The sequence below is a fragment of the Catenuloplanes japonicus genome (genome assembly GCF_000717135.1).
Taxonomy (GTDB): domain Bacteria; phylum Actinomycetota; class Actinomycetes; order Mycobacteriales; family Micromonosporaceae; genus Catenuloplanes; species Catenuloplanes japonicus.
Map to the genome: position 1 here is coordinate 1 of NZ_JNXY01000006.1, position 115,343 is coordinate 115,343.

The 115,343-nt window shown below is 70.9% G+C and carries 96 protein-coding genes, 1 tRNA gene and 2 pseudogenes (1 of these 99 running past the window's edge); 44 read left to right on the forward strand and 55 right to left on the reverse strand.

The window, feature by feature from the left end; genetic code table 11:
* The coding region (locus OP04_RS10820; RefSeq protein ID WP_033339803.1) for an ABC transporter permease at nucleotides 1-669 on the reverse strand (669 nt) is incomplete at its 3' end.
* A 130-nt stretch (nucleotides 670-799) separates the two neighbouring features.
* Nucleotides 800-2,434 carry a peptide ABC transporter substrate-binding protein gene (locus OP04_RS10825; RefSeq protein WP_033339477.1) on the reverse strand — a complete coding sequence of 545 codons (1,635 nt, stop codon included), beginning with the start codon at nucleotides 2,432-2,434 and terminating at the stop codon, nucleotides 800-802.
* A 481-nt stretch (nucleotides 2,435-2,915) separates the two neighbouring features.
* Between OP04_RS10825 and mdh the strand changes: the two genes are divergently transcribed.
* A complete protein-coding gene (gene mdh, locus OP04_RS10830; RefSeq protein WP_033339478.1) occupies nucleotides 2,916-3,866 on the forward strand; it encodes a malate dehydrogenase in 951 nt (316 codons plus the stop codon).
* 381 nt (nucleotides 3,867-4,247) lie between these two features.
* Complete coding sequence (locus tag OP04_RS10835) at nucleotides 4,248-5,462, forward strand: NADP-dependent isocitrate dehydrogenase (RefSeq protein WP_033339479.1); 1,215 nt, start codon at nucleotides 4,248-4,250, stop codon at nucleotides 5,460-5,462.
* Between the two features lie 207 nt (nucleotides 5,463-5,669).
* On the opposite strand, the gene galT is transcribed toward OP04_RS10835, so the two are convergent.
* The 5 genes from galT to OP04_RS10860 all read right to left on the reverse strand — a co-directional run bounded on the left by galT (nucleotide 5,670) and on the right by OP04_RS10860 (nucleotide 11,440).
* Complete coding sequence (gene galT, locus OP04_RS10840) at nucleotides 5,670-6,749, reverse strand: galactose-1-phosphate uridylyltransferase (protein WP_033339480.1); 1,080 nt, start codon at nucleotides 6,747-6,749, stop codon at nucleotides 5,670-5,672.
* On the reverse strand, nucleotides 6,746-7,522 hold the full coding sequence (locus tag OP04_RS10845) for a DeoR/GlpR family DNA-binding transcription regulator (RefSeq protein WP_033339804.1): 777 nt from the start codon (nucleotides 7,520-7,522) through the stop codon (nucleotides 6,746-6,748). The genes galT and OP04_RS10845 overlap by 4 nt, the downstream gene beginning before the upstream one ends.
* Nucleotides 7,522-9,501 (reverse strand): beta-galactosidase, encoded by a 1,980-nt coding sequence (locus tag OP04_RS10850; RefSeq protein WP_157239615.1) that lies wholly within the window; start codon nucleotides 9,499-9,501, stop codon nucleotides 7,522-7,524. Before OP04_RS10850 ends, OP04_RS10845 begins: the two co-directional genes overlap by 1 nt.
* A gap of 92 nt (nucleotides 9,502-9,593) precedes the next feature.
* Entirely contained in the window at nucleotides 9,594-10,514 is a 921-nt protein-coding gene (locus OP04_RS10855; protein ID WP_033339481.1) for a glycosyltransferase family A protein, read from the reverse strand.
* Nucleotides 10,511-11,440 carry a sulfotransferase family protein gene (locus OP04_RS10860; RefSeq protein WP_033339482.1) on the reverse strand — a complete coding sequence of 310 codons (930 nt, stop codon included), beginning with the start codon at nucleotides 11,438-11,440 and terminating at the stop codon, nucleotides 10,511-10,513. The genes OP04_RS10855 and OP04_RS10860 overlap by 4 nt, the downstream gene beginning before the upstream one ends.
* Before the next feature lie 61 nt (nucleotides 11,441-11,501).
* Between OP04_RS10860 and OP04_RS10865 the strand changes: the two genes are divergently transcribed.
* Complete coding sequence (locus OP04_RS10865; protein WP_232323543.1) at nucleotides 11,502-12,266, forward strand: WecB/TagA/CpsF family glycosyltransferase; 765 nt, start codon at nucleotides 11,502-11,504, stop codon at nucleotides 12,264-12,266.
* On the opposite strand, the gene OP04_RS10870 is transcribed toward OP04_RS10865, so the two are convergent.
* From OP04_RS10870 to cysC, 8 genes are all read right to left on the reverse strand, one after another.
* Nucleotides 12,263-13,255 carry a glycoside hydrolase family 26 protein gene (locus OP04_RS10870; RefSeq protein WP_051797755.1) on the reverse strand — a complete coding sequence of 331 codons (993 nt, stop codon included), beginning with the start codon at nucleotides 13,253-13,255 and terminating at the stop codon, nucleotides 12,263-12,265. The genes OP04_RS10865 and OP04_RS10870 overlap by 4 nt on opposite strands.
* Nucleotides 13,256-13,473: 218 nt before the next feature.
* The gene (locus tag OP04_RS10875; RefSeq protein ID WP_232323544.1) at nucleotides 13,474-14,193 is read right to left on the reverse strand and encodes a class I SAM-dependent methyltransferase; all 720 of its coding nucleotides are present in this window, start codon (nucleotides 14,191-14,193) and stop codon (nucleotides 13,474-13,476) included.
* Between the two features lie 37 nt (nucleotides 14,194-14,230).
* Nucleotides 14,231-15,853 (reverse strand): lipopolysaccharide biosynthesis protein, encoded by a 1,623-nt coding sequence (locus OP04_RS10880; RefSeq protein WP_232323545.1) that lies wholly within the window; start codon nucleotides 15,851-15,853, stop codon nucleotides 14,231-14,233.
* Entirely contained in the window at nucleotides 15,853-16,728 is an 876-nt protein-coding gene (locus OP04_RS10885) for a sulfotransferase domain-containing protein (RefSeq protein ID WP_033339485.1), read from the reverse strand. Before OP04_RS10885 ends, OP04_RS10880 begins: the two co-directional genes overlap by 1 nt.
* Nucleotides 16,725-17,951: a hypothetical protein gene (locus OP04_RS10890; protein WP_051797519.1), complete on the reverse strand. Its 1,227-nt coding sequence runs from the start codon at nucleotides 17,949-17,951 to the stop codon at nucleotides 16,725-16,727. Before OP04_RS10890 ends, OP04_RS10885 begins: the two co-directional genes overlap by 4 nt.
* On the reverse strand, nucleotides 17,948-19,288 hold the full coding sequence (locus tag OP04_RS10895) for a hypothetical protein (RefSeq protein WP_051797521.1): 1,341 nt from the start codon (nucleotides 19,286-19,288) through the stop codon (nucleotides 17,948-17,950). The genes OP04_RS10890 and OP04_RS10895 overlap by 4 nt, the downstream gene beginning before the upstream one ends.
* Nucleotides 19,285-21,009: a tyrosine-protein kinase domain-containing protein gene (locus tag OP04_RS10900; protein WP_232323546.1), complete on the reverse strand. Its 1,725-nt coding sequence runs from the start codon at nucleotides 21,007-21,009 to the stop codon at nucleotides 19,285-19,287. The genes OP04_RS10895 and OP04_RS10900 overlap by 4 nt, the downstream gene beginning before the upstream one ends.
* A 258-nt stretch (nucleotides 21,010-21,267) precedes the next feature.
* Nucleotides 21,268-22,791 (reverse strand): adenylyl-sulfate kinase, encoded by a 1,524-nt coding sequence (gene cysC / locus OP04_RS10905; RefSeq protein WP_033339486.1) that lies wholly within the window; start codon nucleotides 22,789-22,791, stop codon nucleotides 21,268-21,270.
* A gap of 143 nt (nucleotides 22,792-22,934) precedes the next feature.
* Between cysC and OP04_RS10910 the strand changes: the two genes are divergently transcribed.
* Complete coding sequence (locus OP04_RS10910) at nucleotides 22,935-24,113, forward strand: glycosyl hydrolase (RefSeq protein WP_051797525.1); 1,179 nt, start codon at nucleotides 22,935-22,937, stop codon at nucleotides 24,111-24,113.
* 81 nt (nucleotides 24,114-24,194) lie between these two features.
* Here the strand turns inward: OP04_RS10910 and OP04_RS10915 are convergent, their stop codons facing one another.
* From OP04_RS10915 to OP04_RS10940, 6 genes are all read right to left on the reverse strand, one after another.
* Nucleotides 24,195-24,914: an ABC transporter permease gene (locus tag OP04_RS10915; RefSeq protein ID WP_033339487.1), complete on the reverse strand. Its 720-nt coding sequence runs from the start codon at nucleotides 24,912-24,914 to the stop codon at nucleotides 24,195-24,197.
* Nucleotides 24,915-24,916: 2 nt separating this feature from the next.
* Nucleotides 24,917-25,813 (reverse strand): ABC transporter ATP-binding protein, encoded by an 897-nt coding sequence (locus OP04_RS10920; protein WP_051797761.1) that lies wholly within the window; start codon nucleotides 25,811-25,813, stop codon nucleotides 24,917-24,919.
* Nucleotides 25,814-25,824: 11 nt separating this feature from the next.
* The gene (locus OP04_RS10925; RefSeq protein ID WP_033339488.1) at nucleotides 25,825-26,682 is read right to left on the reverse strand and encodes an ABC transporter permease subunit; all 858 of its coding nucleotides are present in this window, start codon (nucleotides 26,680-26,682) and stop codon (nucleotides 25,825-25,827) included.
* Nucleotides 26,682-27,596, reverse strand: coding sequence for an ABC transporter ATP-binding protein (locus OP04_RS10930; RefSeq protein ID WP_033339489.1), 915 nt, complete (start codon nucleotides 27,594-27,596; stop codon nucleotides 26,682-26,684). The genes OP04_RS10925 and OP04_RS10930 overlap by 1 nt, the downstream gene beginning before the upstream one ends.
* Before the next feature lie 134 nt (nucleotides 27,597-27,730).
* Nucleotides 27,731-30,514: a phosphoenolpyruvate carboxylase gene (gene ppc / locus OP04_RS10935; protein ID WP_033339490.1), complete on the reverse strand. Its 2,784-nt coding sequence runs from the start codon at nucleotides 30,512-30,514 to the stop codon at nucleotides 27,731-27,733.
* Nucleotides 30,515-30,640: 126 nt separating this feature from the next.
* Nucleotides 30,641-31,045, reverse strand: coding sequence for a winged helix-turn-helix transcriptional regulator (locus OP04_RS10940; protein ID WP_033339491.1), 405 nt, complete (start codon nucleotides 31,043-31,045; stop codon nucleotides 30,641-30,643).
* A 64-nt stretch (nucleotides 31,046-31,109) separates the two neighbouring features.
* On the opposite strand from OP04_RS10940, the gene OP04_RS10945 reads away from it, so the two are divergent.
* Nucleotides 31,110-31,862, forward strand: a complete 753-nt coding sequence (locus tag OP04_RS10945) for an SDR family NAD(P)-dependent oxidoreductase (protein ID WP_033339492.1) — start codon at nucleotides 31,110-31,112, stop codon at nucleotides 31,860-31,862.
* Between the two features lie 419 nt (nucleotides 31,863-32,281).
* Here OP04_RS10945 and OP04_RS10950 read toward each other — a convergent pair whose 3' ends face one another.
* The 3 genes from OP04_RS10950 to mfd are packed head-to-tail and all read right to left on the reverse strand — an operon-like array spanning nucleotide 32,282 to nucleotide 37,638.
* Nucleotides 32,282-33,232 carry a MazG family protein gene (locus tag OP04_RS10950; protein ID WP_033339813.1) on the reverse strand — a complete coding sequence of 317 codons (951 nt, stop codon included), beginning with the start codon at nucleotides 33,230-33,232 and terminating at the stop codon, nucleotides 32,282-32,284.
* Nucleotides 33,233-33,255: 23 nt separating this feature from the next.
* A complete protein-coding gene (locus OP04_RS10955; protein WP_157239617.1) occupies nucleotides 33,256-33,996 on the reverse strand; it encodes a hypothetical protein in 741 nt (246 codons plus the stop codon).
* 33 nt (nucleotides 33,997-34,029) lie between these two features.
* Nucleotides 34,030-37,638, reverse strand: a complete 3,609-nt coding sequence (mfd, locus tag OP04_RS10960; protein ID WP_033339494.1) for a transcription-repair coupling factor — start codon at nucleotides 37,636-37,638, stop codon at nucleotides 34,030-34,032.
* Between the two features lie 289 nt (nucleotides 37,639-37,927).
* Between mfd and OP04_RS10965 the strand changes: the two genes are divergently transcribed.
* Nucleotides 37,928-39,820 carry an enoyl-CoA hydratase-related protein gene (locus OP04_RS10965; RefSeq protein WP_063746583.1) on the forward strand — a complete coding sequence of 631 codons (1,893 nt, stop codon included), beginning with the start codon at nucleotides 37,928-37,930 and terminating at the stop codon, nucleotides 39,818-39,820.
* Between the two features lie 78 nt (nucleotides 39,821-39,898).
* On the opposite strand, the gene OP04_RS10970 is transcribed toward OP04_RS10965, so the two are convergent.
* Complete coding sequence (locus tag OP04_RS10970; RefSeq protein ID WP_157239619.1) at nucleotides 39,899-40,954, reverse strand: DMT family transporter; 1,056 nt, start codon at nucleotides 40,952-40,954, stop codon at nucleotides 39,899-39,901.
* A gap of 69 nt (nucleotides 40,955-41,023) precedes the next feature.
* On the opposite strand from OP04_RS10970, the gene pdxR reads away from it, so the two are divergent.
* The gene (gene pdxR, locus OP04_RS10975) at nucleotides 41,024-42,397 is read left to right on the forward strand and encodes a MocR-like pyridoxine biosynthesis transcription factor PdxR (protein WP_033339495.1); all 1,374 of its coding nucleotides are present in this window, start codon (nucleotides 41,024-41,026) and stop codon (nucleotides 42,395-42,397) included.
* 5 nt (nucleotides 42,398-42,402) lie between these two features.
* Complete coding sequence (locus OP04_RS10980; protein WP_033339496.1) at nucleotides 42,403-44,013, forward strand: DUF885 domain-containing protein; 1,611 nt, start codon at nucleotides 42,403-42,405, stop codon at nucleotides 44,011-44,013.
* Here the strand turns inward: OP04_RS10980 and OP04_RS10985 are convergent.
* A complete protein-coding gene (locus OP04_RS10985; protein ID WP_198153790.1) occupies nucleotides 44,010-44,639 on the reverse strand; it encodes a PilZ domain-containing protein in 630 nt (209 codons plus the stop codon). The genes OP04_RS10980 and OP04_RS10985 overlap by 4 nt on opposite strands.
* 197 nt (nucleotides 44,640-44,836) lie before the next feature.
* Here OP04_RS10985 and eno point away from each other — a divergent pair, with 197 nt between their 5' ends.
* From eno to OP04_RS11000, 3 genes are all read left to right on the forward strand, one after another.
* The gene (gene eno, locus OP04_RS10990) at nucleotides 44,837-46,123 is read left to right on the forward strand and encodes a phosphopyruvate hydratase (RefSeq protein WP_033339498.1); all 1,287 of its coding nucleotides are present in this window, start codon (nucleotides 44,837-44,839) and stop codon (nucleotides 46,121-46,123) included.
* A gap of 164 nt (nucleotides 46,124-46,287) precedes the next feature.
* Nucleotides 46,288-46,905, forward strand: a complete 618-nt coding sequence (locus tag OP04_RS10995) for an FtsB family cell division protein (RefSeq protein ID WP_033339816.1) — start codon at nucleotides 46,288-46,290, stop codon at nucleotides 46,903-46,905.
* The gene (locus OP04_RS11000; protein WP_232323547.1) at nucleotides 46,902-47,408 is read left to right on the forward strand and encodes a DUF501 domain-containing protein; all 507 of its coding nucleotides are present in this window, start codon (nucleotides 46,902-46,904) and stop codon (nucleotides 47,406-47,408) included. The genes OP04_RS10995 and OP04_RS11000 overlap by 4 nt, the downstream gene beginning before the upstream one ends.
* Before the next feature lie 21 nt (nucleotides 47,409-47,429).
* On the opposite strand, the gene OP04_RS11005 is transcribed toward OP04_RS11000, so the two are convergent.
* The gene (locus OP04_RS11005) at nucleotides 47,430-48,011 is read right to left on the reverse strand and encodes a hypothetical protein (protein WP_033339500.1); all 582 of its coding nucleotides are present in this window, start codon (nucleotides 48,009-48,011) and stop codon (nucleotides 47,430-47,432) included.
* A 67-nt stretch (nucleotides 48,012-48,078) separates the two neighbouring features.
* Between OP04_RS11005 and OP04_RS11010 the strand changes: the two genes are divergently transcribed.
* The 11 genes from OP04_RS11010 to OP04_RS11060 all read left to right on the forward strand — a co-directional run bounded on the left by OP04_RS11010 (nucleotide 48,079) and on the right by OP04_RS11060 (nucleotide 58,050).
* Entirely contained in the window at nucleotides 48,079-48,600 is a 522-nt protein-coding gene (locus OP04_RS11010; RefSeq protein WP_033339501.1) for an amino-acid N-acetyltransferase, read from the forward strand.
* Nucleotides 48,601-48,605: 5 nt separating this feature from the next.
* Complete coding sequence (locus tag OP04_RS11015) at nucleotides 48,606-49,538, forward strand: Ppx/GppA phosphatase family protein (protein ID WP_033339502.1); 933 nt, start codon at nucleotides 48,606-48,608, stop codon at nucleotides 49,536-49,538.
* 260 nt (nucleotides 49,539-49,798) lie between these two features.
* A complete protein-coding gene (locus tag OP04_RS53185) occupies nucleotides 49,799-50,479 on the forward strand; it encodes an LppU/SCO3897 family protein (RefSeq protein WP_033339503.1) in 681 nt (226 codons plus the stop codon).
* Nucleotides 50,480-50,659: 180 nt separating this feature from the next.
* Nucleotides 50,660-51,340 (forward strand): dienelactone hydrolase family protein, encoded by a 681-nt coding sequence (locus OP04_RS11025; RefSeq protein WP_033339504.1) that lies wholly within the window; start codon nucleotides 50,660-50,662, stop codon nucleotides 51,338-51,340.
* A 64-nt stretch (nucleotides 51,341-51,404) separates the two neighbouring features.
* Nucleotides 51,405-52,094, forward strand: a complete 690-nt coding sequence (locus OP04_RS11030; RefSeq protein WP_033339505.1) for a uracil-DNA glycosylase — start codon at nucleotides 51,405-51,407, stop codon at nucleotides 52,092-52,094.
* Nucleotides 52,091-52,783 carry a DUF4129 domain-containing protein gene (locus OP04_RS11035; RefSeq protein ID WP_033339506.1) on the forward strand — a complete coding sequence of 231 codons (693 nt, stop codon included), beginning with the start codon at nucleotides 52,091-52,093 and terminating at the stop codon, nucleotides 52,781-52,783. The genes OP04_RS11030 and OP04_RS11035 overlap by 4 nt, the downstream gene beginning before the upstream one ends.
* Before the next feature lie 285 nt (nucleotides 52,784-53,068).
* Nucleotides 53,069-53,638 carry a hypothetical protein gene (locus tag OP04_RS11040; protein ID WP_157239621.1) on the forward strand — a complete coding sequence of 190 codons (570 nt, stop codon included), beginning with the start codon at nucleotides 53,069-53,071 and terminating at the stop codon, nucleotides 53,636-53,638.
* Nucleotides 53,635-54,642, forward strand: a complete 1,008-nt coding sequence (locus OP04_RS11045) for an AAA family ATPase (RefSeq protein WP_033339508.1) — start codon at nucleotides 53,635-53,637, stop codon at nucleotides 54,640-54,642. Before OP04_RS11040 ends, OP04_RS11045 begins: the two co-directional genes overlap by 4 nt.
* A 5-nt stretch (nucleotides 54,643-54,647) precedes the next feature.
* A complete protein-coding gene (locus tag OP04_RS11050; protein ID WP_408606741.1) occupies nucleotides 54,648-56,009 on the forward strand; it encodes a DUF58 domain-containing protein in 1,362 nt (453 codons plus the stop codon).
* Nucleotides 56,006-56,557 carry a hypothetical protein gene (locus OP04_RS11055; RefSeq protein WP_051797530.1) on the forward strand — a complete coding sequence of 184 codons (552 nt, stop codon included), beginning with the start codon at nucleotides 56,006-56,008 and terminating at the stop codon, nucleotides 56,555-56,557. Before OP04_RS11050 ends, OP04_RS11055 begins: the two co-directional genes overlap by 4 nt.
* A gap of 122 nt (nucleotides 56,558-56,679) precedes the next feature.
* Entirely contained in the window at nucleotides 56,680-58,050 is a 1,371-nt protein-coding gene (locus tag OP04_RS11060) for an NAD(P)/FAD-dependent oxidoreductase (RefSeq protein WP_051797532.1), read from the forward strand.
* A 43-nt stretch (nucleotides 58,051-58,093) separates the two neighbouring features.
* Here OP04_RS11060 and OP04_RS11065 read toward each other — a convergent pair whose 3' ends face one another.
* Nucleotides 58,094-59,872, reverse strand: coding sequence for a hypothetical protein (locus tag OP04_RS11065; protein WP_157239624.1), 1,779 nt, complete (start codon nucleotides 59,870-59,872; stop codon nucleotides 58,094-58,096).
* An 86-nt stretch (nucleotides 59,873-59,958) separates the two neighbouring features.
* Here OP04_RS11065 and OP04_RS11070 point away from each other — a divergent pair.
* The 3 genes from OP04_RS11070 to OP04_RS11080 all read left to right on the forward strand — a co-directional run bounded on the left by OP04_RS11070 (nucleotide 59,959) and on the right by OP04_RS11080 (nucleotide 62,350).
* A tRNA-Leu gene (locus tag OP04_RS11070) sits at nucleotides 59,959-60,039 on the forward strand.
* A 141-nt stretch (nucleotides 60,040-60,180) separates the two neighbouring features.
* The gene (locus tag OP04_RS11075) at nucleotides 60,181-61,005 is read left to right on the forward strand and encodes a Bax inhibitor-1/YccA family protein (RefSeq protein WP_033339509.1); all 825 of its coding nucleotides are present in this window, start codon (nucleotides 60,181-60,183) and stop codon (nucleotides 61,003-61,005) included.
* A gap of 1,039 nt (nucleotides 61,006-62,044) precedes the next feature.
* Complete coding sequence (locus OP04_RS11080; protein WP_085066415.1) at nucleotides 62,045-62,350, forward strand: hypothetical protein; 306 nt, start codon at nucleotides 62,045-62,047, stop codon at nucleotides 62,348-62,350.
* 140 nt (nucleotides 62,351-62,490) lie between these two features.
* Here OP04_RS11080 and OP04_RS11085 read toward each other — a convergent pair whose 3' ends face one another.
* Genes OP04_RS11085 through OP04_RS11095 form a run of 3 tightly spaced genes read right to left on the reverse strand, consistent with a single transcriptional unit; the run spans nucleotide 62,491 to nucleotide 65,699 of the window.
* Nucleotides 62,491-63,738 (reverse strand): acetyl-CoA C-acetyltransferase, encoded by a 1,248-nt coding sequence (locus OP04_RS11085; RefSeq protein WP_033339510.1) that lies wholly within the window; start codon nucleotides 63,736-63,738, stop codon nucleotides 62,491-62,493.
* Between the two features lie 31 nt (nucleotides 63,739-63,769).
* Entirely contained in the window at nucleotides 63,770-64,576 is an 807-nt protein-coding gene (locus OP04_RS11090; RefSeq protein ID WP_033339511.1) for an SGNH/GDSL hydrolase family protein, read from the reverse strand.
* Between the two features lie 55 nt (nucleotides 64,577-64,631).
* Complete coding sequence (locus OP04_RS11095) at nucleotides 64,632-65,699, reverse strand: SGNH/GDSL hydrolase family protein (protein WP_085066370.1); 1,068 nt, start codon at nucleotides 65,697-65,699, stop codon at nucleotides 64,632-64,634.
* A gap of 220 nt (nucleotides 65,700-65,919) precedes the next feature.
* Here OP04_RS11095 and OP04_RS11100 point away from each other — a divergent pair, with 220 nt between their 5' ends.
* A complete protein-coding gene (locus OP04_RS11100; protein WP_033339512.1) occupies nucleotides 65,920-66,273 on the forward strand; it encodes a YkvA family protein in 354 nt (117 codons plus the stop codon).
* Nucleotides 66,274-66,304: 31 nt separating this feature from the next.
* A complete protein-coding gene (locus OP04_RS11105) occupies nucleotides 66,305-67,678 on the forward strand; it encodes a cystathionine beta-synthase (RefSeq protein WP_033339823.1) in 1,374 nt (457 codons plus the stop codon).
* 175 nt (nucleotides 67,679-67,853) lie between these two features.
* Here OP04_RS11105 and OP04_RS11110 read toward each other — a convergent pair whose 3' ends face one another.
* Complete coding sequence (locus OP04_RS11110; RefSeq protein ID WP_085066371.1) at nucleotides 67,854-68,918, reverse strand: S1C family serine protease; 1,065 nt, start codon at nucleotides 68,916-68,918, stop codon at nucleotides 67,854-67,856.
* A 475-nt stretch (nucleotides 68,919-69,393) separates the two neighbouring features.
* Here OP04_RS11110 and OP04_RS11115 point away from each other — a divergent pair, with 475 nt between their 5' ends.
* Nucleotides 69,394-69,600: a hypothetical protein gene (locus OP04_RS11115; protein ID WP_232323548.1), complete on the forward strand. Its 207-nt coding sequence runs from the start codon at nucleotides 69,394-69,396 to the stop codon at nucleotides 69,598-69,600.
* Between the two features lie 341 nt (nucleotides 69,601-69,941).
* On the opposite strand, the gene OP04_RS11120 is transcribed toward OP04_RS11115, so the two are convergent.
* The 4 genes from OP04_RS11120 to OP04_RS11135 form a co-directional block, all read right to left on the reverse strand.
* Nucleotides 69,942-70,490: a GNAT family N-acetyltransferase gene (locus OP04_RS11120; protein ID WP_033339513.1), complete on the reverse strand. Its 549-nt coding sequence runs from the start codon at nucleotides 70,488-70,490 to the stop codon at nucleotides 69,942-69,944.
* On the reverse strand, nucleotides 70,487-71,431 hold the full coding sequence (locus tag OP04_RS11125; RefSeq protein WP_033339514.1) for a ribonuclease Z: 945 nt from the start codon (nucleotides 71,429-71,431) through the stop codon (nucleotides 70,487-70,489). The genes OP04_RS11120 and OP04_RS11125 overlap by 4 nt, the downstream gene beginning before the upstream one ends.
* Nucleotides 71,432-71,731: 300 nt before the next feature.
* On the reverse strand, nucleotides 71,732-72,697 hold the full coding sequence (locus OP04_RS11130; RefSeq protein WP_051797536.1) for a CHAD domain-containing protein: 966 nt from the start codon (nucleotides 72,695-72,697) through the stop codon (nucleotides 71,732-71,734).
* Between the two features lie 88 nt (nucleotides 72,698-72,785).
* The gene (locus OP04_RS11135) at nucleotides 72,786-72,971 is read right to left on the reverse strand and encodes a hypothetical protein (protein WP_157239626.1); all 186 of its coding nucleotides are present in this window, start codon (nucleotides 72,969-72,971) and stop codon (nucleotides 72,786-72,788) included.
* A 244-nt stretch (nucleotides 72,972-73,215) separates the two neighbouring features.
* On the opposite strand from OP04_RS11135, the gene OP04_RS49470 reads away from it, so the two are divergent.
* Nucleotides 73,216-74,085 carry a hypothetical protein gene (locus OP04_RS49470; RefSeq protein WP_157239629.1) on the forward strand — a complete coding sequence of 290 codons (870 nt, stop codon included), beginning with the start codon at nucleotides 73,216-73,218 and terminating at the stop codon, nucleotides 74,083-74,085.
* Nucleotides 74,086-74,088: 3 nt separating this feature from the next.
* Here the strand turns inward: OP04_RS49470 and OP04_RS48450 are convergent.
* The 4 genes and pseudogenes from OP04_RS48450 to OP04_RS11155 form a co-directional block, all read right to left on the reverse strand.
* A pseudogene (locus OP04_RS48450) lies at nucleotides 74,089-74,744 on the reverse strand (nucleotidyl transferase AbiEii/AbiGii toxin family protein).
* Nucleotides 74,745-74,754: 10 nt separating this feature from the next.
* Nucleotides 74,755-75,078, reverse strand: a complete 324-nt coding sequence (locus tag OP04_RS51580; RefSeq protein ID WP_085066372.1) for a hypothetical protein — start codon at nucleotides 75,076-75,078, stop codon at nucleotides 74,755-74,757.
* A 66-nt stretch (nucleotides 75,079-75,144) separates the two neighbouring features.
* Entirely contained in the window at nucleotides 75,145-75,837 is a 693-nt protein-coding gene (gene msrA / locus OP04_RS11150; RefSeq protein WP_033339828.1) for a peptide-methionine (S)-S-oxide reductase MsrA, read from the reverse strand.
* A gap of 54 nt (nucleotides 75,838-75,891) precedes the next feature.
* Nucleotides 75,892-76,326 (reverse strand): HIT family protein, encoded by a 435-nt coding sequence (locus OP04_RS11155; protein WP_033339516.1) that lies wholly within the window; start codon nucleotides 76,324-76,326, stop codon nucleotides 75,892-75,894.
* Nucleotides 76,327-76,349: 23 nt separating this feature from the next.
* Here OP04_RS11155 and OP04_RS11160 point away from each other — a divergent pair, with 23 nt between their 5' ends.
* From OP04_RS11160 to ilvA, 3 genes are all read left to right on the forward strand, one after another.
* Nucleotides 76,350-77,489: a cystathionine gamma-synthase gene (locus tag OP04_RS11160; RefSeq protein WP_033339517.1), complete on the forward strand. Its 1,140-nt coding sequence runs from the start codon at nucleotides 76,350-76,352 to the stop codon at nucleotides 77,487-77,489.
* Between the two features lie 60 nt (nucleotides 77,490-77,549).
* Complete coding sequence (locus tag OP04_RS11165) at nucleotides 77,550-78,935, forward strand: amidase (RefSeq protein WP_033339518.1); 1,386 nt, start codon at nucleotides 77,550-77,552, stop codon at nucleotides 78,933-78,935.
* A 102-nt stretch (nucleotides 78,936-79,037) separates the two neighbouring features.
* Nucleotides 79,038-80,270: a threonine ammonia-lyase gene (ilvA, locus tag OP04_RS11170; RefSeq protein WP_033339519.1), complete on the forward strand. Its 1,233-nt coding sequence runs from the start codon at nucleotides 79,038-79,040 to the stop codon at nucleotides 80,268-80,270.
* On the opposite strand, the gene greA is transcribed toward ilvA, so the two are convergent.
* Both greA and OP04_RS11180 read right to left on the reverse strand, forming a co-directional pair.
* Complete coding sequence (gene greA / locus OP04_RS11175; RefSeq protein WP_033339520.1) at nucleotides 80,267-80,746, reverse strand: transcription elongation factor GreA; 480 nt, start codon at nucleotides 80,744-80,746, stop codon at nucleotides 80,267-80,269. The two genes, ilvA and greA, sit on opposite strands and share 4 nt — an antisense overlap.
* 109 nt (nucleotides 80,747-80,855) lie before the next feature.
* Nucleotides 80,856-81,278 (reverse strand): DUF4307 domain-containing protein, encoded by a 423-nt coding sequence (locus tag OP04_RS11180; protein ID WP_232323551.1) that lies wholly within the window; start codon nucleotides 81,276-81,278, stop codon nucleotides 80,856-80,858.
* 115 nt (nucleotides 81,279-81,393) lie between these two features.
* Between OP04_RS11180 and mca the strand changes: the two genes are divergently transcribed.
* The 3 genes from mca to OP04_RS11195 all read left to right on the forward strand — a co-directional run bounded on the left by mca (nucleotide 81,394) and on the right by OP04_RS11195 (nucleotide 85,367).
* Nucleotides 81,394-82,275 carry a mycothiol conjugate amidase Mca gene (gene mca / locus OP04_RS11185; RefSeq protein ID WP_033339522.1) on the forward strand — a complete coding sequence of 294 codons (882 nt, stop codon included), beginning with the start codon at nucleotides 81,394-81,396 and terminating at the stop codon, nucleotides 82,273-82,275.
* A 44-nt stretch (nucleotides 82,276-82,319) separates the two neighbouring features.
* A complete protein-coding gene (locus OP04_RS11190; protein WP_033339523.1) occupies nucleotides 82,320-82,601 on the forward strand; it encodes a hypothetical protein in 282 nt (93 codons plus the stop codon).
* 222 nt (nucleotides 82,602-82,823) lie between these two features.
* Complete coding sequence (locus OP04_RS11195; protein WP_033339524.1) at nucleotides 82,824-85,367, forward strand: putative bifunctional diguanylate cyclase/phosphodiesterase; 2,544 nt, start codon at nucleotides 82,824-82,826, stop codon at nucleotides 85,365-85,367.
* Nucleotides 85,368-86,333: 966 nt separating this feature from the next.
* On the opposite strand, the gene OP04_RS11200 is transcribed toward OP04_RS11195, so the two are convergent.
* Together OP04_RS11200 and OP04_RS11205 are read right to left on the reverse strand one after the other, a co-directional pair.
* Entirely contained in the window at nucleotides 86,334-86,657 is a 324-nt protein-coding gene (locus OP04_RS11200; RefSeq protein WP_063746584.1) for a DMT family transporter, read from the reverse strand.
* A gap of 9 nt (nucleotides 86,658-86,666) precedes the next feature.
* A complete protein-coding gene (locus OP04_RS11205) occupies nucleotides 86,667-87,887 on the reverse strand; it encodes a sensor domain-containing phosphodiesterase (RefSeq protein WP_033339525.1) in 1,221 nt (406 codons plus the stop codon).
* Between the two features lie 125 nt (nucleotides 87,888-88,012).
* Between OP04_RS11205 and OP04_RS11210 the strand changes: the two genes are divergently transcribed.
* The 3 genes from OP04_RS11210 to purE are packed head-to-tail and all read left to right on the forward strand — an operon-like array spanning nucleotide 88,013 to nucleotide 91,640.
* Nucleotides 88,013-89,995 carry a thioredoxin domain-containing protein gene (locus OP04_RS11210; RefSeq protein WP_033339526.1) on the forward strand — a complete coding sequence of 661 codons (1,983 nt, stop codon included), beginning with the start codon at nucleotides 88,013-88,015 and terminating at the stop codon, nucleotides 89,993-89,995.
* 8 nt (nucleotides 89,996-90,003) lie between these two features.
* A complete protein-coding gene (locus OP04_RS11215) occupies nucleotides 90,004-91,152 on the forward strand; it encodes a 5-(carboxyamino)imidazole ribonucleotide synthase (RefSeq protein ID WP_033339527.1) in 1,149 nt (382 codons plus the stop codon).
* Between the two features lie 20 nt (nucleotides 91,153-91,172).
* The gene (gene purE, locus OP04_RS11220; RefSeq protein ID WP_051797764.1) at nucleotides 91,173-91,640 is read left to right on the forward strand and encodes a 5-(carboxyamino)imidazole ribonucleotide mutase; all 468 of its coding nucleotides are present in this window, start codon (nucleotides 91,173-91,175) and stop codon (nucleotides 91,638-91,640) included.
* Nucleotides 91,641-92,027: 387 nt separating this feature from the next.
* Here purE and OP04_RS11225 read toward each other — a convergent pair whose 3' ends face one another.
* Entirely contained in the window at nucleotides 92,028-96,923 is a 4,896-nt protein-coding gene (locus OP04_RS11225; protein WP_033339529.1) for an SCO7613 C-terminal domain-containing membrane protein, read from the reverse strand.
* Between the two features lie 153 nt (nucleotides 96,924-97,076).
* A complete protein-coding gene (locus tag OP04_RS11230) occupies nucleotides 97,077-98,504 on the reverse strand; it encodes a UDP-glucose dehydrogenase family protein (protein ID WP_033339530.1) in 1,428 nt (475 codons plus the stop codon).
* A 140-nt stretch (nucleotides 98,505-98,644) separates the two neighbouring features.
* On the opposite strand from OP04_RS11230, the gene OP04_RS11235 reads away from it, so the two are divergent.
* The 3 genes from OP04_RS11235 (at nucleotide 98,645) to OP04_RS11245 (ending at nucleotide 101,496) form a co-directional block, all read left to right on the forward strand.
* Nucleotides 98,645-99,808, forward strand: a complete 1,164-nt coding sequence (locus tag OP04_RS11235) for an acyl-CoA dehydrogenase family protein (RefSeq protein ID WP_033339531.1) — start codon at nucleotides 98,645-98,647, stop codon at nucleotides 99,806-99,808.
* 1,030 nt (nucleotides 99,809-100,838) lie between these two features.
* A complete protein-coding gene (locus OP04_RS11240; protein WP_157239631.1) occupies nucleotides 100,839-101,222 on the forward strand; it encodes a hypothetical protein in 384 nt (127 codons plus the stop codon).
* A 16-nt stretch (nucleotides 101,223-101,238) separates the two neighbouring features.
* Nucleotides 101,239-101,496 carry a hypothetical protein gene (locus OP04_RS11245; protein WP_157239633.1) on the forward strand — a complete coding sequence of 86 codons (258 nt, stop codon included), beginning with the start codon at nucleotides 101,239-101,241 and terminating at the stop codon, nucleotides 101,494-101,496.
* Between the two features lie 212 nt (nucleotides 101,497-101,708).
* Here OP04_RS11245 and OP04_RS11250 read toward each other — a convergent pair.
* Together OP04_RS11250 and OP04_RS11255 are read right to left on the reverse strand one after the other, a co-directional pair.
* Nucleotides 101,709-102,203, reverse strand: a pseudogene (locus OP04_RS11250) (EF-Tu C-terminal domain-related protein); the annotation flags it as partial.
* A 1,764-nt stretch (nucleotides 102,204-103,967) separates the two neighbouring features.
* On the reverse strand, nucleotides 103,968-104,273 hold the full coding sequence (locus OP04_RS11255; RefSeq protein ID WP_033339534.1) for a hypothetical protein: 306 nt from the start codon (nucleotides 104,271-104,273) through the stop codon (nucleotides 103,968-103,970).
* Nucleotides 104,274-104,726: 453 nt separating this feature from the next.
* Between OP04_RS11255 and OP04_RS53190 the strand changes: the two genes are divergently transcribed.
* The 3 genes from OP04_RS53190 (at nucleotide 104,727) to OP04_RS11260 (ending at nucleotide 107,432) form a co-directional block, all read left to right on the forward strand.
* Entirely contained in the window at nucleotides 104,727-105,116 is a 390-nt protein-coding gene (locus tag OP04_RS53190; protein ID WP_157239635.1) for a hypothetical protein, read from the forward strand.
* Nucleotides 105,117-106,005: 889 nt separating this feature from the next.
* Nucleotides 106,006-106,377 carry a hypothetical protein gene (locus tag OP04_RS53195; protein ID WP_157239637.1) on the forward strand — a complete coding sequence of 124 codons (372 nt, stop codon included), beginning with the start codon at nucleotides 106,006-106,008 and terminating at the stop codon, nucleotides 106,375-106,377.
* 488 nt (nucleotides 106,378-106,865) lie between these two features.
* On the forward strand, nucleotides 106,866-107,432 hold the full coding sequence (locus tag OP04_RS11260) for an NUDIX hydrolase (protein ID WP_033339535.1): 567 nt from the start codon (nucleotides 106,866-106,868) through the stop codon (nucleotides 107,430-107,432).
* Here the strand turns inward: OP04_RS11260 and OP04_RS11265 are convergent.
* From OP04_RS11265 to OP04_RS11295, 7 genes are all read right to left on the reverse strand, one after another.
* Nucleotides 107,429-108,079 carry an AAA family ATPase gene (locus tag OP04_RS11265; protein WP_063746585.1) on the reverse strand — a complete coding sequence of 217 codons (651 nt, stop codon included), beginning with the start codon at nucleotides 108,077-108,079 and terminating at the stop codon, nucleotides 107,429-107,431. The two genes, OP04_RS11260 and OP04_RS11265, sit on opposite strands and share 4 nt — an antisense overlap.
* Entirely contained in the window at nucleotides 108,076-109,308 is a 1,233-nt protein-coding gene (gene fxlM, locus OP04_RS11270) for a methyltransferase, FxLD system (RefSeq protein WP_051797540.1), read from the reverse strand. The genes OP04_RS11265 and fxlM (OP04_RS11270) overlap by 4 nt, the downstream gene beginning before the upstream one ends.
* Before the next feature lie 173 nt (nucleotides 109,309-109,481).
* Entirely contained in the window at nucleotides 109,482-110,525 is a 1,044-nt protein-coding gene (locus tag OP04_RS11275; protein WP_033339536.1) for a protein-L-isoaspartate O-methyltransferase family protein, read from the reverse strand.
* Nucleotides 110,522-111,472: a hypothetical protein gene (locus OP04_RS11280; RefSeq protein ID WP_051797543.1), complete on the reverse strand. Its 951-nt coding sequence runs from the start codon at nucleotides 111,470-111,472 to the stop codon at nucleotides 110,522-110,524. The genes OP04_RS11275 and OP04_RS11280 overlap by 4 nt, the downstream gene beginning before the upstream one ends.
* Nucleotides 111,473-111,699: 227 nt before the next feature.
* Entirely contained in the window at nucleotides 111,700-113,757 is a 2,058-nt protein-coding gene (fxlM, locus tag OP04_RS51055; protein ID WP_033339537.1) for a methyltransferase, FxLD system, read from the reverse strand.
* A 36-nt stretch (nucleotides 113,758-113,793) separates the two neighbouring features.
* Nucleotides 113,794-114,993 (reverse strand): lanthionine synthetase C family protein, encoded by a 1,200-nt coding sequence (locus OP04_RS11290; protein WP_051797545.1) that lies wholly within the window; start codon nucleotides 114,991-114,993, stop codon nucleotides 113,794-113,796.
* On the reverse strand, nucleotides 114,990-115,343 hold the 3' portion of the coding sequence (locus tag OP04_RS11295) for a lantibiotic dehydratase (protein ID WP_085066374.1). It continues 2,709 nt past the right edge of the window; 354 of the gene's 3,063 nt are visible here — the last part of the coding sequence; the start codon falls outside the window, past its right edge; the stop codon is at nucleotides 114,990-114,992. Before OP04_RS11295 ends, OP04_RS11290 begins: the two co-directional genes overlap by 4 nt.

Consider the following 115,343-nt stretch of genomic DNA (forward strand, 5'->3'; position numbering starts at 1 on the left):
CACACCGATCACCCGGTTCCGGGTCAAACCCTTCGCCTTCGCGGTACGCACATAGTCCGCCCGAAGATTCTCGACCACCGACGTGCGGGTCAGCCGCGAGTAGGTGGCCAGCGACCCGGTGCCCAGCACTATCGCGGGCAGCAGGAGCGCGTAGAACGACGGGTTCGCGCCCGCGGTCGGCGGGAACAGGCTGATCTGCACGCCGAGGAAGAGCTGCAGCAGCGGGGCCAGCACGACGATCGGGATCGAGATCAGCACCAGCGTGATGATCAGCGTGATGTTGTCGAAGATGCCGCCGCGACGGATGCCCGCGACCACGCCGGCCGTGATGCCGATCAGCGCGGCGAAGACCACGGCCATCAGCGCGAGCTGCGCCGTGACCGGCCAGGACTGCCAGAGCAGGTCGCCGATGTCGCGGCCGACCAGCGTCTTGCCGAAGTCGCCGGAGATCAGGTTCTTCATGTAGTAGCCGTACTGCACGATGAACGGCTCGTTGAGGTGGTATCGCTCGGTCAACGCCTGCCGGACGTTGTCCGCGATCGGCTTCTCGCCCGCCAGCGCCTGGAGCGGGTCGTCCTGGTTGGCGAACATCAGCGCGTAGACCACGAACGTGGCCCCGAAGAACGTGAGCACGCCTTGGAGCAGGCGCCGCACGATATAGCGAATCACGTAAGGAAACCCCCAGGAGAGGGCGACGCGTCCCCTGGGTCAGGGGGAGGACACGCGCTTTGGAGATAGAGGTGTGGCGGCATCACCGGCCTGTTGGACCGGTGACGCCGCCACCGTCACGCCCAGCTGGTCAGCTGACCGCTTCGACCTTGAGAAGATCGACCCGCTGGAACAGGTCGATGTTCACGTTGCGCACCTTGGACGAGGTGCCGTAGTTGTTCTGGCCGAAGCGCAGCGGGATCACCGGCATGTCGACGGCGAGGAGATCCTCGGCCGCCTGGTACTTGGTGATGGCCGCGTTCTCGTCAGCCGCCTTGGTGCCCTCGGTGACCAGCTTGTCGAACTCCGGGTTGCTGTACCCGTAGTAGTTCGACGAGCCCTTGGTCGTGAAGATCGGGCCGAGGTAGTTCTCCATGGACGGGTAGTCCATGACCCAGCCCATGCGGAACAGGCCGACGTCCTGCTTCGCCTTGACCTTGGTGAGCAGGTCCGCGAACTTCGCCTCGGCCACGCCGGTGCACTCGACACCGAGGTTGGTCTTCAGCTGGTTGCAGGTCGCGTCGACCCAGTCCTTGTGGCCACCGTCGCCGTTGTACGAGATCTTGATCGTCTTCGGGCCGCCGGCCGCGGTGTACTGCGTCTTCGCGCTGGCCGCGTTGAACTGGCAGGAGGCGCCGCAGGTGTCCTCGCGGTACCCGCCGACGACCGGCGAGACGAAGGAGCGGGCGGACTGCTGCGAGTTCTTGAAGATCGACTTGATGATCTCGTCCCGGTCGATCGCCATGGAGATCGCCTTGCGAACCTCCGGCTTGGCGAAGTCCGGCTGGAACGTCGGGAACGCCAGGAACTGGAACGTCGACGCCGGGCTGGTCGCGTAGCGGTCACCCAGGTCGGTCGGCGCGTTGCCCATGTTCTCGGTCGGGATCGTGACGATCACGTCGAGGTTGTCGGCCAGCACGTCCGCGTACGCCGCGGTCAGCTGCTGGTAGATCCGGAACTCGACGCCGGCGATCTTCGGCTTGGTGGCCGGGTACGCGTCGTACGCCGTGACCTCGATCTTGGCGTCGTGCTGCCAGGTGCCGTTCATCTTGAACGGGCCCTGGCCGATGATCGCCTCTTCGAAGCCGTCCGCGAGCACGCCCTCGGCCGACCAGGCCGCGGCCGGCAGCGGGTAGAACGCGGTGTAGCCGAGCATCGTCTTGAAGTCGACGTACGCCTCGGTGAGCGTCACCGTGAAGGTCAGGTCGTCGACCTTGGCCAGGCCGGTGAGCTTCTTCGCCTTCGGCTCCGGCGCCTTCTGCGGGCCGTCCTTGTCCGGGTCCTCGGACTGCAGGTCCGCGTATCCCTTGACCTTCTCGAAGAAGTACGAGTTGTTCTGCGCGCTCGGCGCGTAGGCCCCGTAGTTCCAGGCGTTGATGTAGCTGTCGGACGTGACCTTCTCACCGTTGTGGAAGGTGAAGCCGTCCTTGAGCTTGATCGTCCAGACGGTGTTGTCCGTCGAACTGACCGACTCGGCAGCGTTCTCGACCGGCTTGTTCTCGGCGTTGTAGCTCACGAGCGGTGTGAAGAGCGACGCCAGTACCTGCGACCCGGAGGTCTCGTTGGTGTTGGTCGGGATCAGATGCTGCGGTTCGGAGATCTGGATCGAGACCACCGCGGACGTGTTGCTCTCGGCCGCATCGTCGCCGCCTTGGCCGCACGCGACCAGGCCGAGGGACGTGACGACGGGGAGAGCGGCCAAGGCCGCGAATCTGCGGACCTGCATGGAGCCTCCTTGTTTCCTAACGCTGCGCAGCTTCGCCCCTGTGTGAGTAACGCTGAGCAACGTCCGGGCAAAGGTAGGGCGGGTCCGTCCCTCCAACAAATCGGTGCATTGCGGAGGCCTGCTCTGGCACGCCTTCATCGATTTGCGTTATCCCTGCTCACCCTGGTAGCAGCCGCGACAATCACCCAAGTGGTTAATAGGCATTATGCACCATTATTCGGACTAATCGGCCCGGTCTGGAAGGGTTGAACCAACGCGAAGTTGCTGCCCAGCTGACCGTTTTGTAACCACAACGAAGCTCACAGTGTGGGAAGTCCCACAGTCGAGGTTACATAGCGTTAAGGGCGGGAAATCTACGCAGTGTCACGTACGGGCGGTGTTCGGCGGCTTACTTAACGATCATTGGACCGCCGACGGCAACACGTAACCCGATTGATACGGTCGGGAAAAACCGCCTCGTCCAGAGAAGAGTGATCGCGACATGGGCAAGAAGGTCACCGTCGTCGGCGCCGGGTTCTACGGTTCGACGACCGCGCTACGCCTCGCCGAGTACGACATCTTCGAGACCGTCGTCCTCACGGACATCGTCGAGGGCAAGCCGGAGGGGCTCGCGCTCGACATGAACCAGTCCCGCGCGATCGAGGGCTTCGAGACGAAGATCGTCGGCCAGGCCACCGGCAAGAACGGTGAGGGCTACGAGGCGATCGAGGGCTCCGACGTCGTCGTGATCACCGCCGGCCTGCCGCGCAAGCCCGGCATGAGCCGGATGGACCTGCTCGAGGTGAACGCCGGCATCGTCCGCGGCGTCGCGGAGAACGTGGCGAAGTACGCGCCGAACGCCGTCGTCATCGTGGTCTCCAACCCGCTGGACGAGATGACCGCGCTGGCCCAGATCGCCACCCAGTTCCCGAAGAACCGGGTGCTCGGCCAGGCCGGCATGCTCGACACCGCGCGCTTCACCAACAACGTGGCCGAGGAGCTGAACGTGAAGGTGAGCAGCGTCAAGACGCTCACGCTCGGCTCGCACGGCGACACCATGGTCCCGGTCCCGTCCCGCTGCACGGTCGACGGCAAGCCGCTGGCCGACCTGCTCCCGGCCGACAAGATCGAGGAGCTCGTCGTCCGCACCCGCAACGGCGGCGCCGAGGTGGTCGCGCTGCTCAAGACCGGTTCGGCGTACTACGCGCCGTCCGCCGCCGCCGCGCGCATGGCCAAGGCCGTCGCCGAGGACTCCGGCGAGGTGCTCCCGGTCTGCGCGTGGGTCGACGGCGAGTACGGCATCTCCGGCGTCTACCTGGGCGTCGAGGCCGAGATCGGCGCCGAGGGCGTGAAGAAGGTCGTCGAGACCGCGCTCACCGACACCGAGCTGGCCGACCTCAAGAACGCGGCCGAGGCCGTGCGCACCAAGCAGGCCGACGTCGCGTCGCTCTGACGTGGTTGACGGTGATGCCGGGCCTCGCTGCTGAGGCCCGGCATCACCGTTTTCATGATCAGAATCCAGATCAAGATCTGGATTTCCCGCTTCCGGCGTGGTCCGGTTCCGCGCGCTCCCGCGGCCTCGGATCCGTGGGTGGTCACCACGACCCCGTCGGGGCTGCCGATCACGCCCGCAGCGGAAGGCGTCTTGGTCGTCGTGGACGTCGTAGATCGGCAGCCGCCGTGCGGATCCTCGGTTTGCCCACCGGGCGCGTCGCGGCCGGTGCTTGACTGATGGGGGTGTGCCGAGCAGGCGAAAAGTCGTTGCAGTACGCTCGTACTGCTTGAGAGTCCACAGTTCGCGAAAGGGCACAGCCCCCGAGAGGAGCGCCGGCGGATGGCGAAGATCAAGGTAAACAAGCCGGTCGTGGAGCTCGACGGCGACGAGATGACCCGGATCATCTGGAAGCAGATCCGTGAGCAGCTGATCCTGCCGTACCTCGACGTCGAGCTGGAGTACTACGACCTGTCCGTCGAGAAGCGCGACGAGACGAACGACCAGATCACGATCGACGCTGCGAACGCGATCAAGACGCACGGCGTCGGCGTCAAGTGCGCCACCATCACGCCGGACGAGGCGCGGGTCGAGGAGTTCGGCCTGAAGAAGATGTGGCGCTCGCCGAACGGCACGATCCGCAACATCCTCGGCGGCGTCGTGTTCCGCGAGCCGATCATCATGTCGAACGTGCCGCGTCTGGTGCCGGGCTGGACCAAGCCGATCATCATCGGCCGTCACGCGCACGGCGACCAGTACAAGGCGACCGACTTCGTGGCGCCCGGTCCGGGCACGATGACCGTCACGTTCACGCCGGACGACGGCTCCGCGCCGATGGAGTTCGAGGTCGCCAAGTTCCCCGGCGGCGGCGTCGGCATGGCGATGTACAACTACGACGACTCGATCCGTGACTTCGCGCGGGCCTCGTTCCGCTACGGCCTGTCCCGGAACTACCCGGTCTACCTGTCGACCAAGAACACGATCCTGAAGGCGTACGACGGCCGCTTCAAGGACCTGTTCGCCGAGGTCTTCGAGGCCGAGTTCAAGGACGAGTTCGCGAAGGCCGGCATCACCTACGAGCACCGCCTGATCGACGACATGGTCGCGGCGGCGATGAAGTGGGAGGGTGGCTTCGTCTGGGCCGCCAAGAACTACGACGGTGACGTGCAGTCCGACACCGTGGCGCAGGGCTTCGGCTCGCTGGGCCTGATGACCTCCGTGCTGATGACGCCGGACGGCAAGACCGTCGAGGCCGAGGCCGCGCACGGCACGGTCACCCGGCACTACCGGCAGTGGCAGAAGGGCGAGAAGACCAGCACCAACCCGATCGCCTCGATCTACGCCTGGACCCGGGGCCTGGCCCACCGCGGTCTGCTGGACGGCACGCCGGCCGTCACCGAGTTCGCGAACACGCTGGAGCAGGTCGTCATCGACACCGTCGAGGGCGGTCAGATGACCAAGGACCTGGCCGCGCTGGTCGGTCGCGACGCGCCGTGGCAGACCACGGACGAGTTCATGACCACGCTGGACCAGAACCTGGCCAAGCGCCTCGGCTGACATTCCGACAAAGGCCCGTATCCGTCCGGATGCGGGCCTTTGTGCGTATTTGGGATAAAAGTGCGTTTAGTGGCGTATCTGCCGGGTAACCCAGGTCGTTTCTCTGTGTAGACGAAGCACGGTCACACTCCGAGCCGTCCCTTCCCTCGTGCGGGAGGCCCTGTCCCGGGCCTCCCGCACACCCCGCCTTCCGCCCGGATCACCGGATCAGAGCGCGACCTCGCGCAGCGCGGTGGCGGCCTGCTCCGGCGTCACGTCGTTGATGAAGACGCCCATCGCGGACTCGGACCCGGCCAGGTACTTCAGCTTGCCCGGCGCGCGCCGGATGCTGAACAGCTGCAGGTGCAGGTAGCCCAGCTCACGGCCGTCGTTGACCGGTGCCTGGTGCCAGGCCGAGATGTACGGCATCGGCCCGTCGAACAGCCCGTCGAAGCGCTTCAAAATCTCCAGGTAGATCGTGGCGAACGCGTCCCGCTCCGCCGACGTCAGCTCCGGGATGTCCGCGACCCGCCGGTTCGGTGCCAGGTGCACCTCGAACGGCCAGCGCGCGGCCGCGGGCACGTATGCGGTCCAGAACTCGTTCGCCGCCACCACCCGGTCGCCGGCCTTGATCTCCGCGGCCAGCACGTCCGCGTAGAGGTTGCGCCCGGTTTTCTCGAAGTGCCGCTTCGAGGCAGCCTGCATGGCCACGGTCTTCGGCGGCAGGAACGGGTACGCGTAGATCTGCCCGTGCGGGTGGTGCAGCGTCACACCGATCTCCACGCCCCGGTTCTCGAAGCAGAAGACCTGCTCGATGCCGGGCGTCGCGGACAGCTCGGCCGTACGGTCAGCCCACGCGTCGACGACCAGGCGCACGCGTGACGGCGGCAGCGCGGTGAACGCGGTGTTGTGGTCCGAGGTGAAGCAGACCACCTCGCACCGCCCGAAGCCCGGCTTGATCGGCACCAGGTCGGTGATCGAGTCCCCGGGCGAGTCCACGGTCCGCGCGCTGAACGACGGGAACCGGTTCTCGAACACGACCACGTCGTAGTCGCCCGGTATCTCGGTCTGGAACGCGTCCGTCGACGGGTCCAGCGGGCACTCGTTGGCCGGCGGCAGGAACGTGCGCGTCTGCCGGTGCGCCGCGACCGCCACCCACTCGTCGGTCAGCGGGTCGTACCGCAGCTGGGACGCGGCCGGCGGCGGGGGCAGCTCGCGCCGGTCCACCGTCTCCCGGACCGCGTCGTCGGTCTCGTCGAAGTAGATCAGCTCGCGGCCGTCCGCCAGCGTGATCGGGGTGCGCTTCATGATGCTTCCACCACTCGTAGGTCCGAAACGTAATCTGCCAGTACCGCCCGCGCCTGGTCGGGCAGACCGGCGTCGGAGATCAGGGTGTGTGCCTCGCCGAGCGTGGCGAAGGAGGAGATGCCGACCGTGTCCCACTTGGTGCCGTCGGCCAGCACCACCAGCCGCTCCGCGGCCTCGACCAGCGCGCGGTTGGTCTCGGACTCCTGCAGGTTCGGCGTGGTGAAACCGGCGCGCTCGCTCATCCCGTGCACGCCGAGGAAGACCAGGTCCAGGTGGAGCGAGCGGATCGCGGCCACGGCGACCGGGCCGACCAGCGCGTCCGACGGCGTGCGGACGCCGCCGGTGAGCACCACGGTCGAGTCCGGTCGGCCGGCGCGGTAGAACACGTCCGCGACCGGGATCGAGTTCGTCACCACGGTCAGCGACGGGATGTCGGTCAGCCGGTTGGCCAGCTCGACCGTGGTGGTGCCGGCGGACAGCGCTATCGCGGTGCCGGGCCCGACCAGCGTGGCCGCCTCCACCGCGATCGCGGTCTTCTCCGGGCGCTGCTGCGCGGACTTGGCCGCGAAGCCGGGCTCGTGCGCGGAACCGGGCAGTCCCGGCGTGGCGCCGCCGTGCACCTTGGCCAGCAGCCCGCGATCGGAGAGCAGGTCCAGGTCGCGGCGGATCGTCATGTCCGAGACGCCGAACTCCGCGGCCAGCTCGCTGACCCGGGCGCCGCCGGCGGACCGCACTCGCTCCAGGATCGCGGCCTGTCGTTGCTGAGCCAGCATCACGCCTCCCGCAGCACGACGACGCCGCGGCCCGGCACCTCGGCCGGACCGGTCCAGGCCGTGCCGGTGAGCAGGTCCGTGCCGCGCGCGTCGACCACGGCCGGGCCGTCGCCGTGGTTGAGCAGGAACAGGTAGGCGTTGCCGCCCTCGTGCCGCCGCCGCACGGCCTCGACCTGCGCCGGGACGTGGTGCGTGACCGGCGCGCCGGTCGCGGCGGCGAGCAGCGCCTGCAGAGAGGAATCGTCGAGCCGCGTCCCGAGGTACCACGCCTCGCCGAAGCGGGTGATCGCCGGCTCGCCCGCGACCGGTCCGTCCAGGTAGGACGCGAGCACGGTGGCCTCGGTGACGGACAGCTGCTCGGTCCAGACCGCGGCCGAGGACCCGTCGTCCAGCGCCACGCTCGCGCCGGCCGGCAGCGGGAAGTGCTCCTCCACCCGTACCCCCAGAAGGTTGTGGAATGCTCCTGGCAACGGCGCCGGGCGGATGTGGTCGTTGCGGTCCGCAAGCCCGCTGTACGGCCCCACGATCAGTGTGCCGCCGGCCGCGCTGTAACCCGTGATGTTCGCGATCGCGTCGTCGTCGGCCAGGTAGAGCGAGGGCGCGAGGACCGCGGTGTAGCGGCTCAGGTCCGCGGCCGGGTGCACGAGGTCGGCCGCGATGCCGGCCCGCCAGAGCGCCGCGTGCCAGCGCTTGACCTCGTCGAACGCGTGCAGGTCGGTGCTCGGCTGGTTCGGCGCCTCCTGGGCCCAGCCGGACGAGTAGTCCAGCAGGATCGCGACGTGCGCGACCACCCGTGAGCCCTCGACCTCGGCCAGCCGGCCCAGCGCGCCGCCGAGCGCGACCACCTCGCGCCAGATCTTCGACGCGGTGCCGGCGTGCGGCAGCATCGCGGAGTGCCACTTCTCCGAGCCGGCCCGGCTGGCCCGCCACTGGAAGAACATCGCGCCCTCGGAGCCGCGCGCCACGTGGCCCAGGCTCTCCCGCAGCAGCGCGCCCGGCGCCTTCGCCAGGTTGCGCGGCTGCCAGTTGACCGCGCTGGTGGAGTGCTCCATGAGCAGCCAGGACCCGCCGCCGGCCAGGCCGCGGGTGGCGTCCGCCGCGTAGGCGGTCTGCGCGGCCGGCGGCGTCGGGTGCTCGGCCAGCACGTAGTGATCGTTGGAGATCACCGGCATCTCGCGCGCCCACTGCCAGTAGTCGAGCTCGTAGCAGCTGGCGGCCATCAGGTTCGTGGTGATCGGCACGTCCGGCGAGACGCGGAGCAGCACGTCGCGCTCGGCCGTGAAGTTCGCCAGGTGCGCGTCCGAGGAGAACCGGCGGAAGTCCAGCAGCTGCGTCGGGTTCGACGACGTGACGGTGGCGCGCGGCGGTTGCACCTGCGCCCAGTCCGTGTAGGTCTGCGACCAGAACGCGGTGCCCCAGGCCGCGTTCAGCGCGTCCAGGCCGGTGTACCGCGCGCGCAGCCAGTCGCGGAACGCGTCCGCCGAGGTCTCGCAGTAGCAGCGCGCGTTGTGGCACGCGTACTCGTTGTGCACGTGCCACATGGCCAGCGCGGGATGATCCTTGTAGCGCTCGGCCAGCTTCTCGACCAGATCAAGGGCCTTCCGCCGGTACGCCGTGGAGCTCGGACAGAACGCCTGACGACTACCGTAGGTGAGCGTGCGGCCGTCCGCGTCCACCGGCAGCGACTCCGGGTGCGCGACCGAGAACCACGCGGGCGGGGACGCGGTGGCCGTGGCGAGGTCGACGGCGACGCCGCCGGAGTGGAGGATGTCCATGAGACGGTCGAGCCGGTCGAACTCGTACCGGCCGTCGGCCGGCTCGAGCCAGGCCCAGGCGAAGATGCCCAGGCTGACCACGGTGACGCCGGCCTCACGCATCAGCGCGACGTCCTCCGCCCAGACGCTCTCCGGCCACTGCTCGGGGTTGTAGTCCCCGCCGTAGCTCAGTCCGTTCACTCTGGGTGCCAGCCGTTTGGACACTCCACCTCCCGGGTCAGGTCAACGCTTCCGCACTAAAATCAACAGAAACGAACATACCCCGGTACGGTGGCGAACGAGAAGAGCCTTCTCCTTTAAATACCCCGGCCGTGTCGGTGCAGCGTGGCCAGCACGTTCTCCACCTTGACCGCGCCGGTCATCGCGGCCAGCGCGATCGCGGCCCGCGGCTCGCGCCAGTTCGCCCGGACCGCCTCCTTCGTCCAGCGCCAGGCGTCCGGCCGGTTCCCGGTCGCGGCGGACCAGCAGGCCAACTGGCCGTAGACCCGGGCCGCACCGGGCGCGCAGCCGGAGATCTCCGGGTGGCGGGACATCATCCAGCGCAGCGACGAGATCTTGGTGCCGTACTCGTAGGCGTAGTGCGAGCTGCGGCCCCACAGCACCCGGACCAGCGGCTCGTCCACGTGCACGATCGGGGAGCGGCGGGCGGCGCGCAGCAGCAGGTCCCAGTCCTCGTTCTGGCTGCCCGGCGCGTCCTCCGCGACCAGGCCGAACCCGTGCTTGCCGATCAGCGCCTCGCGCCGGATCAGGAAGCTCGACGAGTGCAGCATCGCCATCCGCGAGCGGGCCAGCTCCTGCACGGTCACCCGGTCCTGGCCGGCCAGCCGCGCGTTCAGCCGCCCGTCGAACTCCACCTGCATGCCGCAGGTGACGAACTCCGCCTGCGGCTCGGTGAGCAGCGCCGCGACCTGCTTGCGCAGCTTCGCGGGCGTCCACTGGTCGTCGTCGTCCAGGAACGCCACCAGCTCGGTGTCGAGCGCGGTGATGCCGGTGTTGCGGGTGCCGGCCAGCCCGGGGGTACGCCAGTTCGCCAGCATCAGCACCGGCGGGCCGCCGGGCGAGGCCAGCGAGAAGTCCGGCTCGGTACCGTCGAACACCACGATGATCCGGATCTTGCCGGGGTAGTCCTGGGCGCGGACCGAGTCGACAGCCTTGCGCACCAGCTCGGGGCGACTGCGGGTCGGGATCACCACGCCGACCGTGGGCCAGCTGGTCACGAAATCTCCTTATATCCGTATTTATGGAGCATGGGGGCGCAGACGGCGCCGACCAGCGCGCGCTGCCGGGGCGGGAGCGCCTCCCGCCAGGCGTCGTCGCGGCGCAGCGGCACCCGGCCGACCGTGAACCGCATCGGGTTGCCGGCCGCGCTGTGCCCGGTGCGCAACTGGGCCGCGTCCGTGTCCACGAAGTCGAGATCCTCGTCGTGCAGCGGCAGGCCGGCGTGGGCGGCCAGCCGCCTCAGCTCCGCGCGCGGGTCGGCGAGCAGCTGTTCGTACCGGAGCCGGATCGTGGGCACACCCCTGCGTGCCAGCAGGCCGAACGCGGCGTTGTGCGCGGTCCAGAGCAGCGCGGACCGGCCCGCGGAGTAGCGCGTCATCTGCGCGGCGCCGTCCGTCTCCGGCCGGTCCACCGACTTCGTCCAGGAGTACGCCACGCCGCGCGGATCCCGCACCACGTGCGCCACCCGCAGGTCCAGCGCGGGCGCCCAGCGCAGGCAGTACGCCAGCGCGCTGTGCTTGGACGAGTCGACGAGCACCTCCGCGCCCGCGGTGAGCGCGGCCGCCTCGTAGATCGCGGTGTAGAACGACGTGTACTCGACGACGGCCGCGCGCAGGCTCTCCGGGAGCGTGCGTCCGGCCAGGCGCGGGATGTGGCGGGTCCGCTCCACGGTGGCGCGCAGCCGCGCGATCCGGTCCACGTCGACGTGCTGCCAGCCGCCGAACGCGGCCTCGCCGATCTCCCGCCAGAACGTGCAGGCGGAGAAGCGCAGGCCGCAGCCGCAGCGCTCGTCGTCCCGGAGGTCGCGTTGCCAGAGGTGCACCACCTCGCCGAGCGCGCAGATCCCCGGCAGCTCACCGAGGAGGCGTTCTACGAGAGTTGTCCCACTTCGCCCCAGACCGCCGAGAAAGAGTACCCGTGCCACTTTCACCACTTTCGGTCGTTTCGTTTAGTAACGAGTGATCGAGCGTGGGGGAGTGCTTACGGTGCGCGTCGTCCTTGACGGGACGGGCTTCGACCCGGTCACCGAGTCACAGGTGGTCAGGCACGTCCGTCACTCGCTCGAACGGGGTGAGGGCGGCCGCATCGTGACCCCGAACGTCGACATCCTCCGCCAGGCCCGGACCTCGGCCGAGGTCCGCGACCTGCTCTCCATCGCGGACCTGGTGGTCGCGGACGGCATGCCGCTGGTCTGGGCCAGCCGGCTCGCCCGCACGCCGGTCCCGGAGCGGGTGGCCGGCTCCAGCCTGATCTGGTCGCTCTCCTCCGGCGCCGGCGACGACGGCCGCTCCGTGTTCCTGATCGGCGGCGCGCCGGACGACGACGCCAACGGGGCCGAGCGCGCCGCGTCCCGGCTCGCCGCCGCCTGCCCCGGCCTGCGCATCGCCGGCTGCCTGAGCCCGTCCTACGGGTTCGAGCGCCGCCCGGCCGAGCTGGAGGCGGTCTGCCGCGAGGTGGTCGAGGCCAAGCCGGACCTGGTCTACGTCGGCCTGGGCTTCCCCAAGCAGGAGTGGGTCATCTCCGCGCTCACCGACTACCTGCCGTTCACCTGGTTCCTGGGCTGCGGCGCCGCGATCAACTTCGTGGCCGGGGACGCGCGTCGGGCGCCGGGCTGGATGCAGCGCTCCGGTCTGGAGTGGCTGCACCGGCTGGCCGGCGAGCCCGGCCGGATGGCCCGCCGCTACCTCGGCCACGACGCGCCCTACGCGATGCGGCTGCTGGTCGGCGCGATGGTGGGACGGGTGCGCTAGCCCCGCGGCTTCGTGCGGCGCGGCGCGGCCGGCTGGTTGAACCACGGGTCCCTGGTCAGCTCCGCGAACGCGTCGAACGCGGGTTGGTCGCCGGTCAGCCGGAACTGCTTCCGCGGGCCGTTCCCGTCCGGGTTCGACTCGAAGTAGCAGACGCCCTTGATCTGCGGATTCGCCTTGAACAGCCGGGTGGCGTCGCGCAGCCAGGCGGCCCGCGCGGCCGATCCCCACGCGGCGGCCACGCCGTACTCCCCGATCAGGATGGGTTTCGGCCGTTGCGCCGCCCAGCGCAGGAACGGGTCCAGCAGATCGCCGAGCGAGCGGAAGTCCTCGCCGGCGTAGACGTCCACGCAGGTCCAGTCGACCACGTCGTCGCCCGGGTAGAACGCGGGCGCCTCGCCGCTCTCGAAACCCTCCGAGGTCGGGCACCACACCCAGGACGCGTTCCGGGCGCCCTGCGCGTCGAAGATCCGGCGCACGTGCCGCCAGGCCGCGACGTAGTCCTCGCCGGACCACATGGACGGCCGCAGATTCGGCCGGTCCATCTCCCAGCGGAACCGCAGCAGCACCGGCCGCTTCACCGTCGCGATCCGGCGCGCCTGCGCCTGGATCAGCTCGTCGTGCTCGCCGGACGTGATCGACCGGGTGTCGCCGGACGCCCAGCTCAGCATGAGCGTCGCACCCTCGTCGATGAACTCCAGATCGGTCTCCGACCCGAACTTCTCGTCCCATTTGCGGTACGTGTGGACGATGTCGAGATCCCGGCCGAGCCGGTTCTCCAGCCCGTCGATCGCCTCCCGCCGGCCCGGCTGGCTGATCACCGCGGGCTTCACCCAGGCGCCGAGGTAGGCGCCGGTGGACGGCACCCGGATCGGGCCGGCGTCATAGGGGCCGGCGTCCACCGCGATGGCCGGCGGCGGCCCGTTCAGGTCCGGGGACGGCGTCGGCTCGGGCGCGGGGTCCTTCCCGGGGGTGCACGCGGCGACCCCCATCGAGATCACCAGCGCCAGCGCCGGGAGCCACCGCCGCGCATCCTGGAGCCGCCACGTGCGCTGAGGCTGCCCCGTGTGCTGAAGCCGCCACGTGCGCTGAGGCTGCCCCGTGTGCTGAAGCCGCCACGTGCGCTGAGGCTGGCCCGTGTGCTGAGGCCACCGCGCGTGCTGAGAACGCCCCGTGTGCTGGGGCCACCGCGTGTGCTGAGGTCGCCGCGTCACGTGCGCCGGGCCGTGTAGAGGACGTTCACCGCGACTCCGGACAGGAACGGGAGCCGGGCCGCGACCCGGTCCACCAGCCGGGCGAGCGTGCGGACGCCGCGCCGCGCGTAGACCGACTGCGGGAACATGCTGAAGCCGCGCCGCTCCACCACCTCGAAGCCGTGCCGGGTGAAGAGCGCGCGCACCTCCGCGTCGGACAGCTCCGCGAACCAGCGCTTGCCGGACCGCCGCCGGGCCGCGAGGTGCCGCAGCGAGTGCCGGTTGCCGTGGTTCTCCACGACCAGCAGGCCGGACGAGGGCGTGGGCAGCGCGGCGGCGGCGAATTCGAGCAGCCGGTCGCGCACCGACTCGTCCACGTTGAGCAGCAGGCGGAACGACGTGACCAGCACCGGGCCGTCCTCCAGCGCGGGTGCGGGCACCGGGCCGTCCTCCGCGATGCGGTGCAGCCGGGCCGCGGTGCCGACCGCGCCGGCCTTGGCCAGCATCTCGGCCGACGTGTCGTAGCCGTGGGCGCCGCGCACCACGCCGTGCAGCAGCCGGATGGCCCGGCCGGTGCCGCAGGCGAAATCATGCTGGATCGGCCGGCGTACCGGGAAGGAGCGCTTGATCAGATCCCGGAGGTACGCGCGCTGCCGCTCGTTGATCGCGGACCCGTAGCTGTCCGGCGCGTACGTGACCGTCTCGTACTTCTCGACCGCATCCGCGTTCTGAAACACTGAAGCATAATTTGTCGACATAAATCCTCCTAAATGGTTAGGAACGGCGGAGTTGTGCGAAGTCGGAGAGGCCGAGCGGCGCCCGGAGGCGGAAGACGGCCAGCGCGTAGAGGCCGCCGCCGATCAGGACCGCGGCGCTGAGGCCCGGCACGGTGGCGCCCAGCGATGCCACGGAGAGCGCGGCCACGCCCCCGAAGCAGACGACCGCCAGCCCGCCCGCCACCATCGTGCCGCGCCCGAACGGATGCAGCCCGAGCGACAGTCCCACCTGCAGCAACGGCACCAGGTTGTTGATCAGCACGGCCACCGCGAGCCCGATCGCGGCGCCCAGCGCGCCCAGCGGCGGGATCAGCAGCAGGTCCAGCGAGATCGTGACGACCAGCGCCAGCACCACGTTCCACAGGTTCCAGGTGGTGCGGTCGGCCATGGTCAGCACCGAGTCGACCATGCCGCAGCCGGTGGAGAACAGCATCGCGCTGCCCAGCACCACCACGATCGCGCCGCCGGTGCGGTAGTCGTCGCCGAACGCGCCCAGGTAGACCGGCGCGAACATGATGACCAGCAGGTAGAGCGGCCAGGTGGCGAGCACCAGCCAGCCGGTGGCGGCCTGGTAGAGCGCGTTCGCCCGCGCCTGGTCGCCGGTGGCCAGCGCCTCGGCCAGCCGCGGCTGCACGGCCTGGCCGATGCCCTGGTTCGCGAACTGGCCGAGCACCACGAACCGCCCGGCCACCGCGTAGAGCGCGGCGGCGGCCAGCCCGCCGAACGCGGCGACCAGCAGCACGTCCAGGCGTTGCAGCGCGAGCTGGGCGACGCTGGCGACCGCGCGCGGCCCGGTGAAACGCCAGAACCGGCGGCGCAGCATCCGTCGTGCGCGCGAGGTCGGCTCCGCGGCGGGCTCCCGGCCGGTCAGGTAGACCCGGCGCAGCGCGTACCCCCCGAGCAGGGCCACCGGCAGGTAGGGGCCGACCCAGGCGAGCGCGTACCAGCGCGGGGGCAGCGCGACCCAGGCCGCGGCCAGCGCCAGCCCGCCGATGCCGGCCAGCTGCAGACCGGGCCGGACGATGCGTTCCAGCATGATCGTCGGCCGGAGCATCCGATATCCGCGCGTCGCGGTCAGCACCGCGTCCGCGACCGCGGCCAGCGGCAGGAAGACCGCGAGCACGCGCAGCTGCCCGGCGTGGTCGGCCACCATCCCGGGCGACGAGTCCGGCGCGGTGATCCGGGCCAGCGCGGGCGCGCACACCCACACCACGGCGGCCATCACCAGCGCGACCGCGCCGACCGGCGTCAGCCCGGTCCGCAGGCACTCGCCGAGCAGGTTCGTGTGGCCCCGCGCGCGCAGCCGGGCCGGCCAGTAGACCAGCCCGGTCTGGGTGCCGAGCCGGGCCAGGCCGGTGGCCAGCGCGAACAGCGCGGTCGCGGCGAAGAACGCGCCCGCGTGGTCGGTGCCCAGGCCGCGCGCGACCAGCCAGGTCACGGCCAGCCCGGTCAGCCCGGTGAAGCCGACGCCGATCAGGTTCGCCAGCCCGCCCCGGGCGGCCCCGCCGACGCCCGGCGTGACCGCCGGCGGCCCAGCGCTGTGCGCGCAGTACATGCCCGGCACGCTGCTGCAGACGGAGTGGTCGACGGTGCGGGGCAGCGCGCGCGTCGGCGCCGCCATCAGGCGCGCCAGACCGGTGAGTGCCCGAGCCAGGTCGCCAGCGCGCGGTCGTGCGGGGCGAAGTGCGTGGTCAGGTCCTCGCGTACCGAGGACTCCATCGGCGCACCCCGCGGGCGCGCGTTGTGCTTCTCGAACGCGGGCCGGGCGAGGTGCGGCAGCTCCAGGAAGTCCAGCACCCGGTCGTAGACCTGCTCCGGCTCGGTGAAGAACCGCTCGCTCTCCACCACCAGGATCCGCTCGCGCGGGATGTGCGCCGCGACCTGGTCGAGGTAGCGGGCGTACTCGCCGCGGGCCCGGTAGGCGTGGTGCTGGTGCGAGAACGAGTAGTAGTCGGGGTCCGCGGCCAGCCGCTCCTCCTCCCGGTGCAGCCGGGCCGGCTCCAGGGCCAGCGCGCGCGAGAACGACGGCTCCTTCTCGAAGCCGCGGGCCAGCTCGTGCGCGTGCTGCGAGAACGCGCGCTCGACCGGGTCGCGGACCAGCGCGATCAGGCGTACCTCCGGAAGGTCGTGAGCGATCCGGGCCGCCGCCTGCGGGTGGTAGAGGTAGTACGGGCTCGACTCGAACGTCTGCGCCGGCACGCCGTGCCGCTCCGTGACGCGGTGACCAGCACTGTTCCGGGGGAAGTGCCCGCGATACCAGCTCAGGCCGCGGCCGTACGACGTGTCGAAGTAGTGCACGCCCTTGTGCAGCACGGCCTTGAGCACCACCGGGTGCTCGGCCAGCGCCCGGTAGAGCGAGGTCGTGCCGCACCGCTGCCCGCCCGCGATCAGGAACGACGGCAGCATGCGCGACCCCGACGTGAGCCGCCCGTAGGACCGGGATCCGAGGTGCACGATGTGCTTCACCGCACCCGGGACCCGCGACGATGTGATCATTTCTGGTTGCCCTCCACGCGACGGATGAGTACCGGCAGCAGCCAGCTGCCGAGGACGCCGAGCCGCGCGCCGGCCTCGGCCTGCCGGTCGATCAGGTAGCGGGCGGCCAGGTCGACCAGGTAGAGCAGCGCGGTCAGCTCCCGCGCGCCCGGCGCCACCTCGAACGGATGCAGCAGCTCACCGGCCCGCTGCATGGTCGCCTCCAGCGCGCCGGTCGCGTCCGGATCGGACTGCACGCGGCGCTGCAGCTCGTGGTGGATCGCGTCGAACCCGGCCGGCACGCCGGCGGTGAACCGCTCCCAGTCCCAGAGCAGGATCGTGTCGTCCAGGCAGGCCATGTTCCACGGCGCCCAGTCGCCGTGCCACGCGCCGTACCGCAGGCTGATCCCGCCGGCCCGGTCCGCCAGCAGCCGGGCCGCGCGCCCGAGCTGCGCGCCCTCCGGCCGGTCCGCGACCTCGGCCAGCCGCTCGGTCAGCGTGGCCCAGTACGTGCTGGACGTGAGCGGACCGTAGGTGTAGCCAAGGCACCCGGCCACGTCGCGCATCGCGGTGGCCAGCCGCCGTGGGGACAGCGTCGCCCGGGACCGCCACACCGGCAGCGCGGACTGGACCAGCACCTGGTGCGCGCCCCACCGCCCGGCGTGCATCACGCGTGGCACGGTCAGGTGCGGCAGCGGCGCGTCGGCCAGCGTGGTCAGCGCCACGGTCTCGGCCTGCACCAGCTCGCGGGTCAGCGGCCCGGTACCGAGCTTGACGAACCCGCGCGTGGCGCCGTCCGCGTCGAGCAGCTGCAGCACCGGCTTGCGATTCGCGCGTGCCGGTCCGATGTGGATGCTCATCGCCATCCGGGTGCCGAGCGCGCGCTCCAGGTACGCGTCGATCGAGGCTTCCAGCGGCCCGGCGATCCGGATCCGGTCGCGGAGCAGCAGGCCGGACGCGCCGGTCTGGAGCGCCGCGACCACGGCCTCACGCTTGAGCTTCGCGCCCCGGGACTGCGGCTCGGCGTAGCGGCGGACCGCGGCCGCGGCGACCCGGCGCGGGCCGGACGGCACCAGCAGCCGGGCGCGGGCGCGGTCCGGGACGACCACGAACTCGAGCAGGCCCGGACCGTCCGTGGTGAACATGGGCGGCGGGTAGAGCACCCCCAGCACCTCGTCCAGGTACTGCGCCCGCAGCGCGGCGTCGTCCGCCGTGAGGCGTACCGGCGCGGTTTTGACGGTCACGTGGGGTCTCCCTCTGATTCATTGCGCCACAGCAGCGCGTACGCGAGGAACATGAACGCCAGAGGGGTGACCAGCGCGTTGTACCAGAGCGTGGCCGAGAACGACGCGACGATCGCGCAGCTCGCGGCCAGTCCGGCCGGGGTGCGGTCGTGACGGAACCGCCACAGGCCGAAGACGAAGAAACCGAGGTAGGCGACCGTGCCGGTCAGCCCGTGCGCGTAGATCAGCTGCCAGAGCTGGCCGTTGCCACCGACCGTGAAGTTGCCGCAGCGCTCGCAGGCCGAGCTCTCGCCGACCGCGATCGAGTTCCGGCCGCCGATCGTGGTACGGGTGGAGCCGTAGCCGATCACCGGTGAGTGGATCGCGCCCTCCAGCGCGCGCCCGACCAGGAACGAGCGCACGCCGTCCGACTTGCCGTTGTCGAGCCGCGCGCTGACCGTGGTGCCGAGCGGGCTGACCAGGATCACCAGCACCAGCAGCAGGCTCGCGCCGAGCACGCCGAGCAGCGGCAGGATCCGGCCGGACCGCAGCGCCAGGTAGAGCACGGAGATGCCGAGCCCGATCCACAGCCCGCGGTTCAGCGACTCCACCACCGGGACCAGCGCGACCAGCAGGCACAGCGCGGTGAGCACCCGGTGCTTCCGCGCCGCGACCACGAAGAAGCCCACCAGCAGGCAGAAGTTGTTGCCCCAGGTGTTGGTGTAGCCCCACGGCGCGGCCGGGCGCGGGCGGGTCTCACCGACCACGTCCATGATCTGCGCCGCGTACGGATGCACCATCGACTGCACGAAGCCCTTGCTCCGGATGCCGTGCGGCAGGATCATCTCGACCGGCGACGTGAACGCGAAGTGCCCGGCGAACACGCCCAGCAGCCCGCCGGCCACGGTCACCACGAACAGCCAGCCGAGCAGCCCGACCAGGCGCCGGCGCGGCAGCTCCCGGTCGGTGAGGTTGCCGGCGTAGACCAGCAGCACGGTCAGCGACAGGTACTGCGCGAGCCGGAACGCGACGCCGACCACGCGCGCACTGGCCCGCTCCGGCACCGTGCCGGCCGGGTCCGCACCGAGCGCGCCCACGCTGATCACCACGACCGCGAGGAACACCAGCCACCACGCGAAGCCCGGCGGCATCCGCACCGGACGCCCGCGCGCCGCGCCGCGGATCAGCAGCACGACCATGGGCACGGCGGCCATCGGGAAGATCAGCACGCCCAGGCCGAGCGCCCACCACAGCGGATAGAGCAGCAGCACGCCCGCGATCGGCCACGCGGGGAGCGCGGTCTCAGAATCTTCCCGGGGGTACGCCGCCGCCCGCGCCGCGAGGTGGGCCGAGCTCACCGGCCCGATCCGTCGCGGTCCGGGCGCTTACCCGCGGCCGGCTCGTCCCGCCCGGCCGCGGCCACCGCGGAGATGTCGATGACCCGGGTGTCCGCGTCCGACTCACCGAGCCAGGCCGGGATCTTCGGTTCCGGCTTCTCCTTCGTGGCGGTCTTCCCGGTCCCGGTGCCGTACGTGCGCGGGGCCGGCTTCTTCGGCTGCGCCGGTGCGAGCGTGGGCCGCGGCGGCGGCAGCTCCTCCGCCGCCTTCGGCTCGATGCGCGGCAGCACCACGGCGCCGAGCAGCGGCGTCCCGACCCGGCGCAGCTGCTCGGCCGCGTCCGCGACCTCGGGACGGCGGGCGCGGCGCATCTCGACCGCGAGGATCGCCGCGTCCGCGAGGCTGGCCAGGCTCTGCGCGTCCGCGCTGCTGGACGTGGACGGCGCCTCGATCACCACGAACGCGGCCTGCCGGCGCAGCGTGGCCAGCATGTCGGAGAGCGCCTGCGACTGCATCAGCCCGCCCGCGGCCGCGGTCCCGCCGGTGGTGACCACGCGCAGCGACGGCACGCGCGGCGCCTGCTGCACCGCGTCGGACAGCGGCGCGCGACCGGCCAGCACCTCGGACAGGCCGGGCTTGGCCGCGATGCCGAAGATCCGGGCGATCGGCGCGATCTCCACCATGCTCTCCGGCAGGTGCGCGCCGATCAGCACGACCTCGTTGCCGGTGCGGGCCAGCGCGGTGGCCAGGTTCGCCGCGACCAGCGTGGTGGCGGATCCGCGGCTGGCGCCGGTGACCACCACGATCTGGTCGTCGCGGTCCAGGCTGGCCAGCACCTCGTTGCGCAGCCGGTTGAACGTGCGGCCGCCCGGCCCGTACGGCTGCAGCACGTCGTCGAAGCGGGGCGCGCTGCGGCCGTTGAGCGTGGCCAGCACCGGCACGCCGGCCTTCGCCACGTCGGACGCGGAGCGCACCCGCCGGTCCAGCCGCTCCCACAGCACCGCGATCAGCAGGCCGAGCAGCAGCCCGACCATGCCGCCGGTGGCCAGGTTGAGCATGGTGTTCGGGCTGCTCGGCATGGACGGCAGCCGCGCGTCGCTGATGATCGAGCCGACGCTGACCGTGGTGGTGGTCAGCTCGTTCAGCTTGCCGTTCAGCGAGTTCAGCTGGTTCTGCGTGGTCTGCCGCTGGCTTTCCAGGTTCGGCCGCTGCGGGCTGTCCCGGTCCACCTTGGCCAGCTGGTTGTTGACGTCCGTGAGCGTGGTGCTGAGCTGCTTGGTCTTGTCGGAGAGCGCCTTGATCGCGGCCTCGGTGCTGGCCGAGGCGGTGCGCTCGCGGTTGCGCAGGTACGCCTCGGCGAACGCGTGCGAACCGGCCTGCGCCGCGCCCGGCTCCGTGGCCGAGTACGTGATGACCAGCACGGACGTGTTCGCGGGCACCTCGACCTTGAGGCTCTTCGCCAGCTCGTCCGGGGGCAGCGGGCTGCGCAGCAGTTCGGCCGCGCCGGTGGCGACCGCGGTGGAGCGGACCAGCTGCGCCTCGGTGTCGAGGTTGACCTCGCCCTTGGTCCGGCCGCCGGAGACATTGGTGTCCTGGCCGGCCGGGGTGACCAGCACGCTCGTCGCGGACTCGTACGTTTTCGGCATCTGCGAGGTGGCGCCGGCCGCGATGCCGAGTCCGAGCAGTGACAGGACCGCGAATACCCACCAGTGTCGCCGGAGTATCCCGAAATAGTGGGACATGTCATGGGACACCGGAGGAGACGCGTCCATGGGTGAGGCGGCCCTTTCCACGGGGTGCCGACCGTACCGGTCGAAGTCGAGGCCGCCGGAAAACACCACAAAGCGGCCGAGAGCGGCGAATCGCCCCCACAGGGGTTCAACGCCCGGCTCTCAGCTTCGTAACTCTCCAGCCGCCGACCCGTTCGAGTCGCCCACCGCCGGCCTCACCTGGATCGGGGCGTCATGCATCTGCATGACGCCCCGATCACGGAAGCATGGTCAGCGGCGCGGCTCGGACCAGCCGTGCTCGGTCAGGAACTCCAGGATGGTCTTGACCGAATCGGGCAGCGACAGCTCGCTGGTGTCGATGGTCAGCTCCGCGTCCGTGGGCGTCTCGTACGGATCGTCGATGCCGGTCATCCCGGTCAGCTCGCCGGCCCGCGCCTTCGCGTAGAGGCCCTTGCGGTCGCGCTGCTCGCAGACCTCCAGCGGCGTCGACACGTGCACCAGCACGAACCCGGCCCCGGCCTGCGTCGCCATCCGCCGGGCGTCGGCGCGGGCCTCCGCGTACGGCGCGATGGGACAGCAGATGACCATCCCACGGTGCCGGGCGACCTCGGCCGCGACCCAGCCGATCCGGCGCACGTTGCGGTCCCGGTCGTCCTTGCTGAACGTCAGCCCGGCGGACAGCTCGCGCCGCACCACGTCGCCGTCGAGCAGCGTGACCGTGCGCTCGCCGGCCTCGCGGATCGTGTCCGCCACGTGCCGCGCCACCGTGGACTTGCCCGAGCCGGACAGCCCGGTCAGGAACACCACCAGGCCCCGCTGACGGCGCGGCGGGCGCGCCCGGACCAGCTCCTTCGCCACGGCCGGCGGCGTGTGCCACTCCGGCAGCGGGAAGCCGCGGTCCAGCAGATCGTTGATCTCCAACTGGGACAGTGCCAGCTTGCGGCTGGGCGGCGGGATGTCGTCCCGCCACCGCCACTGCCCGTCCCGGTTGTCGTAGGCCAGCTCGCGCGGCACCAGCACGCGCGGGCCGCCGCCGGAGAGCGACTCGCCGGTGGAGAGCAGGTGCGTCACGCCGTAGGCCGCGGCGACGCGCGCACGCAGCAGCGCGTCCGCGATCTCCTGGCCGCGCCGGATCAGCGTCACCGCGACCAGCGTGGCCGAGGGCATGCGGTCGCGCGCCGCGAAGATCGACCGGACCAGCGCCTCGGGCGGCAACCCGTCCGGGCTCGCCTCCGAGACCGGGATCAGCACCAGCAGGTGCGCGCTGAGCTGCTTCGCCGCGTGCGCGATCTGGGCCAGCTGGGGGCGGTGCAGCGGCTTGTCCGCTATCACGCCGAGCACCCGGCCCGCGGGCAGCAGTGCCTTGATCTCCTCGGGGCTGCGCCGCAGCCGCTGGAACGGCCCGTGCGTGCCGTCGCCGAGCCGCCGCACGTCGCCGCCGGCGCCGAACATGCCGTTCTTGGTCGGCCAGAGGTCGGAGACCTCCATCGCCGCGACCGGCGCGCCCTCCAGATCGGTCAGCACGATCGCGCGCCCGACCGGGTTCGCCAGGTCCAGACGCTCGGCGATCGAGGCGGGGATCTCCAGCGTCACCGCCGCCGGCCAGGATCGATCGTCCGCGAGCCGTCCACGACGGGCCAGGCTCGTCAGGTCCGCGCGGCCGAGGAAGCCGGTCAGCGGGGCATAGGCGCCGGAGAGCAGCAGCTCCAGGTCGGCAAGCTCGTACGCCCGGGGCGTATAAGCCGGCGCGTCCCGCAGCACATCCTCAGGCAGCAACCACCCACCGCTGTTCATCCCACCCCCAAGACCAAGTAAGGCAGACAGTCTCTCAGCAGAACGCCCGATCGTGAAAGTCGGAGGGGCCCGCAGCGACAAATCCTTTCGCTGCTCGTTGTCCGGTGGAGGTAGTTCCGCAGCTCATCTGGAGGATCTTCGGTATGCGCGGCCGGTCGCGCCTCATCCTGGCCCTGATCGTGGCCGCCGTGCTCGTCGCGGGCCTCGGCCTGCTCTGGGCCGGCCGGCGCGAGGACGGGCTGCCACCGTCCGCCCCCGGCACCGCGCCGCCGCCGCGTGCGGACGGCACGATCGCACCGCCGTGGCCGGGCGCGGATCCGACCGGCGCGTCCGGCCTCGGCCCGTCGCCGTCCACGTCGGCGTCGCCGGCGGCGGGGAAGGACTGCCGGGTGGACACGAAGCTGGTGCCGGCCTGCAACGTCCTCTGGGGAGCCGCGCCCGGCGCGTTCACCGAGGAGCGCGGCGCGCAGGCCCTGGCCGAGTACGAGCAGAAGACCGGGCGGACGCAGACGGTCTACCACGCGTACCACCGTGGCATGAACGGTCTTTTCCCGACGGACGAGGAGATCGCGATCGCGGGCGATCCCGCGCGCCCGCGGGTGCTCTTCCTGAACTGGAAGCCGTGGGACGCGAGCTGGGCGGAGATCGCCGCGGGCGGCGCCGACGACTACCTGGACGAGCTGGCGGACCACATCCGCGGCACCTACACCGCGCCGTTCTTCTTCACCGTGCACCACGAGCCGGAGGAGGAGGTCCGCGAGCGGCCCGGCTCCGGATACACCGCGCACGACTACCGTGCGATGTTCCGGCACGTGGTCTCGCGGCTGCGCGGGCACGGCGTGGACAACCTGGTGACGGTCGTGGTCCACATGGCCTACGTGCCCTACACCAGCGAGCCGTGGTTTCAGGAGCTCTACCCCGGCGACGACGTGGTCGACTGGGTCGCCTGGGACACCTACGCCTACAGCGACCGCGGCGAGTACGGCCACGGTGACTTCGCCGAGCTGATGAACCGCACGTCGAGCGAGGCGCCGGACTGGCCGGGCTTCTACAACTGGGCCGCCGCCCGGCACCCGTCGAAGCCGTTAATGGTGGCGGAGTGGGGAGTCTGGGCCAGCCACGCCAACCCCGGCCACCAGGCGGACTTCTATCGCAGCGTGGCCCGCCAGCTGCCGGACTTCCCGCGGATCAAGGCGCTGGTCCACTTCGACACGCCGCACGACCAGCGCGGCCGCGACTCCCGCCCGGAACGTACCTCCGACGGCCTGGCCGCCTATCGCGAGCTGGGCGGCCTGCCGATGTTCCAGGTCGACGTGCGCTGAGAAAGCCGCGTCGAGAAAGCCGCGTCGAGACAGCACAGCGGCCCCGCCGGGGAGGACGGGGCCGCGTGCCGGAGAGACGAATCAGCTGGTCTCGGAGGCCGCGGTGAACGACCGCAGCCGCAGCACCGCGTAACCCAGGCAGACCACCGTGATGATCACGCTCATGATGATCGAGACCGTGAGCGACACGTTCCCGGTCAGGTACTCGGTCGGCGCGATCTTGTCCGCGTAGGTGAGCGTGTACTGCTCGACGGAGAGCACGCGCGTGCCGCTGACCAGGTTGCCGAGCAGCCCTTCCCAGATCAGCACGTAGAGCAGGCCGACCAGCACCGGCCGTCGGCTCAGCAGGCTGAGCAGCAGGAACACGGCGGAGTAGACCACCGCGCCGATCGCGGCCGCGGCGGCCAGGCCGAGCCCGAAGCGCACGCTCTCGACCAGCACGCCGACCACGTAGAGCGGGATGGCCGCGGTCAGCGCCGTGACGCCGGAGGCGACCAGGAACTTCGCCCAGACGATCTCGGCGCGGGACAGCGGCTTGGTGAGAATGTGGACGATCGTGCCGTCGTCGATCTCGGAGCCGAGCACGCCGGTGCCGACGATCAGCGCGATGACCGGCAGCAGCACGGCGAAGCCGAGGCCGTTGACGACCGGCTGCGCCCAGTCGCCGCTGTTGATGCCGGTGACGCGCGCGAAGACGGCCAGTGCGACCAGCAGCACCGGCAGCGGCAGCAGCAGGAGGAACCGGCGGCGGCCGAAGAGCCCGCGCGCGGTCATCCAGGCGATGGTGGTGTTGATGGGCATGGTCAGGCCTCCACCAGGTAGGAGAAGACGCTCTCCAGGGACTCGTCCGACGGGGTGAGCCGGCTGACGCGGATCCCCTCCTTGAGTGCGATCTTGGGCAAGGACCGGGTGAAGCCGCCGTAGTCGCTCGCGCGCACGGTCAGACCGGTCGGGGCCAGCTCGACGCCGGCCACGGACGGCTGGGCCATCAGCGCGACCGCGAGCCGCCGGTCGTCCGTGGAGGAGACCGCGAAGACGTGCGGCCGGTTCGACATCAGGCGGCGGATCTCGCGGTAGTCGCCGGAGGCGGCCAGCCGGCCGGAGACCATGACCTGCACGGTGCCGGAGAGCTGCTCCACCTCCTCCAGGATGTGCGAGCTGAACAGGATGGTGCGGCCCTCGCCGCCGAGCCGGTGCAGCAGCTCCATCATGTGCATCCGCTGGCGCGGGTCCATGCCGTTGAACGGCTCGTCCAGCAGCAGCACCTGCGGGTTGTGGACCAGCGACGCGGCCACCCGGGTGCGCTGCCGCATGCCCTTGGAGTAGGTGTCGATGCGCCGGTCCTTGAACTCCGTCATCTCCACCAGATCGAGCGCCGCCGCCGCGGCCGCCGCGGGGTCGGCGAGCTTGTGCAGACGCGCGCTGGCCAGCACGAACTCGCCTGCGGTCAGGAAGCCGTGCACCGCCTCGCGCTCGCTGACCAGGCCCAGGTGCCGGTAGACGGCCGGGTTGCGCCAGGCCGGCTGGTCGCCGACCATGACCGTGCCGCGCGACGGCGACAGGAAGCCGGCCATCATGTGCAGCAGCGTGGTCTTGCCGGCGCCGTTCGGCCCGAGCAGGCCGGTGACGCCGGGCTCCAGCGTCATGGTCACGTCGTTGACGGCCACCACGTTCCCGAACCAGCGGGACACGCCGTCCATGGTCACCGCGGTCACGATGCCACCTTCCGGTATCGGGCGAGCAGGAGCGAGACGCAGAGGGCGATCAGGCCGAGCGTCACCGCGCCGTAGAGCGGGCCGAACGAGCCGATGCCCAGCTCCTCGGGCATGCCCTCCGGCCTGCCGAAGATCCACTGGCCGACGCCGCCGACCAGCGTGGACGGGCTGGCCAGCTGCGCGAGCTGCTGACCGGTGGTCGTGGTGGCGAACGTGAGCACGACCACGACCGGCGCGGTCACCAGGAACACCGCGACCGTGGCGCCGGCCGCGACCGCACGCCGGCTGACGAACGACGAGACCAGCAGCGCGATCGAGCTGTAGACCAGTGCGAAGAGCAGCGCGTACGCCAGGCCGGGCGCGAACGCCTTGACCTCGTCCCAGACCGCGCCCATCCCGTCGCCGCTGAACGCCGCGGTCAGGAACATGATCAGCATGGGCACGGCCATCACCGCGAACGCCGACGTGATCATCGCGGCCAGCTTGGCCAGCGGATAGTCCGCGCGGCTCAGCGGCCGGGAGAAGTAGAGCGGCAGCACGCCGCTGCGCAGGTCACGCGAGACCAGCTCCGGCGCGACCACGGCACAGAACAGGATGAGCAGCATGCTCATCTGGTCCGGGAACGTCTCGTAGGTGAGCAGTTCCAGACCGGTCTGGAACTTGACCGCGGCCGCGACCACGCCGACGACCAGCATGATGCCGGCCACCGACCACGGGAAGATCTTGGCCTTGAACGTGCGGCCCAGGCCGAACGCGGCCCGCATGCCGTGCACGTAGAGCGCGGCGAGGACCGAGACCCGGCCGAGCCGCGGGCCCTGGTAACGGCGATAGCCGATGTCGTGAATGACGGACATCAGGCGTCCTCCCTCGCGGCGAACAGCTCGGCCACCCGGTGCCGGCGCTGCTCCAGACGGTGCAGCGGCAGGTCCAGGTCGGCGACCGCGGCCAGAATCGTGTCGTAGGCCGCGTCGGGCGCGGAGCCCAGCGGCACCAGCAGCAGCCGTCCCTCGCGGGTCGGCGGCAGCCCGGCCGCGGCCAGGCGGTGCCCCAGCTCGTCCGTGCCCTCGCTGACCTCCACCGCGAGCACGTCCGTGCTGGTCGTCATCGTGGAGATCTCCGCGGACCGCAGCAGCTTGCCGCCGTCGATCGCGATCAGCGAGTTGCAGATCCGCTCGACCTCGCCGAGCAGGTGCGAGCAGACCACCACGGAGATGCCGAACTCGGAGCCGATCCGTGCGATCAGGTTGAGCATCGCGTCGCGCCCGGCCGGGTCCAGCCCGTTCGTCGGCTCGTCCAGCAGCAGCAGGTCGGGGTCGTGCACCAGCGCCTGCGCCAGCTTCACCCGCTGCTTCATGCCGGTCGAGTAGCCGCCGATCTGGCGGTACCGTTCCTCGTAGAGTCCGACGTGACGCAGCGCCTCGGAGGCGCGCTCCCGGGCGGCGGTGCGCGGCAGACCGCTTATCCGCCCCAGGTGCGTCACGAACTCGGCCGCCGACAGCTCCGGCGGAAGACAGTCGTTCTCCGGCATGTATCCGACGCGCGCCCGCACGTCGGCAGCCTGGGTCGTAGGGTCCAGCCCCAGCACGCTCAGGGAGCCGCCGCTCGGCGGAATCAACCCCAGCAGCAGCTTGATGAGGGTGGACTTGCCGGCCCCGTTCGCGCCGACCAGGCCCACAACGCCCGGCCCCACGCTCAGCGTCAGGTCCGACAGCGCGGTGACGCGTCCGCCGTAGACCTTCGTCAGGGATTGGGTCGCGATCAATGTCACGGCTCTGAGCCTAGGCGGCCCACGCACCGGGGACCTCAGGAATCAACCCTGCAAAATCAAGATCAAAACCCTGAGACCCATCAGGGGGTACGGGTGTGCCCGGCCGGAATCGGCCGGGCGCACCCCGTACAAGGTCAGCCCGTGTTGCGCATGCCGGCGGCGATGCCGTTGACCGTGGTCAGGAGCGCGCGCTCCAGGGCGGTCGCGTCGCTGTAGCCGCGGCGGGCGCCGGGCTGGATGCCGACGGTCTGGCTGGCGCCGCTGTCGCGGTACTGGCGGAGCAGCGCGACCTGGAGGTGGTGCAGCGGCTCCAGGTAGGTGTCGCGGACGCCGAGCGTGCGGGAGAGCACCGGGTTCGCCTTCAGGAGGCCGGCCTCGCCGGTGATCGCCAGGACCTCGCGCACGGTCAGCGCGTACTCCTCCTCGATCGTGGCGAAGATCGGGTGCAGCTCGTCCGGGACCAGCGTGTCGACGTACCGCCGGGCGATCGACAGGTCGGTCTTGGTCAGCATCATCTCGACGTTGGACAGGAACGTCCGGAAGAAGTGCCAGTCCTTCCACATCTCGTCGAGCACGTCGCCGAGGCCGGCCTCGCGGGCCGCGGCCAGGCCGGTGCCCACGCCGAACCAGCCGGGGACGATCTGCCGGCTCTGCGTCCAGCCGAACACCCACGGGATCGCGCGCAGGCCGCCGAGGCCGGCGTCCGCGTTCGGCCGCTTGGCCGGGCGGGAGCCGATGTTCAGCGCGCCGAGCAGCTCGGTCGGCGTGGACGCCCAGAAGTACGCCGGCAGGTCCGGGTTCTCCACCAGTCCCCGATACGCCTGGAACGCCGCCTCGGACGCGACGTCCATCGCGCCGTCCCAGCGGACCAGGTTCTCGTCCGAGACGCGCGGCGTGGTGTGCAGCAGCGTGGCCTGGAGCACCGCGGCCACGGTCAGCTCCAGGTTCTCCCGGGCCAGCGCGGGCAGCGTGTACTTGTCGGAGATGACCTCGCCCTGCTCGGTGACCTTGATCGCGCCGTCGAGCGTGCCGTACGGCTGGGCCAGGATCGCCTCGTGGGTGGGGCCGCCGCCGCGCCCGACCGTGCCGCCGCGGCCGTGGAAGAGCCGCAGCCGGACGCCGTGCCGGGCCGCCACGTCGCGCAGCGCGCGCTGCGCCTTGTGGATCTCCCACTGCGAGGTGGTGATCCCGCCCTCCTTGTTGGAGTCCGAGTAGCCGAGCATGATCTCCTGCACGTCCCCGCGCGCCTTGACGATCGCCCGGTACGCCGGCAGCGACAGCAGCCCGTCCAGCATCTCGCCGCCGGAGCTCAGCTCGGCGGGTGTCTCCAGCAGCGGCACGATGTTGATCCGCGCGCGCCGGGAGTGCACGTCGATCAGGCCGGCCTCGCGGGCCAGCACGGCGGCGGCGAGCACGTCGTCCGGCCCGAGCGTCATCGAGATGATGTAGGTCTCGACCACGTCCGCGCCGAACCGTTCCTGCGCGGCCCGGATCGTGGTGAACACGTCGAACGTCTTGCGGGCCGCGTCGGTCAGCTGCGCGTCCGCGCTGGAGAGCGGGCGGCGGCCGGACAGCTCGCCGGCCAGCAGCTCGGTGCGCTGTTCCCGGGTGAGTGTGGCGTAGTCGCCGACCTCGCCGACCTGCCCGTACAGCTGGGCGAGTACGGCGTGGTGGGCCTCCGCGTGCTCGCGCACGTCCATGGTGGCGAGGTGCATGCCGAACGCGGAGACGGTGCGGATCGTGGACGACAGCCGGCCGACGGCGGTGAGCTGCCCGGAGTTGCGGGCCAGCGACGCGCGCATCAGCTCCAGGTCGCCGATCAGTTCCTCGGTGCCGAGGTAGTCGCGGCCGGGCACGTGTGGCGTGCTGCGGCTGAGCCGCTCGCGCGTGTTCGCCAGCTTGGCCTTGATGCACCGGATCTTCAGCCGGTACGGCTCCTCCGCGTTGACCCGGCGGAAGCGGGCCGCGACCTCGGGCAGCGCGTCCAGGTCCTTGGCCAGGCTGGCGGAGAGGTCGAGCGAGACGCCGCGCAGCCGGCGGGACACCGAGATCTCGGTGATCAGCGCGTCCATCGCGGCCTCGGTGGCCTGGATGCCGTGCTCGTGCTGGATGATCAGCACGTCCCGGGTGACGGCCGGCGTGACGAACGGGTTGCCGTCGCGGTCGCCGCCGATCCAGGTGCCGAACGTGATCGGGCGCGCGGTCGGCGGCGTCTCCACGCCCAGCGAGCGCAGCGTCTCGGCCAGGTCGTCGAGCACCTGGGAGGCGGCGTCCGCGTACAGCTCCTTGAGGTAGAAGACCGCGTTGCGGGCCTCGTCCGTCGGGTCCGGCCGGTCCAGGCGCAGCTCGTCGGTCTGCCAGATCAGGTCGATCAGCTCGGCGAGCCGCTGGGAGGCGGGCCCGTCGTCCTTCGCGCCGTAGAGCACGGCGGCCGCGGTCTCCGCGTCGAGCTGGTCCGCGACGGCGCGCAGCTTGGTGAGCACGGACCGGCGGGACGCCTCGGTCGGGTGCGCGGTGAAGACCGGGCGGATCGCGAGCCGGCGGGCCGCGGTGGCGACCTCGTCGGCCGGGACGCCGGCCTCCGCGATCAGCTTCGCGGCCTGGTCCAGCCAGCCGCCCGAGGTGGCGCGCTGCCGGCGCAGGTCACGCGAGCGGTGCACCTGCTCGGTGATGTTCGCCAGGTGGAAGTAGGTGGAGAACGCGCGGGCCAGCTGCGTGCCGGTGGTGACCTCCATCGCGGTCAACCGGGCCGCGGCGGCGTCCGCGTCCGTGCGCACCTGCGCGCGGATCTCCTCGACGAGGTCGAGCAGCGGCTTGCCCTCCTGGCGGGCCAGCGTCTGGCCCAGGAGCGTGCCCAGCCTGCGGATATCGGCGCGAAGTGCTGCGTCAGGACCGTCGTGGTCGCTGTGCTCGGTCACAGAAAGCGCTCCCTTCCATGCGAACGAAGGACAGCGCTGTCCGACTTGTGCGCGATCGTATCGGCGAGGAGTAGCGCTCGGGTCACTCTGGTGAGCCTTGTCTCAAGCTGTGGTCTCAGCCCCAGCCTATGCCGGGTCCGCGGTGGCGTCGTGGCGTTCCTGCGCCTCGATCAGCTCGTCGGAGTGCGCGCCGAACCAGATCAGCATCGCGCAGAGCGGCTCGGCCAGGCTCTCGCCGAGCGCGGTCAGGCTGTAGGTGACCTGCGGCGGGACGGTCGGCTCCACCTGCCGGTCGACCAGGCCGTTACGGACCAGCACCTTCAGGTTCTGGGACAGCATCTTCTGGCTGATGCCGCCGATCTTCTGGTGCAGCGCGGAGAACCGGTGCGGCCCGGTGATCAGCGCCGAGATGATCAGCGTGCCCCAGCGCGTGGTGACCTGATCCATGATCGGGCGCGACGGGCACCGGGTGTCGAAGGTGTCACCCGCCAGGAGACGGTAGGCGGATGCGAGCTGCTCGGTAACTGCCATGGCAGTAGCTTACAAAAAGGTACGTACTTCCCGTCGGTAATCAACGCTCCTAGCGTGACCGGCCATGGACATCACACTGGAGGGCCGCACGGCCGTCGTGACCGGCGCGGCCAAGGGGATCGGCGCGCGCATCGCCGTGGATCTCGCGGCGGCCGGCGCCGCGGTCGTCGTCAACTACCGCACCGACTCCGCGGGCGCGGACCGCGTGGCCAAGGAGATCACCGAGGCGGGCGGCCGCGCGATCCCGGTCCGTGCGGACGTCGGCCGCGGCGAGGACGTGACCGCGCTGTTCACGGCCGCGCGGGACGCGTTCGGCACGGTGGACGTGCTGGTCAACAACGCGGGGATCAGCGTGTTCGCGCCGATCGAGGCGATCACCGAGGAGGAGTACCGCCGGCACGTGGACACCAACCTGTGGAGCACGCTGCTGACCACGCAGGCGCTGATCGGCCAGCCCGGCCTCGGCGCCGCGTCGATCATCAACGTGTCGACCGCGGGCACCACGTTCCACCCGCCGTACGCCGCGCTCTACGTCGCCACCAAGGCGGCCGTGAACGCGGCGACGCTGGTCGCGGCCACCGAGCTCGGCCCGCGCGGCATCCGGGTCAACGCGCTGCTCCCCGGCTACTCCGACACCGAGGGCACCCGCGCGATGGGCTTCGTCGGCTCGCCCATGGCCGACCAGGCCGTCTCCGGCGTCCCGCTCGGCCGCCTCGGCACGCCCGACGACTACGGCCCGCTCGCCGTCTTCCTCTCCTCCGACGCGGCCCGCTTCATCACCGGCGCGGTCGTCCACGTCAGCGGCGGCCGCCGCTGACCTGCGGTCGAGCCGACAGGCCGGAGTGTCCCCCGGCACACGCGGTCGGCGACGCCGGCGGTCTAGCCACGCGGCCGGCCGCGTCGCCGGTAAGCAGTGCTGACCTGCGGTTTTCTGGCGATCGACGGTGGAACCGGAGCGCCACCGGCGCGCGGTTTGCGACCCCGCGGTGCGGCCGCGTCGCCGGTAAGCGTTGCTGACCTGCGGTTTCCCGGCGATCGACGGTGGAACCGGAGCGCCACCGGCGCGCGGTTCGCGACGCCGCGGTGCGGCCGCGCGGGCGGGACGTCGCCGGTAAGCGTTGCTGACCTGCGGGTTTTCCGGTGACCAACGGCGAAACCGGCAGGGAGGCCGCCTGCGGCCGACCGGTGCCCGCGGGAGCAACGCTGCCGGACCACGCCGGAAGCGGGAAAATGATCTCAGGTTTGGTCTTTTTCCGCCTCGCGGACGGCGTCGGCGTGGGCCAGGGCGGCGCGGCGCAGGCCGGCCTCGGCGTCCTGGCCTGCCGCACGGGCCGCCGCGACCCGGCGCAGCAGCTCAGAACCAAGATCAAGGTCTTGCGGCAGCGGTACGGCGACGCCGGCCCGCTCCGCCCGCTGGAGGATCTTGGCGGCGAGCGCGAGTGCGGGCTGGGCGAGCGCGATGCCGTCCATCGAGGACCCGCGGGCCTTCTCCGCGCGCTTGATCCGCTCCCAGTTCTCGATGATCTCGTCGACGTCGCTGACCTGGGTGTCCGCGAAGACGTGCGGATTGCGGCGGATCATCTTCTCGACCAGCGTGCCGGCCACGTCGTCGACGTTCCACCGCTGGTCCTCGGGCAGCTCCTCGGCCAGGCGCGCGTGCAGCACCACCTGGAGCAGCACGTCGCCCAGCTCTTCGCGCAGCGTGTCCAGGTCGCCGGCCTCGATCGCGTCGTAGGCCTCGTAGGTCTCCTCCAGCAGGTACTGCGCGAGGGTGGCGTGCGTCTGCTGCCGCTTCCACGGATCGCCGCCGGGGGAGGCCAGCCGGTCGATCACGGACACGGCGTCGAGCAGGCGCGCGCCCGGCGGGTCCCAGGAGCCGTAGCGCAGCTCCAGCTCGGCCAGCGCGGGCTCGCGGGCCAGGCGCAGGCCGAGCGCGCGGGCCATGTCCTGGTCGCCGGTCGGGCCGGCCAGCCAGACCACGGTGCCGTGCTCCTGCGCGGCGGCCAGCACCGGCGCGGGGTCCGGCGCGACCACGGTCACGTCCGCGCCGGCCGCCCGCAGCGCCGCGGCCTGCGCGCTCTCCTCGGAGGCGAGCACCGGATGGCGTCGGACCAGGTCCCACGCGTCGGCGGTCAGCAGGCCCGCGGGCAGGCGCGGCGAGGTGACGAGCAGGACGATCTGCGGCATGGGGACCAGCATGCCGCAGCGGATCAGCCGGCCGTGACGACGGTCCCGTCCTGGAGGAACGGCATCCGGTACGGGAACGACTGGTTGTTGGCGGAGGCGACCATGGGCGCGGCGGCCGGCAGGTACCTCGGGTTGACCACGGCGCCGGTCTTCTCCGCCTCGGCACGCAACGCGTCCGAGATGGCCAGCGGGCCGCCCGCGAAACCGCCGTCGCCGAACTGCTCGCGCACCATCGGCACGGACAGGTCCGGCTCGATCGCGTCCGCGTCGACCAGCGCCCGGTAGACCGTCATCATGCCGTCGTCGGTGACCCGGGCCGGCGCGATGCCCTCCTGGAGTGCGCCGTAGACCTGGTACCAGTCCTGGTAGAGCGACACGTAACGGGTGCCGGCGGGCACGCCGAGCACGGACTCGACCAGGTCGGCCGGGACGCGCTCGCCGGTGACCGGCAGGTTCCGCTCCGCGGCGACGCGACGGCCGAGGTCCAGCGACACCAGCAGATCGACGACGTGCCGGCGGTTGATCGGCAGGCTCGGCTTCTCCAGCTCGTCGCCGGGGATGCCGCGCGCGTCAGCCTGGGCGGCGGCCAGCTGCTGCTGCGCGTCGTCGAAGGCGGTGCGCGCCTCCTCGAAGATCGAGTCGACGGTCTGCTGCGCATACGTCACGTCGCCGACATACGCGGCCACGGCCGGGCTGTGCTGGGCGCAACCGGAGAGGGCGAGCACGGCCACGGCCGTAAAAGCCACATAACGGGCGGATCGCATAGAGATCACTCTATCACGTCGGGCAGTGATCGATCAGCGACCCGCCGCGACCGGCTCGCCGAGCACGTCCTTCAGCAGCTGGGTGCACCACTCCAGCAGCGCCTGGTCGCGCACCGGCTCGCCGCCGACCCGGCGCGTCATCGGCCACGGCACGCTGACCTGCTCGTTCGCGAGCTTGTAGACGGAGTCGGGGTGGTAGCGCTTGAGGCGCATCTGCTTGGAGTCCGGCAGCGGCAGCGGGGCCATCCGCACGTGCTTGCCCTGCAGCGTCACCTCGGTCAGCCCGTACGCCTTCGCGGTCAGCCGGAACCGCGCCACGGCCAGCAGGTTCGCGACCGGGGCCGGCGGCTCGCCGTACCGGTCGGTCATCTCGGCCACGATCTCCTTGAGCGCCACGTCGTCCCGCGCCTCGGCCAGTTTGCGGTACATCTCCAGGCGCAGCCGCTCCACGCCGATGTAGTCGTGCGGCAGGTGCGCGTCCACCGGCAGGTCGATCTTGACCTCCTGGACCTCCTCCGGCCGCTCGCCCTTGAACTGCGACACCGCCTCGCCGACCATCCGCACGTAGAGGTCGAAGCCGACGCCCTCGATGTGCCCGGACTGCTCGCCGCCGAGCAGGTTGCCGGCGCCGCGGATCTCCAGGTCCTTCATGGCCACGTACATGCCGGCGCCCAGCTCGGTGTGCTGCGCGATGGTGGCCAGCCGCTCGTGCGCGTGCTCGGTCAGCGGCTTCTCGCGCGGGTAGAGGAAGTACGCGTACGCCCGCTCGCGCCCCCGGCCGACCCGGCCGCGGATCTGGTGCAGCTGGGCCAGGCCGAGCAGGTCGGCACGCTCCACGATCAGCGTGTTCGCGTTCGGGATGTCGATGCCGGACTCGACGATCGTGGTGCAGACCAGGACGTCGAACTCCTTCTCCCAGAACCCGACCATCACCTTCTCCAGCGCCTCCTCGGACATCTGCCCGTGCGCCACCGCCACCCGCGCCTCCGGCACCAGCTCGCGCAGCTTCCGCGCGGCCCGGTCGATCGACTCGACGCGGTTGTGCAGGTAGAAGACCTGGCCGTCGCGGAGCAGCTCGCGATGGATGGTCGCGGCGATCTGCTTCTCCTCGGACGGGCCGACGAACGTGAGCACCGGGTGCCGCTCCTCCGGCGGCGTGGCGATCGTGGACATCTCCCGGATGCCGGTGATCGCCATCTCCAGCGTGCGCGGGATCGGCGTGGCGGACATGGTCAGCACGTCCACGCTGGCCCGCAGCGTCTTCAGGTGCTCCTTGTGCTCGACGCCGAACCGCTGCTCCTCGTCCACGATCACGAGCCCGAGCTGCTTGAACCGGGCCGCGGCGGAGAGCAGCCGGTGCGTGCCGATCACGATGTCCGCGGTGCCCTCGCCGGCCATCTTCAGCGTCTGCTCCGCCTCCTTCGCGGTCTGGAACCGCGACAGCTGCCGGATCTCCACCGGGAACTGCGACATCCGCTCCGCGAACGTGTTGAAGTGCTGCTGGGCCAGCAGCGTGGTCGGCACCAGCACCGCCACCTGCTTGCCGTCCTGCACGGCCTTGAACGCGGCGCGCACCGCGATCTCGGTCTTGCCGTAGCCGACGTCGCCGCAGATCAGCCGGTCCATCGGGACCTGCAGCATCATGTCGTGCTTGACCTCCTCGATCGCGGCCAGCTGGTCCGGCGTCTCCGTGTAGGGGAACGCGTCCTCCAGCTCGCGCTGCCAGGGCGTGTCCGGGCCGAACGCGTGGCCCTTCTGCGCCTGGCGGGCCGCGTACAGCTGGATCAGCGAGGCGGCGATCTCCTTGACCGCCTTCTTCGCGCGCGCCTTCGCCTTCTGCCAGTCGCTGCCGCCCATCTTGTGCAGCGTGGGCGCCTCGCCGCCGACATAGCGCGACAGCTGATCGAGCTGATCCGTGGGTACGAACAGGCGGTCGCCGGGCTGGCCGCGCTTGGCCGCCTGGTACTCGATGACCAGGTATTCCCGGTCGGCGCCGTTGACCTTCCGCTGCACCAGTTCCACGTACCGCCCGATGCCGTGCTGCTCGTGCACCACGTGGTCGCCGGCCTTCAGCTCCAGCGGGTCGATCGTGTTGCGCCGCCGGGACGGCATCTTGCCCATCGCCTTGGTGGTCGCGCCACGGCCGCCGGTCACGTCGTTGCCGGTCACCACCGCGAGCCGGGAGCGCTCGTCCACGAAGCCGTGGTTCAGCCCGCCGCAGACGATCGTGATCTGCCCGGCGGCCGGCGCGCTCGTCAGCTTCTCCACCGTGACCGTGCCCAGGCCGGCGTCGCGCAGCACCTCGGAGGCGCGGTTCGCCGGGCCCTTCGCCTCGAAGACCAGCACCACCGACCAGCCGTCGCCGGACCAGCGCTTCAGGTCGTCGACCAGCCGCCCGGTCTCGCCGTGGTAGAGCGGCGCGGCCTGCGCGGCCAGCGCGATGTCGTCGCCCGCATCCGGCGTGACCGCGACCTGTGCCGGGGCGTCCTCCCAGGGAGCGGTCTCGGTCTCCGCATCGGCCAGGCCGAACGGGGACACCGACCACCACGCCTGACCCAGCCGCCCCGCCTCCGCCCGGACCTCCGCCAGGCTGCGGAACGCCGCCGCGCCCACGTCGATCGGGGCCTCGCCGCCGACCGCCGCCGCGGCCCAGCTGGCCTGCAGGAACTCCTCGCTGGTACGCACCAGGTCGTGCGCGCGCGTGCGGATGCGTTCCGGGTCGCACAGCAGCACGTGCGTGTCGCGCGGCATGCAGTCCAGCAGAAGCTCCATGCTGTCCGTGCCGGAGAGCAGCGCCGGGGCCAGCGACTCCATGCCCTCGACCGGGATGCCCTCGGCCAGCTTGGACAGGATCTCGCCCAGCTCCGGATGCGCCTCGGCGAGCACGGCCGCCCGGTCCCGGACCTGCGGCGTGAGCAGCAGCTCCCGGCACGGCGGCGCGAACAGCTCGCTCGCCGGCTCGATGGTCCGCTGGTCCGCCACCGCGAACGTGCGGATCTCCTCGACCTCGTCGCCCCAGAACTCCACGCGCAGCGGGTGCTCCTCGGTCGGCGGGAACACGTCCAGGATGCCGCCGCGGACCGCGAACTCGCCGCGCTTCGTCACCAGGTCGACCCGCGCGTAGGCCAGATCGACCAGCCGCGCGACCGTCTCCTCCAGACCCGCCTCGGCCTTGAGCCGCAGCACCACCGGGTCGAGGTCGCCGAGGCCCTTGAGCTGCGGTTGCAGCACCGACCGGACCGGCGCCACCACGACCCGTACCGCCCCGGACTCGCCCGGGTGCGCCAGCCGTCGCAGCACGGCCAGCCGGCGGCCCACCGTGTCAGACCGGGGGGAGAGGCGCTCGTGCGGCAGTGTCTCCCAGGCCGGGTACGCCACGATCTGCTCCGCCGGGATCAGGCAGCCCAGCGCGTCGACCAGGTCGTCCGCCTCCCGGGACGTGGCGGTCACGGCCAGCACCGGACGCCCGGCACCACCGGACGTCACGGCCGCGGCCACGGACGCGACGATGAACGGCCGCAGCGGCGCCGGTGCGGTCAGCCCCAGCTCCGCGGCCTCCGGCCCGCCGGTGCGGGCGAGGTCGCGGGCACGCGCCAGACCGCCGTCGGCGAGCGCGGCGGGAAGAAGGCCGGCGAGCTTCATGGATCCCCCGTAGAACGGCACGGTGCTTTACCCCACGCCCAGCATGGACGGGGGGTACGACAAACCAGACTACGCCGGTCGGGCGGCCGTCCCGTGGATCCGCCGTGGGTCGGCCGTCGGACTCCTGATCCGGCGATCGGCTGAATCCGAAGGTGGCGGGCTCGCCGAAGTCGCACCGGGAGTGCGACCGCCCAGCTCGGGGCGCTTGCAAGGTCGTGCGGCCGGGCCTTACCGATCATCCGGGGCGCTCAGGTTCGATACCACCCCACCACGCAAGGAGGACCACACGGTGCGGGTTCTGCTGCTCGTCTCCGCCTTCAACGGACTCAGCCAGCGCGTCTGGTGCACGCTGCGGGAGGCGGGACACGAGGTCGGTGTGCTGCTCGCGACCGGTGAACGGGACATGATCGACGGGGTGAGGGCCGCGCGCCCGGACCTGATCCTGGCCCCGTTCCTGACCCATCGGGTCCCGGCCGAGGTGTGGGCCAACTGGCGCACGATCATCATCCACCCGGGACCGGTCGGCGACCGCGGGCCGTCCTCGCTCGACTGGGCGATCACGGAGGCGGAGCCGTACTGGGGCGTCACCGCGCTGCAGGCCGTGGAGGAGATGGACGCCGGACCGGTCTGGGCCACGCGCATCTTCCGGCTCTCCAGCACCGCGCCGCGCAAGTCCGCGCTCTACAACGGCCCGGTGGCGGACGCGGCGATCGCCTGCGTGCGTGAGGTGCTGGCGAAGGCCGCCGACCCGTCGTTCACGCCGGTCCCGGCCGAGCGGATGCCGCACGAGGTCCCGAACGCGCGCCTGCGCCCGCCGATGCGGCAGGCGGACCGCGCGTTCGGCTGGGACGAGGGCAGCGAGCGGATCATCCGGCGGATCCGGGCCGCGGACGGCGCGCCCGGCGTGCGCACCGAGATCCTGGACATGCCGGTCTTCGCCTACGACGCGCACCCGGGCGTCATGGGCGGCGCCGCGAAGCCGGGCACCGTGCTGTGCCGGCGACAGGGCGCGATCCTGGTCGCGACCGGGGACGGCAGCGTGTGGGTCGGTCACCTGCGCGCGGCCGAGCCGGAGACGGTCGCGTCCGGCGGTGAGGGGCCGGCCGGCACCTGGCCCCGGGGCGTGAAGCTGCCGGCCGCGGTGGTGCTGGGCAGGCGGCTGCACGGCGTACCCCATGCGCCGCTGCCCCTGGGTTCCGAGGCCGAGGTGCCCGGCGCCTACCGGCAGATCAGGTACCGGCGGACCGCGGACGTCGGCTGGCTCACATTCGACTTCTACAACGGCGCGATGTCGACCGGCCAGTGCCGGCGGCTGCTCACGGCGTTCCGGCACGCGGCCGGCCAGGACACCCGGGTGCTGGTGCTGCGCGGCAGCACGGAGGCGTTCAGCAACGGCATCCACCTGAACCAGATCACGGCCGCGACCGACCCGGCCGGCGCCGCGTGGGCGAACATCAACGCGATCAACGCGGTCTGCTCCGAGATCATCGAGTGCACGCGGCAGGTGGTGATCTCGGCGCTGCCCGGCAACGCGGGCGCGGGCGGCGTGATGCTCGCGCTCGGCGCGGACATCGTGGCCGGCCGCGAGGACATCGTCCTCAACCCCTACTACGACATGGGGTTGTACGGCTCCGAGCTGCACACCTACACGCTGCCGCGCCGGGTCGGCGCGCTCTGCGCCGAACGTCTGCTGGGCGAGCGACTGCCGGTCGACGCCGGCCACGCGCGCACGATCGGGCTGCTGGACGAGGTCGGGCCGCGGCACCCGGACGCGTTCGCGGACTGGCTGGCCGAGCTGGCCACCCGGCATGCCGACCCGATGCTCAACCGGCGGATGCGGACGCGCCGGACGCGGATGCTCGCGTCCGGCATGCCGCTCGCGGTGCACGAGGTGCGGGAGCTGGCCGAGATGAGCCAGGACATCTTCGAGGACCGGTCCGGGTTCGCGGCGGCGCGGCACGCGTTCGTCCACAAGGTCCGTCCGACGTCGACGCCGGCGCGCCTGCTGCTGAGCACGCCGTCCGAGGCGTTCCTGCCGTCCGGCCAGAAACGCCCGGTCCCCACCCCGCCCCCGGGCGCCCAGAACCAGGGCAAGAACCGGCAGCACGTACGCCCGCGGCCGGCCCCTTCGTCGGACGGGCCGCAGCCGGTGCGCCCGGCCGTACCGGCGCAGGCGGGGTAGGCCGCTCGGTCTCCTGCCAGGAGATATATCGAAATTTCGGCGCGGAGTGCCCGGCGGATCCGGAGCCACGCTCCGCGATCAGTGAGACAAAGGCTTGAGGCCGGTCGACCGGTCAGACCGGCCTTCCTGGCGGGCCCCGTCGGGCGGGTGGTGCGCACCGACGGGGCCCGCCCCTCGCGTTTCCGGGGCCGCGGCCCGGCCGACCGGCTCGGCGCCGGTGAGGTCAGGGACCGTGGCTCGGCTGACCGGCTCGGCGCCGGTGAGGTCCGGCGTGCGGGCCGTCATCGCGAAGCCGAGCGCGGCCGCGACCAGGAGCACCGCGCCGGTCTGGACCGGGGACGGCCAGGTCCGGTCCTGGATCGCGGCCGTGACCAGCGCCGCCACCGGAAGCAGCCCGGTCAGCAGCCCGGCCCGTTCCACGCCGAGCCGGCGCAGACCGGCGAACCAGGCCAGGAACGCCGCCACCGTCATCATCAGCGCCAGATAGCCGATCGTCACCGCCTCCGCTGACGTCGGCGGGCGCCACCGCTCACCGGCGATCGGCGCGGCGGCCAGCAGCAGCGGCACGGCCAGGGCGCAGCTCCACGCGGCGGTCCGGATGCCGCCGAGCCGGGGCAGCACCTGCGCGGCCAGCAGCGAGAACGCCACCTCGCCGGCGAACGCGCCGAAACCGGCGGCCAGGCCGATCGCGGACGCGTGGCCGGCGCCCTGGGCCAGCGCGGTGCCGCCGACCACGGCCACGGCGGCCAGCACCAGACGGCCGGTCGGGCGGCGGCCGGCCAGCAGCGGGCCGAGCAGCGCGAGCCCGAGCGGGGCCGCCCCGATCATGGTGCCGACCACGGCCGGGTCCGCGTGCCGCAGCGCCAGCAGCACGCATGCGTTGAAGCCGGCCAGCCCGACCGCGGCCAGCGCGGTCAGCAGGCCGAGCTCCCGCGCGGTGAGTCGGCCCGGCACCGGTGGCCGGACGCGGGCGGCGACGAGCGCGAGCACCGCGGCCGCGATCGCGTACCGCAGCGCCTGGCCGAGCAGCGTCGGATAGCCGAGCAGGCCGCGGCTGATCGCGACCGAGCTGCCCACGATTGCCATGCCGGTCACGCAGAGCAGGACCCCGGGGAGATTCCACGACGACTTCACGAACCGACGCTAAGCGGCAGAATGGTCCACCGGGAAGGTCCAAACGAGCGGCCTTCGAGAGGACCAATCATGGTGCCGATCTCCGCGCTGGACCGTGCCGCCGGCGGGCTCGGCGCGCAGCTCACCGCCGCGCTGCGGGACGCGGTCGCGGACGGCCGGCTGGCCCCCGGCGCACGGCTGCCGTCGACCCGCGAGCTCGCGGCCGGCCTGCGCGTCTCCCGGGGCGTGGTGGTGGACGCCTACGAGCAGCTGATCGCGGAGGGCCGCCTGGTCGCGCGGCGCGGCGCGGGCACGGTGGTGGCGCCGCGGGCCTCGCCGCCGGTCCGCGCGCCGGAGCCGCCGCCGGTCGCGTACCGGCCGGTGGACGGGCCGCTGCGCCCCGGCGTGCCGGACCTGTCGATGTTCCCCCGGGCGGCGTGGCGGCGCGCCTACGAGACCGCGCTGGCCGGTGCGCCGCACAGCGGCCTGGACTACGGGCCGCCGGCCGGTCCGGTCCGGCTGCGGGAGGAGCTGGCCGGTTATCTCAACCGGGTGCGTGCGGCCCGTGCGGAACCGGCCCGGGTGGTCGTCACGGCCGGCGTGGCCCAGGCGCTGAGCCTGCTCGCGGCCGCGCTGCGCGCCCGGGGCGTACGCGAGGTCGCGGTGGAGGATCCGGGCAGCGTCGGCGTGCGCGGTCACCTGGAGGGGCACGGGCTGCGACTGACCGGTGTGCCGGTCGACGCGGACGGCCTGGTCCCGGCCGCGCTGGCCGCCACCGGGGCCGGCGCGGTCGTGCTCACGCCGGCCCACCAGTTCCCGACCGGCGTGGTGCTGGCGCCGGGCCGGCGCGCCGAGCTGATCGCGTGGGCCCGGCGGACCGGCGCGCTGATCGTCGAGGACGACTACGACGCGGAGTTCCGCTACGACCGCGACCCGGTCGGCTGCCTCCAGGGCCTCGCGCCGGACGTGGTCGCGCACACCGGTTCGGTCAGCAAGGCGCTCGCGCCCGGCCTGCGGATCGGCTGGCTCGTCGTACCCCCGGCACGGTCTGGATCCGTTCTTGCCGCCAAGGAGGCGGCGGACCTGGGCGGGCCGGTGCTGGAGCAGCTCGCGTTCGCGGAGCTGATCGCGAACGGCGGCTACGACCGGCACCTGCGGGCGGCCCGCCGGGAGCACCGGCGGCGCCGGGACGCGCTGCTCGACGCGCTCGCCACGCACCTGCCGCAGGCCCGCGTCACCGGCATCGCGGCCGGACTGCACCTGGTGGTGGAGCTGCCACCGGGCACGGACGACCACCGGGTGGCGCAGGACGCGGCGCGGGCCGGGATCGCGCCGATCGCACTGCGCACGCTGCGGCTCTCCGCGTCCGGCCCGCCCGGTCTGGTGCTCGGCTACGCGCGCGACGACCCGTCCACGCTCCGTGCCGCCGTGCTCACACTGGCGGAGGTTCTGCGGTTAGATTGATCGCCATGTCGGACTTCGTGCCTGTGGCCGAGCGCATCGTCGACGCGATTCTCGCGAGCGAGCCGGTCACCGCCTTCTACGCTGGTGACCACAGCCAGGACGACCACCTGCCGGACTTCTCGGCCGGCGCGACCGCCGGCCGGGTCGCCATGCTCCGTGACGCGGGCAACGCGCTCGCCCAGCTCGACACGGACCTGCTCGAGCCGCAGGACCAGGTCGACCACGCCATCCTCAGCACCATGGTCGAGCGGCGGACGCTCGAGCTCACCGAGATCCGCGAGCACGAGTGGAACCCGCTGATGCACAACCCGGGGCCGCTGCTGCACGGCCTGATGGCCCGGTCGTTCGCGCCGGCCGGGCAGCGCCTGGAGTCGCTGGCCGCGCGGCTGGCCGAGGTGCCGGACGCGGTCGCCACCGCCCGCGACGTGCTCCGCGACTGCCCGCGCATCCACGTGGAGACCGCGGCCGGCCAGTTCGCCGGCACGGCCGGCCTGATCCGCGACGAGCTGCCCGCGCTGCTGGCCGAGGAGCCGTCGCTGAAGGACAAGATCGACCCCTTGGCGGTACGCGCCGCGGCCGCGCTGGACGACTTCGCCGAGCATCTGCGGGGGCAGGACCAGGACGGACGGTCACCGCGACTGGGCCGCCGGCTCTGGGAGGCGCGGCTCTGGCACACGCTCGACACCGAGCTGTCCGCGGCCGAGGTGCTGCGCCGCGCCGAGGCCAACCTGGACCGGATCGGCGAACGGATCCGGGAGACCGCGGCGGAGCTGACCGGCGGCCCGGCCACGGACGAGACCGTGCGCCGCGCGCTGGCGCTGCTCGCGGAGGAGCGGCCGGACAACGACACGATAGTGGACCTGGCGAGGACCACGCTGGCCGAGACGACCGCGTTCGTCCGCGAGCACGGCATCGTCACCATCCCGGACGGCGACGAGTGCGTCGTCGAGGTGATGCCGGAGTTCGCCCGCGGCATCAGCGTCGCCTACTGCGATCCGCCCGGCCCGCTGGAGACCGCGGACGTGTATACGGCCTACTGCATCGCGCCGGCGCCCGCGGACTGGACGGCGGAGCGGGTGGACTCGCTCTACCGGGAGTACAACGACCACATGGTCCGCAACCTCACGGTGCACGAGGCGATGCCGGGCCACTTCCTGCAGTTCGCGCACGCCCGCCGCTACCGGGGTAACACGCGCGTGCGCGCGCTCGGCTGGTCCGACCCGTTCGTGGAGGGCTGGGCCGTGCACAGCGAGGAGTCCATGGCGGACCACGGCTACGGCGGCCTGCCGATCCGCATGCAGCAGCTGAAGATGCAGCTCCGGATGACGATGAACGCGGTGCTGGACCAGCTCACGCACTGCGACGACCTCAGCGAGGCGGACGCGATGCGCCTGATGACCGGCCGCGCGTTCCAGGAGGAGGGCGAGGCGGCCGGCAAGTGGCGGCGCGCGCTGCTCACCGCCACGCAGCTGTCGACGTACTTCGTCGGCTACACCGAGCTGTCCGCGATCGCGGCCGCGCGCCCGGCCGGCGTCACGGTCGGCGCCTGGCACGACGCGATGCTGGCCCACAGCTCACCGGCACCGCGCCACCTGCGCACGCTGCTCGGCGTCTAGCGTTCCTTGGCCCGTGCTCGGGCGAGCCGCTGCAGGTTCATCACGTGGCGGCGGATCGCCTGGGCCTGGCGCTCGTCCGCGTCCAGCATCAGCACGATCTGGACCTCGGACGTCGCGGCCTGGTCGACCACCCGGTAGACCTTGCCCTGCAACGTCATCTGCTCGTCCTCGAGCATCAGTCGCAGCGAGACCTCGGTGCCGGCCGCGATGTCCAGGCGTTTGAACACGGCCTTGACGCTGCGCTCGCTGACGTCGATCACCTCGCCGCGGTGCGGTTCGCCGTCCTCGCCCACGATCAGCTCGACCGGCTCGCCGCCGCCACCGCGGACGTACTCGCGGTTCTGCTCGATCTCGGGGCTGGAGGTGATCTCCACGACCCAGGTGCTGACGTGGCCGTGGACGACGCGGTTGATCACGGCGTCGGCGGCGTACCGGCCGCGTTCACCCGCGATCCAGCGCACCGTCAGCTCCAGGCCCGCGTCCGGGACGTCGGTGACCAGCAGGTCCAGCGGGGCGGCCAGGGAGACGAGCGCGCCGTCGACGTCTTCCACGCGGGAGCGGTAGGTGCCACCGCGCCTCACCGTGATCTCGACGCGTTCGTTGATGCCGGGGGACGTAAAACTCACGTTCACCCATCGGCCGTCCGCGGGTCGCTCCTGAGGCTTTTCCCCAGCCCCGGGGGAGAGGGTCTTTGTGCGGTGGTCACGCTCGGCTGGATAGGCTCAGTGTTGTGGTCGGCCGCAGGGTGGCGGCGATCCGGGGGTTCGGCTCATGGCCTGCCACGCGGGCCGGCAAAACACACATCGAGGAGCGACACGACAAAATGGCCACCATCGAGGGAATTGTCGCCAGGGAGATTCTCGACTCGCGGGGAAACCCGACTGTCGAGGTTGAGGTCGGCCTGGACGACGGCACCATCGCGCGCGCCGCTGTCCCGTCCGGCGCCTCCACCGGCGCGTTCGAGGCGATCGAGCTCCGCGACGGGGACTCGGGCCGATACCTGGGCAAGGGCGTCGAGAAGGCGGTCGCCAACATCGAGGACCGCATCGTCGACCAGCTGCTCGGCTACGAGGCCAGTGAGCAGCGCCTGATCGACCAGAAGATGCTGGACATCGACGGCACCGCGGACAAGTCCGAGCTGGGCGCGAACGCGATCCTGGGCGTCTCGCTCGCGGTCGCCAAGGCCGCCGCGGCCTCGGCCGAGCTGAGCCTGTTCCGCTACCTCGGCGGGCCGAACGCACACCTGCTGCCGGTGCCGATGATGAACATCCTCAACGGCGGCGCGCACGCGGACTCGAACGTCGACGTCCAGGAGTTCATGATCGCTCCGATCGGCGCCACGACGTTCCGTGAGGCGCTGCGCTCGGGTGCCGAGGTCTACCACGCGCTCAAGTCCGTGCTGAAGAAGAAGGGCCTGGCGACCGGCCTGGGCGACGAGGGCGGCTTCGCGCCGAGCCTGCCGACCAACGCCGCCGCGCTGGACCTGATCGCCGAGGCGATCGAGAAGGCCGGTTACACGCTGGGCACCGACTTCGCGTTCGCGCTGGACGTGGCCGCGACCGAGTTCTACAACGACGGGGCGTACACGTTCGAGGGCGGCTCCAAGTCGTCCGAGGAAATGATCAACTACTACGCCAAGCTGGTCGAGACGTACCCGATCGTCTCCATCGAGGACCCGCTGAACGAGGAGGACTGGGCGGGCTGGTCCGCGATGACCGCCGCGCTCGGCGACAAGATCCAGATCGTCGGCGACGACCTGTTCGTCACGAACCCGACGCGTCTGGGCCGCGGCGTGGCCGAGAAGGCCGCGAACGCGCTCCTGGTCAAGGTGAACCAGATCGGTTCGCTGACCGAGACGTTCGACGCGGTCGAGCTGGCACACCGCAACGGCTTCAAGTCGATGATGAGCCACCGGTCCGGCGAGACCGAGGACACCACCATCGCGGACCTGGCCGTCGCGGTCGGCTCCGGCCAGATCAAGACCGGCGCGCCGGCGCGTTCCGAGCGCGTCGCGAAGTACAACCAGCTGCTGCGTATCGAGGAGGAGCTGGCGGACGCCGCGCGCTACGCCGGCATCAGCGCCTTCCCGCGGTACAAGGCCGCAAAGTAACCCAGAGTCACGCCGTACCCACGTAGGCCGCTTGGGCCGGGGGTGCATTCCGCCAGGGTTCGCAGTATCTGATCAAAAAACCCGTGGATTTGCCCTCGGCCCCCGCGCCCGTCATGGTTGCTTAGCGTGAGACTGGGTACGGCGGGGGCGAGGGGGTGGGTGTCGTGACGCAACGGCGTACGCCTGGCGGCCAGGGACCCGCCCGCAGCGGGCACGGAACGCGACCGACACGCCGGGCCGGCTCGGCGTCCCGCGGGGCCAGAACCGCCCGCACCGCGATCCGTGACGCCAGCATCGTCCGCGAGCCCCGGCTCACCGAGGCGGGCCGCTCCGCGAGCCGTCCCGCGGCCGCACGACGGGCCGCGGCGGCCGGCGCGGCGAAGCGGACCACCGCCACCGCGCCCCGGCGTTACACCGGGCGGGCCGCGGTGCTGATCGTGGTGCTGATCGCGCTCGCCCTGGCCTACACCTATCCGGTCCGCCTCTACCTGTCGCAGGAGGCGGACATCGCCGCGATGGAGGCGTCCCAGGCGGAGCAGCGGGAGCGCATCCGGCAGCTGACCGAGCTGGTCGACAAGTGGCAGGACGAGGAGTACGTCCGGACCCAGGTGCGCAATCGTTTCTACTACGCGCACCCGGACGAGACGCTGCTGATCGTGATGAACCAGGGTGCCGTGGCCGCTCAGGACACCGGCGGCCTCTCGTCCGCGCCGTCCGGGTCCGAGACGCCCGACAAGTGGTACGACACGTTGTGGTCCAGCATCGAGGAAGCGAACAAGTGAACGAACTTCAGGGTGAAGCGACCGCGGAAGATCTCGCGGCCGTGGCCGCCCAGCTCGGCCGCACGCCCCGTGGCACCCGCGCGGTGGCCTACCGCTGCCCCTGCGGCAACCCGGCCGTGGTCGAGACCACGCCCCGGCTCGCGGACGGCACGCCGTTCCCCACGCTCTTCTACCTGACCTGCCCGCGCGCGACCAGCGCGTGCAGCCGCCTCGAGTCGGCCGGGCTGATGAAGGAGATGACCGCGCGCCTGGCCGAGGACGAGGATCTGGCCGCGCACTACCGCGCCGCCCACGAGGACTACCTGAGCCGGCGCAAGGCGATCGGCGACGTGCCGGAGATCGACGGCGTGTCCGCCGGCGGCATGCCCGGCCGGGTGAAGTGCCTGCACGTGCACCTCGGCCATGCGCTCGGCGCCGGGCCGGGCGTCAACCCGTTCGGCGACGAGACCGCGGCGCTGGTCGGCGAGTGGTGGGCCGACGGCCCCTGCGTCCAGCCGGAGTGACCTGAGCGGGCCCGGCGCGCCTCAGGCGATGAGCGCCGGGTCCGCTGACCCGGTCAGCCGGGTGAGCTCCAGCGTCGTCTCGCCCTCGCCGCGGAACGACGCCAGCACGCCGTCCTCGGTCGCACAGACCGTGAACGCGGACATGCCGTCCACATCCGCGCAGAGTGAGTCCTGGCCGGCGAACGTCTCGGTGGACATGACCACGTCCGCACCCGGCGTGTGCGCGGCCGCGGACACCATCGCGCGCACCTGCTCCGGTGTCACTATCCCGGTCGCGCCCGGCGGGTCGTCCGCGCCCGGCGGCCGGGAGCAGGTGCCGTCCTCGCAGGAGATCACGCCGTCCGGCCCGATCAGCAGCCGGTCGTCACCGCTTATCGTGGCCGTGCGCGGCGGTGCGCTCACCACGGTCGCCATCTCGCCGGTGCCGAGCGCGTAGACCGCCGTGTACGTCTCCGAGGCCGCGCGCCCGAGCCGGTCGGTCAGCTCGGCCAGCCGGGCCTCCGCGTCCACCGTGCCGGTGCCCTCGTCGACCGTGGCGCAGCCGGAGAGCGCGAGCACGGCGACGGTGACGGTGGCGAGGAGGCGCGACGGTACGCGGGTCATGCCTACGAGAATGCGCCACTGATGCCATGTTCCGACTCCTGCGGTCGGGGACAGTAGGGTTGTCCGTATGGAGGTTGTGGTTCGCCGCGCCCGGACCGCAGACGTGCGCCGCATCCGTGCGCTGATCGACACGTACAGCGGAGAGCGGCGTCTGCTCAGCAAGGCCACGGTCACGCTCTTCGAGGACGTGCAGGAGTTCTGGGTCGCGGAACGGCTGGCAGACGGCGCGATCGTCGGCTGCGGCGCGCTGCACGTGATGTGGGAGGACCTGGCCGAGATCCGCACGCTCGCGGTCGACCCGGCCTGCCGGGGCCAGAAGATCGGCCACCGGATCGTCACCGAGCTGCTGAACACCGCACGTGATCTCGGCGTCGCCCGCGTCTTCTGCCTCACGTTCGAGACCGGGTTCTTCGCCTCGTTCGGGTTCGTCCCGATCGACGGCGCGCCGGTGCCCGGCCCGGTCTACGAGCAGCTCCTCCGGTCGTACGACGAGGGTGTCGCGGAGTTCCTCGGCCTGGAGCGCGTCAAGCCGAACACGTTGGGCAACACCCGGATGCTCGTCCACCTGAAGCCCGCGGACGTAGGCTGAGCCCCATGGCACGAGTTGCGGCGATCGACTGCGGCACCAACAGCATCCGCCTGCTGATCGCGGACCTTCCGGCGTCGTACGCGGGCCCCGGCGCCCAGCTGCTGGACGTCACACGGCACATGGAGATCGTCCGGCTCGGCGAGGGGGTCGACCGGACCGGCCGTCTTTCGCCGGCCGCGATCGAGCGCACCCGTGTCGCGCTGGCCGGTTACGCCGAGGCGATCGCCACGCACAAGGCCGACCGGGTGCGGATGGTCGCCACGTCCGCCACCCGCGACGCGGAGAATGCGGACGAGTTCCGTGCCATGGTCACCGAGACGCTCGGCGTGCCGCCCGAGGTGGTCACCGGCGACGAGGAGGCCCGGCTCTCGTTCACCGGCGCGGTGCACGGACTGCCGCCCGGCACTCATGCGCCGTACCTGGTGGTCGACATCGGCGGCGGCTCCACCGAGTTCGTGCTCGGTGAGACGCACGTGGACGCCGCGATCTCGGTGGACATGGGCTGCGTGCGGATGACCGAGCGTCACCTGCACGGTGACCCGCCCACGCTGGAGGAGATCGACGCGGCGCAGGCCGACATCACGGCCCAGGTGGACCGCGCGCTGGCCGCCGTCCCCGGCCGGGAGGCGAAGACGCTGGTCGGGCTGGCCGGCTCGGTGACCACCGTGGTCGCGATCGCGCGCGGCCTGACCGCGTACGACCCGGCCCGCATCCACCACGCGCGGCTGTCGTACAGCGAGGTCGCCAAGGTCACGGACGACATGCTGGCCGCCACGCGCGCCGAGCGCCTGGCGATCCCGGTCATGCATCCCGGCCGGGCGGACGTGATCGGTGCCGGCGCCCTCGTGCTCCGGACGATCATGGAGCGGGCGGAGCTCTCCGCGGTCGTCGCCAGCGAACACGACATTCTGGACGGAATCGCCTGGAGTCTTAGCTGAGGCGTTCGTCACGTTTGCCGCGATCCGGCGAATGGGACGTATGCCCGCGATAGCCACCGAAGTGGTAACTGTCAGCTTCCTGTAAGTCACCTGAGCGACAGCTGTACGACTTTCAGCCACCGAATCCTGCCTTTTCGGACCACACCCTCGCCCGGTCGAGGGGCGGGCTCGCATTGCCTCGACCCATTACTTTGTCGAGGCGCTTGCATGCGCGCCGGCCAGGCCGGTTTTGGTGATTGATCGAAACGGGGATTACGACAGTGACTGATCAGCCCGCCGGCTACCCGCCGCCACCGCAGCACAACGCCGCCGGTTTCGGCGCGCCCCAGGGCCAGCCGCAGCCGGGCCAGCCGCAGCAGGGCTTCGGCGCCGCTCCCGACGGCCAGGCCGGTTTCGGCGCGGCCCCCGGCCAGCCGCAGTTCGGCGCCCCCGGCCAGCAGCCGCAGTTCGGCGCGCCGGGCCAGCCGCAGTTCGGCGCGCCCGGCCAGCAGCCGCCGGCGTTCGGTGCGCCGGGCAGCTTCACGCCGGAGGAGCCGAAGAAGGGTGGCGGCAAGGGCCGTCTCGCCGGCATCCTCGGCGTGGTCGCCGTGGTCGGCATCGGCCTCCTGATCAAGGTGGCGATCGGCTTCGGCGCCGGTGCCGCCGCGAACGCGCTCTACCAGGACCCGACCAAGGACGCGAAGGTCGGCGACTGCCTCGGCGACACGCCCGAGCTCAAGGAGGGCGAGCAGGGCAACGCCAACAACGTCGGCATCGTGGACTGCGGCAGCGCGGACGCGACCAGCGTGATCATCGGCCGCAAGGACAACCTCACGTCGATCCAGGCCCGCGACGAGGAGCAGTGCTACGAGTACGTCAACGACGGCGAGTCGTTCACGATGCTGTGGCCGATCGAGGCGGACGAGAACCAGTACTACGTGCTCTGCCTGAAGGACAAGTAGCCGATCTCAGCGACGGCGTCGTCCCGCATCCGCGGGGCGGCGCCGTCGTCGTGTGTCGCGTCTCTCTTCCCTGGGGCGTCGGCATCGTGGCAGGCTACGCGCACGCACATCACTCATATGTGCGGATCAATAACTCTGTGCGACCAGCCAACGGTGACTGATTGAACAGGAGGACGGCCCATGGGCTCAATGGTGAGTTACCGCAGCAACGGGGGGACGAGCGAGGGATACCTCGCGAAACCCGCGTCCGGCAGTGGTCCGGGCGTGATCGTGATCCAGGAGTGGTGGGGGCTCGTCGAGCACATCACCGCGCTCGCGGACCGGTTCGCGGAGGCGGGATTCGTCGCGCTGGCCCCGGATCTCTACCACGGCCGGCAGACCACGTACCCGAACGAGGCCGTCAAACTGCTCATGGGCCTGGCGATCGACCAGGCCGCCAGGGACATCGCCGGCGCCGCGGACTACGTCGCCGAACTGCCGGAGACCAGCGGGAACATCGGCGCGGTCGGCTTCTGCATGGGCGGCAGCCTGGCACTCTGGTCCGCCACGCTCTCCGACCGGATCGTGGCCACGTCCGGCTTCTACCCGGCCGTGCCGTGGGAGCGGATGGCCCCGAAGTGGGACAACTACGCCGGTAAGGCCGCGATCGTGCACTGCGCGGAGGAGGACGGGCTCTCCGTCGCCGAGGGCCCGCAGGTGGCGAAGGCCGGCATCGAGCTGGCCGGCGGCGACGTCACGCTCTACGACTACCCCGGCACCGCGCACGCGTTCTTCAACGACGACCACCCGGACACGTACGACCAGAGTGCCTCCGCCACCGCGTGGGCCCGCACGCTCGAACTGTTCCGGACCCGGCTGTAAAGGGACTGGCGTAAGAGCGACCCGGCTGTAGAGCGCCCGCGTCCCCCGTGATCTGCTGAGGATCATGGGGGACGCCCTGCAAGCGCTCGACGCCGAGATCACCGACTGCTTCGCCTGCCCGCGCCTGGTCGCCTGGCGGGAGGAGGTGGCCACGGTGAAGCGCGCCTCGTTCCGCGACCAGGCCTACTGGGGCCGTCCCGTGCCCGGCTTCGGCGCGGCGGACGCCCGGATCGCGATCCTCGGCCTGGCCCCGGCCGCGCACGGCGGCAACCGGACCGGCCGGATCTTCACCGGTGACCGCTCCGGCGACGTGCTGTTCGCCGCCATGCACCGGGCCGGCCTGGCGAACCAGCCGACCAGCGTCTCCGCGGACGACGGTCTGACGATCAAGAACACCAGGATCTTCGCGGCGGTACGCTGCGCGCCCCCGGACAACAAGCCCACGCCGGACGAACGCGACCGATGTGCGCCGTTCCTGCACCGCGAGCTGGAGCTGATCCGCCCCACGCTGCGGGTGGTGATCGCGCTCGGCGCGTTCGCCTGGGCCGCGTGGTGGCCCGCGATGCGCGCGGTCTACGGCGTGCGCCCGCCCAGCCCCCGTCCCGCGTTCGGCCACGGTGCACAGTGGACGGCCGAGGGCGTACCGGCGCTGCTGGGTTGTTATCACGTGAGCCAGCAGAACACCTTTACCGGGCGGCTCACACCGGCGATGCTTGACGACGTGTTCGCCCGAGCCCGGTCGCTGGCCGCATGACCCTCGCATCCCTTCGCCGCTGGTGGCCGGTTGCCGCCGCGGTGCTGATGGTCGTGCTGATCGCGGTCGCGGCGGAGAACTCGTCGCTCGGCCTGCGCGACGCGCCGCCGCTGGGCCAGCCCGCGCTGCCCGAGGACGCGCCGCAGCTGGAGGAGCCGCCGCCGATGGCCGGTGGGGGAGGCCCGCTGATCACCGACGACGCCGGCTTCGAGCTGCCGCCGTGGCTGATCACCGTGGCCGTCGTCCTGGCGGGCCTGGTGATCGCGGCCGTGGTCGGCACCGTGATCGTGGTGGCGATCCGTGACTATCTGCGCCGGCAGGCCGACGCCCGGCCGGCCCGGCGCCGCAAGGGCGCGGCCACGCAGGAGATGGTGGCCGCGCTCGACGCCGGGCTGGAGGAGCTGGCCACCGACCGTGACCCGCGCGGCGCCGTGATCACCTGCTGGGTGCGGCTGGAGCAGGCCGCGGCGGACGCGGGCACCCCGCGCCGGCCCGGCGACACCCCGGGCGAGCTGGTCACCCGGCTGCTGACCGGGCACGCGGTGGACGCGGGCGTGCTGGCCGGGTTCGCCGAGGTCTACCGCCAGGCGCGGTACGCCACGCACGTGGTCGACGAGCGCATGCGCGCGGAGGCCGTGGCCGCGCTGCACCGGGTCCGCGACGACCTCACCGCGACGGAGCGGGCATGAGCGAGCCTGCGAGCGAATCATCGGCTCAGCGCATGAACTCATGTCGATGGGGGAGCGAAGCGGAGGAGGCGGCATGAGCGAGCTTGCGAGCGAATCATTGGCTCAGCGCATGAACTCATGTCGATGGGGGAGCGAAGCGGAGGAGGCGGCATGAGCGAGCTTGCGAGCGAATCATCGGCTCGGCGCATGAACTCATGTCGATGGGGGAGCGAAGCGGAGGAGGCGGCATGAGCGCTCGTCCGGTGGCCGGGGAGCGCCGAGTCGTACCGCTGAGGGGGTCCGGTTGTGGGTATTGACGACCTGATGGCGGGCAGCGACGACCGGCCCGTCGCCGCCCGTCGCAAACCCCGGCTGCGCTGGTTCACCGCGGTGCTGGCGGCCGCCGGTGGCACCGCGATCACCTACTTCTTCCTGCGCGTGGAGGAGCTGACCGCGTCGCTGCCGGTGCTGTTCGCCGCGTTCCTCGCGCTGGCGCTGCTGTTCCGCGTGGTCGTCTCCGTCGGCGTGCCCAGGCGCCCGGACCGTGCCGCCCGCCCGATGACCGGCGGCGAGGAGCCCGGCCACTACAACTGGACCGGCGGCGACGGGCTGCGCCGCGCGGTCGGCCGCTGGGAACGGGTGCTGAGCTGGAGCACCGAGGACGTGAAGCGGTTCCAGCGGCTGACCGTCCCGGCGCTGCGTGAGCTGGCGGACGAGCGGCTGCGGCAACGCCACGGCGTCACCATCGCGTCTGACGAGCAGCGGGCCCGTGAGCTGCTCGGGGAACAACTGTGGGCCCTGCTGACCGCGCCCCCGCGGCGCGCACCGAAACCGCGACAGTTCGCGTCGCTGGTCACCCGACTGGAGGAACTATGACGCAGATGGAGCCGCTGCCGCCGCACGAGGTGGGCGCGCTCGCGCGGACCGTGCTGGACGCGGTCGGCACGGTCGTGGTCGGCAAGCGGGCGCCGCTGGAGCTGGTGCTGGCCGGGATACTGGCCGGTGGGCACGTGCTGCTGGAGGATCTGCCGGGTCTCGGCAAGACGCTGGCCGCGCGCAGCTTCGCGCAGGCGCTCGGGCTGGACTTCCGGCGGCTGCAGTTCACGCCGGACCTGATGCCGGCGGACGTGACCGGCTCGTTCCTCTACGACCAGAGCCGCCACGACTTCACGTTCCGGGCCGGTCCGATCTTCACGAACCTGCTGCTCGCCGACGAGATCAACCGGACGCCGCCGAAGACGCAGGCCGCGCTGCTGGAGGCGATGCAGGAGAAGCAGGTGTCGGTGGAGGGCGTCACGTACCGGCTGGACGCGCCGTTCCACGTGCTGGCCACCGCGAACCCGATCGAGTACGAGGGCACGTACCCGCTCCCCGAGGCGCAGCTGGACCGGTTCATGCTGCGCGTCTCGTTCGGCTACCCGAGCCACGAGGAGGAGTGGGAGGTGCTGCGCCGCCGCATCGCCCGCCGCCGCGAGGAGGCCGAGATCGCGCCGGTGGTGGACGCGGAGACGCTGCTGCGCATGCAGGCCGGCCTGGAGCTGGTCGCGGTCGAGGACTCGATCGGGCGGTACATAGTGGCGCTCGCGGCCGCAACCCGGGAGCACCCGTCCGTGCTGGTCGGCGCGTCCCCGCGCGGCTCGCTGGCGTTGCTGCTGCTCTCCCGCGCGCGGGCCGCGCTGGCCGGCCGCGACTTCGTCATCCCGGAGGACGTGAAGGCGGTCGCGATCCCGGCGCTGACCCACCGGATCACGCTGCGCCCGGAGATGTGGCTGCGCCGGGTCGACCCGGCGTTCGTGGTGACCGAGGTGCTGGACGCGACGCCGGCTCCGGCCAGCGGCGCGATGCCCAGCTACGCGGGCGCCGGCGGACACGCGTCGTGAGCTCGTTGCGGCCGGCGGTGCCGCCGACCGCGCCCCTCGGGCAGCCGGCCGCGGCGCCCGAGGCGGAGGGCGCGCCCGCCTGGCAGCCGACCCGCGCGCTCGGGCGTGCGGTGCTGCTCTCCGGCCTGCTCCTGATCACCGGCGTGCTGCTCGGGCGCACCGACGTGGTGCTGCTGGCCACGCCGTTCCTGGTCGGGACCGCGTTCTCGCTGCGCCGGCGGCCTGCGCTGCCGCCGGACCTGGCGGTCACGATCGAGGCGGCCAACCGCGTCGAGGGCGGTGAGGTCGTCGCGGAGCTGGAGGTGATCAACCCGGACGAGGTCCGTTACGACCTGGTGCTGGTCCGCGCGCGCCGGTCCCGCTGGCTGCGGATGGACGCGCTGGACCGCCCGCACGGACTGGTGGTCCAGGCCGGCGCCAGCGGCCTGATCACGCTGGAGGGCGAGGCGATGCGCTGGGGCCGGCACGACCTGGGCCCGGTGGCCGCGGCCGCGGCCGCGTGCGACGGACTGTTCACGTCCGCGCCCGTGGTGCTGCGCCCGGCGCGCATCGCGGTCTACCCGCGTACCGAGCCGTTCCAGGCCGTCGACGCGATGCCGAACGCGGCCGGGCTGGTCGGCGGGCACCGCTCCCGGCGCCCCGGCCAGGACGGCGAGCTGGCCGGCGTTCGCGTGTTCGGGCCCGGTGACCGGCTGCGGCGCATCGACTGGCGCACGTCGCTGCGCACCGGGCAGCTGCACGTGGCCGCCACGCTCTCCGACCGGGACGCGGAGGTCGCGTTGCTGCTGGACGTGACGGCCGAGACCGGCAACTCCGGCGGCGTGCACGGTGGCGCGTCCGTGCTGGACACCACGGTCCGGGCCGCGGCCGCGATCGCGGAGCACTACCTGCACCGCGGCGACCGGGTCTCGCTGCTGGAGTACGGCCCGGCTGCCCGCCGGCTGCGCGCCGCCGCCGGCCGCCGTCAGTACCTGACCGTGCTGGAGTGGCTGCTGGAGGTGCGCCAGCAGGGGACCGTCGACGGCGGCGACCCGGTCGCCACCCACCTCGTCTCGTCGAACGCGCTGCTGGTGGTGCTGACGCCGCTGCTCGACCCGTCCGCGGCGGAGATGCTGGCGCGGCTCTCCCGGTCCGGCCGGTACGTGGTCGCGGTGGACACGCTGCCCACCTCCGGCCTGTCCGTGCCGGGCAGCGGTCCCTGGATGGAGGCCGCGCTGCGACTGTGGCGGATGGAGCGGGAGAACACGCTCGGCCGGCTGCGTGAGCACGGCGTGCCGGTGGTCAGCTGGGCCGGCGCCGGCAGCCTGGACCTGGTGCTGCGGGACATCGCGCGGTTCGCGGGCGCGCCCCGGGCGGGTGCCCGATGAACCTGATCCGCCGTTACCGCAACCTGGAGAGCCGGGTCCGGCGCACCACGTCCGTACCGATGATGGTCCGGCTCGGCCTGTTCGCCGCCGGCCTGGGTGCGCTGCTGACCGCGCTGCCGCTGGAGCACGTCAACGCGCGCTCGGTGGCGATCCTGTTCGTGCTGGCGCTGCTCCCGGCCGCGCGACCGGGCAGCGGCCTGCCCACGACGCTGTCCGTCGCCGCGATCGGGCTCTACCTGATCGCCACCGCCGGGTACGGCGAGCGGATCACGATCCCGAGGGTGCTGGCGCTCGCCTGCCTGCTCTACGCGGTGCACAGCCTGGCCGCGCTGGCAGCCTGTCTGCCCTACGACGTGGCGGTCCGGCCCGAGGCCGTCACCGGATGGGTGATTCGGCTGCTCGGAGTGCTCTTCGGATCGGCGGCCGTGCTCGTCCTGGCGCTCGCCGCGGTCGGCCGCCTAACGCTCGGTGGTTACGCAGCGTTTGCTTTCGGTGGCCTAGTGGCAGCGGTCGGGGCGACCTGGCTGCTGGCCCGCATTTCCCGATAAACGCCGCTGACCTGCACTTTTGCCTGCGTAACCTGATTTTTACCTGGTCCGGGACGCGTCGTGGATCACAGAAGTCGCCATCCCTCGCACAAGGTCAAGAGGTTAGGAGAAAGATAACCCTCGTGAGTCCTCAGCGGATCCTTGTGGTTGGAGCGGGGCACGTCGGCCTTTTCGCCGCACTGCGCCTTTCCAAGAAGCTCAGCGCGCGCGAGGCCGAGGTAATCGTCGTTGATCCTCAGCCACACATGACCTATCAGCCGTTCCTCCCCGAGGCGTCGGCCGGCAACATCTCCCCGCGGCACGCCGTTGTGCCGCTGCGACGGGAGCTGCGCCGCTGCACGATCATCTCCGGTGAGGTCACTCGCATCGACCACGCGAACAAGAAGGTCACGGTCGAGACCATCTCCGGGCCCGCCCGCGAGGTCGAGTACGACCACATCCTGGTCGCACCCGGCTCCGTGTCCCGCACGCTGCCCATCCCGGGCCTGCGTGAGCAGGGCATCGGCTTCAAGACCATCGGCGAGGCCATCTACCTGAGGAACCACTTCCTCGACCGGCTGGACGTCGCCGCCACCACCACCGACGCCGAGACCAAGAAGCGGGCGCTCACGTTCTGCTTCGTCGGCGGCGGTTACGCGGGCATCGAGGCTCTGGCCGAGATGGAGGACATGGTCCGCGCCGCGCTCAAGTACTACCCCGAGCTCACGCAGGACGAGGTCCGGTTCGTGCTGGTCGAGGCGACCCAGCGCATCCTGCCGGAGATCGGCCCGGACATGGGGGCGTACGCGGCTCGTCAGCTGCGCAAGCGTGGCATCGACATGCGGCTCGGCACGTTCCTCGAGTCCTGCGTCGACGGCAACGTGAAGCTGTCCGACGGCGAGACGTTCGTGACCGACACCGTGGTCTGGACCGCCGGCGTGAAGCCGTCCCCGATGCTGGCCAACACCGACCTGCCGCTCGGCCCGCGCGGTCACGTCAACTGCCTGCCCACGCTGCAGGTCGCGGACGGCGACACCGTGCTGGACGGCGCCTGGGCCGCGGGCGACTGCTCGCAGGTCCCGGACCTGACCGGCGGCGTCGGCGCCTGGTGCTCGCCGAGCGCCCAGCACGCGGTCCGGCAGGCCGTCGTGGTGGCCGACAACATCGCGCGGATCATCCACGGCCGCGAGCCGAAGACCTACCGTCACAAGTACCTGGGCTCCGTCGCGGGCCTCGGCCTCTACAAGGGCGCCGCGAAGGTCTACGGCGTGAAGGTCCCGGGCTTCCCGGCGTGGCTGATGCACCGCTTCTACCACGTCAGCCAGATCCCGTCCTTCAACCGCAAGGTGCGGGTCGTGGCCGACTGGACGCTCGCGTTCTTCCTCAAGCGTGAGGTGGTCGCGCTCGGCCAGCTGCACGCGCCTCGCGAGGAGTTCACCGAGGTCACGCCGCCGCTCGAGCCGAAGCCGGCAGCGGAGGCCCCCAAGGTCGAGGCCGCGGTCGCCAAGGCCTGATCCGTTTCTCCGTCAAGGGCAGGCCCTCCGGGGCCTGCCCTTCTCAGGTTCTCCAGTACACCGCGTCCGCGGACCGGGTGCCCGGCACGCCGAGCAGCGTCTCCACCGTGGTGCGCAGCGCCGGCGCGTTCGGCGTCGAGTCCGCCACCACCACGCAGGACGCGCCCCAGTACTCCAGATCCAGCCGTACGTCCGTGCGCTTCTGATCGTCGATCGCCGGTGTCTGCCCGGTCTGCAGCGTCTCCGTGGCCAGCACGGACAGCGTCCGCCGGTACGTGCCCATCGCGGGGTTGCCGTCCGCGCCGTACGGCCCGATGAAGAACCCCTCCGGCATCCCGAACTCCGCGTTCGCCGCCGCGGCCCAGCGCATCGGCCACGGGTCCTGCGGCGTGGGCAGCGGCAACGGCACCATCACGCCGCCCTTCGGCACGCACTCCCGCCAGTGGCCGTCCGCGATGAACAGCGGCAGCGGCGGCCGGTCCCCGGTGTCCAGCGGCCTCGGCGTCAGCGGCAGGATCGCGGCCACCACCAGCGCGGTCACGACGAACGGGGTCAGACCGGGCCGGGTCAGGCCGTGCTGCACGCCGCGCACGATCACCACCGCGATCACCGGGATCAGCGCCAGCGCGAACCGCATCGGCAACGCGGCGTCCACCACCGGCAGGCCCTCCAGCAGCGTGAACGGCCCCGTGATGTCGAGCTTCTCCCGGTTGAGGACCAGCGACGGCCCGAGCGACAGCAGGCCCATCGCCAGCCCGCCCCAGGCCACGGCCAGCACCGCGCGGTCCCGCCACAGCCAGGCCGTGAGCCCGGCGAAGAGCAGCAGCATCGGCCAGCCGAAGAACGCGTTGTACTCGCTCGGCCCGGTCGTCAGGTCCGCCGCCTCCGGTCCGCCGCCGACCGACAGCGGCGAGAACGCGGTGAAGCTCGCCAGGTCCGCCACGAAGAACCCGGGCGCGAACAGCACGCCACTGACCCCCTGCGGCCCCGCGAACTGCACCCAGAGGGGGTACGCCAGCAGCGCGCCCGCCACCACCGCGGTGATCGCCAGCCCGCCCAGGAACCGTCCGGCCACCTCTGTGGCTTCACGCGGGCGTAGCGCCGCGTAGAAGACCGTGACCAGGAACAGCGTGCACGCGGTGAGGAACAGCACCTCCTCGCCGATGAAGACCTGCGCGACCACGGTCGCGGCCAGCCCCAGCGCGGAGGTGACGACCTTCCCCCGGTACATCCGCACGACCAGCCACACCATCACCGGGACCAGCCACTGCGCGGTCATGTGCAGGTGGCTCACCGACTGCGAGACCATGCCCGGCGCGAACCCGGCGAAGAGCGCGCCCAGCCCCGCGGCGAGCGGCGGCGCGTGCAGCACCCGGCGGAACAGCACGTGCCAGGCGATCGCGGTGCCGGCCAGGTTGAGCGCCACCAGCAGCGCGAACGTCACCGGCACACCGAAGGCCAGCGTCACCGGCGTCAGCAGCACGCCGAGCAGGATCACCGACGTGTTGGCGAGCAGATTCACCCCGTCCGGCACATTCAGACGATCAGTGATCAACGTGACATCCCCGGTGGCTATCCGCGTGTCGTACGCCAGGAACCACTCGTAGAGCGTCTGGTCCGCCGGGTTCAGCGCCATCACCCGCGCGGCCGGATCCGGCCACAATCCGGACGTCAGCCACCCCGCCAGGAACAGGTAGAACACACAGAAGCCCAGGTCAAAGGCATCAAGCCGAGACCACCACCGCGGGGTACGCAGTGGTGCCGGCGGATCGCCGGAGTCGCCGGCCGCCCGATCCATCTCGGTGGGTGTGGGGCTCGTCACGGGAACGACAGTAGTGCGCCGGAGCGTCGTCGACGCGCTCGGTGCGTCCGCAACCATTACCGTGACACCTGCAACGCACACACCCGGCCCGGGTGGTGGAATGGCATACACGGCCGCCTTAAAAGCGGCTGCCGAAAGGCATGCGGGTTCGACCCCCGCCCCGGGCACGTCTCTTTACTCCTGCGGTGTCCCGTCCCACAAGATGTAGGACCCCCTGCTCAGGAATTTCACAGCTCGCTCGGTCGCCCGTTCCGGTGACCACCCCTTACTCTTGGCAGGAGTGTCATTACTGGCAGGAGGCCATAGACGTGAAGACAAGCAACCCGGTGCTGAGCCAGCTCGGCCGGGCTGCCGAGCGCGAGCGGGCCGGCGCGTACGGCGCCTACGGCCCGGGTGGCGCGCCCGGTTACGGTCCGGCGGGCTACGACCAGCCTTACCCGTCCCAGGCATACCCGGCAGCACCGCCGGCCGTGCGCCCGATGACCATCGATGACGTCGTCATCCGCACGGTCGCTCTGCTCGCGATCACGGCGCTCTCCGCCGCGGCTGCCTGGGTCCTGGTCCCGGACGGGCTCGCGTTCCCGCTCGTCATCGGCGCCGCACTGGTCGGCCTGGTGCTCGGCTTCGTCATCTCCTTCATGCGGATGGCGAACCCGGTCCTGGTCGGCGTCTACGCGGTCGTCGAGGGCACGTTCCTCGGCCTGGTCAGCAAGGCGTTCGAGTCCTTCTACGACGGCATCGTCCTGCAGGCCACCACAGCCACGTTCGGCGTGTTCTTCCTGATGGCGATCCTCTACCGGGCCCGCGTCATCCGCGCGACCCCGAAGTTCGCCCGCGTCATGATCGCGGTCATGACCGGCCTGTTCGCGGTCATGATGATCAACCTGGTGCTCGCGCTCTTCGGCGTCAACACCGGCCTGCGCGACGGCAGCCCGCTCGCCATCGGCTTCAGCCTCGTCTGCATCGTCGTCGCGGCGCTGAGCTTCGTGCTCAACTTCGGCGAGATCGAGGAGAGCGTGCGGATGGGCCTCCCCCAGAAGTACGCCTGGACCGCCGCCTTCGGCATCCTGGTCGGCCTGGTCTGGCTCTACCTGGAGATCCTCCGGCTGCTGAGCTTCCTCCAAGACGACTGACCGGGCGCGGCCGGCTCCTCGCCCGCCGCGCACGTTTTTCGACAGAGCCCGTTCGAGCCTTTGGCTCGGGCGGGCTTTCTCGTGCATCTTTCCGCTTCGCCTCGCCCCGCATCCGGCCCTGCGCTGCCCCGCACGCCGCCCTGCTCTGCTCTGCCCGCACGCAGGCCTGCTCTGCTCTGCCCGCACGCAGGCCTGCGCTGCCCGGCCCTGCCCGCACGCGGCCCTGCGCTGCCCGCTCAGCCCGCCCCGCTCTGTTCTGTGTCCCGTTCTGCCCGCCTTCGGCTTCCTGCCTTCGGCTTCCTGCCTTCGGCTTCCGCTTCCCGTGGCTTGGCGGCGGAGGGAGGGCTTGGCAGTTCAGGGCAAGGTTGGGCGCTCCGCGCCCGAAATTTCACCTTTTAATGGGCTGGGTGGTGTTGGTTCCTGTCTTTGCCTCCGGCGGCCCTCCGGGGGAGCCTCCGACACCGGGGCAGGGGAACAACCTTCAGCTACGCTGACCCCGGCTCCTGGGTGGTTGAGTTTCGCGCGGCCTGGCTGCTCCGTCTGCCCTCGACCCGGGCAGAGCGAGCAGATCATCGGCAGGGCCGCCAGCTTTGGTCTCACCGGTGGCGGCAGCGCGGTACTCACGTTTGGGTGTCTTGCGCTGATCGACCTGTTGCGGCCCGAGGGCGGTGACGTTTTGATGGCCATTTTGGGCGTCCGGCGCGAGTTTCGTCGTGGTCGGATTCAGGCTTGCGCTGGGCGGTATGCCGCCGGTGCGTTGGTGGCGGCCCTGCCGATGATCTGCTCCCCGTTGGGCGGGTCGACGGCAGACGGGGCAGCCAGGCGGTCACCTCTGTGTGGCGAATGCACCGTGGCGAAGGGCGTGCGTGAGGCGCACTCGCAGAGTGACGAGGCGGGCGGGTGTCTGCCCGGAATTTCGGTCAGTGTTGGTCCGCCATAAGGCGAAATATCGGGCGGGCCGGTGAGCGCGCGGCGGGTTGGGCTGTCGGCTGGTGCGGGGGTCGGCACCGGTAGCCTCGGGGACGTGAGCACCGCGACCCTGGACCAGGCTTTGGATCGTTTTGTCCGGCAGGTGGGGCATTGGGAGGCCCCGCGCTGGGCCACCGCGCTCGACGGCACCGCCGGCAACCGTGCGGATGCGGTGCACGCGCTCGTGGCCTGGGTGGCAGATGCCGCGGCCGACGCGGAGAACGAGCCCCGGCGGCCGGTCCCACGGCTGACCAACGACCTGGCCTTGGTGGATCAGCTGAGGGTGGTCGTCGCCGATCTCCTGGCCGCCGCGCCGGGCGATGCGGTGCTCGCCGAAGCGGCCACCAGACTGACCGCCCTGCGTCACACGCTATAGCCCGAGCGGCGTTGTAGCCGAGCGGTCGGCCCGCGCAGGGGCACAGGTGGCCGAGGAGATCGGTCACGTCGGAGCCGGCGCCGGGCGAGAGCCCGGCGGGACCGGCTCCGAGCGACCACAGGCCGCGGCGTGAGTGCGGGTCAGTTCAGCCGTTCGATGACCATGGCCATGCCCTGGCCGCCGCCGACGCACATGGTCTCCAGGCCGATCGACTTGTCGTGCCAGGAGAGGGAGTTGATCAGCGTGCCGGTGATGCGGGCGCCGGTCATGCCGAAGGGGTGGCCGACCGCGATGGCGCCGCCGTTGACGTTGAGCTTGTCGAGCGGGATGCCGAGCTGCTGGTAGGACGGGATGACCTGGGCGGCGAACGCCTCGTTGATCTCCACGAGGTCGACGTCGTCGATGGTCATGCCGGCGCGGGCCAGCGCCTGACGGGACGCCTCGACCGGACCGAGACCCATGATCTCGGGGGAGAGCGCGGTGACGCCGGTGGAGACGATGCGGGCGAGCGGCGTGATGCCCAGCTCGCGGGCGCGGGTGTCGCTCATGATGATCACTGCGGCGGCGCCGTCGTTGAGCGGGCAGCAGTTGCCGGCGGTGATCCGGCCGTCGGGGCGGAACACCGGCTTGAGGCCGGAGACGCCCTCCAGCGTGACGCCGGGCCGGGGGCCGTCGTCGGTGGAGACGACGGTGCCGTCCGGCGTGGTGACCGGCGTGATCTCGCGGGACCAGAAGCCGTTCGCGATGGCCTTCTCGGCGAGGTTCTGGCTGCGGACGCCGAACTCGTCCATCTCCTCGCGGGAGACATTGTGCAGACCGGCAAGGTTCTCCGCGGTCTGGCCCATCGCGAGGTAGATGTCCGGAAGCTCGCCGTCGGCGCGCGGGTCGTGCCAGACCGGCGCGCCGCCCTGGGCACGGGCCTGGTTGCGGGCGACCGCGGTGTCGAAGCGCGGGTTCTCCCAGCCGCCGCCGACCAGCGCCTGCGCGGCCGAGGGGAGGCCGTCGGCGCTGCCCCGGGCGTACCGGGAGACGGTCTCGACGCCGGCCGAGATGAAGACGTCGCCCTCGCCGGCCCGGATCGCGTGCATCGCCATCCGGGTGGTCTGGAGCGAGGACGCGCAGTACCGCGTCAGCGTGGCCCCGGGCAGGCCGTCCAGGCCGAGCAGCGTGGCGACGACGCGGGCCATGTTGAAGCCCTGCTCGCCGCCGGGCAGGCCGCACCCGAGGTAGAGATCCTCGACCGTGGCCGGGTCGAGCTGGGGGACCTTGTCGAGCGCCGCCTGCACGATGGTGGCGGCCAGATCGTCGGGACGCAGGTCGCGCAGGGAGCCCTTGGCAGCGCGTCCGATCGGGGAGCGGGCAGTGGCAACGATGACAGCTTCCGGCATGAACGAACGTTAACCCACCGGTAACATCATGTCACTGGGTACGGGGATTTGTCATCGATGCCGCGTGCGCCACGGACGGCAGCAGCGCGTGCGCCCAGACGCGGTACCCGTCCGCGGACGGGTGGTAGCCGTCGTAGCAGAGCGTGCCCGCGTCGGCCCGGAACACCGCGCCGGTCTCGACGGCCAGGTCCACGACCGTACCGCCGGCTTCGCGCACTGCTTTGGCCTGTGCATGCGCGATCTGGCGGCCGAGCACCCCGACGATCTGCCGCAGCGGCTGGGCCAGCGCCCGCGCCGCGCCCAGGTCCGGGCAGGTGCCGACCACGACCTCGACGCCGGCGTCCCGCAGCCGGCGCACGGCCGCGCTCAGGTGCGTCGCGGCCTCGGCGGGACGGCGCAGCGAGGTGGCGTCGTTCGCCCCGATCAGGATGACGGCCACGTCCGGCCGGTCGCCGAGCAGCGCGCGGGCCACCTGGGTGGCCAGGTCCGTCGAGCGGGAGCCGGAGACGCCGACGCTGGACAGGTGCACGTGACGCTCGCCGTGACCGGCCGCGCCCTCGGAGAGCAGCCGGGCCAGGTGACCGCCGACCGTGTCGGACAGGAACTCGACGCCCACGCCGAGCGCGCCGGAGTCGCCGAGCAGCACCAGGCGCAGCGGCGTGGCGCCGGCCGGGCCCATCGAGGTGCGCAGGCCGAGGCCCATGGAGGGCTTGGCGTAGCGACGGCTGCGCGCGGCGATGATCTCGCCGGCGAGCAGCGCGGCGCCGCTCACCGTGCCGGCGAGCGCCGTCATGGCCGCCGCGCGGCCGATCTGGCGAGCCTCCCGACCCATGCTCATCACCGTCCTCCTCCATGCGTAGCTGACATCACATCATGCCGTCGATGTCGCGGATCTAGCCCTCGTGGCCGCGACTGTCCTCCGTCAATCGGCTGGTGTTTCCCGTTTCCGACAAAACCCCACCCAAGGGTACGGCCGTCGTCTCCCGATCGGGGGTCTGCTGACGCGGCACCACGGCCAGCCGGCGCAGCCGCACCCAGCGGCCCAGTGGCCCCCGGTCGTGGCCGGCGACCTGCTCGGCGGAGATCTCGGTGCCCGCGTGCTTGACCGCCATCTGCGCGGCGTCGGAGAGCGCCCGGACGCCCTGGTCCAGGCTCAGCGCGGACGACGGCGCGCCCGGTGCGCCGAGCGCGGCCACCGCGGTCGGCAGCATGGCGGCGGCGGCCAGCGCGTACCCGTCCGCGGACGGGTGGAAGTGGTCCCAGGCGAACATCCGGGTCGGCTCCGCGAAGAACCGCGGGCCGAGCAGGTCGCCGAGCGACACGGTGCGCCCACCGGCCTCGACCACCGCGATCGTCTGCGCGGTCGCCAGGTCACGACTCCACTTGCGGGCCAGCCAGCGCAGCGGCGGCTTGATCGGCCGGATCGTGCTCAGATCGGGACACGTGCCGACCACGACCTCCGCACCGACGCCACGCAGCGCGCGCACGGTGTCGGCCAGCTGGCGGGACGCGACCGCGACCGGCGTCCGCTTGGTGACGTCGTTCGCCCCGATGAGGATCACGGCCAGGTCGGGCCGCACCTCCAGCGCGTCCTCCAGCTGGTGCTTCAGCCCGTCGGTGATCGCGCCGACCACGGCGAACCGGTGCAGCCGGACCGGCCGGCGCAGACGCCGGGAGAGCCCGGTGGCCAGCAGCGCGCCCGGCGTCTCCCGGGTACGCAGCACGCCGTAACCGGCCGCGGTGGAGTCACCGAGCACGGCCATGACCAGCGGTTTCCCGCTGAACTTGGCGCCGAAGACACCGTCCGCGCGCGGCGGCGGGCCCTCGGCCAGTGGAATGGTCCGGCGTGCGTGCTCGGCCTGGGTAGCCAGCAGGCCCACCGATGCGATTGTCGCGCCGGTCACCACGCCGGCGGAAAGCACCGCGGCTCTGGCGATGCGTCGTGCGGTCCGCCCGTTCATCAGCGCCCCTCGACGGCTTGTTGCTGTCCGCGCCCGGTGGTGTGGGCGACGGAGTTCGAGATTAACGCGCCCCCGCGACAGGTTCCCGGTGTACCCGGGGAGCTTTCCGGTTCATTCGCGCACAGTTCAGCGGGAGAGGTGGTGTGGATCACCGGGGTGGGTACAGAGGAGTTGCCGGGGACGGTCACCATTGAGGGCGTAGCTGAGGAGCTGGGGAGAGATGGCGAACAATCTGCGGCGGGTGGCGGCATTCAAGGCGTTGTGGCACGCGTTCAGCACGAGCCGGCGCGGCGGCCCGTCCATCGGGCAGCGCATCGCGGCGGTCCCGCGAATGATCAAGGCGATCGTCACGGGCAAGTACGACGGTGGCAAGTCCCTGCTGCTCATGGCCGGTGCGCTGGCCTATCTGATCTCACCGATCGACCTGGTGCCGGAGGCGTTCCTGTTCCTGGTCGGGCTGGCGGACGACGCGGTCGTGATCACCTGGCTGGCCGGGTCCGTGCTGTCCGAGACGGAACGGTTCATCGAGTGGGAGCAGGACCGTGATCGCATCCTGATCGGGAAGGCGCACTAACTTCCCGAACTGCGGGACGTAGGCTGTGGGCGTGCGCTACTACGACACCGTCGTCGACCTGATCGGCAACACGCCCCTCGTCCGCCTCAACCGGGTCACCGAGGGCATCGAGGCCACCGTGCTCGCCAAGGTGGAGTACATCAACCCCGGCGGCTCGGTCAAGGACCGCATCGCCCTCCGGATGGTCGACGACGCGGAAGCGGCCGGGCTGCTCAAGCCCGGCGGCACCATCGTCGAGCCGACCAGCGGCAACACCGGCGTCGGCCTGGCGCTGGTGGCGCAGCAGCGCGGCTACCGGTGCGTCTTCGTCTGCCCGGACAAGGTGAGCGAGGACAAGCGCAACGTCCTCCGGGCGTACGGTGCGGAGGTCGTCGTCTGCCCGACCGCGGTCGCGCCCGAGGACCCGAGGTCGTACTACAACGTGTCGAACCGGCTGGCCACCGAGATCCCCGGCGCCTGGAAGCCGGACCAGTACTCCAACCCGGCGAACCCGCGCTCGCACTACGAGACCACCGGCCCCGAGCTGTGGGAGCAGACCGACGGCCGGATCACGCACTTCGTGGCCGGCGTCGGCACCGGCGGCACCATCTCCGGCACCGGCCGCTACCTGAAGGACGCGTCCGCCGGCCGGGTCAAGGTCATCGGCGCGGACCCGGAGGGCTCGGTCTACTCCGGTGGCACCGGTCGTCCGTACCTGGTGGAGGGCGTCGGCGAGGACTTCTGGCCGGACTGCTACGACCGCACCGTGGCGGACGAGATCGTCGAGGTCACGGACAAGGCGTCGTTCGCGATGACCCGTCGCCTGGCCCGCGAGGAGGGCCTGCTGGTCGGCGGCTCCTGCGGCATGGCCGTGGTCGCCGCGCTCGAGGTCGCCCGCCGCGCCGACCCGGACGACGTGATCGTGGTGCTTCTTCCCGACAACGGCCGCGGCTACCTCTCCAAGATCTTCAACGACGAGTGGATGGCCCGCTACGGCTTCCTGGAGACGTCCGGTGCCGAGGCCACGGTCGCCGAGGCGCTGGAGAGCAAGGACGGCCAGATCCCGCCCATGGTCCACCTGCACCCGACCGAGACCGTGCGCGACGCGATCGACTACATGCGGGAATACGGTGTCAGCCAGCTCCCCGTCCTCAAGGCCGAGCCGCCCGTGGTGACCGGCGAGGTCGCGGGCGCGGTCGCGGAGCGCGAACTGCTCGACGCGCTCTTCTCCGGCCACGCCCACCTCCACGACACCATCGAGAAGCACATGGCCGAGCCGCTCCCCATGATCGGCGGCGGCCAGCCCGTCAGCGAGGCCGTCAAGCTGCTCGAACGCTCCGACGCCGCCATGGTCCTGATCGACGGCAAGCCCGCCGGGGTCCTCACCCGCCAGGACCTGCTCGCCCACCTGTCACCCACGATCTGAGACCAAAACCCTTTAAAAGCGGATATTCCCGCTTTCGGCGTGGTCCGGCAGCGTTGCTCCCGCGGGCGCTTGAGCTTGCCTGGGGACGACCCCAGACCCCGGGCCCGCCGGCGCGATGGCCTGCCCCGTGTCTCGCCGCCGGTATGCGCGCCGGCCGGGAGACGACAACCTCAGATCAAGGTCTTGCTTTCCCGCTTCCGGCGTGGTCCGGCAGCGTTGCTCCCGCGGGCAAACCTCGCGCCGGGCTCCGCTGGCGCTCCGCACGACGCGAGGAGCCGGTTCCGCCAAGTTCGGCGGGGATGGTGACGACGTCGACCATGGCCTGGCGGCGGTGGAGGGTCAGGGGCAGGCGGGTGCCGATGGCCGGGCCGAGCATCAGTTTGAGCAGCGTCTGGACGTTCTCCGTCGGGCGGCCGCCGGCGGAGACGATCACGTCGTCGAGGAAGATGCCGGCGACGCCCGCGGGGGAGCCGGGGACCACCTCGACGACGCGCAGGCCGTGACGCTGGCCCAGGCGGGCGGCGAGCGGCGGTGGGAGCGGCACGGGGACGCTGGCGACGCCGAGCCAGGCGCGGCGTACCCGGCCGGTGGAGACCAGCTCGCCGATGATCTGCCGGGTCGTGGCGTTGACCGGGACCGCGAGCCCGAGCCCGACGCCGGCCACCGCGGTGTTGATACCGATCACGGTGCCGTTCGAGGTGGCGAGCGCGCCACCGGAGTTGCCCGGGTTGAGCGCGGCGTCGGTCTGGATCACGTCGTCGATCGGGCGTACCCGGCGGCCGTCGCGGGCCGGGATGGAGCGGCCGAGCCCGGAGACCACGCCCGCGGTGACGGAGCCGGCCAGACCCATCGGGTTGCCGACCGCGACCACGAGCTGGCCGATGCGCAGCAGGTCCGCGTCGCCGAGCGTGGCCGGTGGGACGTGGCCACCGGCCCGGAGCACCGCGAGGTCGGACAGCGGATCCGCGCCGACCACGTCGAACCGGGACTGTGACCCGTCCGCGAACGTGGCCGTGCCGTTCCTGGCGCCGGCCACCACGTGCGCGCTGGTGAGCAGGAACCCGTCCGCGGCGAACGCGACCGCTGAGCCGGCCCCGGTGCCACGGGCGGTGCGGACCGCGAGCGCGGCCACGCTGGGCAGGATGTCGGCGGCCACGCGCGTGACCACCCGGCTGTACGCGTCGAGGGCTTCGTCCTCCGCGTCTCGCTTGTCGGCGTCCATGTCAGCGGCAACGCTCACGGCGTACCCCCGAATGCCCTTCTTCGCCGGAGGCGAACAGGGGGCTCTGTGCCGGAGGCGGACAGGGGGCTCTGTGCCGGAGGCGAACAGCTGGCTCTGTGCCGGAGGCGGACAGGTGGTTCTGTGCCGGAGGCGAACACGCGGGGGCGAGCAAAGTGGGCCGCGCACAAGACGCTTTGATCATTCTTTCGGTCGTCGGGATCGTTGAGAAACAGTGAAATGTGCAAGTGAAATCTGACACGCGGACGCGAATTCGTGAGTGAATAGATGAACGCGAGTAACGCATCTTATCGATCTAGCAAATTCCCAGCTCAGTGCCGATCCATCCACAATGCGAAGAACAAGCGTCCGCATCGCGCAATCGCACACAGTGTGCGGCGCTCCGACGGCCGGTGACGGTTGACTTCGTCGTACGGAGGTTCCGCACTTCCGAACGGTTTAACTCCGGCACAGGAGAGCAAGACTAGGGGGAGGAATGGTCAGCGTTGACCTTGCCGAGCCGGCCGACATCGTGGACCGCCTCCTCTGGCGGGACGCTCAGGTCATGCTCGGACGGCACGCCGGCCCGGACCAGGACGGCGGCGGTTGCGTGTGGTGTGGATGGCCCTGGCCGTGCCCGCCGCGCCGGCTGGCCGAGCGTGCGGCCGCGGTCTCCCGTGAGGGGCGCCACGCGTTCCACTGAAGCACATCAAGATCACAGCGACTTGTAACAGGATGCCACGACAGAGCTTGACCGTCCCCCGGCGAGCAAAGACCAGTGGCATCATCCCGCGGTTGACGTCTCGTCGCCCCGCCAGCTTCGAGGCGTCCCGCACCACACCCATCGAGTCCCGGCGATCGGCAGGCCTCCGCCGGTCGCCGAACGCCTCCGGCCAGGCGTTCGTCCCGGGCGTGATGGGGAACGGCGGGCGAGGGTGCGTGGGAAACCGGTTCCCCCGCAACGAACGGTCACGTGCCCTCGCCCTGCCGCAAAACCTGCCGCAAAAGCAGAAGCAACGCTCGATCGCTCCGTCGATGATGGAGTTATCTCCCGTTAACCGGCCGTTTCTGGGGGATAGCTCCATGATCGACGGAGCGTGCGTACCGGACCTGCGGCACCTGTGCGGTCCCGATCGGCCCGACCCGGGTGGCGCCGTCCGGGTGCCAGCCGTGGTGCTCGTAGAAGCCGCGGGCCCGCGCGTTCGCCTCCAGCACCCACAGCGTGGCCCGGTGCCACTCCGCACGGGTGCCGAACCACGTCTCCGCGTCGGACAGCAGCAGCCGGCCCAGCCCGGACCCGATCCGGCCCGGCGCCACGTGGATCGCGTGCAGGACCGCGGCGTCCGGCTCCTCGTCCGGCCCCGCGTACGTGAACCCGGCGATCGTGCCGTCCACCGCCGCGACGCGGAAACGGTGCTCGTCCCGCTCCCAGCGCCAGCGCTCCCGCCACCACTCGGCCATCGCGGCCGGCGTGGTCCCGCCCAGTTCCTCGGCGGAGACGATCTCCGCGTAGGCCGTCACGCGGGAGGCAAGATGCAGTGCGCCGACCGCCTCGATGTCCGGCTCGGTCGCGTCGCGGATCACCGTGGTCATGCGTCGGTCCTCACACGCGGCGGTACGTCCACCCGCGTCAGATCCTCCGCCAGCACGATGTCGCCGTCGAACTCCGCCCGCGCCTCGGCCAGGTAGCGGCCGTCCGGGCCGAACTCCTCCGGGCCGTACCGCTGGGAGAAGTGGGTGAGCACCAGACGGCGTACCCCCGACTCCGTGGCCACGCGTGCGGCCTGCGCGGCCGTGAGGTGCCCGGCCTCGGCGGCGAGCGCGCCGTCCGAGTTCAGGAACGTGGCCTCGATGATCAGCAGGTCCGCGCGCTCGGCCAGCGCGAACACGTTGTCGCACAGCCCGGTGTCCATCACGAACGCGACCCGCTGGCCCGGCCGTGGCGCGCTGACCTGGTCGAGCGTGACGGTGCCGCCGTCGTCGCGGGTGAGCCGGCCGGTGCGCTGCAGCAGGCCGACGCCCGGTCCCGCGACGCCGTGCGCGGCGAGCAGCTCCGGGACCATGCGCCGCGAGTCCGGCTCGATCAGCTGATAGCCGCAGGCCTCGACGGAGTGGGTGAGCCGCCGCGCGGTCAGCGTGAACGCGCCCAGGTCGGTCGTCCAGCCGTCCGTCACCGGCGCCGCGGTCACGGTCGCGGCCTCGTAGAACGAGCTGGCCTGACGCAGCCGCGCGAAGTACTCCTCGCCGCCGGCCGGGAAGTGGACCGGCACCTCGTGCGGGACCCGGTCGAGCGACAGGCGCTGGATGACGCCGGGCAGGCCGAGGCAGTGGTCGCCGTGGAAGTGGGTGACGCAGACACGCGTGATGTCGCCGGCCGCGACGCCGGCGTTCTGCATCTGCCGCTGGGTGCCCTCGCCCGGGTCGAAGAGGAGTCCGTGGGCGCCGTCCCACCGCAGCAGATATCCGTTGTGGTTCCGGCGCCGGGTCGGCACCTGGCTTCCCGTGCCGAGAACCACGAGTTCGCGCGCGCTCACGTCGACAACCCCTGAGAAAGTAGCAACCCCCGGGGCTTCTGCGCGGACGCAGACCGGCTGGACTGGGCCGGAACCCCGGGGGTCGGATGGCTGCCTGGTATTCGCCGCACCGCTGCCACACGGTCTCGACGTCAGTTCAACTGTCAAGGACAGCGGCTAGCGGACAGCCACCTCACGAGTCCGATTGCTACACAAAGCTAGGACCACCTCCTCTCACGTGTACCGCCACGGTAGCCACTCGCGCGGAGATCGGCAACGGTTTTCCGGGAGAGCTGAAGGACACTCCTGACCAGGGAATACTCAGCCGAGCCAGGAGCGCACGCGGGACGTGCCGGCCCGGCGGCGCGCCTTCGGCAGGTCGCGGAGCGCGCGCTTGCCGGCGTCGGCCTGGCGGGCGTGCAGCAGGCCGTAGGTGAACGTCTCCTCGCCCCGGCGGGCCGCCGTGCCGGCCGCGTCGAGCAGCACCGCGCCGGTGATCACCGAGTCCTGGTGGGCGCCGAGCACGTCCTGCAGAGCGGTCAGCCGCTTGGCCAGCCGGCGGGCCGGACGGCCGGTGGCGGGCCGGGTGACCTCCACCGCGTACCGTGCGCGCTTGCAGGCCTTTCGCGCCTCGTGCAGGTGCGTGCTCGCCTCCGGGCCGGGCGCGGACACCGCGGCGGACAGCTTCCGGTCGGCCCGCCGGACCGCCTTGCGGGTGCGCTTGCGCAGCCAGGACGAGGAGGTGCCGTCCGTGGCCAGCACCAGCCGGTTGAGCCGCTCCAGCAGCACGCGGTAGCGCTCGCCGTCCAGCGCGCTGCGCAGACCGGCCCGCCCTTCCGCGATGCGGTCGCCCAGGCCCTCGTGCAGGCTCTCCGCGATCGGGCCGCGGACCAGCTCCGCCGGCTCCGCCTCGATCGCACTGGTCAGCCGCTCCGCCATCACCTGGCCGTCGCGCACCGGGCCCAGCTGGCCGGCGATCCACTTCAGCTCGGCGCGCAGCCACTCGGCGCGCTCGGTCTCCCACAGGCCGCGGAACGTGCGCAGCGTGCTGCGCAGCCGCCGGATCGCCACCCGCATGTCGTGGACGGCCTCGGCGTCACCCCGGCGCGCGCCTGCCTCGGTCCACCGGATCGTGTCCCGCTGGGCGCGCACGTACTGCAGGACCAGGTTCGTCGGCATGCGGTCATCCTCCGACGGGGTGACCTGCGTCGCCGGTAACGGCGATTCGGCAACGGCCGCGGTGTCGATGACCTCGAACTTGCGCCGGAAACGCGTCGCGGTGACCATCTCTCAGTGCTACCCCCGCAGAACGCTACTCATGTGAACGAGTGGCGAACATTCACTCGATGGTTGGCCGAACAGCTCTGACGGAGCTCTACCGGGGCGGGTCGAGCCACCGCTCGTCGGGCCCGGCGCCGCGGTCCCCGTCCACGAGATCCTCCTCGGACGGCGCTGACCACACGAGCCCGGAACCCTTGCAGGCCATGCACGGCAGCCGGTTGCGGTCGCCCGTGCCGTGACACGAGAGACAGGTGCGCAGGACGGGGGAAAAGTCCGACATCGCCACACCGTCCCTGCTGTCACCGAGCTGATCGCGCTTACCGTAGTACACGCCCGGCCGACGTGCTCCAGGGCGGGTTCACATCACCAAGATCAATGTCTCGGGGGTACGCCCCGGAGGCGGAACGTGTGGTCCGTGCGAGGGATGCCGGAGTGGTCCCCGCTGGATACCGTGACAAGGTCTTCGTACCGTTTCCGCCCTGGAGGCCGGTTTGCCGACGCCCGACCGGAAGTGCTTCGTCGCGATGCCCATCAGCACCCCCGCGGAGCGCGTCCCCGACTACGGGGGTGATGCCGACCACTTCGCGCACGTGCTGGAGTACCTGATCGCGCCCGCGCTGCTGGAGGCCGGCTACCAGGCCGTCCCGCCCGCCGCGTCCGGCTCCACGGTGATCCAGGCCGAGATCGTGAAGAACCTGGAGAACGCGGACCTGGTGCTCTGCGACCTCTCCACGCTCAACCCGAACGTCATGCTCGAGCTCGGCATGCGGATCGCGCTGGACCGGCCGATCTGCCTCATCCGCGACAACCTGACGCTCACGCTGCCGTTCGACACGTCGATCATCAACACGTACCGGTACGAGAGCAGCCTGAACCTGTGGGACATGCGCAAGGAACGGGAGGCGCTCGCCGCCCACATCCTCGCCACCCGCAACAGCAACCCGGACAACCGCAACCCGCTGTGGCGCGTGTTCGGCCTGACCCAGCGCGCGGAGTCCCCGGTCCAGCAGGTCGAGGAGACGGACCCGCTGCAGGCCCAGGTCGAGCTGCTCAGCAAGCAGATGGCCACGCTGATCCAGCAGCAGACCGCCACCGGCACCGCCGCCCGCGCCACCCCCGACCCGGCCGTGGCCGAACAGGCCGCCCAGGACGAGCTCGCCTTCCCCGACGCCACCCCCGCGGTCCGCGACCTGCTCCGCGAGGCCGCCCGCATCGCCGGCGAGGTCAACGCCCGCATCACCCCCACCGAGGTCACCGACACCGAGGTCGTCCTCGACCTGGGCGTCTACGTCCTAGGCCTCTCCCGCCGCGAGGACATCATCAACCTCGGCCACCGCCTGGGCATCCGAGTCCGCTTCCTCGGCGGCCAGAGCCCCGACTCCCCGGCCGCCTGACCCTCACCCGTCCCCGAGCAATTCCTGTCGCCATTGCGCAAACATCGTCCGCATCGTCGTGATCATCTCTGCATCAACGCCATAAGCCGCGAAAGCCTTGTCGCTGATCTGGCCGGCGACGCCCAGTGCCTGCGCGAACATCGCGCGGTCGAAGCCGGAATCGGCGGTTTCGGTCAGGAGGAGTAGCTCCTCACGGGTGTAGCGGCCGCTGCTCAGGATCGCGTAGACATCGAGGAAATCCCGTGCAACCGCACGTCGGTACAGTGCGGCCATCTTGTTGGCGACGGCGTCGTCCTGATGCAGAACCGACCGATGTCCAGCGTGACGGGTGGATGGGAGCGCCAGTCCGCCGCCATTTCGACCTTGTCGTATCGGTCGTCGAGATCATCGGCAGACCTGACAAGAAGGCGTGCGAAGGTCTCCTCGTGTGCGTCTACGGTCACCATGAAATCCGCGCCCTGTAGCGCCTCGACGACGAGTCTCACCGCGGCAGGGAAGTCGGCGCGCCGCTGCCAATCGATGAAGAGGTCGACGTCGCTGCTGGGACGTTCGCCGATGCCGTGTGCACGTATGGCGTATCCGCCCGCCAACGCGAGTCCGTGTGCCTCACCGGCGGCGGCGAGCGCGAGTTCGGCAAGACGGCGATGTCGCGGATCCATTCGGCGGACCTTACGCGGCGGAGCGTGTGCCGCCTGGCCGGGTCAATTCCGGAAAACGCTGCTCCCAGGCAGTGCGTAGCTCCGGTGGCAGCCATAGGGAGGGCCACAATTCGACGAGAACCGCTCGATCGAGGTAGTCGTCAAGATCGGACGGCTTGGTCGCTTCGATCAGGACAGTGCGGTAGTAATCGACCATACGTGCGGAGTCGTTCAGATCGTATTCCGGGCTTCCGGACCAATCGAGATGAATGGGAAGCGTGACAGATCCGGTCGCCGGACCGTGGAGATCGGCCAGGCTGTCGGCGGTCACGATCGGCTTGGCGTAGCGGCGCATGGGATCACCTCCTCCCGACAAGGATACGGCCGCCGCCGGATGGCGACGGCCGTGGTGACCTGAGGGTCAGCGGGTGCCCGGGGCCTCGACGGAGGTCTGGGCGGGCATGTTGCCGATGCCGATCGGGCACGACAAACCGTTGGGGCCGTGGTTGCAGTAGCCGTTCGGGTTCTTGGCGTCCGAGAGGTACTGCTGGTGGTAGTCCTCGGCGAAGTAGTAGTGCCTGAGCGGGCCGATCTCGGTGGTGATGGTGCCGAGGCCGGCGGCGGAGACGACCGGGGCGAACGCCTCGCGGGAGGCCTCGGCGGTCGCCAGCTGGGCGTCCGTGGTGGTGTAGACGGCGGAGCGGTACTGGGTGCCGACGTCGTTGCCCTGGCGCATGCCCTGGGTCGGGTCGTGGTTCTCCCAGAAGGCCTTCAGGATCGTCTCGAAGGCGATCTTCGCCGGGTCGTAGACGACCTGTACGACCTCGGTGTGGCCGGTCAGCCCGGAGCACACCTCCTCGTACGTCGGGTTCTCGGTGAAGCCACCGGCGTAGCCGGCGGACGTCGAGATGACGCCGGGCAGTCGCCAGAAGATGCGCTCGGCGCCCCAGAAACAGCCCATGCCGAAGACCGCGACCTCCGCGCCCTCGGGCCAGGGGCCGGTCAGTGAGCTGCCCAGGACGGTGTGGCGGTCGGCCACCGGCATCGACACCGAACGGCCGGGGATCGCCTGTGCCTCGGTGATCAGGTCCAGCTTCTTGAACCGCAAGAACACGGTGAGCTCCTCTCGTGCTTCCACCAGCATCCAACACCGGAGCGCACCAGATCATTACCCGGGGCGATTATCCGTACCCGCGAAGGAGCTTTTGATCTGGGAAGCAAACGAGACGGCCTCGGAATCGGAGGCGTAGCGCGTGCGGGGCCAGAAGAATCCGCGCAGGCCGTCGCCCTTGGTGCGCGGCACCACGTGCGCGTGCAGGTGCGGCACGGACTGCGAGACCCGGTTGTTCATCGCGACGAACGTGCCACCGGCGCCGAGCCCGGTCTCGACCGCGCCCGCGAGCCGCCGGACCAGCGCGAAGAACGGACCGACAAGATCAAGATCAAGGTCGGTCAGCACGGGTACGTGCGTGCGCGGCACGACCAGCACATGACCTTTGAAGACCGGCCGGGTGTCCAGGAAGGCGACGCCGTCGGCGGTGTCCGCCACCACGAACGCGGGTGTCGTGCCCGCCACGATCGCACAGAAGACACAGTCCGCCATCCGGGCAGACTAGCGTTAGCCGGATGACGCACGGCTTCGAAACGCTCGCGATCCACGCGGGCCAGGACCCGGAGGCACGCACCGGCTCGGTAGTGCCCCCGATTTTCCAGACCAGCACGTTTGCACAGGATGCGGTCGGCGCACCACGGCTGGGCTACGAGTACTCCCGGTCGAGCAATCCGACCCGCGACGCGCTGCAGGAGTGCCTGGCCGCGATCGAGGGCGGGCGCCGCGCGTTCGCGTTCGCCAGCGGGCTCGCGGCGGAGGACACGCTGCTCCGCGCGGTGCTGCGGCCCGGCGACCACGTGATCATCCCGGACGACGCGTACGGCGGCACGTTCCGGCTCTTCGCCAAGGTCGCGGAGCGCTGGGGGGTGAGCTGGTCCGCCGTGGACATCACGGACGTGGACGTGGTGCGGGCCGCGATGTCGCCGCACACCCGGATGGTCTGGGTGGAGACGCCGACCAACCCGCTGCTGTCGATCGCGGACATCGCGATACTGGCCTCGGTCGCGCACGAGCGGGAGGCGATCCTGGTCGTGGACAACACGTTCGCCTCGCCGTACCTGCAGCAGCCGCTCGCGCTCGGCGCGGACGTGGTGGTCCACTCGACCACGAAGTACCTGGGTGGACACTCCGACGTGATCGGCGGCGCGCTGGTCGTCAACGACCAGGAGCTGGCCGACCAGATCGGCTTCCACCAGAACGCGATGGGCGCGATCAACGGCCCGTTCGACGCGTGGCTGACCATGCGCGGCATCAAGACGCTGGGCGTGCGGATGGACCGGCACTGCGACAACGCGGAGAAGATCGCGGAGTACCTGACCCGGCAGTCCACCGTGTCCCAGGTGATCTACCCGGGGCTGGACTCGCACCCGGGCCGCGACGTGGCGGCGAAGCAGATGCGCAGGTTCGGCGGCATGATCTCGTTCCGCGCGGCCGGCGGCCCGGAGGCGGCGGAGCGCATCTGCAACCGCACCAAGCTGTTCATCCTCGCCGAGTCACTGGGCGGTGTGGAGTCGCTGATCGAGCACCCCGGCCGGATGACGCACGCGAGCACGGCCGGATCACCGCTTGAAGTTCCCGCCGATCTCGTGCGACTGTCGGTCGGCATCGAAACCGTCGACGATCTTCTTGCGGATCTCGAACAGGCGCTGAACTGATCATGGTCGGGGTCCTCCGCACAAGGAGGGCCCCGACCTCTGAGAACAGGTGGAGGGGTCATGACGGAGCCGGTGCCCAACTGGGTGGGTGCCACGGCGAAGCAGATCGCCCGGGGCGTGCGCCGTGGGGACACGTCCGCCACCCAGGTCGTCGCCGACCACCTCGAGCACATCGCCGCCCGTGACCCGCTGATCGGTGCGTTCCGCATCGTGCGCGGCGGCGAGGCGGCCACCGAGGCGGAGAAGGTCGACGATCAGCACGACCTCACCAGTCTCCCGCTGGCCGGCGTGCCGGTCGCGGTGAAGGAGAACACCGCGATCGCGGGCCTGCCCACGTGGAACGGCTCCGAGGCGGCCCGCGGCCCGGTCGCGGAGGAGGACCACGAGGTGGTCCGGCGGCTGCGCGGCGCGGGCGCGGTCGTGGTCGCCACGTCCCGCATGCCGGAGCTGGGCATGTGGGCGACGACCGACTGCGACGAGGTGCCGACCCGCAACCCGTGGGACCTCAACCGCACGCCCGGCGGCTCGTCCGGCGGCGCGGCGGCGGCGGTCGCGGCCGGTCTGGTGCCGATCGCGCACGCCAACGACGGGTTCGGCTCGATCCGCATACCGGCCGCGTGCTGTGGCCTGGTGGGCCTGAAACCGGGCCGGGGCGTGGTGCCACCGCCGCCGGTCGCGGACGGCTTCTTCGGCATGACCGAGCACGGCGTGCTGGCCACCACGGTGGCGGACGCGGCGATCGGGTTCGCGGTGCTGGCCGGCCGCGACTCGGCGAAACTGGTCGAGCCGTCCCAGCTGCGGATCGCGGTCTCCACGCGCTCGCCCGCGCCCGGCATCCGCGTCGACGCGCCGAACCGGGACGCGGTCACCGCCGCGTCCCGCCTGCTGCTGGCGGCGGGGCACACCGCGGTCGCGCGCGATCCGGCGTACCCCGTCTCGCTCGGTGTCCGTGGCATCGCCACCTGGCTCGGCGCGGCCTGGGAAAAGGTCGAGCACGAGGGCCTGCGGGTCGCGCCGTTGCAGCGCCGCAACCGCAGGCACGCGCAGCTCGGCAAGATCACAACCAGCCGGGGGTACGTCCGGGAGGCCGACCGCGAGGCCTGGCGCGAGCGCTCGATCGCGTTCTTCGCGGACCACGGCGTCGACCTGCTGCTCACGCCGGCGCTGGCAGCCACGCCGCCCGCGGCCGACGGCTGGGCCGGCAGGTCCTGGTCGGCGAACATGCTGGCCTGCATGCGGTACGCCCCGTTCGCCGCGCCGTGGAACCTGGCCGCGCTGCCCGCGCTGGTGGTGCCGGTCGGCGTGCGCCCGGACGGCCTGCCGCTCGCGGTGCAGCTCGTCGGCCCGCCCGGCTCGGAGATGACGCTGCTGGCGGTGGCCGGTCAGTTCGAGATGGCCGCGCCCTGGCAGCGGCACGCGCCCGCGGTCTTCGCCGCGGCGCGGTAGGCCCGGTCCTCTCCGGGGCGCGTCAGGAGCGGTCTTCTCCGCGGCACGTTAGGCATGTCGCACTCACGGGTGTTCGCCGCCCGTGGGTGCGACGATCGGGGCATGGGTGACCTCGTTTCGCTGGCGGACGTCGAGGCGGCCCGGGAACTGATCGCCGGCGTGGTCCGCACGACGCCGCTGGAGCCGTCCCGGCCGCTCTCCGCGCTGCTCGGCGTACCCACGTGGCTGAAGTGCGAGAACCTGCAGCGGGCCGGGTCCTACAAGGTGCGTGGCGCGTACGTCCGCATCTCCCGCCTCTCCCCGGCCGAGCGCGCCCGCGGCGTGGTCGCGGCCAGCGCCGGCAACCACGCGCAGGGCGTCGCGCTCGCGGCCGGCCTGCTCGGCATCCCGTCCACCGTGTTCATGCCGGTCGGTGCGCCGCTGCCGAAGGTCGTGGCCACCCGCGGCTACGGCGCGGCCGTGGAGTTCCGCGGCGACACCGTGGACGATGCGCTGGTGGCCGCGCGCGAGTTCGCGGACGAGACCGGCGCGATGTTCATCCACCCGTTCGACCACCCGGACGTGATCGCCGGGCAGGGCACGGTGGCGCTGGAGATCCTGGAGCAGTGCCCGGACGTGCGCACGATCGTCACCGGCGTGGGCGGCGGCGGACTGATCTCCGGCCTGGCGGTCGCCGTGAAGGCGCTGCGCCCGGACGTGCGTGTGATCGGCGTGCAGGCGGCGGGCGCGGCCGCGTTCCCGCCGTCACTGGCCGCGGGCGCGCCGGTGCGGCTGACCGGGTTCGGCACGATCGCGGACGGCATCGCGGTCGGCTGTCCCGGCGACGTGACGTTCCAGCACGTGGCCGAGCTCGTCGACGACGTGGTCACGGTGTCCGACGAGGACATCTCCCGCGCGCTGGTGACGCTGCTGGAGCGCGGCAAGCTGGTGGTGGAGCCCGCGGGCGCGGTCGGCGTGGCCGCGCTGCTGGCCGGCGCGATCCAGGTCGACGGCCCGGTGGTGGCCGTGCTGTCCGGCGGGAACATCGACCCGCTGCTGCTCCTGCGCCTGATCGAGCACGGCCTGGCCGCGGCCGGGCGCTATCTGCGGTTCGCGGTCCGGTGCGGCGACCGGCCGGGCCAGCTGGCGTCGCTGCTGGCCAGGATCGCGGAGCACCAGGCGAACATCGTGGAGGTCGAGCACCTGCGGCACACCCCGCTGCTGCGGATCGGTGAGGTCGAGGTGGCGCTGTCGGTGGAGACGCGCGGCGCCGGCCACAGTGAGGCTCTGCTCAGGACGCTGCGCGAGGCGGGTTACTCGGTCCGCCTCGCGCCGGCGAATCCGCAGGCTGATTAACCCGCGAACGGCTCGAACTTGACGACCGTCACCTTTATGTCGGCGCCGCTCGGCGCCGTGTAGGTGCACGTCTGGCCGCCGGAGGCGCCGAGGATCGACTTGCCGATCGCGGACTCCGGGCTGTAGACGGTGTAGTCCGTCGTCGCGGAGATCTCACGCGAACCGAGCAGGAACGTCTCGGTGTCGTCCTTGTCGTCGTCGAAGTAGATGGTGACGACCATGCCGGGGGAGATCTTGTCGGTGGAGGGCGCGTCACCGACCTCGGCGTCGCGGAGCAGCTGCTTGAGGTACGAGATGCGGTGCTCCTGCTTGGCCTGCTCCTCGCGGGCGGCGTGGTACCCGCCGTTCTCCCGCAGGTCGCCCTCCTCGCGGCGCTCGTTGATCTCCGCTGCGATGACGGGGCGCGCCGCGATCAGCTGGTCGAGCTCGGCCTGCAGCCGGTCGTACGCGTCCTGGGAAAGCCAGGTCGTGGACACAGACGATCTCCTTGGTTGGCTTGCGGCGAACAGGGTGGAACTACCAACTTACCAGCGGTGGCCAACCCATTTCACTACCGAGTTTTACCCGCAGTGATTGCGATGGTTGTCAGGAGTTAGCGCGGCAGCGGAGCACTTCGCCGATGAACGGCCGTTCGGTGGTGGTCAGCCGGTGATCGACGGTGACCGGATCTCCGCCCGGGATGCCGTTCACCGGAACCTCCGCGGACCCGACGGTGGCGCCGGCCCGGTTGCGGGCGCGCACGGCACAGGTCGCGTCGCCGCCCTCCGGGACGTTCACCCGGAAGTGCACGACGATCCCGCTGTCGGTGATGTCCGTGTAGCTGATCACCTGGGCGTCGTACGCCGGATCGCCGTATTTCAGGTACTCCGAGTAGGCGATCATGACGCCCGCGACGAGGATCACCGCGACCGCGGCCACGACCAGCCACGGACGACGTCTGCGCTGCTCGCGCCGCCGGCCGTAGCGACCCGGGGGGAACACCGGGGTGGCGGCGGGCGTTGGGGTCACCGGAGCCACACTCCTGCGGTTGGGTACGTCGGAGGCCGGTCGGCCAGAATGAGTCGGTTCATTCTCGCAGAATGCGGGAATCAACGTACCGGCAGGTCACGAGGGAGAGTCAGCCTTGGCTGAGCAGTTGCGTCTCATGGCGGTGCACGCCCACCCCGACGACGAGTCGAGCAAGGGCGCCGCGTCGAGCGCGAAGTACATCGCGGAGGGCGTCTCCGTGCTGGTGGTCACCTGCACGGGCGGCGAGCGCGGCAGCGTGCTGAATCCGCAGCTGGACCGGCCCGAGATCTGGGCCGACATCGCGAACATCCGGCGTAAGGAGATGGACACGGCGCGGGAGATCCTCGGCGTCGACCAGGCCTGGCTCGGCTACGTCGACTCCGGTCTCCCGGAGGGCGACCCGCTGCCCCCGCTGCCGGAGGGCTGTTTCGGCCTGATGGACCCGGAGGTGGCCGCGGAGCCGCTGGTCAAGCTGATCCGAGAGTTCCGTCCGCACGTGATCACCACGTACGACGAGAACGGCGGCTACCCGCACCCGGACCACATCATGACCCACAAGGTGACCGTGGCCGCGTTCGACGCGGCCGGGGATCCGGACCGGTTCCCGCAGGCCGGCGACGTGTGGCAGCCGCTGAAGCTCTACTACAACTCCGGTTTCTCCAAGGACCGGGTGCTGGCGCTGCACGAGGCGATGCTGGCCGCGGGCCTGAAGTCGCCGTACGAGGACTGGATCTCCCGCTGGGACGAGAGCCGGGACCGCGGCGACAAGATCACCACGCGGGTGGAGTGCGGCACGTACTTCCCGGTGCGCGACGACGCGCTGCGGGCGCACGCCACGCAGGTCGACCCGGACGGCTTCTGGTTCCACGTGCCGATGGAGCTCCAGCTCAAGGTGTGGCCGACGGAGGACTTCGAGCTGGCCCGATCGCTGGTCGACAGCGAGGTGCCGGAGACGGACCTGTTCGCCGGGATCCGAGACTCGGTGACCGTGCGCTGATCGGGCGGGCGTACGGTGGGCGGGGAGAACGAGGAGGCAGCGCGATGGTGACCCTGGACGTGCTGGCGCAGAACAACTTCGGTGACACGCGCACAGGCGGTCTGACCGGGCCGATGGGCGCGCTCGTCATCGTGCTGCTGGCGATCGCGACCGTGTTCCTGATCCGGAGCATGAACAAGCGACTGCGCCGGCTGCCTGAATCGTTCGATCCGCCCGCCCCGCCACAGTCCGAAGAGTCTGATGGCGAGCGGAAAGTCCTTGATCCGACAGGTGTCGATGGCGGGACCGGGGCGAAAGAAGAGAGCGGGAGCGCTCCCAAGAATTGAGCGGGCGCCGCTGACCAGCCATTGTGGCCGGATCGGCATGCGTGGAGAGCCGTCAACCCCTGTTGCGCGCTCCACGATTGGCCTAGCCTTCCGCCGGGGGGTGTAATTACCCCTGGACCCTGCGCGGAAAGGGGGGCGGTCGCCAATGCCTACAACGAGTGACCGTCAGATCACCGCGGGTCGTTCCACTGTGCTGAGTCGTGCACCGGCGGACGGCCCGGGATGACGCGCGCGGTCCGCACGCTGCACGCCACCGTCCTCGCCGTCGCGCTGGCGGCGGCGATCCTCGGCCTGCTGATCCCGGCCGGAGACCTGTCCGCCGACGGACTGCCCGTCTGGCTGCGCTGGTCGATCGTGGCCGGTCTCGTCGCCTGTGGACAGCTCGCCCGGATCCGCGTCCAGGTCGCCACCGGCTCGGTCAGCGTCACCTGGGGTGAGGCCGCGCTCATCGTCGGCCTGCACCTGCTGCCGGTCCAATGGCTGCCCGCGGCCACCGCCGTCGGTGCGGCACTCGCCTGGACCGTGCTCTCCGCCGGCCGCGTGCACCGCGCGACCGCGGAGGCCGTCCACGCCGGATCGTCCCTGGTCGCGGGCGCCACCGCGGCCGCCCTGCTCGCACCCGCGATCGGGCTCACGCCGGGCACCGCGCTGACCTTCGACGGGGCACTGCGGCTCACCGCGTGCGCGCTGGCATATCTGCTGGTCTCCGTGGGCCTGGCCGTGATCACGCTCGCGCTGCGGCACGACCTGCCGGTCGCGGTGCTCACCTGGCCCGCGCTGCGCGTCAAACTGCCGCTCTTCGCCGGAAACGTGCTGGTCGGGCTCGCCTCCATCGCCGTGATCGAGGTGGACCCGCGCTGGCTGTTCTTCCTGCTGCCCACGCTCTGGTTCGTCCACCACGCGTACGGCCAGCGGCTGCGCAACGAGGAGAACAAGCGCACCTGGATCACGTTCGCCGCCGCGACCGGCGCGCTCGACGGGCCGGACCAGCGATCCGTGGCGAGCGCCGGGGCGGAGGGCGCGCTCGACCTCTTCGGCGCGGAGCGGGTCGAGGTGGACGTGGTCACGCCCGGCGGCACGAACCGGTACACGGCGGACCGCAACGGCCTGGTGGTCGCCGCTCCTTCGGTCACCGAGCCCTCCGATCAGGACAGCGTGCTGCTCGCTCGCGCGCTCGTCGCCGCCGAGCGCAACCTGGGCGAGATCCGCGTGCACTTCCCGGCGTCCACCGGGTCCTTCCAGAACGAGGCGGTGCTCGCCGCGTACGGTGACGCACTCGCCCTCGCCCTAGGTAACGCGGCGATCAGCGGCCAGGTTCACGACCTCACCGAACAGGCGGTCTACCAGGCCGCCCACGATCCGCTCACCGAGCTGACCAACCGCGTCGCGCTCCTGGCCGAGGGCGACCAGGCGCTCGGCGAGCTGCACCGGGACGCACCCGCCGCGCTGCTGCTGTTCGATGTGGACCGGCTCAAGCGCGTCAACGAGGCGATGGGCCACGCGGCCGGCGACGCACTGCTGCGCGGCCTGGCGGAACGGCTGCTCACGCTGGCCCGCCCCGGCGAACTGCTGGCCCGGCTGGACGGCGACGAGTTCGCGCTGCTGCTCACCGCCCCGGACGGGCCGCGCGCCCACCGGCCCGTGCCGTCACCCCGGCCGATGATCGCGGTCGCGCCGGAGACACCGCGCGCCGCGCCGCCGGCCCCGGCCGAGCCGCCGATCCTGCGCCGCGCCCGGCTGATCGCGGAGCGCCTGTCCGAGCCGCTCGACGTGTGCGACGTGCCGATGTCCGTCGAGGTCACGGTCGGTGTCGCGGTCGGCCCGGCCGCGGCCGCGGACATGGCCGAGCGCGTCCGCCAGGCCGAGCACGCCATGTACCGGGCGAAGGCCGCGAACACCCGCATCGCCGCCTACGACGGCGCCGCCGACTCCACCACGGTCGACCACCTGTCGCTGCTGGCCGAGATGCGCACCGCGCTCGCCACCGACGACCAGCTCGTGCTGGACATGCAGCCGGCCGTGGACCTGGCCACCGGCGCACCGACCGGCGTGGAGGCGCTGATCCGCTGGGAGCACCCGCGCCGCGGCCTGCTCACGCCGGTCGACTTCGTCCGCGCGGTGGAGGAGAGCGAGTTGCTGGCCCGCTTCACCGGATACGTTCTGGACCAGGCGCTGTCCACCGCGGGCGAGTGGCGCGCGCAGGGCCTGGACGTGCCGATCTCGGTGAACCTGTCCGCCCGCAACCTGCTCGACCCGCGCCTGCCCGGCGAGGTCGGCGCGCTGCTGCGCCGTCACCACCTGCCCGCGCACCTGCTGGTCCTGGAGATCACCGAGACCGTGGCGATGAGCCGCACCGACGTGGTCGACGAGGTGATCGACGGCCTGCACGACCTCGGCGTCCAACTCTCGCTGGACGACTTCGGCACCGGCTTCTCGTCGCTCAGCTTCATCACGCGCATCCCGGTCGACGAGCTCAAGGTCGACCGCTCGTTCGTCCGCGACATGGCCGACTCCACCCGCGCCACCGCGGTCATCCGCGCCACGGTCGAGCTCGGCCGGCGCCTCAACGCGCGCGTGGTCGCCGAGGGCGTGGAGACGGCCGACCAGCGGGCCGCCCTGGTCAGCCTCGGCTGCGACTCCGGCCAGGGCTACCACTTCTGCCGCCCGGTCCGCCGCGACAAAATCATCATGCTCCTGCGTACCCTCCGCGACTCCGCCGCCCGCGCCACCGTGGTCCCGCTCCGCGCGGCCGACGACGCCTCCTAGCGTTCTTGCTCGGCGCTGCGGGCGAGGTTTCCCGGCGTCCCCGCGGTCTCGCTCGGCGCTGCGGGCGACGCTCCCCAGCGCCACCCGGACAGCGGCGCCGAGCCTGTCCGGTTCCTTGACGCCGTGGTCCTGTCCGCGCCTCGGCCCGCTAAATGTCGAAATTTCGGGCGTGCAGCGCCCGGATCTCAGGCGCGCGGTGCCGCTTGCTTTAAAGACATTTAAGGCGATATTCCCGCTTCCAGCGTGGTGCGGCCCGTGTGCTCCCGCGGGCAAACCTCCGCCGGCCCGAAGACTCCGCTGGCGCTCCGCTTCGATCCGCCGATCGGAGCCGGTTCCGCCGCTGGTCCCGGAAAACCACGCGATTCCCGCGGTGGCTCACGCCAGTCCCGCGCCGTGCGCGCCGCCCCGCCCGCGCTGCGCGTGCCACCCGTTCTGCGTCGTGCGCGCCGCCGTCCGGGGCCGCTGTGCGTGCCGTCCGTCCTGCGCGTGCGACTCGCTCCGCACCGACTGTGCCGCTCGCTCGCATCGCATGTGTGCCGACCCTCCGCGTCGCGCTTGCTGCCCGTGGCGGGGCGGTAAATGCATTGCTCGTGGTGATTGCTTACCGCACAGTTGAGGCAGAGACGTCGCAGGTTAGCCGGATTTATCCGGCCTTTCGCGGCGCGCGTGCGTCTCGGGTGGCTTGCCGCGATGAGTCACCATCTGAAGTGATCGGGGCGATCTGCCGGCGGTGCGCGCGACCGTCCGGATCGGGCCGGTCCGTCCGCAGCGGACGCCGGAAAGTGTCGTACGGCAGCCGTAGACTAGAACAAACGTTCGAGCATTGAAGGGGCCGTCATGGTGCGTCAGGTTCTGTCCCAGCACAACGGCAGCGAGTGGTCGTAACAACGATCAACGGGGCCGCACATCCCTGAATATCGGGCGGCGGGGCACCAGCCTCGCCGCCCTTGTCGTGCCCCGGAAACGTCAATGCCCGCCACTGAGGTTCAGCGTGACCACGCCCGCGATGACCAGCCCGAGCCCGGCAACCTTGATCAGGCTCAGCGGCTCGCCCAGGAAGACCGCACCGATCGCCGCGATGGCGGCGGTGCCGACGCCGGACCAGATCGCGTACGTGACACCCACCGGAATGAACTGGACCGTCCGCGAGAGCGCCCAGAACGAGCCGACGTAGCAGGTCGCGACCAGCAGCGTCGGCCACGGCCGGGTGAACCCGTCCGTGGCCTTCAGCAGGCTGGTGCCGAGTATCTCGGCGCTGATCGCGACGCCGAGCAGGAGGTAGGGCAGCATGGCGGCAAACTACAGCCGGTCGAGGTCGAAGACGTCCCCGTCGCTGAGCTGGTCCGGCGGGCACGGGCGGGAGAAGATCCAGCCCTGGCCGTAATCCGCGCCCAGTTCGCGGAGGATGCGCAGCTCACCGGCGCTCTCCACGCCCTCGGCGATCACGGTCGAGCCGCTGCCCTGGGCGAACGAGATCAGTGCCCGGCTCAGCGCCTGCCGGATCTCGTCGCCCTCGATGCCGCGGACCAGGCCGATGTCCAGCTTGATGATGTCGGGGCGCAGCTGCACCACGCGGTTGAGGCCGGCGTACCCGGCGCCCACGTCGTCGATCGCGACCCGCAGGCCGCGCTCCCGCAACGGTGCCAGCGCGGCGCGCACGTCGGTCAGGTCGTCGAGCTTCTCCTGCTCGGTCAGCTCGACCACGAACCGGTCCAGCGGCAGGCCGTCGAACAGGTCCAGCGTGCCGGGCGCGAGGATCGTGGTGGGGGAGAGGTTCACCGACATGAAGCCCGGCGTGGACCGGCTCGCGGCCAGCGCGTTGCGGATCGCGGACCGTTCCAGCGCGATGCCCTCGCCGACGCGCGCCGCCTCCTCGAACCAGGTCAGCGGCGAGCCGGTCGGGAAGCGGCTCAGCGCCTCCGCGCCGGCGATCTTGCCGCTGGTCAGGTCCACGATCGGCTGGACCACCACGACCGGGCCGCCGCCGCGCTCCAGCTCGGCCAGGCCGTCCCGGATCCGGGCGTGCTCGCGGCGGCTCGCCTCCGCGGCGCTCAGCGTCACCGTGACGATCTCCGCCACGTCGTTGAGGTAGTCCAGGTCACGGACGTTGAGCGTGCGGTCCGGCGTGGAGGAGAAGCAGCACAGCGTGCCGTAGATCTCGCCGGTGCTCAGCCGCAGCGGCGTGCCGATGTAGTTGCCGATCCGCAGCGCGCGCGTGACGTCCAGCGCCTGGGTCAGCGGGTTCTCGGTGGTGTCCGGCACGATTCCGTCCAGCGTGCCGTCGACGATCCGCTGGCAGTACGACTCCTCCAGCGGGTCGCCGAGGCCGGGGCTCAGCCCGGCGATCGGCTCGTCCGTGTCGACCCAGCGGAAGACGCGCCGGTCCCCGACGAACTCGGAGATGAACGCGACCTCCATGCCGAGACGGCGGCGGACGACCTGCAGTACCTGCTGCAGCGCGTCGGTGACGGCTGCCGGAGACGGCTGGCCGTGCGGCGCGAGCAGCGGGAGGAGCGGCATGTCCCCCATTATCGGCAGCCGCCCGCCCGGTCGGAGAGTTCCGTGGCCGGGTGAAACGGCTCACACGGCGTACCCCCCTGATGGGTCTGAGGGTGGGGCTCTGGGGGTGTGGAAGGGTGGAGGGTATGAACCGGCTCGCGGACGCCACCTCCCCCTACCTGCTGCAGCACAAGGACAACCCGGTCGACTGGTGGCCGTGGAGCGAGGAGGCGTTCGCGGAGGCGCGGCGGCGCGAGGTGCCGGTGCTGATCTCCGTGGGGTACGCGTCGTGTCACTGGTGTCACGTGATGGCGCACGAGTCGTTCGAGAACGAGGACGTCGCGAAGCTGGTCAACGACGGGTTCGTGGCGATCAAGGTCGACCGCGAGGAGCGGCCGGACGTGGACGCGGTCTACATGACGGCCACGCAGGCGATGAGCGGGCAGGGCGGCTGGCCGATGACCGTGTTCGCGACGCCGGAGGGTGATCCGTTCTTCTGCGGCACCTACTATCCCCGGGCCACGTTCGCGGGGCTGCTGCAGTCGGTGAGCAAGGCCTGGCGGGAGCAGCGCGACGAGGTGATCAAGCAGGGCGCGGCCGTGGTCACCGCCATCGGCGGCGCGCAGCCGGCCGGCGGGCCGACCGCGCCGATCTCGGCGGAACTGCTGGATGCGGCCGCGGCCCGGCTGGCCACGGAGCACGACGAGACGCACGGCGGCTTCGGTGGCGCGCCGAAGTTCCCGCCGCACCTGAACCTGCTGTTTCTGCTGCGGCACTGGCAGCGGACCGGGGACGCGCGGACGCTGGAGATCGTCCGGCACACGACGGAGTCGATGGCCCGCGGCGGGATCTACGACCAGCTCGCGGGCGGCTTCTCGCGCTACTCGGTCGACAAGCACTGGACCGTGCCGCACTTCGAGAAGATGCTGTACGACAACGCGCTGCTGCTCCGGGTGTATGCGGAGCTGGCCCGGCTGACCGGCGACCCGCTGGCCCGGCGCGTGGCGGACGAGACCGTCACGTTCCTGGCGGACTACCTGGCGACCGGCCAGGGCGGTTTCTCGTCCGCGCTGGACGCGGACACGGACGGCGTGGAGGGGCTGACCTACGCCTGGACGCCGGACCAGCTGCGCGAGACGCTCGGCGACGACGACGGCACCTGGGCCGCCGATCTCTTCGGCGTGACCTCCGGCGGCAACTTTGAGCACGGCACCAGCGTGCTGCGCCTGGCGCGGGACGTCGACGACGCGGATCCGGCGATCGTCGCGCGCTGGCGGGACGTGCGGGCGCGGCTGCTCACGGCCAGGTCCGCGCGCCCGCAGCCGGAGCGGGACGACAAGGTCGTGGCCGCGTGGAACGGGATGGCGGTGACCGCGCTCGCGCAGTACGCGAGCGTGTTCGGCGCGCACCGGGACCTGGCCGTGCGCACGGCCGAGCTGCTCGCGTCGCTGCACCTGGTGGACGGGCGGCTGCGGCGCGTCTCCCGCAACGGCGTGGCCGGGTCCCCGGCCGGCGTACTGGAGGACTACGGCTGCGTGGCCGAGGCGTTCTGCGCGGTGCACCAGCTCACCGGCGACGGCGTGTGGCTGGAGCGGGCCGGCGCGCTGCTGGACACCGCGCTCGCCCGCTTCGGGAACGGGGCCGGCGGGTTCTTCGACACCGCGGACGACGCGGAGAAGCTGGTCACCCGTCCGGCGGATCCGACGGACAACGCCACCCCGTCCGGGTTGTCGTCGATGGCGGCCGCGTTGATCGCCTACGCGGCGCTGACCGGCGAGAACAGCTACCGGGACGCGGCCGAGGCGGCGCTGCGGACCATCGCGCCGATCGCGGACCGGCACCCGCGGTTCACCGGATACGCGCTGGCCGCGGCGGAGGCGCTGGTCTCCGGGCCGTTCGAGATCGCGGTGGTCACGGAGGCGCCGGAGACGGATCCGCTGGTCGCGGCCGCCCGCCGGCTCGCCCCGCCCGGCGCGGTGGTGGTCGCGGGCCGGCCGGACCGGCCGGGCGTGCCGCTGCTTGCGGACCGGCCGATGATCGACGGAAAGCCGACCGTCTATGTGTGTCGCGGCTTCGTCTGCGACCGCCCGGTCACCTCGGAGGAGGAGCTGGCGGCCAGGCTACGCTGATCGGCGAGATGGATACCCGAACCGGTCTGCCCGTTGTCGGCATGGTGGGCGGAGGCCAGCTGGCCCGGATGACCCACCAGGCCGCGATCGCCCTCGGTCAGTCACTGCGAGTGCTGGCCCAGTCCCCCGACGACGGCGCCGCGCTGGTCGCCGCGGACGTCCAGATCGGTGAGCACACCGACCTGGACGCGTTGCGCGAGTTCGCGAAGTCGTGCGACGTGGTCACGTTCGACCACGAGCACGTGCCGTCCGCGCACATCCAGGCGCTGGCCGCGGAGGGATTCTCCGTGCATCCCGGTGCGGAGGCGCTGCAGTTCGCGCAGGACAAGCTGCTGATGCGGACGCGGCTCACGGAGCTGGGCTTTCCGGCGCCGCGCTGGCGTACCGTGGCCGGTCTTGATGATCTTGTGAGCTTCGGCGACGAGGTCGGCTGGCCCGTCATCGCCAAAGCGACCCGCGGAGGGTACGACGGCCGCGGCGTCTTCCCGCTCTCCGACGCCGACGAGGCCGCCGCGCTGGTCGCGACCGGCACGCCGTTGATAGTCGAAGAGCGGGTGCCGCTGGTCCGCGAGCTGGCAGTGCTGGTCGCGCGGTCGCCGTTCGGGCAGGTCGGGGCGTACCCGGTGGTCGAGACCGTGCAGCGCGACGGCATCTGCGTGGAGGTGCTGGCCCCGGCGCCGGACCTCTCCGAGGAGCTCGCGCTCGCCGCGCAGGAGCTCGCGATCGGCGTCGCCAAGCAGCTCGGCGTGGTCGGCCTGCTCGCGGTCGAGCTGTTCGAGACCGAGGACGGCCTGGTCGTCAACGAGCTGGCCATGCGCCCGCACAACTCCGGGCACTGGACCATCGAGGGCGCGCGCACGTCGCAGTTCGAGCAGCATCTGCGCGCGGTGCTGGACTATCCGCTCGGCGAGACCGCGCTGGCCGCGCCCGCGGTCGCGATGGCGAACCTGCTCGGCGGCGAGCCCGGCGGGATGAGCCTGGACGAGCGGCTCCACCACCTGTTCGCGGAGGACCCGGGCATCAAGGTCCACCTGTACGGCAAGCAGGTCCGTCCCGGCCGCAAGATCGGGCACGTGACCGCGCTGGGCACCGATATGACGACGGTACGGGCGCGGGCCGCCCGCGCCGCGAAGTGGCTCCGAGAGGGACAGTGGTGACGGTTTCCGTTGGTGTGATCATGGGCTCGGACTCGGACTGGCCGACCATGAAAGCGGCGGCCGAGGCGCTCGACGAGTTCGGCGTCACGCACGAGGTCCGGGTGATCTCCGCGCACCGCACGCCGCAGGCCATGCTCGACTACGCCACCTCCGCGGCCGGCCGCGGACTAAAGGTGATCATCGCGGGCGCGGGCGGCGCCGCGCACCTGCCCGGCATGGTCGCGTCCGCGACGCCGTTGCCGGTGATCGGCGTGCCGGTGCCGCTGAAGTATCTGGACGGCATGGACTCGCTGATGTCGATCGTGCAGATGCCGGCCGGCATCCCGGTCGCCACGGTGTCGATCGCGGGCGCGCGCAACGCGGGCCTGCTGGCCGTGCGCATCCTGGCGGCGTCGGACGCGGCGCTGCAAGCCACGGTGGTGGCGTTCCAGGAGGCGCTGACCGCCATGGTCCAGGAGAAGGACGCCAAGCTCCGCGCTTCGCTGTAGGCCGCGCGGTCTACGCGTCCCGGGGCCACGCTTCTGCCGCGTCTGACGTCGCGGCCTGCGTCGCCGACCTACCCGGTCTTGGCCGAGATCAGTCCGCCCTGGACGCCGCGGCTCGGGCGCCGTTGGTGCGTGCATCGGCCGCTATGGCTGCTGCGGCAGGTCGGCAGGTCGGCGGGTCGTGCCACGCGGCACGCGGATCCGACCGCGACGCGGTGTGAGCTGAGCCGTGTGCGCACCCCCGCGGGTTTGGGTCTGGGCGTCACCGCCCACGGATCCCGCAGGGAGGAGCGCCGGCGACGACCGGTGCCCGCGGGAGCATGCGGACCGCAACCACGCTGGAAGCGGGAAAATATGCCCCTTCCGCGTAAGCGGCTGTTCTGTGCCCTTCTACCGCATGCGGTAGAAGTCGCTGCGGAGGGCGAGCGCGCGCCGCCGGTTCTCGTTGTTCGCGCCGAGGAGGAGCAGGACGCCGCCGACCGGGAGCAGCACCCACCAGGCGCTGACCATGGTGATGACGAAGTGGAGCGTGGCGATCGTGGTCACGACCGCGCCGATCACCAGCGGTGCCTGCTGCTGCCAGCGGGAGCCGATGATCAGGCAGACCAGCGCGCCGAGCAGCAACGCGATCTGCCGTATCCCGGTGGTCTCGCGCGAGATGACCAGGACCATCGTGGGCAGGAACGCGGCGATCAGCGCGGGACCGTAGGCGTACCAGCTGCTCAGCTCCTCGCGGTGGCGCGACTCGAGCCAGCCGATGAGCAGTGCGAGCGCGGCGAACGGCAGCGTGTACGCCTCCGGGAGCGCGACGTCGGCGACCAGCATGAGCACCAGCCACGCGACGACCTCCAGGCCGACCGAGATCCAGAACAGCATGCGCCGCTCCGACTCGGGGCGGCCGGGGCGGCTGGACGCGAGGCCGAGCACGGCACCCCACGCGGCCAGCAGCGCGGCGATGTGCCGGGCGGAGTCGAACGCGAGCGCCAGCGCCAGCAGCGCGGCCGCATAGCCGGCCCACTCGACCGCGTAGGCCTCGCGGACCGTGCGGGGGTCCCGCAGGCGCGGCAGCATCGAGCTGGCGATCAGCAGCGCGGCGCCGACGGCCAGCACGGCGAACGCGGCCCAGTAGCGGTCCCGCCCGGCCGTGAGCAGCAGCGTCACCACGAACAGCTGCGCCATGATCGCGGCGAACAGCCAGCCGAGGATGCGGGCGATCTCGACGCGCCCGGCGAGCGCGGCGACCATGCCGACGCCGACCGCGGCCGCGAGCGTGAACAGCGTGAGCGGGCGGGTGGCGAGCGCGCCGGTGAGCCCGGCGCCGCCGGCCATCAGTCCGATCACGAACACCAGGGTGCGGGACGCGCGCAGCGGTCGTGCGGCGGCTGTGTGGAGCGTGGGCGTGAGTGCCAGGCCGAGCATGGAGATGGTGAAGACGGTCAGCGCGGCCAGCGTCGACGACGGCCAGTTGTAGTCGAGCGCGACCGGCATGATCAGGATGGTGACCGCGAGGCCGGGCAGGATCACGGGCACGGAGAGCAGCGGCCGGTCGCCGCTGAAGCCGAGCGCGGCCAGTGTGGCGACGCCGGTGAGCAGCAGCGCGGCCAGCACGCTGGTGCCGTCCAGCGGCCGGTCCGGCAACGGGTCGAGCAGCGCCGAGACCGGTCCGCCCCAGATCAACTGCAGCTGCTGGTACGGCGTGACGAGCGCGGCCACCAGGTACGGCAGGATCAGCACGACCGCGATGATCGCCGGGATCGCGCCCGCGTAGAGCGCGCCCATCGCCGGGCTGACCGTCCACCGCCGGCTCACGGTCACGGCGCGGGTGAAGAAGTCCTGGAAGCGCCCGTTCGCGGTCGGCGACCAGGTCTGCGTGGAGGAGATCACGCGGGCGGGCGGGTTGGTGCTGCCGCGCAGCAGCTCGGCCAGCACGCCCAGCAGCGCGGCCGCGGCGGCGTAGAGCGCCGCCGGGTGCTCGGTCGGCAGCGAGGCCAGCGCCGTGATGGTGGCGCCGCCGGTGACGCCGATCGTGGTGTACGACAGGTACTGCGGGATGTTGCGCCCGACCACGGCCAGCACGGCCAGCCCGAGCGCGGACCCGGCCAGCGCGGAGAGCAGCACCACGTCGACGCCGCGGCCGAGGTGCGCGGCCACGCCGGCGAACACACCGGGCAGAGCCAGCAGTGCGGCGCCGGCCCCGGACCCGCCGATCACGGAGAGGTGGCGCGGCAGCTCGATGGCGCCGGCCTCCAGATCGCCGCGGGTGGCACGGGCGGCCCGCACCCGCCGCGCGATCGGCCCCTGGTCGCCGGCGAGCGCGGCGACCAGCACGCCGATGGCGGCGATCATGGCGAGCGCGGCCGCGGTGGTCCACGGGCGCACCAGGCTGGCGGCCGCGGCGTGCAGCGAGACCGCGATCGCGGCGGCGAACCGCGCATAACCGGCAGACGGGATCGAGGTCATCACGGACAGGACGCTGCAGATCGCCGCGACCAGGCCGCCGACCACGATCGGGGACCACCAGGGCCAGCCGAGCGCGGCCGGCGCGGAGACCGTGGCCAGCGCGATGCAGGCCGCGGCCGCGTTGTAGGCGAGCGGCCGGTTCAGCGCGAGCGCGGCCGCGGCGGCCAGCATGAGCAGCGCGATCGGCACCTCGGCGCCACCGGTGGCCGGCGACGTGGTCCAGGACTGGAGATCAGCGTCCCAGAGGGAGCCGGAGGTGGCCAGCGCGCGCAGGCCACCGCCGATCGCGAGGTATCCGGCGATCGCGGCGACGACCGCGCCGGCGACCGCGACGCCGGCGGTCGGGCCGCGCCGCCAGTCGGCCGGCAGCAGCCACGCACCGGCCGCGACCAGCAGCACCATCAGCGCGGCGACGCCGAGCTGCGAGTGCGGGAAGACGATCGCGCCGACCCGGGCGAGCGCGCCGATGACCGCGACCGTGGCCGCGGCCGCGGCCACGTCGGCGCCGTCGAGCACCATGTCCGACCGGCGGCCCTTGTCGATCGACGGGGTCAGGAACAGCAGCACGGCCGCGACCAGCAGCAACGCGCCGACCAGCGCGTCCGCGGCGGAGGCCCGGTCCGCGCCGAACGACGCGGCGGTCACGGCGAGCGCGCCCAGCCCGGCGCCGACCGTGACCGGCAGGCTGACCGCGCGGTGCGCGACCTGGTTGATCGCGGCGTAGCCGAGCGTGATCGAGACGGCCAGGAACGCGGCGGCCAGGATCGGCAGCGTGGCGCCCTGGTCGCCGGGGGTGGAGATGGCCGCGACCGCGGCCGCGACCGCGCCGGGGAACGCGAACGCGGCGCCGCCCTTGGCCCAGTCGCCGATCACCCAGGCGAACAGCCGCTCGCGCGGGATCAGCTGTGAGCCGACCGCGATCATGACGGCCGCGCCGGCCAGCGCGGTGAGCACGGCCGCGGTCAGCCAGGGGCGGGACACGGCCGCGCCCGCGCCGGCCAGGCCGACCACGGCGGCCGCGATGACGTGCGCGTAGGCCGCGTTGCGGGTGCGGGCCGCGAGCCCGGCCAGGCCGATGCCGATCGCGCCGACCACCAGCGGCCAGGGCGCCTCCGACCAGAGCAGGCCGAGCGACGCGGGCACGGTCAGCGCGGTGACGGCGAGGCCGGCGACCGCGCTCTCGTATCGCACCTCGGCGGGCAGTGCCAGCGCGGCCGCGATCGTGACCAGCAGCGCGCTCAGCGCGAGCTGCCAGCCCGGGTAGCCGGCCATCTCCGCCATCCGGGCCGCGTGCGTGGCCATATCCGTGGCCCAGGGCGGGAGCGCGGCGCGGACCGGCGCGAGCGCGGCCGGAATCGCCTGGAACGCGATGACCAGCGTCAGCACGGTCAGCGCCACGGCGGACGCCAGCTGCGGGCCGCGCCGGACGCGCTCCGGGAGCAGCCGGATGCCGACGCCGGTCAGCGCGACCGCGGCGGCGATGGTGACGAGCGCGCGGCCGGGCACGGCGACGGACGCGATCCGCGCGATCGCGCCGATCACCGCGAGCGTCATGCCGCCGGCCGCGAGGTCGCGCAGGCCGGGGCGGCGCAGCAGCGTGGCACCGGCCAGACCGGCCCCGGCCGCGAGCAGCAGGACCAGCGCCGACCGGTACGCCGCGGAGGGCGTGCCGGCCCGCAGGACCGCGATCGTGGCGAAGAACAGCGCGGTCCCGACCGCCACGCCGAACAGCGCCCAGATGAGCTCCGTCAGGTAGCGGCCGGACGGCGGGCGGCGCTCGGCGGCGACGTTGAGCACCGCATCCGGCTCCTCGTCGTCGCCCTCGGGGCGCTGCCGCCGCTGCGAGGGCACGGTGACGGTGCTGCCGCGCGGCCAGGACGGCGCGAGCGTGCCGAAGCGCAGCAGCACCCGGGTGAGCGCCAGGTCCAGCACCGCGACCAGCGTCAGGACCAGCGCCCAGGCGGTGGCGCTGTTGCCGGCGGCCTGGCTCAGCAGCAGCGGCAGCACGGGCTGCAGCGCCAGCACCATCGCGTAGCGCGGCGTGGCCAGCGACGTGACGCCGGCATAGGCCGCGGCGACGCCGGCGGTGACCGCGAACGTCATGCCGAGGAAGATCTGGTCGGGCGCGGTGCTGTAGACCTCGTGGATCGCGTAGCCACCCAGGGGCACCAGCACGATGCCGATCGCGGAGATCGTCTCCGCGGTGGAGCTGAGGCCGCGACGCTCCACCACGGGCGCGAGCGCGAGCGCGGCGACGGCCGCGACCAGCAGGACGCCGACGCGGGCGACGGAGTCGACGTTGCCGATCGCGACCGCGGCGAACACGACCGCGGCGGTGCCGAGCACGAGCCAGGCCAGGCCGAGAATGAGGTTCTGCACGGAGCGCGACGAGGTCTCGGCGTGCTCCGCCTGCGGCTCGTCGTCCAGCGGCGCGAACCTCGGGCGGCCGCGCGGCGGCGGGGGTGGCGGTGGCGGCGGCGAATCCATGATCACCGTGGTGGCGCCGGCCTCGGCGGGACGCGGGGACGCGGCGGGCCGGACCGTGCGGCGGCGGGTGCGACGGGTCTGGGTGCGCGCCTTCTCCTGCGCCTTCGCCCGGACGGTGTTGGCGGCGCGGAGCGTGTCGCGCTGGAACATGGCGGTGTTGAGGTCGGCCGCGAGCTGGGCGCGCTCCTTGGCGAGCTGCATGTCCCGCTGCTTGAGCTCGGCCATGGCCGCGTCTATCCGGGAGATCTCGTCCTGGAACGTGTTGACCGTGCCGCAGTAGGGACAACGGACGGCCGGATTGATCATCCGGCCGCAGGAAGCGCAGGGATAGGTTGCCATGCGTCACCCTCCACGTTCACTTCCGCGATCGCCCTCATAGGAAGCATGCCGAAACGGAGCGCCGGTTGGGTAGCCCTGGCGATCAATTTCCACACAAGCGGTCACGGAAACGGCCGGGACCCCGTGGGATCCCGGCCGTGTGCGTGGTGCGTGTCAGCCGCGTCCCATGCCCCGGTACTCCCAGCCGGCGTTGGTCCACAGCGTGCTGTCCAGGCAGTTCCGGCCGTCGATGACCTTCTTGCCCTTGGCGATCTCGCCGAGCGCGGTCGGGTCGGCGTTGCGGAACTCGGCCCACTCGGTCAGCACGCAGACCAGGTCGGCGTCCTGCACCGCGGCCTTCATGCTGTCCTCGTACGTGACCGTGGGCAGCGCGCGGGCGGCGTTCTCGTTGCCCTGAGGGTCGTACGTGTGCACGTCCGCGCCGGCCTTGCGCAGCAGCGCCGCGACCGCGAGCGCGGGGGCGTCGCGCACGTCGTCGGAGTTCGGCTTGAAGGTGGCGCCGAGCACCGCGATCTTGGTGCCGGACAGGTCCGGGCCGGCCGGGCCGAAGCGGCGGTCCAGCAGCTCGGCCGCGACCTGCAGCACCTTGGTGCGGCGGCGCAGGTTGATCAGATCGACCTCGTGCAGGAAGCGCAGCGCCTCACCGGCGCCCAGCTCCTGCGCGCGGGCCTGGAACGCGCGGATGTCCTTCGGCAGGCAGCCGCCGCCGAAGCCGACGCCGGCCTGGAGGAAGCGGTTGCCGATGCGCGGGTCGTACCCGATCGCCTTGGCCAGCTGGGTGACGTCGCCGCCGGCGACCTCGCAGACCTCGGCCATCGCGTTGATGAAGGAGATCTTGGTGGCCAGGAACGCGTTCGCCGCGACCTTGACCAGCTCCGCGGTGGCGAAGTCGGTGACGACCATCGGGACCTCGCGGTCCTCCGTGGCGGCCAGGTCGAAGACGCCCTTGTGCGCGGCGAAGAGCATGCTGTTCGCCCAGTCGGACTTGACGCCGACCACGATGCGGTTCGGACGGAGCACGTCCTCGACCGCGAAGCCCTCCTGGAGGAACTCGGGGCTCCAGGCGACCTCGATGCCCAGGTCGGGCTCGGCGTGCTTGCCGACCAGCTGCTCGATCCACTCGGCGGTGCCCACCGGGACGGTGGACTTGCCGACGATCAGCGCCTTGCGGGTCACGTGCTGGGCGAGGCCGCTCACGGCCGCCTCGACGTAGGAGAGGTCCGCGCCCATCCCGTCGGCGCGCTGTGGCGTGCCCACGCAGATGAAGTGCACGTCGCCGTGCTCGGCGGTCTCGGCGTAGTCGGTGGTGAACCGCAGCCGGCCGGAGGCGAGGTTACGACGCAGCAGCTCGTCCAGTCCGGGCTCGTGGAAGGGCACCGAGCCGGCGGACAGCTTGGCGATCTTGGCCTCGTCCACATCGAAACCCACCACCTCGTAACCCAGCTCCGCGAAACAGATCGCGTAGGTGGCCCCGAGGTAGCCAGTGCCGAGGAAGGTCAACCTCGGTCGCGGAGCGCCGGACGGCGGGGTCACCGGGGCGATCGCTTGCACGGACTGGCTGGTGGGGTAGGGGATCGTCACGCCTTTTCTCCGCTCACAGCATGTTTCGGCCTTGGGCGCAGGCGACAATAGTCAGAGTTCCTACGCGTCGGTAACAAGGATCTGAATGACGGTCGGTATCCTCGCATCCGCGCAGGTCGCTAGCAAAGGGAAGGGCCGCAATGTCGACAATCCCAACATTCGATGCGTATCAACTTCCTGAAGATCATGAAGCGGTGCGTGAAGCGGTTCGCGCGGTGTGTGACGCCAAGGTAGCCCCGAATGCGTCTGAAGCGGACGAAAAGGCGGAATTCCCCCTCGCCTCGTACGACGCGCTCCGCGCCGCGGATTTTCACGCACCTCACATCCCGGAGCGCTTCGGCGGCGCCGGGGCGGACGCGCTCGCGACCGCGATCGTGATCGAGGAGGTGGCCCGCGCGTGCGCCTCCTCCTCCCTCATCCCGGCGGTCAACAAGCTCGGCACCATGCCGTTGTTGCTGGCCGCGTCCGAGCAACTCATGGAGCGCTATCTCCGTCCGGTCGCGGCCGGGGAGGCGATGTTCAGCTACTGCCTCTCCGAACCGGAAGCGGGCAGTGACGCCGCGTCCATGACCACACGCGCCGAACGTGACGGTGACCACTACATCCTCAACGGCGCCAAGCGCTGGATCACCAACGCGGGCGTCTCCGACTTCTACACCGTCTTCGCCGTCACGGACGCGGCCGCGCGATCCCGTGGCATCTCCGCGTTCGTCGTGGAGAAGTCGGACAACGGCGTGAGTTTCGGCGCACCGGAGAAGAAACTCGGCATCAAGGGCTCACCCACGCGCGAGGTGTACTTCGACAACGTGCGCATCCCCGCCGACCGCATGATCGGCGACCCCGGCACCGGCTTCGGCACCGCCATGAAGACGCTCGACCACACTCGTGTGACCATCGCGGCGCAGGCCGTCGGCATCGCGCAAGGGGCGCTCGACTTCGCGCTCGGCTACGTCCAGGAACGCCGCCAGTTCGGCAAGCCGATCGCGGAGTTCCAGGGCCTGCAGTTCATGATCGCCGACATGGGCATGAAGCTGGAGGCGGCCCGCCAGCTCACCTACGTCGCCGCCGGCAAGTCCGAACGCGGCGATTCCGACCTGACCTATTTCGGCGCCGCCGCCAAATGCTTCGCCTCCGACGCCGCCATGGAAATCACCACCGACGCCGTGCAGCTCCTGGGCGGCTACGGCTACACCCACGACTACCCCGTAGAACGCATGATGCGCGACGCGAAGATCACCCAAATTTACGAGGGTACGAATCAAGTGCAGCGAATCGTGATGTCAAGGCAGCTGCTTAAGGGCTGATTGGCCGACGTTTTCGCAGGTCAGCGCCGCTGTTGAGGTGGCGCTGACCTGTTGGTTGATGTTGGTTCGCTGTGGTCGTTTTCGATCGTCATGCTGGGCAAATCCTGGCCATCCAGAGTGGATAGATGGCTGCACGTCGATGTGCCGTACATGTAGTTTGTCCGGCGCTCCGTGCCTTGCCGGGGTCTGGGGACGTGAGATGGGTCCTGGCGCTGCCGTCATGCTGCGAATCGGTCGGCCTGTGCGGCACTGGCTGGAGGGTGCGGACTTGCCGCGATCGCGCCCAGGTCCCCGTTGATGGCCGCTCAGCCTGTCGAGAACATCTCGGCGAGCTGGGCGGGCCGACAGTCACCGTCCCGGCAACACTGCGGCCGAGCCCATCCCGCCCAGGCTTGCCGACAGCCTCCACCGGCTTCTCCGGCGGCGTGATCAGTTCGTGGCCTAGGTCGAACGGATGCTCGACGTCCGCCCTCTCGCCTAGGTCGTGACCTTGACGCTCGTTTAAGTCGGTGAGGCCCCGCGCCTGAGTCCGCAAGGCATTCTCGCCACCCCCACCCCCACCCCCACCCCCACCCACCCCCCCCGTCGCCCCCATGCTTTCGGCAGCTCCGTCAGTGGCGAACACCCTAAAGCCGGGGACTAAGCCGCTCAAAATGCGCGTTCCTTCACGTCGTCCCAACCCGCCATCGCGGCCTGCGGCATGACGCCGTGCAGTTGCCCCGCGTTGTCGCAAGCAAGCATGCAATTACCCTCAGTGACTGCACGACGTCACCGGGCGAGCTATGTACGCGTCATGTCAGGTGCATATGCTTCAAATTGTCGCACTCGATCTTCGTCTATGGTGTTGGTTGTTGGGTGGGTTGCCCCACCGCTTCCTGCTGAAATGCTAAGAAGCCCGCCATCCGCTTTTGTTTCTGCGGACAACATACGACTTAGAGTCGGTCATCGTCATCCCAATGCGCGTACGCAGCGGATGTGCAGTGTAGACTGCAGCGAGTTACGCCACCCGGCGAGACCTCAGCAGGACAGGATGGACGCGATGACACAAGATCCCCCGGAGTCGGAGGAGCCGGAGGACGCCCAAGAGTCTGACGAGGCTCTGGAGCCAGTGGTCGAGTTCGATGATCGATCGGCGGAGATGCCGACTGATCAAGCGGTCATCCGGTCGTCGCGGAACAGCATCCGCGTCTTCTTGAAGGCGTGGAACTTCGCCCGACTGGACGGCGTCGTGAACACGGACTGGGTTCCCGAATTCGCCATAGTGATCATCTTGACGGTCGCCGGCGCCATCGTCGGACCGATGCTCGTTCTCGGGCCGAACGCGTCGGACGAACTGCGCGCGATCACGGCTGGAGGTTTCGGCATCATGATCCTTGCCGCTGGCTTCCTGTTCCGTGACGCTCGGCGCCACTGATGCGACGGGAGACGACATGCCCGCTCACCTTGCTGTAGAGCTGTATCTGTCGGCTCGTCCCAAGGGGGCCGCCGTTCACCGTCGGGCTTTAGTGATTCAGGCGTTGTCCGTCCTGGCGAGCGAGGCGGCGCCCGCCGGTGCGGACGGAGACGCGCCGATTTCTGACCTTGTAGAACTTTTCGGGACGGAGGCCATCGACACGGACATCCTGATCGAGAGTCTCGCTCATCTCGCGCGTCAGGCGTTGCGCCAGCTTCAGCCCGCCTCGCAGTAGCGGGTCAGTCCTACACGGAGATCTACGGTCTGCCCGCTGACACGATGATCGTTTAGCGGGCAGGCCGAGGACGGAGTTCGCTGGCCATGTGATGGAGCGATCGTCTGTGGTCCGGCAATGACAACAGGGATGTGTCCGTCAGGGAACGGAAGCGAATCCCCCGGCGCCTGCGCACAAGGCCAGATGCCGCGGCGGGCCATGCGCCAGTATCCGATGGGCTGGATCAGCTTCACCGTCATGGACGTGCTGTCGCCCGGCATGACCATCTCGGTGCCCTCGGGGAGGGGCACCACGCCGGTCACGTCCGTGGTCCGGAAGAAGAACTGCGGCCGGTAGTTATGGAAGAACGGCGTGTGCCGGCCACCCTCCTCCTTCGAGAGGATGTAGACTTGGCCCTCGAACTCCGTGTGCGGAGTCGAGGTGCCCGGCTTGATGACGACCATGCCGCGCTCGACGTCCTCGCGCTTGATGCCGCGGAGGAGCAGACCGACGTTCTCGCCGGCCCGCGCCTCGTCCAGCACCTTGCGGAACATCTCGATACCGGTGCAGATCGTCTTCATCGACTTCTCGCGGATGCCAACGATCTCCACCTCCTCGTTCGGCTTGAGGATGCCGCGCTCCGCGCGACCGGTGACCACGGTGCCGCGGCCGGTGATCGTGAAGACGTCCTCGATCGGCATGAGGAACGGCTTCTCGGTCTCGCGCTCGCTGGCGCTGGCCGGCTGTTTCGAGAACGGCTGGCCGCGAAGATTGGAATCCGCGAGCCGGAACAGCCTGCTGCAACTTTGTTAGGGCAACTCCCGATTCAGTGAACGATCCAGTGGCAGTCTCGAAGTCGATGGCTTCGCGATCCCTAGGGCCACCACCGCGGCACTGCCTGGATCGATTGCGAGTCTCAGCGCGTCATCGATTTTCGTCCCGGACGTGACGCGGAACCGCCGGCCGGATGGCTGCGCGACCACGAGGCTTCAGCGGTCATCTGTAGGAACCGGGCGAGCGCGAATGCCGGAGCTACCAAGACCGCGGTGCCCGACGCGGTCCAACTCGCGTACCAGTTCCACTTATGACAGAACCTCGCCACCACCGTTAACCGCCCTCGCGACGCTAGGGATCCTGTCTGCCTAGACAGTCAGCCGAACGCGCCGAGACTGACGCCGCAACGGTCACGGGGCGGGCGGGCGCGACAGCGCAACGTAGCCGCGCGAATCACGCCTAGTCCACGAGATGACTGCCCATCCAAGGTGCCAGCTACCGGCGGATTGCCTGGCACATGGTCTGGAGTCACAACTCCGTCTCCCGCTACGCCCACGCCGTGACCTGGCAACCACGTCAGGACCGTGCCGTAGAAACATCCAATTTTACAGGACCCGTTCAAGGCCTACCTGATCTCGCGGATCGAACGGTGGCTGATTCAAAGCCAGCCTCCTGCACCGTGAACTCACCGCCCGAGGATTCGGCGGCTACGGCATCGTCCGCACATTCATCGAGCCAACGCCGCTACCGGCCCGATCCGCACACCCGGGCCCGTCCGCTATCACCACGGCGGGTCACCAAACTGGATCTGCCGACACCGAGTCCTTCTGACCGACTGAACCAGATCATTCACTCAAGAGGGTCAGGGCTTCGTTCTCGCCTGAAACCAACTGATCTTCCCATGGGTAGGCTGGGCGCTCGGACAGGTCCGCCGTCGGTTAAAGCGCCACAGCATGTTTGCTGCAGTTTCCGAGTGTGGGGGCACTGTCTGATCGGAACCCGTTATTGAGCGGCAAGCACTGGCAGCAGGCGAAGAATCGCGTACTGAACCTAACGCAAGTGTCCTAGGAGTCTGGCGTTTTTCTTTCTGGTGAAGCTGACAACCTAAACGACGAATGCCAGTAGGTTCTGGGCCGGCTGTCCACAGGCGCGGTGGCACCGCTGTCCGATGAGAACCTGGTTCAGTCTGCGGCCAACTTCTATGGCTATCGCGTGCTCGACTGCGTCCGGGTGGTCCGGTCTTCTCGCGTGTGGCGAGGGATCCGCTACCTGCTGTCCACGGTCAGGCTTTAGCCTCTGCGCTTGCCGGTGAGGACAAATCAGGCCGGGTGGATCCACTCGTCGACTGCGCAGCAGGGTGCAGCATGTAGTCGATGATGACCGGGATCTGAATGCTGTGCTTGCCATTAGCGCGTGGCGATACTCAGTCCCTCTAGAGAGAGTAAATCTTTGGCGACCCTAGTGGCCTTGGCGGGCAAGGCGAATGTATTCGTTCGCGTGCCGGAGCCATAATCCGGTAAGTAACTCCAAGGTGGGCTACGCGCGAAGAGGCCGCCGACGAGAGAATTTAGCTCGGTTGTGTTTCGACTGGAGCGCTCCGTCGTGCTGACGGTGAAGATGGCCCGACGGTGTTGCTGCCTGTTCGGTTTCGTATAACTGAGTGAACATAAGCCAACAGGGCTGCAACCCTGCAGTGAAGAGCCTTAGGTCTGGCGGTCTCACAGAATGTAGATACGCTCGTTTGTGCCATCCTTGTGGACAACGGTCAGGGCGCCGCCGTTCTTGTTAAGTAGCTCCTCGACCAATGCGTAGACCTGCAGCGACCGGTTGATCACGTCGGTCTTACTTAAGCCGGTCTCAGACGTCAGCGTCATCAGGTCCTGATGCGCTCGCTGAGTCAGATTGACTGTGACGCGGACCAGGTTGCTTATAGATGGCGCCGTGTCGGGCTGGTCGGTCGCTCCAGTGTCGGACTCCTCCTCTGTAGAGGTGTCCGCGACTGCTCGTCCTCGCCTGTTCGCCATCAGTCCTCCTGATCATGGATGAGGGGAAGGGGTGGAACCACGCCTCTTCCTCCATCCTTCTCTTGATGTGACGTCTTGAACGCACTCTGTATGCCTTTTGGGCGCATCGAACGCACACGACGTGTGTTCCCGACCAGTACGGTACACCATGGGAGCGCTTCCAGTGGATCAACTTTGTGTGATCGTTGTGGGAATTCCACTCAGGACGCCCAACTGCCCGGTCCAAGCGAAGCCTACCCGCCCGTGCCGCAAGCATGGGCAAAGGTGGGCAAAGGGCGCCAAGCATGCGGCCGACACGCGCATGTTAGGCGACTGCTAACAGGCAAAGGTATGCACAGGTTAGGCTGTCTGCCACCGGTAGGCGGACTGATCAGCTGCATGAGGAGTCACATGGGCGCGCACCGTCATCATCACGCTCACGAGAGTGGCGGGCTAGCTGACTACCCCGACCGGATGACACTGCACGAGTGCCCCGGCGAGCGGGCCAACGTGGCGCGATTTCACACCACGGTCAGCCCGGCGGTCGGCACATCTCAATGGATCATTATCCCTGAGCAGGCTCCGATCAGTGGCCGGGTCGTCCGGACTGAGGATTTGACCGCTGGCGTTCTGTCCGGGCCGCCAAGTGCCGGTGCCGATCCGTTTATTACGCGCTACCTGATATCAAGTCCCGCCACGCCTGCCCCTCTCATGCCGCCCCCTTCCACCATGCCTTCAGTCTTCGAGAACGACATGCCCAGGCTGCAGCTGCTATACGGCGAGGGTGATACTCGGACGGTGGACACCGGCGGCGAACGCCCGCTGGACTCCGCCACTGAGATGAATCTTCCCGATACCGCCTGATCGCGGTGGCTTCACCAGCGGACACATTCTGTTGCCGCGGCCGGTTGATGCCGTTGGGATGCGTATGCAGGGCGCAGGTGCACTGGACTCCGGCCAGCTTCGTGGGGCGATGATCTTAGGTGCCCGGTGTCAGTCGGGGCCTTGCGTCGCCGGTCGGGGTTCCTGACGTGTACGTGATCGCCTGTATCGTCGGCTACAGAGGCTGGGACTCGGTGTCGCACGCCGAGGTCCGCAAGGCCGCTCCCTCGGAGCCTGCTGTCGGTCGACGTCTCACTCGCGTGGCTTGCACTAGCCGGCGAGCATGTCGACGTACCCTAGTGTTGCCTCGGGGTTCGGGCTCCCTGTCGGGTCAGGCTCAACCTGTCCCGCCCGCCGCTGTACTGCGGCCATGCCGCCACCTCTCCCGAGCATCTGTCACCGCAAGAGGCAGGCTTGGCGGCGGTTTCACACTCTATGACCTTCGCCCCTCCCGTGGTGCTCTACCGTGAGGCTTACACGTTCGGCGTAATTGGTCACCACATCGTATGACCAACATCTGCATGTCGCACGCGCCGTCCGTCGCTTGAGACCTGCCATTCGTCGCATGCTGGTGCTGCTCCGGCGCAGCGGGGCTGGCGTGCAGCCCCGTCTAGCGCGAAAGAATGCAGGGCGATGACGCTTCGGGCATCACATCGTGCAGTCATTTGATGTATCCTTGCCCCTTGGAGGTGGTTGTGTTGTTACCATCACGTAGAGTGACGTGCTGGCAGGGTGTCTTTCACTGAAGCCGGGCACCCGTCTGACGCAAGCAGAGGCGACCTCGCGTCTGGCCTAAAGCCCAGTCCATGGCACCAACATCAATTGCTCAAGCATCGCGATCATGCGCAAGCGCGAAAGGGGATGAAGCACGATGTCCACAGCGAAGCTGCTCGACCGCGAGGACTGCTCCGTGACAAGGCCGGCGTCCTTGCCCGGTCACTTTGATGATCCACAAGCATCCGAAACGTCTGGGGGCCACGGTCACGATGATGTGGCAGCCGTGCATTCGTCGCCACACAAACTGGCCACGGGGGGCCGACCGGTGCGTCTTACCGTCAATCTCACCTCGCAAGCAGCCGCCGCGCTCAACCGCGCAAGCGACACAACCAGGCACTCGAAAACCGATACAGTCAACCGAGCCCTGCAGATTTATGACCTCGTGCTGGAGCTCGTCGAACGAGGTGAAGGAAGCCTCACGGTCGTCCATCCAGGCGGTGAGATCGAACAGATCCAGTTCCTCTGAAGCCCTGCCATTGATCGATGTCAGCGGCACGTCTCTTGGCTCGCGCTCCACTGCGGTGAGTCACCCTGACGTGCGTGGGTTCGGCAGCCGCATCCCGGACCACGTATATGCCAGGCGCTTAAGTGCCAGCGCTGGCCTGCCTGTCGATAGAGACCCTTCTGTGGACTATCCAGCCGATGGGAGCTGACTAGGCTGCCGTGGGACTGCCTAAGTTATATGTTCGACAACTTAGCGTCGCGGGACTCATAACCCAGAGGTCGTCAGTTCAAATCTGGCCCCCGCTACAAATGAAGTTGCAGGTCAGAGCGCGGTCCCTGGTTTCCAGGGCCGCGTTTTTGATCTCCTTCCGGGCATAGTCCGGGCAGAACTCGGCGACACCAGGCATCACGAGGCAACCCGCGTCTTCCGCTTCACCTCGCGAGAGTGATATGCGCCACTTTGCTTCGCTAACGTGGCCCGCGTCACTGGGATGGAGCGGCTAGCCTGCGCTGATGGATGCGGAGCCGCAGCGGCGCAGTGCGTGGACCATTCACGGCGAGCGGACCGTCGATGACACGCGCCGGGCGAAGTTGAGCATCGCCGATGTTGAGCTACCCGACGGCACTCGCTTCGAGCAGTACGTGCTTCGTGTTCCCGGTGCGGCCATGGTCATCGTTCTGGACGGCGACGAACGTGTCCTGATGATGTGGCGGCATCGCTTCGTCATGAACCGCTGGGTCTGGGAGCTGCCCGGAGGCTATCTCGACCCTGATGAGGAGCCGGCGGTGTGCGCGGCGCGTGAGGTCGAGGAAGAAACGGGGTGGCGTCCTTACGAGCTGAGGAAGCTGTTGATCTTCCAGCCGATGGTGGGAACGATCGATCAGGAGAACGTCGTATTTCTGGCGCGGGGTGCTGACTTCACCGGTTCCGTCCCTGATATCAATGAGTCTGAACGCGTTGCCTGGATTCCGCTCGACCAGGTCCAGCGGCTGATAGCCGACGGAGAGATCGTGGGGGCCGGGACAGTCTCTGGATTGCTGGCTGTGCTGCTTTTGCAGGCGAAGGAGGAACTCTAGCGGCCCGGCCTGTCGTCGTTGAAGCTATTCCGATCCGCCGCAGAGTGGCTTTCTGCCGTCTTGTGCGCGCAACGTGCGCATCTGGTCGGGCACGGCGTAAGAGCTGCGCTCCTGGCGAGGCCACTGGTGTGCAGGATGGTCGTGACGACGTGGTCGAACTCCGCGTGCTCAGGGATGACTGTTTCGTCCGCGACGCCGAGCAGGTCTTGGGCGGTGTACCACTCGCGCATGGTGTCCGCGGAGACAGGAATCGGTTCCTGACGGGTGAGGTGTCTGCGTACCGTTTCGTCGAAGGACACGTCGAGATAGAAGCAAGCGGTGGGGCCGGTGTGCTCGCTAATCAGGGCGCGGAGCGGGTCACCGTACTGGCCGGTGTGCAGGATGCCTTCGAGGACGACGTGGTATCCGCCGTCGAGCGCGGCGCGCGCCATCGTGGTGATGAACCGGGGTGCGACCCGGTCTTCGCCGCCGCCTCCGTGCTCGCGCAGGATCACCCGTCGCAGGTGGTCCTGTTCGATGAGGGCGCACCCGCGTCCGTACTGCCGACGGACCTCCCGGGCGGTGGTGGTCTTCCCGCTTCCGCTGTTGCCGCGGATCACCACCAGGATCGGCTTCCGTGCGGACACGTGCGGGCCGGCGGGCGTCACGGGTTCACCGGTGCCGGCCAGGCGATGGTGATGGTGGTGTTCTGGCGGGCCACGGTGACGTGCGGTTGGGTGGACGCGGGTGGTGTGCTGCCGGTCGGGTGGATGGTGATGTCCGGGCCGGGGCCGTGCCGGTAGTGGCTGTCCCAGTCGGTGATGAGGTTGATCATGTCGGTGGTGAGGGTGGCCGCGGCTGGTCCGAAGCCGTGGGCGCCGAATTGCCAGGTGTCGTCCTCGATGCTGCGCATGGTGAGGTAGGCGAAGCTGTCGTCGGCCAGCAGGGTGGGGCAGAAGAAGCGGTCCTGCGGGTCGAGCAGGCCGGTGGTGCGTTCCCGGTCGACATTGAGGGTGCCGAACGGCCTGGGCTGGCTGGCGAACCACAGGTGCAGGCTCTCGAAGGAGCTGTGGTCCTGCTCGGTGATCGTGACCGGCGCCCACACATCCGTCCGGAGCCCGTTCAGGGCTGTGGTGAGGGCATCGGTGTCGACGTCGGCGGGGTCGTCGTACTGCAGGACGACGTCGTCACCGCGCAGCGCGATCCGGCGGGCGAGCTGGCGGTGCGCGCCCTGCATCGACACGAACCCGCACTGCAGTGCGGCGGTCGCGGCCAGGTGGCCGTCCCGGGGTTGCAGGGTCAGGCAGCGGGTCATGGCGCGCAGCCGGAGCGGGACGACGATACGGCCGTCGGGGGCGAGTTGGCCGGTCCAGGCGGGTGGGATGTCGCCGGCCTCGACCGTGACGATGATCGCGTCGTACGGTCCGCCGGCCGGGTACCCGAGGTTGCCGTCGCCGGTGACGACCTGCACCCGTGGGTATCCGGCTCGGTCGAGGTAGGCGCGGGCGTAGCTGGTGATGTCGGCGTCGATGTCCATGGTCACCACGTGCCCGCCGGGGCCGACGATCTCGGCGATCAGCGCCGCCTGGTACCCGCCGGAGCCGATCTCCAGGACCCGGGAGCCGGGCCGTAGCCCGGCCTGTTCCAGCATGTACGCCTGCAGCCATGGCGCCGACACCGAACTGGTCACCCTGCTGTCCGGGCCGCGTTTGGTGGCCACGATCTCGTCGGCGTATGCCTGGTCCAAGGGCACGTCCTCGGGCACGAACAGATGCCGGGGCACCGCACCGAACGCGGCTTCGACCGCGGGCGTGCGGATCCTGTTCTTCCTCACCAGCCGAGCCGTCAACGCAGCCCGGAACTGCTCCGGTGACGTGCTCTGCACCGCAGAATCCACTGATCATTCCTCTCACACGGTGGTCGTATCTGTCCCAACGGCCGAGCGGTACGGAAGTGGGCGGCTTCCCGTCCCGGGGTTCCGTTCGAGGCCGACTCGCAGACGAATTGCCGGCACCAGCGCGTGAACGACGTTCAGGCTCGGACGGTGGCGGTGCCGATGTGGAAGGCCGGTCATTGCTGGTTGTCGGGCTGTGGCAGGCGGACGCGCAGGTCCCAGCCGGCGAGTCCGGTTCCGCGGTATGGCACGAGCGTGGTCGGGAGCGATCCGGCGTCCGGGCGGCCGGCCGTCTCCCATCGGTCCAGCCAGGTCCGCAGGACCGTCAGGGACGGCGAGTGCGGGGTGTCGGCGATGACGGTGCCGTCAGCCAGGATCAGGGCGGCCGAGTCTGCGGTGGTGTGTCCGATGCCGCGAATCTGGTTCCGCAGCGACACGAGGCTTACCTGCCGGTCGCCGAGCGCAGCCGTATAGACGCTCCAGGACCGCCATGCGAGCGGCAGCTCGTGGTACGTCTCGGTATGGCCGGGATGCAGGAGCTGGTCGAGCGATGCGCGGGCACTGGCGCGCTGCGGGTCGTCGTCGCGCCAGCCGGTGGAGATCCAGGAAGGGACTGGCTGGTGGTCGCAGTAGTCGACCCAGCGTCCCGGGATGGTCAAGGCGTCATCGACGGCGGTCGGGGTGCTCTGCGCGTAGCCGCCACCGGTAACGGCCAGCAGCCGGGGCTGGCCTTCCTCGATGGTGATGGTGGCGATCAGCGTGGTGGAGGGCAGACAGGCGATCGGCAGGCAGGCCACGATCCGCCCGCCGTCGCGAACTTGATCCGTCCACGCGCGGGGTAGTCGTGGCGGAGTGCACCAGGCAACCAAGCAGTCGTATGGTCCGGCCGGTGGGTGGCCGGCAAGGCCGTTGCCGACGTGGAGGTCAACGCCGCTGACACCGCGTTCCTGGTGGATGGCGGCGGCGCGGGTGACGAGTTCGTCGCTGATGTCGACGCTGGTTACCCGGCCGCGCGGTCCGCACAGGCGGGCGAGGATCGCGCTGCTGTATCCGGAACCGGTGCCGATCTCCAGGATCCGATCGCCGGGCCGCACCTGCAGCGCTGTGATTTCGCGGCGGATGGAGTCAGGGGCTGAACGGTGGACCGTTTCGCCCCACTGTGGGTGGTGTGTGTAGGTGCGTTCTGGAACGGTGTCGAAGGCGTCGTCGAGCGTGGTCATGTTGAGGCTTTGACCAGCCGGGTGAGGGATTCGCACGCGGCGTGCGCGGCTTCGGTGAGGGTGGTATCGAGTGCAGCGGGTATGGGTTGTCCGAGTCCTGCCTTGGTAACGGTGGCGGTGAGTGCGTCGATGGTGCTGGGATCGAGCAGCGAGGCAGAGGGATGGTTGAGGAGTTCCGCTGCCGTGTAGGCGTCGTCGTCTGTGGTTGCTGCGGTGAGTTTTCTGATGACAGGTGCGATGTCGTGGCCGGGAACGAGGTCGATGACGGTGAGGCCCGCGCGCACCAGGAAGGTGAGGTGCGCGGGTGGCGCGGTGTCGAGCAGGTCGTAGCTGGAGACGAGAGCTTCGGCGGCCTCCGGCTGGCTATCGATGTGGGCGGCGGGGGTGGCGATCATGCGTAGGCATGCGGCGATGACGTGTTCCCAAGGCTCGGTGACTACGGAGGCGTCGATGAGTGCGTGCGCTCGCTCGTGATCGCCGGTGGTGGCGGCAGCGATGATCTCGATCTGCCGGCCGTCGAGTAGCCGGTCGCCGACTCCCCGATGTGTGTGCGCCTGTTGGCGGGCCTGTTCCCATTGGCCGGCGTGGCATAGGGCCTTCAGGCCGTCGGAGAGCAGGGTCTTCCACAGCAGGTGAGTGACTGCTCGTCGGGCGGTATCGGTCGCGGCGATGGTGCGTAGATCGAGGGTGCGGCCGTCGAGCGAGAACGGGGTGCCGTGCCGGGCGGCGTGGAACATGGCCTGGTGGAGGTGGAACGCGCGGGTTCCTTGACCGGCGCGGGTGTGAAGCCGGCCGATGTTGATCAGTGGCTGGATGGCGCTCTGCGCGGTGGCCTCGTCATACGGCCCGCCGGTGGCGTACGCGTCGAATTGCCGCCAGCACCATGCGCGCGCGGTGTCGGGCATGTGGCAGTCGGCGTAGGTGAGCGCGGCGAGGTTCAGTGCCATGGCGGCGTGGTCGGCCGACTCCTGCTGGTCCGCGGTCCGGGCTTGTTGTGCGACGCGGGCGACCCGTTCGGGCAGGGACCGGCATGTCGGTTTCCGGCGGGGCAGGAGCGGAAATCGGCGAGTAGCCGGAGCCGGATCGGCGTGAAGCGTGGCGGAGTTCGTGGAGGTGGGTGATGGCATGTTTTCCGCTCCTGCCCTGGGAAGGAAGAGTCGTTAGACCGGTGGGTTCACCAGCTGACGGTGAGGGTGGTCTGTGGGCGGACGAGATAGCCGGGTGTCGTGATGTGCTGTCCTGTCGGGGAGTTGCGGTGGGCGGTGACGGTGGGTTGGCCCGGCCGGGTCTTGTCCCACTGGGTGAGCAGTTCCACGGTGGTGTCGGCGAGGGTGGTGTGCGAGGGTCCGTGGGTGACGACGCCGATTTCGGCGATGTCGTCGTTGAGGTCGCGGGTGATGAGGTAGCTGATCGTGTCGTCGGTGTAGAGGGTGGCGCCGGCCCATCGTTTGGCCGGGTCGATCCCTGCGGCGCGTGCCTCGCCGGTGACGAGCATCCGGGCGAAGCGGGTGGTGGTGTTCGTGAGCAGCCACAGGTCGAGGTGGTCGGCGGGGCGCTGGTCGTAGCGGGCGGTGATTCCGGTCCAGGTCTGCTGAGGGGTCTGGCTGAGGGCGGCGGTGAGCGCGGCCGGGTCGGGCTCGTCGGTCGCCTCGACGCGCAGCACGACGTCGTCGGTGAGCTGGAGGCGTAGCTCGTCATGCTCAGTCGCACCGCGCATCGGCACGAAGCCGCAAACGATCGCACTACGGGCGATGAGCTGGTCCGGTGCGGTCCGGTCGAACGGCAGGGAGCGGGTCAGCCCGCTGCCGTGCAGGCGCAGCGGTACAACGATGCGGCCGTCGGGCGCGAGCTGGTCCCAGAGTGCCGGGGGGATGTCCCAGGCGCCGGCGGTCACGATGATCCGGTCGTACGGTGCCATCGGCGTGTGTCCGAGAGCGCCGTCGCCAGCGATGGCGGTGACCTGCGGGTAGCCGGCAGCGGTGAGGTGCGCGGCGGCGCCGGCGGCGAGTTCGGGGTCGAACTCGATGGTGACCACGGTGCCGTTCGCCCCGGTGAGTTCGGCGAGCAGCGCCGCGTTGACCCCGGTCGCCGCGCCGATTTCCAGGATTTTCTGGCCGGGGGTGACGTGGAGTTGTTCGAGCATGGTCGCCACCATGTTCGGCGCGGAAGCCGAGGAGACCGAAGCGCCGGAGGCGTCGCGGTGGGTGACGACGGGTACTCGGCCGTAGGCGATCTCCGGATCGACGCCGGGGATGAACAGTTCCCGCCGGACGGTGCGGAACGCCGTCTCCACCGCCGGCGTCGTGAAGGTGCCCCGGCTCTTGATCCAGTCAGCGAGTTCGTGACGAAGGCGGTCGTTACGTTCCGTGAAGGTGCTGGTGTCGGTCACCGCGCCGAGGGTAGTGGTTATCGGGTTGCCGGTGGGGTCGCCCGTGGTCGTGTCGAGGATTTCACTCGGAGGGCCGAAGACGATGTGGCGCGCGGCGGTGGCGAGCTGATGCTGATCGGCAGCGGGCACGCCGTGCCGGTTGAACAGGAAGATCAGGTGGTGGGTGATGACGGCGCGCAGGCCACGGGTCAGCCGTCCCGTGCTGGCGAGGTCTGCGAGCCGCCTGCCGGTGTGTTCCATGGCGGCAACCCATCCGGGCAAGTGGTGGAGCGGGCTGCTGGGGGCATCGGATGTTGCGGTGAGTAATCTTTCGATCGAGGTGGTGAGGGCTGTTGTGGGCTGCGGAGCGGCCGCGGCCTGTCGGGCGGCCGCGAGGCGTGCCCAGCAGTCGCCTTGTTCGTGCCATTCGAGCCGCGCGGCGCGCATCAGCCGCACGCCGAGAATGAACGCCAGCTCCCGCCGGTAGGGCGTGTCGCTGGTGGCGAGGTGGTCGAGGACGAACCGGCTGTCGGCGGTGAAGAGCCGGTGTGCGACGGCCATGCCGTCGGGTCCGCCGAACGCTTCGATCTCGGGCTCGTAGATCGTTGCGGAAGCCGCCACCACCTCCGGTAGCTGCCTCATCGCATCGATCAGGCTCTCGGAGAAGCCATCGGTCGGCTTCTCAAGGCGCAGCCGCCAGGTGTCGCCCTTGCGGACGAACCACCACCCGGTGATCTCCCGCGCGTATTCGGCGTCGATCAGGCGAGGGCGTATGTGGGTGACGCCGATGTCCTCGGCGTCCCGCCGGCTGGCGTAGGTGATGTTGACCTGTTGCCAGTCGGAGGTGGTCGCATCATCGCTCATCGTGGTTAAGGCCTTCCGGGTTGGGCGGTGGAGTGGTCAGGTCAGCAGCAGACAACGCGTCCAAGACGCCTCGCTGCCGGCGGTGATGGTGTGCAGGACTGCGGCGGCGCCGGGGTTGCCGTTGATGAGTCCGGTGGTCTGTCCGTTGTCGGTGTCGACGGCCGCGTGCAGCTGTCGGATGATCTGCGGCATGGTCGTGGGCAGGTCGCTGGTGCAGGCGTCAGCGGTGGCGGCCCAGACGGTGGCGGCCAGGCCGGCCCACCCATGGCACACGTACGGGTCGGTCAGCGCGGCGAGTTGGCGCGGGTCGGTGACGCACCGGGTGAGGGCGCGCTCGGCGGCGGCTTGCCGGGCCTGATCGCTGCGGGCGATCGCTGCCAGCTGTAAGGCTCTGCTGATGCCGGGCGTGCCGTAGCACCAGGACGGGCGCCCTGGCCCTTGCTGCGTGAGCCGCCCGGCACGAACCTCATGCACGCTGACGTACTTGGGCCACCACGGACCATCCGGTCCCTCCTGCTGCCAGGACCCGATCCAGCCGGTGATGCGGTCGATTGCCGTCGACTGCCCGGCCACGGTGATCCCTCGCCGCTGGGTGAGGGCGAGAAGGGCGAGCGGGCCGGCGACGCCGTGGGCCATGCCCAGATTGCCGTGCCCCTGAAGCGGTGACCCGGCAGAGGGAGCGTCGGCAGTCCACCAACCGGGCACTCCAGTGCCGCACTCGTCGTCGGCGAGCACGGGCTCGGTCAACCTCACGAGGTAGGCGAGCACCTCGCGGAGCAGACGGCCGTCGGGGTCTCGGGTGAGAAGGTATGCGCCGAGCCCGGTCAGCCCATGCACGAGGTCGAATTCGGCCAGTGCGGGCCGTGAGGCGTCGGCGAGTCGGGCGGTGGCGGCATCGAGTCGGGCCCGGACAAGTCGCGCTATGGCGGTATCGAGACAGTCGAGCGCGGTGCGGTACCGGACGGGATCGGTGACGGCGGCGGCGAACGCGACGGCGGGCGCCCCGAACCACAGACCACTTCCGTCGCCGACGGTGACACCGCCGGCGACGGCGCGGGCGAGCCACTCGTCGGCCTGCTGGCGGCCGGCGAGCATCGCGTGCGCGATCGCGAGACCAGCGGAGCCCGTGGACAGCGACTGCGGCAGCCACCGCCGTCGCGCATCATCGCGCGCAGCGGCGTTCGGTCCCACGGCAAGGACCGTGCCTTCGTTGCTGAGGTGCTGGGCTGCGCTCATGTCTCGTCTCCTGCCGACGCGGTGTGGGCCAGTGCTACCGCCCGCGCGAGGTGGTAGATACGGGCTTCGCGGTCCGGGTCAGTGCCGACGACGCGGTTGTGGTGCAGATGCAGCAGCGACTCGGCGACGTCTGCCGGTGCATCTGGGTCTTGGGCCAGCAGACACGCATAGACCCGGGCGGCAGCACGCCGATCGGCCCACGCCGTTCTGATCTGCTCCTCGCCGGCGATCGGCGCGGCGCCTGCTGTCTGAAGGCTGGTGTTGAATCTGGCGGCGGCGGTGAGCGCTCGCCGGCGGGCTTCGTGCTGACTCCCGGTCGGCCGCGGCAGCAGCCTCGGCCGGTCGGCAAG

Bases quoted from the DNA above. Each gene is read 5' to 3' on its own strand.
- OP04_RS10825 (WP_033339477.1), bottom strand. From the start codon at position 2,434: ATGCAGGTCCGCAGATTCGCGGCCTTGGCCGCTCTCCCCGTCGTCACG.
- mdh (WP_033339478.1), top strand. From the start codon at position 2,916: ATGGGCAAGAAGGTCACCGTCGTCGGCGCCGGGTTCTACGGTTCGACG.
- OP04_RS10835 (WP_033339479.1), top strand. From the start codon at position 4,248: ATGGCGAAGATCAAGGTAAACAAGCCGGTCGTGGAGCTCGACGGCGAC.
- galT (WP_033339480.1), bottom strand. From the start codon at position 6,749: ATGAAGCGCACCCCGATCACGCTGGCGGACGGCCGCGAGCTGATCTAC.
- OP04_RS10845 (WP_033339804.1), bottom strand. From the start codon at position 7,522: ATGCTGGCTCAGCAACGACAGGCCGCGATCCTGGAGCGAGTGCGGTCC.
- OP04_RS10870 (WP_051797755.1), bottom strand. From the start codon at position 13,255: ATGGGGGTCGCCGCGTGCACCCCCGGGAAGGACCCCGCGCCCGAGCCG.
- OP04_RS10880 (WP_232323545.1), bottom strand. From the start codon at position 15,853: ATGGCGGCGCCGACGCGCGCGCTGCCCCGCACCGTCGACCACTCCGTC.
- OP04_RS10885 (WP_033339485.1), bottom strand. From the start codon at position 16,728: ATGATCACATCGTCGCGGGTCCCGGGTGCGGTGAAGCACATCGTGCAC.
- OP04_RS10900 (WP_232323546.1), bottom strand. From the start codon at position 21,009: ATGTCCCACTATTTCGGGATACTCCGGCGACACTGGTGGGTATTCGCG.
- cysC (WP_033339486.1), bottom strand. From the start codon at position 22,791: ATGAACAGCGGTGGGTGGTTGCTGCCTGAGGATGTGCTGCGGGACGCG.
- OP04_RS10910 (WP_051797525.1), top strand. From the start codon at position 22,935: ATGCGCGGCCGGTCGCGCCTCATCCTGGCCCTGATCGTGGCCGCCGTG.
- OP04_RS10915 (WP_033339487.1), bottom strand. From the start codon at position 24,914: ATGCCCATCAACACCACCATCGCCTGGATGACCGCGCGCGGGCTCTTC.
- OP04_RS10920 (WP_051797761.1), bottom strand. From the start codon at position 25,813: ATGGACGGCGTGTCCCGCTGGTTCGGGAACGTGGTGGCCGTCAACGAC.
- OP04_RS10925 (WP_033339488.1), bottom strand. From the start codon at position 26,682: ATGTCCGTCATTCACGACATCGGCTATCGCCGTTACCAGGGCCCGCGG.
- OP04_RS10940 (WP_033339491.1), bottom strand. From the start codon at position 31,045: ATGGCAGTTACCGAGCAGCTCGCATCCGCCTACCGTCTCCTGGCGGGT.
- OP04_RS10945 (WP_033339492.1), top strand. From the start codon at position 31,110: ATGGACATCACACTGGAGGGCCGCACGGCCGTCGTGACCGGCGCGGCC.
- OP04_RS10950 (WP_033339813.1), bottom strand. From the start codon at position 33,232: ATGCCGCAGATCGTCCTGCTCGTCACCTCGCCGCGCCTGCCCGCGGGC.
- OP04_RS10955 (WP_157239617.1), bottom strand. From the start codon at position 33,996: ATGCGATCCGCCCGTTATGTGGCTTTTACGGCCGTGGCCGTGCTCGCC.
- mfd (WP_033339494.1), bottom strand. From the start codon at position 37,638: ATGAAGCTCGCCGGCCTTCTTCCCGCCGCGCTCGCCGACGGCGGTCTG.
- pdxR (WP_033339495.1), top strand. From the start codon at position 41,024: ATGGTGCCGATCTCCGCGCTGGACCGTGCCGCCGGCGGGCTCGGCGCG.
- OP04_RS10980 (WP_033339496.1), top strand. From the start codon at position 42,403: ATGTCGGACTTCGTGCCTGTGGCCGAGCGCATCGTCGACGCGATTCTC.
- eno (WP_033339498.1), top strand. From the start codon at position 44,837: ATGGCCACCATCGAGGGAATTGTCGCCAGGGAGATTCTCGACTCGCGG.
- OP04_RS11005 (WP_033339500.1), bottom strand. From the start codon at position 48,011: ATGACCCGCGTACCGTCGCGCCTCCTCGCCACCGTCACCGTCGCCGTG.
- OP04_RS11010 (WP_033339501.1), top strand. From the start codon at position 48,079: ATGGAGGTTGTGGTTCGCCGCGCCCGGACCGCAGACGTGCGCCGCATC.
- OP04_RS11015 (WP_033339502.1), top strand. From the start codon at position 48,606: ATGGCACGAGTTGCGGCGATCGACTGCGGCACCAACAGCATCCGCCTG.
- OP04_RS11025 (WP_033339504.1), top strand. From the start codon at position 50,660: ATGGGCTCAATGGTGAGTTACCGCAGCAACGGGGGGACGAGCGAGGGA.
- OP04_RS11030 (WP_033339505.1), top strand. From the start codon at position 51,405: ATGGGGGACGCCCTGCAAGCGCTCGACGCCGAGATCACCGACTGCTTC.
- OP04_RS11035 (WP_033339506.1), top strand. From the start codon at position 52,091: ATGACCCTCGCATCCCTTCGCCGCTGGTGGCCGGTTGCCGCCGCGGTG.
- OP04_RS11045 (WP_033339508.1), top strand. From the start codon at position 53,635: ATGACGCAGATGGAGCCGCTGCCGCCGCACGAGGTGGGCGCGCTCGCG.
- OP04_RS11055 (WP_051797530.1), top strand. From the start codon at position 56,006: ATGAACCTGATCCGCCGTTACCGCAACCTGGAGAGCCGGGTCCGGCGC.
- OP04_RS11085 (WP_033339510.1), bottom strand. From the start codon at position 63,738: ATGCCGGAAGCTGTCATCGTTGCCACTGCCCGCTCCCCGATCGGACGC.
- OP04_RS11090 (WP_033339511.1), bottom strand. From the start codon at position 64,576: ATGAGCATGGGTCGGGAGGCTCGCCAGATCGGCCGCGCGGCGGCCATG.
- OP04_RS11095 (WP_085066370.1), bottom strand. From the start codon at position 65,699: ATGAACGGGCGGACCGCACGACGCATCGCCAGAGCCGCGGTGCTTTCC.
- OP04_RS11100 (WP_033339512.1), top strand. From the start codon at position 65,920: ATGGCGAACAATCTGCGGCGGGTGGCGGCATTCAAGGCGTTGTGGCAC.
- OP04_RS11115 (WP_232323548.1), top strand. From the start codon at position 69,394: ATGGTCAGCGTTGACCTTGCCGAGCCGGCCGACATCGTGGACCGCCTC.
- OP04_RS11120 (WP_033339513.1), bottom strand. From the start codon at position 70,490: ATGACCACGGTGATCCGCGACGCGACCGAGCCGGACATCGAGGCGGTC.
- OP04_RS11130 (WP_051797536.1), bottom strand. From the start codon at position 72,697: ATGGTCACCGCGACGCGTTTCCGGCGCAAGTTCGAGGTCATCGACACC.
- OP04_RS11135 (WP_157239626.1), bottom strand. From the start codon at position 72,971: ATGTCGGACTTTTCCCCCGTCCTGCGCACCTGTCTCTCGTGTCACGGC.
- OP04_RS49470 (WP_157239629.1), top strand. From the start codon at position 73,216: ATGCCCATCAGCACCCCCGCGGAGCGCGTCCCCGACTACGGGGGTGAT.
- OP04_RS51580 (WP_085066372.1), bottom strand. From the start codon at position 75,078: ATGCGCCGCTACGCCAAGCCGATCGTGACCGCCGACAGCCTGGCCGAT.
- OP04_RS11155 (WP_033339516.1), bottom strand. From the start codon at position 76,326: ATGGCGGACTGTGTCTTCTGTGCGATCGTGGCGGGCACGACACCCGCG.
- OP04_RS11160 (WP_033339517.1), top strand. From the start codon at position 76,350: ATGACGCACGGCTTCGAAACGCTCGCGATCCACGCGGGCCAGGACCCG.
- OP04_RS11165 (WP_033339518.1), top strand. From the start codon at position 77,550: ATGACGGAGCCGGTGCCCAACTGGGTGGGTGCCACGGCGAAGCAGATC.
- ilvA (WP_033339519.1), top strand. From the start codon at position 79,038: ATGGGTGACCTCGTTTCGCTGGCGGACGTCGAGGCGGCCCGGGAACTG.
- OP04_RS11190 (WP_033339523.1), top strand. From the start codon at position 82,320: ATGGTGACCCTGGACGTGCTGGCGCAGAACAACTTCGGTGACACGCGC.
- OP04_RS11195 (WP_033339524.1), top strand. From the start codon at position 82,824: ATGACGCGCGCGGTCCGCACGCTGCACGCCACCGTCCTCGCCGTCGCG.
- OP04_RS11200 (WP_063746584.1), bottom strand. From the start codon at position 86,657: ATGCTGCCCTACCTCCTGCTCGGCGTCGCGATCAGCGCCGAGATACTC.
- OP04_RS11205 (WP_033339525.1), bottom strand. From the start codon at position 87,887: ATGCCGCTCCTCCCGCTGCTCGCGCCGCACGGCCAGCCGTCTCCGGCA.
- OP04_RS11210 (WP_033339526.1), top strand. From the start codon at position 88,013: ATGAACCGGCTCGCGGACGCCACCTCCCCCTACCTGCTGCAGCACAAG.
- OP04_RS11215 (WP_033339527.1), top strand. From the start codon at position 90,004: ATGGATACCCGAACCGGTCTGCCCGTTGTCGGCATGGTGGGCGGAGGC.
- purE (WP_051797764.1), top strand. From the start codon at position 91,173: ATGGGCTCGGACTCGGACTGGCCGACCATGAAAGCGGCGGCCGAGGCG.
- OP04_RS11225 (WP_033339529.1), bottom strand. From the start codon at position 96,923: ATGGCAACCTATCCCTGCGCTTCCTGCGGCCGGATGATCAATCCGGCC.
- OP04_RS11235 (WP_033339531.1), top strand. From the start codon at position 98,645: ATGTCGACAATCCCAACATTCGATGCGTATCAACTTCCTGAAGATCAT.
- OP04_RS11240 (WP_157239631.1), top strand. From the start codon at position 100,839: ATGGACGCGATGACACAAGATCCCCCGGAGTCGGAGGAGCCGGAGGAC.
- OP04_RS11245 (WP_157239633.1), top strand. From the start codon at position 101,239: ATGCCCGCTCACCTTGCTGTAGAGCTGTATCTGTCGGCTCGTCCCAAG.
- OP04_RS11255 (WP_033339534.1), bottom strand. From the start codon at position 104,273: ATGGCGAACAGGCGAGGACGAGCAGTCGCGGACACCTCTACAGAGGAG.
- OP04_RS53190 (WP_157239635.1), top strand. From the start codon at position 104,727: ATGACACTGCACGAGTGCCCCGGCGAGCGGGCCAACGTGGCGCGATTT.
- OP04_RS53195 (WP_157239637.1), top strand. From the start codon at position 106,006: ATGTCCACAGCGAAGCTGCTCGACCGCGAGGACTGCTCCGTGACAAGG.
- OP04_RS11275 (WP_033339536.1), bottom strand. From the start codon at position 110,525: ATGACCACGCTCGACGACGCCTTCGACACCGTTCCAGAACGCACCTAC.
- OP04_RS11280 (WP_051797543.1), bottom strand. From the start codon at position 111,472: ATGGCACTGAACCTCGCCGCGCTCACCTACGCCGACTGCCACATGCCC.
- fxlM (WP_033339537.1), bottom strand. From the start codon at position 113,757: ATGAGCGATGATGCGACCACCTCCGACTGGCAACAGGTCAACATCACC.
- OP04_RS11290 (WP_051797545.1), bottom strand. From the start codon at position 114,993: ATGAGCGCAGCCCAGCACCTCAGCAACGAAGGCACGGTCCTTGCCGTG.